An 85,336-nucleotide genomic window follows, 5' to 3' on the forward strand; every position below is an offset into this window, starting at 1 on the left:
GTCTTTAGGTTGAGTTGCCCCTCCTGGACGGGCCTGGTGATTTCGGCGGATGGCGCCGGGTCCGGGCCCGAACGCAAACCAGAACCCGCCGCCATCCGCCGAAATCACCAGGCCCGTCCAGGAGGGGCAACTCAACCTAAAGACGAACCGACCCGATAGCGGGCCGGTCGATGAGGCGGCGAACCCGCGCGGCTCCGACCCGGCGCAGCCGGCCCTCGGCCCCGGGGCGCTACGCCTCACAAACGCCGCGGCCGCCAACCCAGATCGGTTGCGGCCCAACATGGCTCACGATCCACCGACGCCCGTCGACGACGTCGGCCCCGCCGCGGGCCCCCACCCCCAAGGTGATGCCGAACCAGAGGGCCATCCCGAGGACCCCGACGCGGAGCGGGTTAACCGGTATGTGTTGGCGCTTGAACCCGACATCGTGGCGGCCGACAAACAGCGGTGGCTGGCCGATCACGACGAGGCGAATCGTCTGGTGTTGAAGAAGGCTCACGACAAAGCGGATGCGCTGCGAGCCAACCTCAGGGCCGGCCACCATCTGACCCCTGGAGAACGCCAGTTTGTGAAGCGGGTGGAGTTGATTGAGGCGGGGTGGCGTGAGCTGAACGCGGTCGCCAAGCAATCCGGCTTGCCCCCTGCGCGTTGGCTGGTGTTTGATCCCTTGGCGTATCGCGGTGACGGACGTGCCGTGATCGTTTTCGGCGACGACCCCTATCAGCCGGGAACTGCCGTGTCAGGCTATATCGTCAGGCAGCCGATCCGTCGGCTGGGCTACGCCCAGATAGACCGTGTGCTCGACCAATTGCGATTGGAGCGACAAGAAGGGCCGGCGGCTGCCATGGTCTGGATCGACAAAAATGCGCGCCTCCCGGAAGGCGCTTCTCGCGCCGCTTTCTACGACGCCCATGGAGCATTCCGCGTTATCCGTGAGGTCATCGAAGAAACCGGCAAGGCGCCACTCACCGTCAATCGACGGTGCCCGTTGCCCTCCCCGCCGGCCATCGAACGGCTGGCGCATACCACAGCCCTGTTGTTGCAATCAACTGCCATCCTCGGAAATCACAGGACATGGGAATACAATCTCGATCTGACCAGCGATATTCTGCTCCGAGTCGGTGATGGTCACGTAAGCGCGGGAAAGATTGTTACTGTTGCCGACGTCTGGCGCGAGCTAAAGCGTTGCTTCAACGACAATTTTCCAATACATGGTGCGCCTGCAACACTTCCCAATGTCGGCGATCAGCTTCCTCTCGAATTCAGATTTTTCGGCCAGCAGCTTATGAAATTCCCGGTTGAGGTGACGCAATCCGCGAAACTGGGAGAAGAAATCAACATCGCATTCGCCGCGTTACCGGGACATATAGACGGTCTAGACAGCGCCATTCACTTCAGATTTTACCGGAAAGACGGCGAGTTACACTTGGGCATTCGCGGATACATCACCGAAGGACCTGGAGCCCAACCGGCTCCTATTGGACCTCCATTGCGAGAGGGTTACAGGCTGGTCGCACGGTTTGTGTGGCAGCCTTACATCGACAGACTGGCGGTGAACATAGCGAAGGGCAAAGGGTTCGCCCCCCTTGGCTCGATCGACCAGGGAGCCCCTAGTTCTAGGCTCCCTTTTAGCCCTTATAGCCCGCACGACGGTCCCTCGACCGACTACCGCAAGGCGGTCCGGGCGAGGGCTGCGTCAATGCCACCCAACGAGCGTGAGAACACTCATTCTTGGACGGGTGGTGCCGCCGAACCAGGCCGTCTTGCGACACCGCCTGACGGTGCCCCACCACTAGGCTGCGGGCCCAGGCCGCAATACCAAGATCCCAATGAAACCGGGGCAGCCCCGGATGCCGACCGCGACCCCGCCACGCCGCCCCTGGGCGAAGACGCCCACACCGGTTCAAAGCCTGCCGAAGCCGCCCGCACGATCGTCCCGCGCCCAGCGACAAGACTCGAAGCGCCCAAGGCCCAGGCCGCACAGCCCACGAGCGTCAAAAATACACGCGTGCAGCAGCTTCGGGCTGCGCTCGGATCTGCGATGGCCGAGCACGAAGAGCCGGTACTGCAGGCGCACGAAAATCCTGCCGATGCCCGCGGTCCCCACGACGAGCGTGTGCCCGCCGGGCGTGGGCATGCCGTCGAGCCCTCACCGCCGGAGATCAATTGCGTTTTCGACGTCTGCGACCAGATGTCGGCGTTGCATGGGCGTGAATACATTATCGAGGGGGCCAAGGCCACTGACCGTGTTGTGGATCCGGTGCTGTTGTTCAAGGCGATGCGTTCGGATTCGGAGCCGGTGGAGGATCTCGCTGACGTGTTTTACCGGGTCAAAGAACGGGGAGACGGCGCATCGGCGATTGTGGGTTTTCGGTGGACCAAGGACAAGTCGCAGGAAGCCGAGTCCCACTTTATTGCCAGTAAGAACATGGGTGGGGTGGTCTGGGTCTACGACAGGCTCGCCGGTGGGTGGTACAAGTGGCCGGTCTTCGAGGAGACCGTGCAGCGGGTCGATGAGCGGACCGGGCAGCTGGTCGAGGAGACTAGGGAGCGGCCGGCGCCGGTGAGGTTTATGGACACCGACCCGCGGACCGGGGAGCCGTCCCTCAACCCGAACACCGGCACGCCGTACCGGCTGCCGGCGTGGGCCGAAGACCTCACCAAGGTCGACGAGGAGGATCTGGCCAAGGCGGCCGCTTACTTTGGCCCCGAGAAAGAACCCGAAAACCCACTGCTCGACACCGCCGGCACGCAAAACGCCGCCAAAAGCCTGGGCCTTGCTGCGGGACAGGGCGATGACGGAGGCAGCGGGCCCGCGGATCTCAGCGATGTAGAGTCCGCTCTCGCACAGACGGCACTAAACGCTCGCGACGAAGCTCCGTTCGAAGAAGCTGAGAGGCTAGTCGGCGAGGCGAAAAGCGAGCTTCACGAGGTGATCATGGGCATCGTTGCTCGCGGCGATGATGGGATTGCCGAAATTTATCGCGAGTGCTGGAGCCAACTAAACGAGGCCGAGACGTCTCTGCTCGACGGAAAGAACATGCTCAAACACGCAGCGGGGATAGTTGATGAAGCAACGGGTGATGTCAGTGCCCTTATTGGCCATGTTGGTCAGAAAGGCGAGAGTGGCGCGTCCGTAGAGGCTCTGCAATCGTCCGCCGGCGGCATCACTCAGGCGCTCGGCCACGCGCGAGACGCAACGCGCCAAGCAGAGCACGACCTCGGTCAATCCAACAATTACCTAAGCATTGCCAAAGATTCCTTGGACAGACTATCGAGCAATATTCAAACGCAATTGGCAACCGTTAGAGAGCACCTTGAACAGGCGCGGGACGGATTGGCGAACATGCGGGATGGCGTCATTGCCAAAGCGGTCGATTCGATCGAAATCGAGGCACGAATCCGCGATACCCGTGCATTGATATCTCAAAAAGAGGCCAAGTTGGAGCATGCGAGGAACGTATGGAATGAGAACGAAAAAGCGGAAGACGAAATTCACGACAAATTAGCGGCGAACGAAGAGGCGATCGAGGCTGCCGAACAGGGAATCCAATCCAGCGGGCGAGACAAGAACCTTCGGAACTATCATGAAAGACGTAAAGACCATTTTCTGGCAAAAGAGGAAACACTCCGGCAGGCGCTTGCCGAGCGCCAGGAGATTTTTTACAACACCGCCGCTGTGGTTCATAAGACGACAGAAGAACTGCACCGTTTGAAGCAATTACTGGAACGACTTGAAAACAGGATGGATCAAATTAGGAACGAACAACAACAGCTAGCAGAATGGGAGAGTAAATATGAGGAAAGGGTCAGACGGCACGAGACGAACATACCGAAAATAGAAGAGCTAGCTCGTCAAATTGATCAGATAAGGACAAAGGCTGAGCTAGCACGTGCCCCCGCAGGACGCACGTTAGAGAAAGCCACGGAGACATTGAAATCGATTTGCACGGCAATTGACGCTATCCCAAAGGTGGCCGCGAGGTGGTGATCCCGAGGCGGCCGCCGACCGCGCCGTCGGCGTGAACCAGTCACGCGGCTGCCATCCTGGGATGCACATACCTGGCGCCGGCAACCTACGCCGAACTGTCGGCGATACTGCGGCGCACAGTCAAAATGACTGCAGGTTTCAGTTCGGCGAGAGGTCAAAACTCGTTGCCGCCATGCAGACGTGAGGCCGGCGGGGGTGGAAACTTAGGAGGGGGCAAGCCAGGCGGCCCCTTGCTGCAGGACTGATACAGTGTGTATCGTCAGTGCGACTGTGATTGCACAGCTTGGACGATTTCCTGAATTTTCGGGAGCCATGGATACTGCCGCTGACCTAAGCCCGGCAAATGCGAGGCCGCGCGCCACGATGGATCACCCGGGCGCGGAAGACGGGCCAGCACGGCCATCCACGCGACGTGGGACGGCGGCGAAGCTCTTGGAGTTCAGCGAGCGGACGGCACAGTCAGAATCCCCCGGGACGTCGCATGCGATCGCTCGACAACGATCACGGGGCAAGCAGACGGCCAGGGAACGTCTCGCGTTGCTCCTCGATCCCGGCTCCTTCATCGAACTCGATGCGTTGGCGCGGAATACAACCGCCGAACTGGGCGCGGAGCCGCATCCGTATGGTGACGGCGTCGTGACCGGCCACGGAACGGTGGACGGCAGGCCGCTGGCGGTGTTCGCGCAGGACTTCACAGTCCGCGGCGGCACGCTCGGCAAGGTACACGGTGAGAAGATCTGCAAGGTTCTGGATCTGGCGGCCGAGGTGGGCTGTCCGGTGGTCGGCATCAACGATGGAGCCGGCGGACGTGTCCAGGAGGGCGTCGTTGCGCAGGCGCTCTACGGCGAGATCTTCTTCCGAAACGTGCGCATGTCCGGCGCGGTCCCGCAGATTTCGCTGATTATGGGCCCGTGCGCTGGCGGCGCAGCGTATTCCCCGGCTCTCACCGACTTCGTTGTGATGGTGGACAAGACATCACACATGTTCATCACAGGCCCGGACGTGCTCGCTGCTGCCATGGGCGAGCGAATGGGCATCGATGAACTGGGCAGCGCTCGGATGCACAACTCCCGCTCCGGCAACGCGCACTACCTCGCCAGCGACGAGGAAGACGCAATCGACTTCGCCCGACATCTGTTGTCCTACTTGCCAAGTAACTGCCTCGACCTGCCGCCCTCCTATGTCCCCGGAAAGTGTCCGCAGGGGACCTTGTTGGACTCGCTGGTTCCCGACTCGGTGAAGCAGCCATACGACATGTATGCCGTGGTGACGGCCATCGTCGACGACGGCGAGTTCCTAGAAGTGCAAGAACTTTTCGCCCCAAACGTGATCTGCGGTTTCGGCAGGATAAATGGAAAATCGGTCGGCATCGTGGCAAATCAGCCACTGCAGTCTGCTGGGTGTCTCGACATCGACGCGTCGGAGAAAGCCGCCAGATTTGTGCGCACCTGCGATGCATTCAATATTCCAATCGTGACATTAGTCGACGCCCCTGGATTTCTTCCCGGCTCCGAACAAGAATGGAACGGCATCATCAGGCGTGGCGCCAAACTGCTGTACGCCTACGCCGAAGCGACCGTACCTAAGATCACGACCGTAATTCGTAAGGCGTACGGCGGAGCATACGTCGTCATGGGTTCGAAGCACCTGCGAGCAGATTTCTGTTTCGCCTGGCCCACAGCGGAAATAGCGGTAATGGGCGCCGAGGCCGCCAGCGACATGCTGTACCGTGACAAACTTGCTTCCGCCCAAAATCCAACCGTTCTTCGCGATCAATTGATCGATGAATATGAGAAAATTCATTGCACGCCATATCGAGCGGTCGAACACGGATATATCGACGCGGTGATCACCCCTTCGGAAACGCGTCTACGTATTGCCGCTGCCCTACACCTAATGAAAAACAAGCAAATGACATCAATTAAGCGACACGGCAATATCCCACTGTAGGAACGCCAAAATTTTGTGACAATATCGACCCGACTGCGCGGAAGGGGGACCCGATGGTCATAGGAGACATTTCCGGCGTGCTTATGGACGCAGGATGTCCATCGGACGACTGGATCGCGGTCATTGGGATGGCCTGCCGGATGCCGGGGGAGGTCAACTCGGCGGATGACCTCTGGCAACTCCTTCTCGCGAAGACTGACCCCGTCCGCGAAGGTCCGTTCGACCGGTGGGATGTGGATGCCTTCTATGACCCGGATCGCGAGGCACCAGGTCGTTGCAATACCCGTTGGGCCGCCACGCTGGACGACATCACCGGCTTCGACGCCGCATTCTTTGGCATATCGCCCGCAGAGGCCGCGTCGATGGACCCACAACACCGGCTTCTCCTCGAGGTCTCGTGGGAGGCTTTAGAGCACGCCGGCGTCCCGCCACGGGACGTCATGGGAACACAGGGCGGCGTCTTCGTGGGAATCTGGAGCCAAGACAACTCCGTTCGCCTTGGCACCCGGTACCAGAACATCGACGCCTACGCGGCAACCATCGGGAACGTTCACAGCACAGCGGCGGGGCGCGTGTCCTACTTTCTCGGCTTGCACGGACCCTGTGTCGCGGTCGACACAGCGTGCTCGTCGTCACTCGTTGCCACCCACCTTGCCGTCCAGAGCCTGCGGACCGGGGAATCCCACTTCGCGCTGGCCGGCGGTGTCAACATCATGCTGAGCCCGGAGTTCATGCTCTCGGGAACCCGATGGGGGATGTTCTCGCCGACTGGACGGTGCCACGCCTTCGATGCCCGTGCCGACGGGCTGGTCCGAAGCGAAGGTGCTGGAATCGTTGTGCTCAAACGGTTTTCGGATGCGCAGCGCGATGGCGACCGGATTCTTGCGGTCATCCGGGGCTCCGCGATCAACCAGGACGGCCGGTCGCAGGGACTCGTTCACCCGTCGGAAGACGCCCAGCGCATGGTCTACTCCGCGGCGGTGACACAGGCGGGCATCAATCCCGGCCTGGTGGGATTGGTCGAAACCCACGGCCCAGGCACGGCGGTCGGCGATCCCATTGAGTTTCGCGCGCTATCCCCGGTCTACGGCAACGGCGCGGGACGATGCGCGCTCGGTTCAGTGAAGTCCAACATTGGCCACCTGGAATCCGCGTCAGGAATCGCGGGCTTCATCAAAGCCGTGCTCGCCGTCCGACACGGCGTCGTCCCGCCGAATCTGCACTTCCAGCAATGGAACCCGAACATCTCGCCGGACGGCACTCGCTTCTTCGTGCCCACAGAACCGACTGCGTGGCCGGTTCAATCGCCGACCCGGCTAGCCGCGGTGTCGTCATTCGGTTTCAGCGGCACCAACGCCCACGTGATCCTGGAGCAGTACACGGATCACCACACCGTCCCATGCTCACGGACCGACGCCCCCCCTCGCCCAGTCTTGGTACCGCTGTCGGCGACGGCGCCGGAAACGCTCGGTACAGTAGCCACTCGGCTGCGCGAGTGGCTGGCCGGCACCGACGGCCAGGTGGAGCTCGACGACATCGTGCACACCCTTGCGGTGCGGCGCTCGCACCATCGTGCGCGGATGGCCGTGGTCGCCCCGTCGCTGGAAGAGCTCGTCCACCGGTTGGATCTGTCAGCGGCGGGCGATGAGGCAGACGATTTACCCACTGGCATCGTGCGTGATGCCGCTGGAGCAGGTGTCGTCTGGGTGTTCTCTGGCCAAGGTTCGCAATGGGCCGGAATGGGGCGGTCGCTACTCGAAGAGGAGCCGGTGTTCGCCGCGGCGATCGCCGAGTTGGAGACGCTGATCGCCGCCGAGGCAGGATTTTCGGTAACGGACACGCTCCGCGCGCCCACAGTCGTGACAGACATTGCGCAAGTACAGGTCACGTTGTTTGCCACCCAGGTAGCGCTCGCGGCAGTCTGGCGGTCCCTCGGCCTTCGGCCTGCGGCGGTCCTAGGGCATTCGATGGGGGAGGTGTCCGCCGCAGTGGTTTGCGGTGGCTTGTCGCTGCACGACGGTGTCCGGGTGAGCTGTCGCCGTGCCGCTCAACTCATCCCGTTGGCCGGCACCGGAGCGATGGCCTCCGTGGACCTTCCCCACCGCGAGGTTGAAGAAGAAATACGTCAGATCGAGGACGTCACGGTGGCCGTGATCTCGTCGCCCCGGGCCACGGTGGTGTCGGGAGGTCCTGAACCGGTCCGAAACCTCGTCGAGCAATGGCAGGAACGGGGACTGATGGCCCGCTTCGTCGCCTCCGACGTCGCTGCGCACGGGCCGCATCTGGACCCGCACGCCCCACTGCTGATCGATGCGCTGTCCGGTATCCGGCCCAGACGGCCCACCGTGCCGTTTTACTCCACCGTCACTGACGACCCGCGGGACACCGTGGCCTTCGACGGCGCTTACTGGGCGGAGAACCTCCGCAAACCGGTCCGGTTCGCCGAGGCGGTAAAGGCCGCCGCAGAGGACGGCTATGCCGTCTTCCTCGAGGTCTCGGTCCATCCCATCGTCGGCCATGCGATGCGCGAAACCCTTCAGGAGATTGATCGGCACGCGGTCGTCACGCACACGATCCGGCGTGAGAACGACGATCTGCGCACGATCCTCGGACAGCTGGCGCACCTGTACTGCGCGGGTGTTCCCATCGATTTCGGCCGACGCCATCCGAGTGGCGCGCTCCTGGATGCCCCGGGCACCACCTGGAATCGGACCCGTCATTGGGTCGATCTACCCCTGCCGCACCCGGCACGACAGGTCATCGCCGAGATCCGGCCCGCACTGCTGGGCGCGCACACGGCCGTTCCCGAGCCCGGACGCAGACATATCTGGCAGGTCGAGGTGGGCACCGCGACGCATGCGTGGCTCGCCGATCATCAGGTGGAAGGCGTCACGGTGCTTCCGGGAGCGGCTTACTGCGAGACCGCGCTTGCCGCGGGGATCGAATTCTTCAACTGCGCTGCGGAACACATCCAGGTTTCCGGCATCCGTTTCGCCAAGGTGCTGCCGCTGGACGCGCACACAACGCTGCATACCTCGCTAAGCCCACGCGGCGATGATGCGGCCGTCGTCGAAATGCTTGTTCGAGGAGATGGCGACGACGAGTGGGTTACCCACGCGACCGCTGAATTGCGGTACCTACCCCGCAGCGCGCGTCCCGAGCGGGTCGACCTGACCACTGTTGACACAATCTATGACGAGCAGATCGATATCGAAGACCGCTATGTGAGCCTGCGCGCCGACGGATATCAGCACGGACCTGCCTTCGCTGGCATCGAGAGCCTCCGACAGGCGACCGACGGAGGGATGCTCGCGCGGGTCGCCGTGCCGCCGACGGCACGCGCGCTCGCTGGATCGGTGAGTTTGCATCCGGTCCTGCTCGACACGGGACTGCAGACGCTGCTCATCGCATCGGTCGCCGCGATCGGCGAGGCCGGGAAGAGGCTGCTTCTTCCCGTCGGAATCGGGTCGTTGCGGGTCTTTGCGGAAGGTTCGACGGTGGCGTATTGCCAGGCCGCACTGTCCTCGACGTCGGCGGCCGGAACCACCGGCACGCTGCGATTGCTGGCAGAGGACGGCTCGGTCGTTGCCGAAGCCGTTGACGTGCGGTTCACGCCGATGGAACGACAGAACCGGGAGTCCCGCCACGAGAGACTGTTCCATCGGGTTCGATGGACGCCTCAGCCGCTGGAACAGCCCGCCACGACTCGCGGAAAGTGGCTCGTACTCGGCGATAACCGCGATCCCTTGCCCGGCGCTTTGCACGCGGAATTGGTCTCGACGGGGGCGAGCGCCACATTGCTGAGTGCCGAAGGCACTCATGAGTTTTGGCCCCGGGCTGCCGTAACGGAGGTGTCGGCAACGGATGTCGTCTTCCTTCCGGCTCCATCGAATCAGGGCAAGCCGGATGTTGCCGACCACTGCCGCCACGAGGTGATGCGACTTGTCGATCTGGCCAGGCTGCTGTCGGAGTCCAAGACAAGCGAGCCTCGGCTGTGGATCGTTACCCAGCGAGCCCAGACCGTCCCGGGCGACGAAGTGCCCGCCCTTGCACAGGCTGGATTGCGTGGCATCGCTCGTGTGGCGATGTGCGAATTTCCCCGCCTGCGTACGACTCTCGTCGACGTGTCGCACGACACCGACGAGGTGCGCCATCTTGCGGCCGAGCTCTTCGTCGATAGTGCCGAGGATGAGATTGCCTGGCGAGGCGATCAACGCTGGGTGGCGCGACTGGTGAACGAACCCATCAATGACGGAACCTGGCAAACCCGGCCCCAGCGGACTCGACGGTACGGCCAAGACCGCATCTCCCTCGAAATCGCCCGTCCCGGCGACCTGGACACAATCGGCGCAATCGCCCGGCCGCGCCGCGAACCCGCGCACGGCGAGATCGAGATTAGGACAACGGCGATTGGGCTGAACTTCGCCGACGTCATGCACATGCTCGACATGTTCCCCGATCTGCACGGAACCTCCGGTCGCCTCGGTCTGGAATGCTCCGGCGTCATCACCAATGTTGGTCCCGGCGTTGACGATCTGCGCGTCGGCGATCGGGTGATGGCGTTTCACGACGGCACGGCCGACACCTTCATCACCCTGCCCGCCCACGGGGTAGCGCCGGTGCCCGGCGGGATGACTGAGGTCGAGGCCGCCGGCGTGCCCGCCGCGCACCTGACCGCCTGGTATGCGCTCACCAAGGTCGGCCGCCTCAGCGCCGGCGAGCGAATCCTGATCCATGCGGGCACCGGGGGCGTCGGCCTGGCCGCCATCGACATCGCCCGATCGCTGGGAGCAGAGGTTCTTGCCACGGCGGGCAGCGATCGCAAGCGCTCCTACCTCCGTCGGCTCGGTGTGCAGCACGTGATGGATTCCCGCTCAGCCGATTTCGTCACCGACACCCTCGCCGCGACCGATGGAGAGGGCGTGGACGTGGTATTGAATTGCCTATCGGGTCCGTTGCTCTTCGCCGGCCTGGACGTTCTGAACATCGGCGGGCGGTTCATCGAGATCGGCAAACGCGACATCTACGCCAACGCCAAACTGGGTCTATTGGCACTGCGCCGCAACATCACGGTGTCCGCCGTCGATCTGGCACTGCTCGGACGCGAACGTCGCGCTCTGATCCGTGAGTTGCTGAATGAACTCCGCGAGGAATTCGGCGCCGGAAGGCTCGCCCCCCCAATCTGCACCGCGTTCCCGTTCACCGAGGCAACCGCGGCGTTGCGGACCATGGCCGCCGCCAAACACATCGGCAAGCTGATCCTGAGCGTGCCGCAACAAGGCGAGATAGAGGCTGCGCTCCCGCGTGACGCTAGGCCGGTTGTTCGGCGTGGCGCTAGCTACATCATCACCGGCGGGCTCGGCGGGCTCGGCCTGGAAATGGCCCGCTGGCTAGCCGACCAGGGTGCCGAAAGGATCGTCCTCAACGGAAGGTCGGCACCCTCGGAAGCGGCCGCTGCCGCGCTGGCCGAAATGCGCGCGCACGGTGCGCAAATCGACGTGGTCCAAGGCGACGTTGCCGTGCCCGGCGTGGCCCAGCAGCTAGTGGTGGCCGCGACCACCGGTGGACAGACCCTCCGTGGCGTTTTGCACGCCGCGGCCGTCCTCGATGATTGCGCCCTCAACCATCTCAACGCTCAACGCCTGGAACATGTCTGGCGACCAAAGGTCAACGGCGCCTGGCGATTACACGAGGAGACGGCAGACCTCCCGCTCGACTGGTTCGTTCTATTCTCCTCTGTGGCGTCCTTGCTCGGCAGCCCAGGACAGGGTAATTACGCCGCAGCCAATGACTGGCTGGACTCCTTCGCCCGATGGCGACGCGCGCGCGGACTACCCACCCAGGCGATCAACTGGGGGGTCTGGGGCGAGGCCGGTAGGGCCGTCGAACTGGGGCACCGCGGATACGCTGCGTTCGCCACCGACGAGGGCCTGCGCTGCATGACAGAATTGATCGATCACGAGCAGGCCAACGCCGGCGTGTTTATCTACGACCCCGAACACTGGTTCCGCACCGCACCCGCCGCCGCCAAGTCGAAGTTCTTCGAGGACATGCCGATTCGATCAGAGGCCGAATTCGCTGTCATCGGCACCGACGACATGAACGTCCGACTGCGGGCCGCAGCACCCGACGAGCGCGGGAAGGTCGGCCTGACATATCTCGGTGGGTGCATGCAGGCGGTGCTCGGTCTAGGCAGCGCAACGATCGACTCAACGACTGAACTATCCGAGCTGGGGTTCGACTCGCTCACCGCTCTGCAGTTGCGTAATCGACTCGAAACAGACCTAAAGACAAAGATTCCCGCCACCATCGTGTGGACTCACCGGACAGCGGGCGAACTGGTTGACCATCTCCTGAAACGGCTCGATCTGGAAATCGGGACCACCAACAGCAAGCTAGCGCGAACCGTCCCCGTCGACGACGGTGCTCTGGTCGGGCGCTGGTTCAGGACGTTCGCGCCGCGGCCCAACGCATCGACACGGCTCTACTGCTTCGCGCACGCCGGCGGTTCGGCATCCACCTACCTGCCCTGGAGTGACCTGCTTCCAGGACACGTCGAGTTGCGCGCCCTGCAGCTACCCGGACGCGAAGACCGCGCCGAGGAGAAGCCACGGACCGATCTGTTGGCGCTAGCAGACGAGTTGTCTTCGATGATCGCGGCAGATCCAGACCCGCGTCCGTTCGTATTCTTCGGGCACAGCGGGGGCAGCCTACTGGCATTCGAGACCGCACGCGCTCTTTGGCGCGGCCACGGCATTGCCCCAGTGACGCTTGGGCTCTCGGCGGTGCCGGCACCCGAAGGCCCGGGAATGACAGAGCTAACGCAACGCGTCTTCGACAGCCCCAGCCCCGAGGCTCTGGAGGCTCTCGCCTTCCTCCCCCCGGAGATCCGGCGCGAACCCGCCCTCCTCGAACGCGCCCGAGATGCGCTCGCGTACGACTACGCCATGTACCACGGCTATCGCTACAAGCCGGCATCAAATCCGATCGACTGCGACATCGCCTTGTTCGCAGGAGACAATGACCCTCTGTGCCGGCCAGAACATTTGGAGGGATGGAGTCGGCAAGTCACCGGCTCTGCGACTACACGCGTCTTCCACGGGGACCACTTCTACCTCTGGAATCACCTGCCCGAATTGATCGACGGGCTCATGAAACCAGCCGATGCATTGCCCAAGATCCCCCGCATCGAGCAGACTCTGGCGGCGGCGCAACGAACCTAGGCCGTCAGCCTGCGTGATTCGTTGATGTACAGGATCGCTAGCCCGGCCGGGTGGCCGGCGCAGCAATACCGACCGGCTCACTGTCCTCAGCGAGGACGGTGAGCATTTGGGAAGCTCGCTTCGGGGTATCCCTGTCCAGCAAGGGAATTGCTCGTTAGACGCTCTCCGAGCAGCGATCTGTTGGACTCGGACGCTAATTCCGGTGGGTCTTTGGGGCGTGCGCTCGCCCTAAAGAGCCGAGCGGTGGTCCATGCGACGAGCGCGGCGACTCCGACGGCATAACAAAGGCCAGTGGTGCGCAGCCCAACATGTTCTGCGGCAACGCCCGCTATCAGTACGGGGACGCTGAATGCGAGGTAGGAGACGATGTAGATCATCGAGATAAAGCCCGCTCGGCTACCCGGTTTTCCCAGCGCGGTCAACGCGCCGAACACCCCCACGAACGCCGGTCCGAAGCCAAGACCCGCGAGGCCGGAGCCGATCAAAAACAGTGGGCCATTGGTTGTCGCGATGCCCCATGCGCTCAAGCCGACACCGATCAGGATCGCCGGACAGCCCAGCATTGTCTTGGCGGCCGGTCCAATTCGGCGCAGGGCGACCGAGGGACCCACGCCGATGCCGGTAATCAGGCAGATCACCAGCCCACCCCAGACGGGGTTGGGCGATCGCAACAGTTGTCCGATCAGCGAGGGCGCCAACGACAAATACAGCCCGCTTAACGCCCACAGCGCGATCAGGCAGGGGAGCATGGTTGCGGTCACCGCCCGCGCACCGGGTGGTACCGCGACGGCAGGACTCGACGATCCCGATGCCCCAGCGCGTCGCAAGCCCGGTTCGGGCATTAGCAAAACTCCGACCGCGGCGATGGCAGACGTTGCGATGATGACCCAGTACACCGTATACGTTGGCGCCGGACCGTATTGCGCCAGGGCGCCGACACCGAGCCCGCCGAGGGCGACCCCGCCGGATTGGGCGACGGTATTGACCAGAGCAGCCGACGTTGCATCGCGGAAACGCTGGGTCTCGATCAGCCCCGCTGACAGCGCGCCGCTGGCAAGGCCAATCGCCACACCCTGAAGAGCGCGAGCCGCGATCAGCGGCCAGACACCGTCGGCGGCCAAGAATAGCGCGGCGGCAACGGCATTCGCGGCGAGCGCGGCAACGACGACCGGTCGTCTGCCTAGACGATCAGACGACGAGCCCGCGAGGAACAACGTCGCCAACACCGTCGCCGCATACACCGCAAATATCATGGTCAGCATCGACGCCGAAAAATGCCAATTGCTTTGATACACGGCATACAACGACGACGGCGCCGTCGAACTAGACAGGAAAAATCCCACCAGCACTGCCTGAAACCAGAACGATCTCGCTCTCGACATAGGGTGCCTACCAACCGTATTCGCGACACGAGGCTTCCGAAGGCTCACGGGTTCGCCTTGGCGGAAACGACATGGATACGCGCCTTGTCGTCTAGTCCCTGTATGCGGTGCCCAGCCTCTCGTAGCTCCAGTACGGCTGAGATGGCGCGCGGCAGCACGGTTTCGCCAGGTGCAATGAGAAGCGTGCCCGGCGGGTAGCAGCACACGGTTGCGGCCGCAATCCGACCGGTGGCATCGGGCAGGTCGACGGTTTCGGTTGACGCCAGATAGGCGCAGCGCGGCGTTACTGCCACCCGACCAGGGACGGGCACCATGGGGTCTGCCGGGCGCACGCTCAACCGCCGTGGCAGGCCGGTCAAGCGTGTCGCGAGTTCTTCGCCGAGCCTGAGCAGGGGCTCCTCTGGCTCCTGTAACCCGAGAACCGCCACGAGGTGTCGCCGGGTGGCGAGCGCCACGTGCAGATCGCACTCATGGCGAAGTTGTGCGGCTAGCCGCAGTCCATGGCAGTCGATCCCGCCGAGATCGACAACGACTCGCAGCGGATCCCACGTCGTTGATCCGCCCGCGCCCAGCACCGTGCAGCCGGGCACCGCCCCAAGTTTCCGCCGGACCTGCTCGGCGAGATGCAGGGTGCGCTCGAGCAGCGTCGCCCCCTCGGTTGCGGCGCGGCGCCGTGCGATATCCAACGAGGCGCGCAGTAACGCACTCGGTGACGTGGAGCTGACCAGGGTCAGGGCGCGCTGGATCGCTTCAGCCGGCACCGGCGATTCATGGCCGAGGTGCAGCATGGCTGACTGAGTCAGCGAACCGAGACTTTTATGCGTCGAGGTCACCACGATGTCTGCGCCGAGTTGAAGCGCTGACGGCGGCAGCCGTTCATGGAATCCAAAATGGGCGCCCCAGGATTGGTCGACTATCACGACAACGCCGGCCATCCGAGCGACGTCAACGCATTCGGCGATTCGGCCGACGCCACCGAAATAGGATGGCGCAGTGAGGATCACAGCTGTCACGTTGGGGTTAGCGGCGAGTTGCGCGCGCAGACGCTCTGGCGACACACCGATTGCCAGCCCGGACCGGGGATCGAATTCGGGCTGCAGATATGACGGCCGGGCACCGCTGAGCACGAGCCCGCTGATCACCGACACGTGACTATCGCGCTGCACAAGCACGCTCTGCCCAGGGTGTGTCCCCGCGAGGCAGGCCGCGTGGATGCCCTGGCTGGCCCCGTTGGTCAGAAACCACGTTCGTTTGGCCGCGTAGGCTGCGGCGGCAAGTTCCTCGGCTTGATCGAGCGGAGTGTGGCCCGTCCCTCCGTCGATTCCTGCGACGCCGGCACGGACGTCGAGGGTGAGAGGCGCCTCGGGCAGCAGGGCGACCAGCGCCGGGTCGGCGCCGGCGCCGCCCTTATGTGCCGGCGCGTGGAAGCGCGCCGGCTGGCGTTGAGCGAAGCGACGTAACGCCGCCAGATACGGTGTGGCGTCTTGTGGCGTGCCTACGCTGTCCAGGTATCTCGCGGCAGAAGGTTCGGCGGCCCACCACGGTGAGGTTTCGACCTGCTCGGTCATGTCGGGCCCCCTTGATCGGCGAGAAACCGGCGTCGCGCGCCCACATACTCCAGCGGTACATAGCCTGTGATCAGGTGTCGTTCGCGTTGTCCGGTGAACGCGCGGCGGCCATGCAGAACACGCGAATTCGCCACGGCGACAGCGCAACCGGAGGGAATCCTCAGCGCCAACGCGTATTTCGGGCTCTGCACCATCTCGAGCAGACGGCAGTAGGCACGGTAATAGGCGCCGGTCACATCGAACGGAAGGTGCCAGTCGTAGGCATGGGAATGCCCGAAGTAAAACCCGAGGATCTCATCGCTTGGACCGCACTCGATAACGGTGCGGCGCCGAACGAATCGGTATTGCCAGTCGTTGTAACGTTGGCGGAACTCGACCGGGCATGTGGCCAGCAGCTCGAAGTCCTCGCGATGTTGCTCGCGCAGGTCCATGGCCACTCGGATTCCGTCGACCAGCAAGCTTTCACCGGCGTCGGTCTCGTTGCGGGCAAAATACATGACCTGCAACAGCGGCCACACCGGCATATAGGTCGAGTAGTCAGTATGGGGCGTCAGGCCGTAGCCGGTCTCGGCCAAGTCGTTGGCCCCGTCCACGTTGCGGATATGGGCCCATCGCCCGTACTCGGTGTAATGGAGCGGGCCGATTGTCTCCATGAAGCGGTCCAGACGGTGCAGCTCGACGTTCTTGAACAGCGCGAACCCCAGGCGGTCAAGATCATCGAGCCAGCCGTTCGCGTCGTCTTCGAGGCCGTGCCAGTGCAGAGCATCGGGATGCAGCTCGGCGACCGTCCAATACTGCGCGCGCCCGCTCGGTGGCAGATCTTCAATGTTCGGCCCGCCGATCGCATGGCGGGCGAGCCAGTCCCGCGGATAAAAGCTGCTGTGCCTTGGTGATTCGGCCCACTCGATCAGCAAGCCATTCTGTCGTCGTTCCACGTGTTCCGGTTTCCATGAGACACCGTCGCGGGTGAGATCGAGCAATTTCTGTCCAGAGCTCGGGTGGCGGCACAGTGGGCAGGTACAATGGTCGCGCAACCACACCGTGTGCAACTCACGTCCCGCAAAGTCGATCGTGGTGTCCCACTGGTTCATTCGCCAACACTCAGTTCCCGCGCCGTAGCGCGACCATTACGAGTCTTTCGGATCCGAAGATCGTCAGCTCCCGGCGCGCCACCTCCGACCACTCATGGTGCTCAAGCTCTCGGCGGAACACATCGTCTGCTTCGAGAAACTCCGGCCGATAGGAGATCACCGCCACACCTGCGTCGGCGAGCAGCGACCGCACCGCCGCGAGCCCGTTGCCGCCGACGTGACCGAATGTGAAGATGCCGACGGCGACAATCGCGGCGAAGCCGCCATCAAATGGCGGCGGGTCGGCTGCAACGTCCCAACGGTGCAGCCCGGTGTAGACGCCCCGCCGTGCGGCGATTTCCAGCATTCCGGACGATATGTCCGCACCCACCACATCACTGAACCCGCGAGAGCTCAGCGCCGCACCGCACAGCCCCGTGCCGCACCCGACGTCGAGCACCCGCTGCTGCGTGGTCCCGCGCGTGTCGCGCAACAGCGCGGCCACCTCGCCCGCTACGTGATCCCACCCGGCCCCAAGGTCCGATTCGTAGGTTTTCGCCCATGCGTCGTATCTCGCCGACAGCGGGCGGGGATGGTCGTCGCGGTAGATCCATTCGAGCCGGTCGACGACTCGCTCGCAGACATAGGATGTCCACTCGACATCGCCGGCGTCGATCGCTTCTACGACGTGTCCGTACGCTTTGGCCAGAGCGGGGTGCACACTGGCGGCTCGATCCCGCAACAGCAGATAACTGCGCCGCAAATGCGTAGTGAGATCACACATTTCGTGGACTACGAAGCCGGCCGAGGACAGCTCATCGAGGTACTGCGTGCGCGAGAATCCTCGCTCGAACATCAGGCGCTCATAGACGTACCGCTGCCCGATCGTCGACACTTCGCCCGGCGGGGTAGTCAGATCATCGAAGACGAATGTGGCGCCATTCGACAACACCCGGGCGATCTCCCGCAAAGCCGTCCTGCGATCGGCGACGTGGTACAGGCACGCCTGACTCCAGCCGACATCGAATTGTGCGTCGGCGAAAGGTAGATCGGTCGCTGACGCCTGCACGAATTCGACGCGCAGGCGTGGTGACGCAACCCCTGCGCGCCGCGCGGCCTCGATCCGGACACCGCTCACATCGATGCCGGTCACCGAGCACCCAGTCGACTCGGCCAGCCATAGTGCGGTGGTGCCGTTGCCACATCCGATGTCAAGGACTTTCGACGACGGTGACAGATCGGCCCTCGAACGCATGATGACGTTCCAGTCCTGGCACGCAGAAACGAAGTCCTTGTCGCGCGAGTCGTCGAATACGCCCCAGTGCAGACTGCCGTCGCTGTCCCAAAAAGAGCGGTATACCGCGTCGTGCTCGTCGTAGAAACGAGCGACCTCTGATTCGGGGGCCGTCGCCGTCACGGCTGGACTGGTTTCGTTGATCCGGCTCTCGTCCGCCACCGCGATCAGTTCCGGAGTTGTCACAACTATCTCCAATCTCAGGTTCGAGCAGTTCCTAATGTCACTGCGTGCCGCGAACGATGCGTACGTCTCTTCGATAGCTGCCTGCTCACCGCTCCATCGCTTCTCTGGCCCAGAGGGCGGCCGAGCGCATCAACACATCGCGTTCCATCGCCAGCTCGGCGAGCTGCTTGCGCAGGTCGTTGATCTCCTCGCGCAGGCCCTCCCTTGACGGCCCCGCGCCTTGTTGAGCGCTCTGGTCTGGACACGGCTCGCGGCTGTGTGTGCCGTCATTCCAGCTCGCCGCGCGGGCCACCGGTGATATCACCATGGGCGGCGGGCCATACGAGCTAGACGTCCGACCTCCGTGCTGGGCGGCCCCTCCGGCGCGCTGCGCGGCCGCGCCTGCTCGTTTAGCAGCCCACCCGCCCCCTGCTGCGCCGCCGCCGCCTGCCGCCGCGGCCATGAGACTGCCCGGCAGCATCCCGCCGTACCCGTAGCCCAATCCATCTACCCCGGCTTCCGATAATCCGGCGAGGGTAGGTGCCGGCAACCCGGTCGCCGCACGCGCGATCGCCGGCGCCGCCGCGGCCCACGTCGGCGGCACAGACAACCCGCTGATCGACGCCGCCTGGCCAAAGCTCGCCAACACGTCGGTACGGCCAAGACCCGCCGCCATTGCGGTACTACCCAGGCCGGGTGCGCCAAGCCCGGGGCCATAGCAACCCCCGGGCGAGGCCAGCGGCACCGTCGTCGCCCCAATCGTTGAACCCCCGAGCAGCGGGTCAAGGAGATACAAGATCCCGCTGGCCACAAACGCCCCGCCACTTCCGAGATTCAGCAGATCCGCGGTTGTCGCGATCGAATTGCCGGATCCAACGTTTTGCAGCACATTGGGCACCGCTGAGATGAGTTGCGGCAACAAAGAGGAGGAGCTCTGACCCGCCACGGCCGTGCCGCTTGCCTGAGAAACAGCGGCGAGCTGAGCGCCCGCCCCGGCAGGGTTGGTGTTCTGCGCCGGTGCGGTGAACGGCGTCAACTGCGACGCGACCGCTGACGCACTCGCGTAGGCATACATCGCCGTGGCGTCTTGTGCCCACATCTGGGCGTACTGGGCCTCGGTCTCCGCGATCGCGACGCTGTTCTGACCGAAGATGTCGGTCGCCACCAACAGCAGCAACAACGCTCGATTCTCGGCGATAACCGCGGGCGGCACGTGAGCGGCGAACGCCGCCTCGTAGGCCGCCGCCGCTGACCTGGCCTGGCTCGCGGTCTGCGCGGCGTGTTCGGCGGTGATGTTCATCCACGCCACGTAAGGGGCGGCAGCAGCGGACATCGACACTGATGCTGGTCCCAGCCACAATCCACCGGCCAAGCCGGACACCACCGCCTCGTAGGAGGTCGCTACGGAACTCAATTCCGCCGCCAACCCCTCCCAGGCCGCTGCGCTCGCCAGCATTGGCCCCGACCCCGCTCCGGCATGCATCCGGCCCGAGTTGATCTCCGGCGGTAGCGCTGCAAAATCCATATCCCCTCGCCCCCAATGGCTTAACTCACGAGGGCTGGTTGCCTCGTCTGGCCGCGCAGCAACCTGGGCGACGAGAAAAGCTGGCTCGTATGACTGTTGGAGGCGCTCGATGGTTTCGAGGGCGTGTCTCGCGGGTGGCCGGTGCGCCGTCGCGACGAAGCCGTGCAGGGGTCCGCAGCCGGCGGTTCGACGGTGTCCACCATCGTCGACCTCCCGGTGTCAGATCCCCGCCGTTTGGAGATCCCTCAGCACACGCGATACACTCTGTATCAAACAGAACGATACAGCTAGTATCATCGAAGCGCTAGGGGTCGATTTGGGCCGCGCCGGCCGTGTCGGTGCACTTCGGTGATACACCGAATATCTGTGGACGACAGGAGAACATAGTGCTGTCAATGATGTGCGAGTTGATCGCCGCACCGTTCCGTGGCCTGGCGGCGATACGGGCTGCGAGCGCGTTCGGTTGGGATGCTTGGGAACTGCCCGACGACGATGAGTTGCTCGATTAAGTGATCGACACCGTGCTAATAGTGGGCTGCACGGTTCTCCTTGGCCTGGCGGTAGTTCGCCGCGTTCTTACGGAGTTGCAGGAACGGCCCGAGGATGTGGAGCTGCTCGACGAATAAGTCCACGGCGCTGCCGCATGTGGCGCGCACGTCCAGGCAGCGGTGGTCGGTAGTCGCTCAAGCACCCGATCGCGGCAAGGCTCAGGGACAGGCCAGCGTCTTGGAGTCGTTTGTTAGATGCTTGACCGATGGAGCGCTGCTACCGCGATGACCTGATCTTCGATGTCCGCGATGCCGGCCCGCCAGACGGCCCCGTTGTGGTGTTGCTGCACGGTTTCCCGCAGCGCAACGACAGCTGGAACGCCGTCATCGACCGGCTCACCTCCGAGGGCTACCGCTGCCTAGCACCTAATCAGCGAGGCTACTCACCGTGCGCCCGCCCGTCGCGCCGCCGCGACTACCGCATGTCCGAACTCGTCGCCGATGTCGGCGCACTAATCGACGCCAGCGGTGCGCAGCGGGTACACCTCGTCGGACACGACTGGGGCGCCGTGGTCGCATGGGCTTTCGCGGCCGAGATGCCCGAACGCCTGGCAACCGTGTCGCCGATATCAGTGCCTCATCCCGCCGCGTTCTTCAAATCGATCGCCACGAGCCGTCAGTGCCTGGCGTCCTGGTACATGTACGTCTTTCAGCTACCACGGATACCCGAATGGCTGCTCTTGCGCCACAACGGCGAGGTGGCCGCCGAAATGCTGCGGCGGAGCGGGCAGACACCGGCCGCGGCCAAGCGTGATGCAGACGCTATGAGGCAACCTGGCGCGCTGACGGCAGCGATCCACTGGTACCGCGCACTACCACTGTCCAATCCGCGCGCCAGCACCCAAAAGATATCTGTGCCAACGATGTATGTATGGAGCGACCGTGACATCGCCCTGCTCCCCAAAGCAGCTTATGACACGGCTCGGTACGTTACCGGAGAATACCGATTCGAGATTTTGCCTGGTGTTTCGCACTGGATACCCGAGGAACAACCCGACAAGCTAGCCGAACTGCTAGTCGGCTGGTTCGTCGCTCATCAAGCCGGCTGACCAGCTGCCATCGGCCCGGATGGCCCAGCTCACGTCTGTGACGGTGAGTCTGCTGTGCGAATCGATCGCCGTGCCGTTCCGCGCTCCCTGGCGCCGATATGGGCTGCGAGTGTGTTCGGTTGGGGCGCTTGGGAACTGCCCGACAACTGCAGATTGATCGACTAGGTGAGCGACGCCGTGCTGATACTTGCCTAGGTGGCCCCAGCGGTGACGGGGACTGTCCAACCGCGGTGTCACAAAGCGGATTGACCGTAGGTTCCTACGGAAAGTTCTGCTGAAAGTCCTTGGGTCAGCGCGAACCCGTGCAGTGATCAACCGCTTCTCACGAACGCTCGGCTAGCTCGCTGGAGCGTTCCTAAGCGGCCTGGCAGCTGGCGCCGAGCATCGCTGCGCTGAGTCCGCGTGCGTCCGGGCCTCGGCCACGGCCTCGGCCAATTCCACCTGGCTCTGGGCAACAGCGCCTAGGGCATCGCCGATGCATCGCAACCGACTGGCATCGGCCTCCGGCGAAGCAAAATAGCCGCCGCGTCAACGAGTCGAGCCACCGCTTGGCGGCTTCGGCGGCGTTTTGGAGCTGTTCGCTGGGTTCGGGGCACGTCCATCACCGCTATAAGTACTCGTAGAACTTAGTGCGGAGCGCGCTGGCCGGGTCGGCCGGCACCAATGTCGAGATCGTCTCGGCCCATTGCGCCGATGACGTCGCGGACTGCGTGCTCGATGACCTGGTCGGCTGCACCGTGCTTATGGGGAATTTGTCGCTGAGCTGCTGTGTTGTGTTTTTTGTGTTTATAGGGAAGGATTAGTCCCCATGGAGACCATGCTGAAGACAGGTGAGGTTGCACAGCTGCTCGGCGTTTCGCGCCAGCATGTCGCCAACCTGTGCGACCGCGGCGAGATCGAGCACATCCGCGTAGGCACGCATCGACGTGTCCCTCGCCGCGAGGTTGACCGGCTTATGGGTGACGGGTTCACGCGCGAAGAAGAAAAGTCGTTGCGGTTGCACCAGGCGTTGCTGCAACCGATGCTCGCTGAACCAGATGTGGTCATATCGAGTGAAAGATCAGGTGGTGGGCATCGTCGGTTTTGCCGACGGCTGGATCCAGATTCGCTATGCGGGCTGGGCAGTTACGTCGTTAACATGTTCGCGATGATGACCGTTCGGGTTGGTCAACGTATACAAAGTGAGCCATCGACCACGGGTCTGACGGTGTGATGATACGCTGCGTATCGTCACCGGTTTGTGGAGGGTCGGCGGACGTACCCGTTTGTGGGGTTCTCTCGAGGCGGTCATATGGCGATGGGCTGGGTCCCGTTGGGCGACAACGTTCTTGACGGTCTGCATGAGATCGCGACCAGGGGGTGGGACGAGGCTGACCTAGGTCCTGAGAGTGTCGGATCGGCTTTTGGTACCGTCCTGTCCACGGGCGTCGGCGATCTGTTCATCGAAACATTCGACGACTACGGTGTGGATCCCTCGGAACGAATCGGCTATGCCCAGAGCGGCGTGTATGGGCATATGGCATTCTTCAGCGCGTCCGCTGAGGACCGCCCGGACGCGGCCTTCCGGGACGCACGGCAGGATTTCGCTGGTTTCCTCACACTTGACGACGCCTGGTCGCCACTCACCGATGTCCTTCCGGTGCTACCGGAATGGCATCCCTGCGGTGAGGGCGCGCGCTCGCGCGCAGACCTCGCGCGGGAACTGCGGTTGCGGTACGACCCGAGTCCCGGCCGTGATGAATTCCGCGCGATCTGGCGGTACGCCTGTACCGCGATGGTCGGTCGTTTGGGGCAGCCGGCCGATGCCGGTGCCCTGGACACCGCGGGGGATTTTCGGTGCGCGGTGTGGCGTTTCGGTCCACGTGTTGTGACCCTGGTCGAGGAAATCGACAGCTGCGACGAAAGCTACGACTGCGTCACCTTCTACCTGCACAACTGCCCGAACGACCGCCCGACCCCGACTGCAGCGGATCTCGGGCACTTGTATTTGCATTACCCCCGAGATGATGCAGACGAACGCGTCGTCGGTAGCCGGTCGGCAGTGGCTAACTATGTCGATTATGAGCCGAAGAGCGCCGATACAGATGTCAGACAATGGGCTCGACGTGATGGGCATCCGGTCCGCGTCAGTCCGCGGGTTTCCTCGGATATCTCTGACATGGTGAGGAAACAGTTCGGCACGACATACGGCCTGCAACCCTAAGGGGAAGCCACAGCCATACGAGCGTCGCGTCCCCGGTCCGCCGAGTCGCCGGATTAATGTCGCGATCCCACGGGAAACCGGGTATCAAAGCCGACGTACCAATCCTGGGCACGACCCCACAGCCATTCATCGATCGTTGAGTGCGTTCCGCGTTGAATCATCTGCTGTACCAGGAACATAGGAACATCATTCGGCTCAGTGGTTGACCCGTATCCGATCGGATGACGCCGCACTGTCCACGCGTTCGAGCCCGATCCTTGGGGCTGTCACCAGGCGCAGCCCGCTACCGCAGTCGTGAAGTCCTCGCAGGACGGGTCCAGCCGAATCAGGTTCAGCCACAGTGTTGTTGCGATTCAGGCCAGCCCAACCGGGGCTGTAACCGGCATCCTGCAGATCGCTAAGTCCGGAGATAATTCTGGAGAACGGCCCGATTGGTAATCGGTACCGCACTCCGTCACGCACCAGGCGTTGCGCCAGCCAGAAGTAAGTCTCCTTTCCCTGGTATTGCTGATACATCAGCGACACCAGTTTGAGGAGGCGCTGATAGGAACGGCGGTATTGGCGTTCGAAGAACTGTAGCGCCTCGGCCTCGCCGACCACCTCGTCGAGCGTGGCGGTGACGGCGGCCGCGCCGATCAGGGCGCTGAACATCGCCAGATGCGTGCCGGTCGATAACAGTGGATCCAGGAAGCAGGCCGCGTCTCCGATCATGATGTGGCCGGGGCCGGCGAAGCGCCCGGTCGTGTAGGACCAGTCTTGGTCACAGCGAACCGGAGGAAGCAGTCGGCCCTGTTCGACGAGTCCGCACACCGTGTCGGATTCCTGGACGAGGTCGACGAGCATGTGCTCCAGCGTCTTGTACCCTGGCCGGCGCGCACGGAAATTGTCTCGGTGCGTGACGTATCCAACGCTGAACCTGTTGTCGGCCAAGGGAATCACCCAGTACCAGCCGTCGGGGGCCGAGACTGCGTCGAGTCCGCCCTCAGGGGTGCCTGGCAGCGTCGTTGCGCCCTCCCAGTAACCCCAGAGCGCGACGTTGCGGAATACCTCGTGAGCCTGCCGGTCTCGGTAATGCCGGGTGGCCAGCAGAGCGGTGCGACCTGATGCGTCGACCACAAAATCCCCTGATGTCACGGTCGAGGTGGACGCGTCATGGTGTGTCCATTCGATGCCGGTGGCTCGATCACCGTCGAACCGCACACTTTTGACGGCGGCTCCCTCGATGACCTCCACGCCTTGGTCGCGGGCATGCTCCAGCAGCAGTTGATCGAACTGCGACCGTTCGACCTGCCAGGAGTAGACGTGCGGACCAAGGTTGGCTTCCCAATCGACAGCCCAGTCCTCGGCCCCCCACCGGAACAAGCCACCCCGTTTGAGCTGGAAGCCGTGGGCGGCGACCTTCGTTTCGGCGCCAGACAGTTCCAGTATCGCCCGACAAGACGGTGCCAGCGATTCCCCGATGTGGTATCGCGGGAATGTCGCACGCTCGAATAGACGCACTCTTAGGCCGGCGCGGGCCAGCAGAGCCGCCGTGGTGCTGCCCGCTGGTCCGCCCCCGACCACCAGGACCGTTTTGTCGTTACTCACCATGCGTGACCTCCCGTGAAATGTGTCGGACCGACTCCGAATGTGTCGGAGGGTGAGCCAGCAGGTCCTCGAGCAGCGCATGCCGGTCGACCTTCCCGGTAGGCGTCAACGGCAGCTCGTCGTAGAACACGAACCATTCGGGACGCATGTACCGGGGCAATCGGTCTGAGCAGACTCGGGCCAGCCGCCCCGGATCGAGTGGGCTGCAGGTGGCGACGCACGCGGCGAGCCGGTTGGTGATGTCGGGATCGGGGATGGCAACCGCGACTGCGGAAATCACCTCGGGATCGGCGTGCAACGCAGTCTCGATTTCACCGAGTTCAATCCGATAGCCTCGGGTCTTGATCTGGTGATCGCGCCGGGCCAGCAGGTGGTAGTGGCCGTCCGGGGAGCGTCGGACTAGGTCCCCGGTCCGGTAGGCGAGCATGCCCGGCGCGCCGAATGGGACCAGGACGGCCCGGGTCTGTTCTGGGTCATCCCAGTAGCCATGCATGACCGTCGGACCCTGCACGTAGAGCTCGCCGATCTCGCCAGCAGCGGCGAGTGTGCCGTTGTCGGTGACCGCGTACGTTTCCACGCCGGGGATTGGCCGTCCGATCGGGATCGGTTCGGTCTGATGATCGGGCAGCGGGGGAACGTCATACCAGGTGCACACGTTGGTCTCAGTGGGGCCGTATAGATTCGCGAACCGGGCATGCGGGATCAGGCTCATCAGCAGGCGCAGTCGTGGAGTCGGGAAGACCTCGCCGGCGAACAGCACCGTTCGCAGCGCGCGTATGTCCCGCTCGGCTAGGCCGCCGCGCAATGCCAGCGCATTGAGAGCCGAGGGCACCCAGTAGCACACGGTGATGCGTGAGGCCTCCAGGAATGTACCCAGCTGCCATGGGAATACGGTGGTCGATCGCGGCACCAGCACTGTGGTCGCTGTGGCATCCGCGGCGGCGAAAAGGTCGAAGGTCGACAAGTCGAAGTGCAATGGCGCGTGAGCGGCCACGCGATCACCTGGGTGAAGGTCGAATTCCCGTGCGGCCCAGTGAGTGAAAGCTACGGCGCTGCCGTGGGTGAGAGCGACTCCTTTGGGTTCGCCGGTGGATCCGGAGGTATAGAAGATGTAGGCCAGGTCGTCGCGATGCGGCCGGCAAGGTGGGCCAATTGGTTGTGTTTGCAGCGCCGCGCGACCGTAGATGCGCGATGACCGAGCATCGATTCCATCGATGTGATCGGCATCGGATACCACCACAGCCGGTATAGCGAGTTCTATGGATCGCGAACCGGCCCAACGCGATAGCGTGGACGTGACCGCCATCGCTGCGCTGGGCGCACAGTTGCGGACGATCTGCTCGATCCGTTGCCCGGGTGCGTGTGGGTCAAGCGGGACATAGCACGCGCCGGCAGCGAGGATGCCGTAGATGCCGACGACGGCATCGACGGACTTGGGAACGTCCAGGACAACACGGTCGCCCGGCCGGACGCCCACCGCGGTGAGCAAGTGGGCGAGCTGGAATGAGCGTGCCGCCAGCTCCGCGTAGCTCACCGAATCGGTCCCGTGGCAAAGCGCGATCTGGTTGGGGTTGCGCTCGGCGCTCCGTTGCAGCGCCTCAAGGAGTGTGCGGCACTGAATTCCCGTGGCGCTCACCGCGATCCGATATCCGCGCGGCTGGCGATCTTGCGTCGCACGTAGTCGGTGATCGCCGCGATGGTGTGAAAGTTGTCGTAGACGACGTCGATGTCATTGACCTCAAACTCGTACTCGGCCTGCAGGAAACCGGCGAGTTCGATCACCCGCAGCGAGTCCAGGAGCCCGCTGTCGATGAGCTCGGTGTCGTCGGCGAGCTCGTCCGGCCGCGTCGGGTCACCTTCCCAGGCCAATTGAGCGCCTATGAAATCGCGCACCCTGTCCTCGATTCGCATGTGCCGCAGTTCCTTTCGTGCCTACAGCCCTAGCAGGCGGGCCGCGAGGTTGTGTTGGATATCCGAGGTCCCCGAGTAGATCCGGCTACCGATGGCATCGCGCAGATCACGCTCGATCTCGGAGTCGGTGGTGTAGCCGTAGCCGCCGTGGACGGTGATCGCATCCAGACCCGACTGAACGAACGATTCGCTGATGTGCAGCTTCGCCAGGCACGATTGCAGGGGAGCCGGCGCCCCCCGCTCGATTGACCAGCCGAGTTGATAGAGCAGCAGCCGCGCGGTTTCCAGCCGCAACCGCATCTGAACCACGCGGTGCGCTACGGCCTGGAACTTACCGATCGGCTGTCCATACTGCCGTCGGCTGCGGGCATATGCAACGCAGCGTTCCAGATCGCGACGCATCGTGCCCACCGCCGCGGCCTGGATGAAGGCTCGTTCGGTGCGCATGATGGCGTCGAAGATGGCCATGCCGGCGCCTTCACGGCCCAGCAGGCCGTCGGCCGGCACGACGCAGTCCTCAAAGAACACCTCAGCAATCGGTACCGTTCGCAAGCCCATCGTGTTGATTGGCCGGCCCACTCGCAGGCCCGGGTTGTCGGCGTCGACGAGAAACGCGCACACGCCGGCGAAGCCGGTCGCGCGGTCGGTGGTCGCGAAGACCACGAATGCTCCGGCAACCGGGGCATTGGTGACAAACGTCTTGGTGCCGTTGAGAATCCACTGCTCGCCTGTGGGAGTGGCGGTGGTGGCCAGGGAGAAAACGTCCGACCCTGCTTCGGGTTCGGTGGCGGCATGGGCGAGGATCAACGACCCGTCACAGCACCGCGGCAGATACCGTCGTCTCTGCTCCAGGCTGCCGTAGCGGATGATCGGCGTCACGCCAGCCCACAGGTGTGCGTTGAGGGCGAAGATTAGTCCATTGTCTCGGCAGGCGTAGCCCAGGGCCTCCAGCGCCGCGATGGCGGTGATCGCGTCCGCGCCGCCGCCGCCGTAGGCCTCGGGCACGATCAGGCCGGTCAGGCCGAGCTGCGCGCAGATCCGCCAGGCATCGGCCGAGAAGACACCCGCGGCGTCTCGATCGGCGAGATCGTCGTTGAGCGCTTGGGCGGCGACAGTCTCCACCGTCTGGGCGAACAAGCGCTGCTCGTCGCTAAGCGCGAAATCCATTGCCGCCGCATGTGGCTGAGCCGACCGGCGCGCCGAGCAAGCGGCCGGGGCGGAACAGGTGATTGGGGGTGGCATGCACCCGATCGCGGGATGCGCGCAGCACGTCGATCAGGCTGCGTGCCCGATCAAGAGAGTCGGGGGCGTAGGGGTTGCCCTGCAGCACACCAACGACCCGCTTTCGAGTTGCCGGGTTGACCGCGTAGAAGGTGAACAAGTTCCGCAGCTCATAGAAAAGCGCAATCAGGTCGTACCACACGTCGATGCCGCCCGTCACCCGATGCTCGTATGCCGGCAGCAACGTGGCTTCGTCGCCACCACGAAGGCAGGCATCGACAGCCTCGAAGGCATACAGCGCGGAGAACACCGCGACATCGACGCCGGTGGAGAAGATGGGATCCACGAAACGCAGGGCATCGCCGAGCAGCAGCCAGCCAGGACCCGTCAGCTTGTTGATCTTATAGGAGTAGTCGGCCTGGATCCGGTAGGGGCGGATTGACTGGGCATCGCGCAGATTGTGCCGCAGGCTGTTGTTTCGGGCCATCATGCTGACGAAGAACTGTTGCCGATCCTGCCCGGCCCCGGCGAAGTCGACCTTGTCTGTCACCACACCCACCGAGGTGATGCCATTACGCAGCGGAATCTGCCATACCCACGACCGTTCCAGATCCAGGAAATGCAATAGGATCATGCCCTCGGTTCCCGGTGGGTGAGGCGCGACACCGGTGAACCATGAATAGACAGCGAACTGGTTGAACGCGGGATCCTTACGCTTGAGACCCAATTGACTTGCCAGCACACAGCGCCGGCCCGACGCGTCCACCACGAACCGGGCACGCAGATCCCGCTGCCAACCGTCGGCCACCGTCGCCCGGACGCCCACCGCCCGGCCGTTCTCGAAGTGCACGCGAGTTACTCGCACCCCCTGCAAGACGGTGGCACCCTGCTCGTGTGCGTGACGCAAAAGCAGTGCGTCGAAGGCGTCGCGTTCGACGTTGTAGGTGTAGTGCGGGGGCGGACAGTCCGGGCAGGGCGCCTCATTCAGGCGGATCGCGAGATGTCTGCCGATCGGGGCCCGGGGTGCGGTCCAGGCCGCGCCCGGCTTGTGGATGAAACCGGCCTCCTCGATCTTGTTCCGGAATCCGATCCGCTGCCACACGATATTGGCTGCCGGGGTCAGTGACTCACCGACGTGCTCTCGCGGATGAATATCGCGTTCGAAAACCATGACGCGCCAGCCCGACCCGGCCAGAAGGCAGGCCAGGACGGACCCGGCGGGTCCGCCACCGATAACAATGATGTCGTAGTCAAACGCCGGACTGTCCATGTGAGGCGCTCCTTCCGGATTGAGAAGCTCATTCAGTTCCCGGCGCCTCAGCAGCGAGCCGTCGACCCGCTTCGGGCATACCGGTGAACTCGAGTCGACGGCGGGTTCGGGTCAGAGCGTGTGGCTACACACATGGCGCGGCAGGATCACCTGGCGTTTTGCCACTTGCGCTGGCCGCAGCCAACGCTCGCGGCCTGTCGAACCCAGACCCCAATCGGTTCAAACCGTTTCGCATCCGTAGTGCCACCGCCAATACGCCTCACAGCCGATACGCGGTGTATCCTATACGGCTAGGGTTCGGCGCGGAAGGCCCAGTGATCCCGCGCCGTCGGCTTTTGCTCGACCCGCCCGGTGATCAGGTGCGGTGGCGATGCGGCTGGTGAGGAGGTCTCGTGTGGCGCATTGGGCCCAAGGCGTGTCGGATGGCGCCGCGTGCGGATGCGCGGGACGCCAAGATTGCACCGGGACGACTTCGGTCGCAAATGACCCGGGCGCGATGGTTCTCGATGCCGATCCGCACGAGGGTCCTAGCGATCAGACCTGTTGTTGCCATGACGATTTCGCGCCAGGCCGGTCTTGATGCGAGACTTCGCGCGGATCCGTTCACAGACAAGACCGGCCGGCGGCGTTTCATACCAACACAAGCTGGCCTTCTGGTTTGGGGTGACGATAACGACCATCGGTGTGTCGCTTCAGCTGCCCGACTTCTATGCGAGCCGCGATATGCACTATCGAATGGCAGGAATGCCAGTGAGCGTCAGTATGGGTGTTGGAATGGCGCTGCTGTTCATCGGCGTAGGTGTTACCGCCTATGGCCTTGTTCCGGGGGGTCGGTCGAAACGACCGCCATTGCCGGCTTTCAGCATTGGCTCGCTCGATAGCGCTCGCTTACGGCCAGCGCATGTCGCGCTGCTGCTAGCGCTTGGGGCCGCCGTCACGATCGACGTTATGAAGCCAGTTTCATTGGCATTTGTGGCGCCGGGCGCCGCCGCCGAGTACGGGCTTCGTGGGCCGCTGAATCCGACGTCTGATGCGTTGTCGATCGCGCTGTATCCGTTGTCAGGGATCACGGGCACGATGATCGGTTCTCTCATTTGGGGATGGATGGGTGACCGGATAGGCCGGCGCGCATCGATTTTGCTGGCCGCCATCATCTTCATCGCCACATCGACTTGCGCGACGATGCCGGAATATTGGATGAATCTCGTCACCTGCTTTGTCATGGGTCTCGGTGCGGGCGGCATGCTTCCGATCGCGTTCGCATTGTTGTGCGAGACCATGCCCAGAAAGCATCGGGGATGGATGCTGGTACTCGTCGGCAGCGACATAGCCGGTGCGTACATCATCGTGAGTTGGTTGGCATCCACTTGGGCGTCGCCGGACAAATTCGGTTGGCGGTTCCTTTGGCTGATAAGCCTGCCAACGGGCCTGCTCCTTTTGGTCCTCAACCGATGGATCCCGGAGTCGCCACGATTTCTGTTACATCAGGGCCGAGAGTCCGAGGCCCGTGGGGTCATGGCTCGATATGGTGCGGTTGTTGAATCCGGTCCCGTCGACCAGATGCGGGAAGTCGTTCCGGCTGGCGCGAGCGAGTTTCTCGCCGCACCTTTACTGGGTCTGTCTGCAGCGATAGTTCTGCTCGGCCTGAGTATCGGCATGACTCAATACGGGTTTCAGCAGTGGATGCCATCGAATCTGCAACGCCTCGGTTTATCTGCGGTAAATGCAAGTTCGACACTGAGGGATGCTGCGATCATCGGATTTCCGTTCAGCCTACCGGTCGGCCTGATGTATGGCCTGTGGAGCAGTAAGAAGACCGTGCTGTTGCTGGTTGCTCTGATGGGCGCGTCGTTGGCAGTCTTCGCGATGTTTGGTGATCAGGTTGCGAGCAACCGCGTGCTGTTGCATATCTTGCTCGTTGTACCCGTATGGGGCATCAATGTTTTCAACGCAGTCCTTGCCGCCTACACGGCCGAGGTGTATCCGACGGCAATACGCGCCCGCGGTAGCGGGATCTCTGCAGGTGCAACCAAAGCGGGCGGGGTAGTTGTTTTGGCGCTGGCCGCTGCGGCCGTTGCCGCACCATCGATCCGCGCGACCGCCGCCCTCAGTGTCGTGCCGATGATGCTTGCCGTTGTCGTGCTCATGAAGTTTGGGCCGGAGACCAAGAACACGCGTCTCGAATGGACCACCGAGAGCGCAATCGGCGTCCGAGGCCCGGTGCCGTCGAGCGCAGTATCACCGGCGAGCACCTGATCTCCGAGCTCGACCGTCTGGCCAGCCAACGCGGCACGTATCCAGCGGTGGCCGACGGACAGGTCGGCCTGCACTTCATCCCGCCCGGCGAAACGGCTACGTCGAATCGTTCAACTCACGCATCCGCGACCAATGCCTCAACATCAACAGCTTCTGCTCACTGGCCCAGGCCCGTGCGGTCACCAGCGACTGGAAACACGAATACAACCACCGCCGGCACTCGTCACTGGGCTACCAGCCCCCAGGCCCTACGCTGCCACCGGTACCCACCAATGAACGACTCTCGTTCGCCGTGGACCAGTTCACCGGGGCCGGTCACTCTGGTCTCATGACCGGCCCCTCCTATGGCAGGGCAGGACTGGATGGGTACCTGGGGGTATCGTCTGTAGCCGTGCCTAGGGCGGAACCCGCCGCCTTGTCGCCTATTCCGGAAGGGTTTGTCGGTCGTCGGCGGGAGTTGGATCGGGTTGGCGCGTTGCTGATGGGGCCGGCCCGGTTGGTGACGTTGATCGGGCCCGGGGGGATCGGAAAGACCCGACTAGCCGAGGAGGCCGCGCGTCGGTTGCATAGGGCGCGGCACACACCGGTGTTTGCGGTGCGGCTGGCGCAGCTGGCCAGGGGCTCGGATGCGGCGGCGGTGCGGGAGGCGGTCGCCGCCGATGTGCTCGTTGGGGGGTTTGTTGGTGCCTCGGCGTGGGATGGTGCGGTGCAGACGTTGTCCCAAGTGGATGGGGCTGGTCGTGCCGTGGACACGGTGCTGGTGGTGGATAACTGTGAGCACGTGCTGGCCGGCGCGGGGCAGGTGATCGCCGATCTGCTGGATGCGGTGGCGGGGTTGACGATTTTGGCGACCAGCCGCGAACCAGTGGGGTGGGTCGACGAGCAGTTGGTCACGGTGCCGCCGTTGTCTGGCGACCAGTCGGTGGAGTTGTTTCGGCAGCGCGCTGCGCTGGTGGGCCATGCGATTACCGAGCCCGATCAGGTCGGATTGGCCCAGCAGATCTGTCGACGCATGCATGGGCATCCGTTGTGTATCCGGCTGGCGGCAGCGCGGATGCTTTATGAGCCGTTGTCGACGATCCTCAAGCAGCTCAGTGGTGAATCCGACGATGCGCGGATGCGGTGGCGGCACGGGCCGCGGGCAGGGGCGGAGGGTCGTCATCGCAGCATCACCGATGTGATCGCGTGGTCGTATGAGTTGTGCAGCGACAAGCAGCGGTTGCTGTTTGACCGGTTGTCGGTATTCGCCCCGGGGCATGATACTAACCCCGAAGACCTCGACACGGTTGTAGCCGATGTGGGCGCCGAATTGGAAGCCATCGAGGCCGTGTGTGCCGATGACGTGTCGATCCCGGGTTGCGATGCTGCGGCGCGCGATGCGGAGGGAGATCAAGCCGCTTTTCGTCTGGCCCGCGCGGAAATTCGTGAGCTGCTGGAGCGACTGGTGGAACAGTCGTTGGTGTCGATCCATATCAGCGCCTACGCGGTGCGCTACTCGTTGTTGGAAAGTCTTCGCCTTTTCGCTTCCGAGCGGCTGGCCGAGCGCTCCACCGAGGCGGTCGACGAGCCGGCTCGGTTGGCGCGCCGGCATTACTACCACTACCGCGACAAGGCTCTGCATGCTCAAGCCGAATGGTTCGGTACGGCCGAACAGGAGCTGCTGACCTGGGCAATGGGGGCGTGGCCGAATATTCGGCGCGCCATCGACGCCAGCTTGGCGGCTAGGGAGCCGGTCGTGGCGCTGCAAATCTGTGTTGGCCTGCTATCGCTTCGCGCTCCGTTCTACATCGGTTCCCTAGCGGAGATCCGCGGCCGAATTGAGCAGGCCCTGGCAACCACGCAAGCTTCGCAAAAAGAGCCGGCTGAATTTCAGCTTGCTGCGCTGGCCCTGACGGCTTGGCTGGCCCTGGTTCAGGGGTGTCCTCAGGACGCCGAAGAGCTTTTGGACCGCTGTGTTGCGTCGTGCAATACCAAGTCCCCCCTCGGGGAGCGCTGGCGCGACGAGCCAGAAACCGATGTCGGGTTGCCCGCTGTGGTCGACTACGCCTGGGGTGCCGAGCTGTTGCTGGCGCGCCGGGATCCGCGTGCAATCGCTGTGTTTGCTCGTGCCCGCGAGAAGTTTCACGAGCAAGCAGACCGTGGCGGCGAGGCGATGAGTGAGATGTTCGAGGCGATGGCAGCCGGATTTTTCGGGCCAGCGAAGGAGGCGATGGCCATCAGTCAGCGTCATCTCGAGCGGACAACCGCGGCCGGCGCAAAGTGGGCTGCCACGTGGGCCCAGATGATGTTGGCGCTCGCGCTGATCAAAAGCGGCGATGCAGAAGCGGCGTTGGAGTTGGTTCGCGCCGCGCTGACCTATCAGGTGCCCATGGGAGATCAATGGGGCACGACTTGGTCGATTCACGTTCGCATATGGGCGTTAGCCCGATTGGTCGCCGACCAGATGGCGGCCGGAAACGCCGGTCGCAGCATGCTGGTCAAGTCGGCGATCGAGATTGCTTACGTCGCCGGAGGCCTGAAGAGTCAGCGGGCCCGGGTGGGCGTGCTCATTGAGAATATGGGTCCGTTCGCCGACGAAACGAGCGCTGCTGAGAAGGTCGCGCGTGAGGTACTCGGACGTGAAACCTACGCCGATCTCGAAAAGCGGGGATCGCGATTGTCTCCCGGCTGGGTGGAGTTACAGCGAGTTGCGCTGGGCGCGTTGGCGATAGACGTATCGTCTGGCAACCATCGCGCCGCCGAGGGCAGATCGAGTTGGGCAACCTTGTCGAAGGCCGAGCACGAAGTCGCCGTCCTCGCAGCGGCGGGCTGGCCCAACAGCGCCATCGGAGTGCGCCGAGGGACCTCGACCAAGACCGTCGATGCGCAAATGTCGTCAATATTTCAAAAACTGACGATCAACTCACGCGAGGATATCGTCCGTTTTGTTCCACGGGAGCTCCGCCGCCGCATTTCACAGGAACGCTCCCATCTTCCGCGCCACGGCCGGGACAAACCATGATCCGTTCCGACGTAGGCTCAGTATCCTTGCCTCTTAACGGGTTGGGTAGTCGGGCTGATGGTCTGCTCCTCAGTGTTGACATGCTCGTAGTTGATGGGCTCGAGCTCAATACGCGATGTTCGCGACAAACGCATCTGGGCCTGGCGACCAAATCAGCGCGTTTGCTTCTACAACATTTCTTGCTGGTGTCGGGTCGGGGGCGCCGTTGATCAGGATGTTTGGTCGTCCTTGACAACCACCGGGTATCGCCAGCACCGCCTGGGTCGGCGGTTAGCAAGACTACGAAAACTGTTGGTACTGGCGGGCCCTCGGTACCCCGGTGAGGACCGTCGATATCTGTGTCAGACGTGATGGCCTGACCCCGTAACGTCATCGTCGCAGCCGGGTACGACAAGTTTCGGCTGTCGATCCGCGCCGGGGATGGGTCGTCATCTGCTCACCGGCACAGCCTGATTGGCCGTCTTCGCGATGAGCACCTTGGCCACCCGAGCAGCCCGGGCACCCGGGTTTCTCTGGACGCAAGCTCAGGCGTGGCCAACACCCGCACAGGATCTGCTATCCGCTACGAAACTGGCGGAGGGCCTTGACATCTTCGGATATCAGCCGATCGATTCGTTCAGCCAAAGCCGATGGAGTCACCGGTCTCGCCACACTGAAATCAGGCGTGTAGAGGTATTCGCCATCATCCTTGATCCGTACCCAGACACCGTAGTTCTTAGCGCGATCGAGTCCCCACCGGCGGGTCGGACGCCAATGGGATTGCACCGTCGCGAAAGCCGTCACCTGCGCACGCGGCACGCTGGCGGCGCTCGGTTCACCCTCAAGCGTTTCCTGCAGGGTGACGTCTTCGGACGCGGCAGAATTGTCGCAGCTACCAGCGTACTCGGGGATGACGATTCCCGAGTGGCGCCCGGGTTTGTCCAACTCCGCCGCGCCGGCGACCGCCGGCCCCAGCAGGTAGGGGGAGAGCTCGTAGACGTCGATGACGTCGTCGTCGGGTTTTTGCTTAGCCAGGAATCCCGTCTGGTCGAGCCGGCAGGCAACGACGCGGACGTTGGGGGTGTCCGCGGGAATGTACTGGACCTGGCATTCGACGCGGATGTCGGCGTAGGCATAAGCTCCGGCGCACTGCTGAAACATCGCCAGGTCTCCGTGATTAAAGCGCTCCGGCACCGATTGTGCATACTCTACATATTCGTGCTCCCACGTGAACCTTGTCGGCTGCGTGAACATAAACGGATAAGGCAGGAAGTCGCGGCCGTAAGACTTGCTGATGATGTCGAGGTCGAGCAGGCTGATGCTGCCCACCATCTGAAGCTCTGCGGTGTTCACGCTGCGGTTCTGACAACGCCGTCGGCGGACACGACGGGTGGGCGGATGATGCGCAGCACCACCGCTGTGGCGCTGAGTTGATATTCGGCCGCAAGCAGTAAAACGATCGAATCCGCTTGCAATTCGCCGGATTCGGCAAGTTGGACCAGGCCGGCCACCTGGGTGCTCACGCCGAGGTAGCCATGGTCGAGGTTGCTCTGGTGCAGCGATTCTTCCCAAGGCAGGCCGACGGCCTTGGCAACGGATCGGTATGGTTCGCCGCTGGTCGAATCATGCGGTACGAAGTGGGTCACATATTGGGGGCTGAGGTTGGCCGCGGTGAGCGCGGTGATTACTGCGCGGGCCAGCATGTGGAACGAATCGCGGTTCGCATCCGGCGTCCGGGAACCGACGGCACGTGAATAGGCAGCCCGAAAGTCATCGCGACCGGCGTGCTCCCAGTAGGCTTCGCGGGTACGCCACAGACTCGACTGGTCGGGGCAGCTTGCGGTGGCCGTAGCCAGTATCTTTGCGAACCCGGCGCGCGGCGAGATGACCGTGGCATGAGCGACATCGGAAAATGGTTCGCCACCAACGGATCTGGAGGTGGCGAAGCGATCGTCCCAGGACCAGTTGTCGCCGCCGGTGCAGATCACCGTGCTGCCTGAGGCCGCCATCAGGTCCGCGATCGCCCATGAGGTGAGTCCGCCGGCGCAGTACTGCCGAAGCTCAAACGCGGTGCCGTGGCCTCCGACAATCCCGTCTTGGATGTGGTGATGCACCGGCCAGCCCGCGGTGCCCTGGTAGCCGGATCCGCAATGGATGACCCACCCGATGTCGGATGGTTCTGCGGTGCCGGCAGCTAGTGTTGCCCTGCCGACGTGTATCGCCATTTCTGCGGGGGAGTCGTTGGGGCGCTCGCAGACCGCGCGCCAGCCCGGTGCGGACGCTACCTCGTCCGGTCTGGTCGGCCGGGACGCGGGTAGTAACAGACCGACGGACTCGACGAAGGCCACTGGCTAGGTTGCCTCTTGCTTGGCAGGTTCTGTGCGGGCCGGCTCGCCGAGGACGGGTACCACTGCCTCGGCCTCACCGATGAGTAGCTCGCCATTCTTTTTGCGCCGCAAGGCTTTGCTGGGCTGGTGTGCGCCGCCGGGGCCGCCTTGGTGACCCGCCCCGGGCGCGCCGGCGCCGGGCGCACCCATGGCGCCGGCGCCCGCTGCCCCGCTGAGTCCCGCGCGCGAGCCGGCCGCCATGACAGGGGCGGACTTGTTGACCGCCGCGGTTGACGGTGCTCCCGCGGATTTGCTGGGTGGCACACCGCGCAGTCCAGCGCCGCCGCCCCCTGCGCCACCTCCAGGCTTGAGACCCTTGAGCGCGCCCTCTGCCGGCAATTTGGGCAAGGCGCCGAGTGCGCCGCCGGGGTTGCCCCGCTGTGCCATGTTCGCGAGCTGACCGAGTGACTGTAGCGGGGAGGCGAGGTTCTGCGCCGGGCCGGCAAGAGCATTGAGGCCATCCAGGCCCGACTGGGCCGAAGTCGGCGTAGCCGTTGCACCGGAAAGATCCGTCGGCAGCTGTGAAGAGGCCAGACTTTCTTGTGGGGTCGAAAAGTTGGCCAGGTCAGCAAGCTTGGATGTCCCAAACGACCCCGCCGCGCCACCTCCAGCGCCAAAGCCCGTCGGGGTGGCGCCAAAGTTCGTTGGGGTGCCGTCAAAGCCCGTCCGGTTGCCGCCGAAGTCCGTGGTGCTGTTAACCGTGGGTTGGGACCCGAAATTGAAGTCGGGATTGTTCTTGGCAATATCGCTGATCTTGGGTTGATAAACTGTCGTCATCACCTTTTGTGCAAAACTGTCATATTGGCGCTTATAGTCGCTCCATCGTTCGGAGTTTTTTGACGACTCATAGCCGGCCGCGTTTGAGACAATCTCATTTTTGGTGGTACCGATAATCCTGGAGAAACTGCCGGCCAGCGTGCCGAGATTGGCTGCGGTCGACGACATCTTGTCGAGTATGTCAAATGATGCGGAAATGTTTTTCCATACGGCGTCGTGGGTTTTGCCTATCCACGCATCTGCACCTGAATCCGCCGAGGCCCATTGCGTCTGGAAATCGTCTTTGGCCGAGGCGATCCCTTGTGCTACCTCATTCCAGCCCCCGGGTATATCGCCCGCCGGGTCGTCGGCTGCCCAGGCAAGGTTGTTATAGGCTACCGCAAACGTAACCTGACTCAAGGGCTCAAATGCTAGATCTTTGGGCTTTTTGCCATCGGTGGACTTTGTCAGAAGATCGAGTTCCGGTGTATTCGCCGGGGCAGGATCCGTAACGGTCATCGGGTCATCGGAGGGAAACCAGTCAGCGGAAGGATTCGGCTGGAAATTCGGAGAGACGTCGTTTCGCGGCGTCGGCGTGGGGTATTCGCTGATATTTGCATCACCGCACACAACTAATCCTCTTCTGGCTGGCTCAATGGCTCTGGTCTTGGGCGATCTGTCGCTTGCAGGCAGCATTGACCGCGTTCTCGGCCTCGTGCAGGTGGGAAATGCAGTCGTCCATGTGCGCGACCCAGGTCGCGGTGTTGTCTTTCTGGTGAGCCATCGTGTTCTGTGCCGAGACGAAGCCCCCAACGGCCTGGTAGTGGACGAGCCCGGCCGCTTTGTCGCGTAGGTCGCTTAGGTGTTGGCGGTACGTCCTTATTGCGTCGGTGTAGGTTTTGCGCGCGCCCTCCGATATCTGCAGGTCTTTGCCCGCGCCGAACTGGGTGAGCTGCTGCATTTGGGTAGTCAAATTTCCGGCCGACAGGTCGGTGTTCGACGGCGTAGTCATGGCATTTCCTTTCGATGTAGCCCGCTGATGCCGTGGGTCCGGGCTCGCCAAAACGGCGAGCCCGGACCCGGGCGATGCTCAGAAGCCGCCGGCCAGGCGGGCGTCGAGCGCTGCGGTGTCGATCTGCTGCTGGACGCCTTGGCCCTGGACGCTCACCATGTCCAGGATGAGCTGGTCCAGCTGCTGCGAGATCTGCTGGTGGGCAGCATGCAGCGCGGCCGCAGCGTCACCGGTGTAGACGTCGTCCAGGCTGGCGAACACCTTGGCGACGTCCCCGCGCAATTGCTCCGCATCGTTGAGGGCCCGCTTTATCTGATCGAGTCCGTCGTAGATTGCGCCGTACTGGTGGCGGATGGTGTCAGTCACTTTTGTTTTCCTTTCTACTAAGCGTCGTGGTTGACGAGGGTAAGCATGTTTTGCTTGCCGGTTTCGGCGACATGAGTCAGTCGATTGACGATGGCGTTGAATTCGTCGGTGTATTGCCCCATTTTCTGTCCGAACTGGGTGGCCTGGTTGCCCAGCCACGCGCCCGACGTCATTTGGGTAGTAATGTCCTGCATGTCCCTTGCAAGCGTGTGAGCGTTATTCATCGCGTCATCGACTTGCTGGATTTTCACCTGCGCTTGCGCGAAAGTCAGACTGGTAACACCACTCATTTTGGTCTGTTCTCCTTTGTTTTGGTTAACACCGGGAAATGGTCGAAACCTTGTCGGTCTCGTAGTCAGTTAGCCGTACTCGAGGGATCTATGCCTCCTCCCATCGTTCGGTCGATAGCTCGATGAGCTGGCCGATGGCCTGAGCAATCGTGTGGTCGGATCCCGCCTTGAGGGTGGTCCACAGCTCCCCGCTGGGAGAGGCGGTCGGGCCCGCGACGATGCGCCCCCGTTTGGTGTAGAACACCGCGACCGCAGCAGGACACCGCGAAATGCGGTCCTCGTCACGGGCCAGCGCGTTGTACACGACTTCGGCGAACGCCAGGCGCGACGATAACGCCGAGCCCAGCAGCATCGCCGCACGTCGCTCGGTGCCCAGGGCATGGATTCGGCCCGCCAGCTGCGGACCTTCGCCACCATCGTCGAGGCATTCGGTCATCGCGTCTAACGGGGCACCGACGGGTTCGATGGGCGCCGGCGGCATCGGGGGCAGCTCACCCAAAAGGGCTTGTATCGCGTCACTTAACTCGGCGCCATGCACACGCATCGAGAACTTGTTGCCGTCTCGGCGGGCGAGCAGCCCCTTGGAGTTTTGCCGCACCACCGAGACTCGTGTGAGGCCCACGGGTGCGACCACGCGCATCGCCAGTTCACGATCGGGGCGATGCAACGCGCGGACCTGGGAAGCCAAATCGGGGTCCACCACGCCATCGGTGATCAAACCACGCGCTGTTAGGGCCCGGGTGGCTTGATCGATCGCGACGCCCAGCGAATCGGTGCGGCTGTGGCGTGGCCGCACATCGAGCACGGTAGGGAATTCTCCGACACCGGTTCGCGACGCGACGACTTGCAACTCGTCGTCGGAGAGCACACGTTGCGAGGTCAATGCGGCGCTCATCGGCGGGCCTCTGCGTCGGCGCCAATCACCGGTGGCGACACCCAGCCATCGGAGACTTGCTCGAGCGTGCGCGCCGGTTCCTCGGCGAACGCGGCTGGCTCGGGTTCGGGGGGAGTGGCTAGCTCGTCAAAGATGGCTGAGTTTGGGCCCCAGCTGACGCTGGACACGCTGAACTGGGAATCGTGGTGGGTGGTGGGCAACCAGGACTGTGTCACGTCTGATAGCCCGGCGCCCTGTTCACCGCCACCTTCTAGGGTCCCGGCCGGCCGCGTCGACTCGTACTCGCGGCTGTCGTCGCCGCGGCCATATGCGCCCATCGGCGCGTAGCCCCCGGCGCCCATGCCGCCCACGCCGCCCACGCCGCCGCCCGCCTGGCCCCGGGCAAAAGCGATGCGTTGCACGGCTTTTGCGTCGGCGCCGGATTTGACGTCGGGAGCGGTCCAGGCCGAGAGCGGCATCGGGGGCGGGGTCGCGGGCAAAGATGCCGCGCCGGCTCCCCCCTGGCCGGCGTCGGCGGCCGCGTCTGTGCCCGCCGCTGATGCACCCTTGGTCGCGGCATCGGCCACGGGCTGATCCCATGGCTGGGCCAGTGCGCTCACCGCTTCTTCGTATTGGCGCATCACCGTTGCCGCGTTGGCGTGATGGGTTCGGGCTGCCTCATCGAATTCGGCGAAGTTGCCGTTGAGGATTGCGCCGTTGTAGGCGGCCAGGGAGGCCATCATGTCTTGGGCGTCCTTGGCGGCCACCGCCTCGGAGACGCTTGGCATGGCAAGTACCGCTTCGGTATTGGCCACCGCGGCTTCCTCGGCGCGCTGGCCGTTGGTCGCCGCGGCGAGGCTCATGTCTTGCAGCCACTTGCGGAATCCTTCGAGTTTGCGCATTGCCGCATCGGAAGTTGCGCTCTTCCAACCGGTTTGGAGCTTGTCGACCAACTTGTCGTAGTCGGCGGCCACGGCGGCGAACTCGTTGGCAACCCGCACCCAGGCGGCGCCTGCCCCGCCCACCGAAGCGGGACCAGGGCCCTCGGTGAGGTCGCGCGCCAGCTGGGCAGTGCTGCGTGACTCCCACACAACATTAGTGAAACCCATGCCCAGCCTTTCGTCCCATCGCCGCAGTCTGGCCCGATGGGGCTAGACCGCTTGCCCTTCGTCGGCGGCGACGAGCTTGCCGATGTTGGCCTGCAGGGTCGTGGAGAGCTCCCGGAGTTGCTGCTGTCCCTGATCCGATGACTTACCGAACGCCTCGTGCACCTGGTTCAATGTCGCGGCGACTCGCTGGGAGACCTCGTCGCGGCCGGGCGCGTCTACCGTGAGGTTGAGCGCCTCGGCGTCCATTACTTGTTTGACGCGGTCGGCAAGGACGGCCAGTTGGCCGTTCGCATCGCTGACCTCGCCGGGCCTGATTGACAGTTCGCCGTGGTCCATGTCTTGCTCCTTTTCTCAGATTCGCAATTCGATATCGGGTGTGTCGTTGGGATCGATCTCACCGATTACCGGCGGGGGTACGGTGCTACTGCCCCCGACGAGCTTTCCGCCTTGGTCACTTGTGTGCAGATACGACGCCGCCGTATGTGCGCCGCCGTTGTTGGCGCCCTGGCCGGCACCGGCGAAGGGTGCGCCCATCATCCCGCCCCCGCCGGCGGCCATGGCGCCCATTGGGGCGCGGGCCGAGCCGGCTGCCATCGCCGTGGTCGTCGCCTCTGGAGCCGTCGGCGCCGTGGGTGCTGTGAAGCGCGACACGAGTGTGCCGGAAGCAGCGGGCCCGCCGCCCCCGCCGGGGGAGACCGGGCCGGCACCCCCGCCGGCCTTGCCCGGCACCGCGGCGCCGCCGGCTGGCGACTTGTGGTCCTTCTCGGTGTCGTCGACAAGGGCCGCGGACTGGGCGCCTGCCGATGCGGAGTTTCCGGCCATGCTGGCAGCGCTCATGGCAGGCGAGATGCCTGCGCTGGCGAGACTCATCAGTGGGGAAAGCGCGCTCATCCCGCTCGTCGATCCGAGCATCGAGGACAATGGGCTCGCCGCCCCGGCCATCGATGAACCCAGCGTGGGGGCGGAAGTGAGCGCGACGGGAGCACCGATCGCCGTGACGGCGCCGGCATGGCCGGCCAGGGACGTTTGCAGCTCGGTCATGACCCGGCCCCCCTGCGTGACCGCCTGAGATGCGGCCGCGAAGAGCTTGGCCAATGCCCACGGCATAGTAAAAGGATTGATGAGGCTGGGCAGCAGCGCCATGAATGTCGCCCAGTACTCGTTAATGATCGCGATCAGTTGCGCTTGCCCCTGCGCGACGTCGGCCACCGCGGTCGACAAGGTACTACTGAGACCGCTCGCTTGTGTTGCCACGTCGGCGCCATTAGCCAGTGCAGCACCCGTTTTGGCGATCGCCGCCGCGCCGGATACACCCTGCCAGCCCGGTTGCACGGCACTCAAAGCTTGCTGCACCGGGCCGGCGATGCCGTTGAAGGCGTGGGAGATCCCATCGAGCGCGCTCGTGGGATTCATACCGGAAAATTGGCCGTTTCCGAGGGTGCCGAGAGCATTGACGACGGGGCTGATCAGTGCTGCGGGATCAAACGGGTGGCCGGCCCCGCCGGGGTTTGTCGCCGCGGCCGGGTTTGCCAGTGCTGCCGGGGACGACGATGCGTTCGTTGCCGCACTGGGCGGGTGGTGCAATCCCAATTTCTCGAGAATTTGCTGTGTGGGCATAGCCAGGTAGTCGCCCAGCCTGGTGTCGCCCGCGGTGATGGTTGCTGTCGCGTCAAACCCGGGACTCGATGCCGCCACGTGGGCTGCCGCGTCTGCCTGGATGGGCACCGGAGAAACTGTCATCTGCGGCGTCCGTTGTTTGCTGCGGCGGCCGGCAACGAGGTGAGCGTGCCCTTAAAACTCGCCGCACCGGGACCCGCAGCTGCGGCCGTGTTGCCGTCCGAAACTGCCTGCGTGGCTCTAAGAACCGCTAAGCAGACTGCGCTCAACTGTGGCACCTCCCCTGGACAAACTCTTCGTGGTTGCGACGATACGCACTGTATCACGATGATACGCAGTGTATCCGTGGATGCCTTCTCTCGCTAGTGCTACAGGCCGCAGAATTTAGCGCTTGTACAACAGGGCGTGGTTCGCATGCAAACTGACCGGGTCGTCACCGTGGATCCAGTCGACCAGTCCCTGGCGCATCTGACGACGATCGACCGCTCACCGAACATCGTGAGTGGCCAATGCCATCTCACGTTGACATCGCGATCTCGCTGTGACGAGCATGGATCTGTGGGTATCGAATCCCGGCGGCCGCAACTGCTGGAGGAGTAACGCAGGTGGCTCATCGAGCACAATGGTGAACCTCTGAATTCAGTCGTCAAGAGTCAGATAGTTGCCGTCAGTGGAAGGCAACCTGGACCCGTGGTGGGCTGGGGCGTCGAAGGACTGAACATCTGAGCTCACCGATGACGCTGTCGACTGGATCGAGACGACGGCATACGACCGAGTAGCCCGCGATCTGATCGAGCACATAAAAGCAGAACTCAGGCAGCCGATTCCACACCTCGAGGTCGAGATAATGGCGCCCAGCCTTGGGTCAGTGAACGTTTTCGTCCGGTCAAGTGGATTCGTTGGAATCGATTGCGACGCTTGCGTTTTCCTCCCCATTGGTCAATGCCTCGGAGATAGGCTTGACACCGCGCTTGGCCAGTTCCACCTCAAACTGGCCAAGCTCTTGTCGCAAGAGTCCGGTGCGGCGACGGTCGAAACCGCTTCGTGGTTGCTAGGCGTTACCGGCAGGCGAGGAACCCGTTTCTAGGAAGGATATCCAGATTGCCGAGGTTGGCTTCGAACTCTGGCTGCAGAAGTGAAGCTTCAGAATAGCCCGAACTTTCTCGCGAGGTTGGGGCGGTCCCTGGTGCCGGACATCCCCTACCGATTGTGCGAGCCGTTTCCTACTTCCGCTACTGGCGCCACCAAACCGCGCCCGAGGTAGCGGCGGCGCGAGCGCAAGGATTACTCCTGGACGCGCCAGGCTGAAACTCGCTCAACCCATGGCAGGTCCCCGCGAGCCCCTCTTCTCTAAGAGGTGATACTCCCTGTATCGTGAGACGCGAATGTATCCATGGGAGCGTCCTCTGGCAAGTTTCACTTGCTGGGCCAGGATGTCGCGCCGTACAACGTGTGGGGTGGTCCGGCTTGCGAGCAGAATTGCCGCTAACGACTTGTGGTTGTGGTGCCGTCCCCACCGGTCGACGGTTTCTCATCCAGCGCGCTCATTCGGCGGTTGAACTCCGCGACCAGGAAATTCTGGCGATCGGCGCATACGCGGGCCGCCGCCTCGGCGGTGTCGATGATCAACTTCGCAAGCACCTTCGGCCCCAGCTTGAGCGCTGTCGGGCGCAACCGCAGTCCCGTCATTGCGCCCAGACCGTCGGCTTCGACGCTGACCGACCCGTCGCGGCTCGTCACCACGGCGGAAATGGAATGGCAGTGCTCATCCAACGCCTGCAGCAGGTCGCGCTCCTTGAGCATGCGGGCGATTACCGAGTCGGCCAAACCGCTCATCGCGATGACATCCACGTGTCGGGTGGCCTCTCGTCGTCTCCTCGGGCTGCAGTCTCGGCCTCGGCCAGTTCTTCCTCGGTGGCCAAGTTCAGCCCACGAATCACCGCTGGGCTGAAACCGCGCTCCTTCAGGTCGCGCCGATGCGCGACCTGGAGGCGCAACGCGGACAACTGGCACAGGGACAGGATTTCGCGCGCGAGATCGTCGGGCGCGCGTGACATCTCCGTGGCGCCGATCTTCAGCTGCATCGGCAGGCCACGCTCGGTGGTTATCACCGAGATGTCAGCTCTGCGGGAGACAACCGGTTGCGGCGTGACCGGTTCTGTCGCAGGCGTGGGTCGTTGGCTCACGTGGTTCTCCTCAGCCGATGTCGGGTCCTACTTTACTTTCCACGGCCGCGCGCAGGGGTACGTCGATGGTCCTGTTGGCGGTCGGCGACTGCCGTTGTGTGCAGGTTATCCGTTGTACTCGGCTTCAGTCCGAGCTGCTAATCATAGATGGAGAACACGCCGATGACTGGCACTAGGGATGCACAGCGCTTCTTCGATGCGGGTGTGCTTTCGCTTGGGATACCGCTGGACGGGATAGAGACGAATCGCGACGTGCAGTATGCGGCGCAGGCGTTTCGGCATGCCACCGAGTGCGACCCAAACATGTGTGATGCCTGGCTGGGGCGCGCCGCTGCGGGGGAGACCACCAGCGAAGTGATTTACCATCTCTACCGGACGAGCGATTCGCTGTTCCGCGAGCAGCGCCGGCTGGGGTTGCCCGCGCGCGCTCTCGCTGGCCGGTTCCAGACGGGTCTCTACCTGGATTACGCCCTTGCCGACATGACCGAGATTTGGCTCGCGTACGCGGCGAGCATGATTGAGGGGCAAGATTACGACGAGGCCGAACGAGTTCTGGACGAACTGGGTAAGAGGCGTGCGGCCATGCCGGGTCGTGATGTGCACTCCTCGGAAATCTGCGCATATATCCGGGGCGTGTTGCACTTCACCACGCAGCGTTGGCCCGATGTGTTGACCGCACTGGCGAATTCGGCGTCGTTCGCCGACGAGTACATCACGGCGGGGGCGAATCTCATGGTGGGGTCGGCTTGCGCGCAGATGGGCTTGTTCACTGAAGGCCTGCGCCGGCTCGACCAGGCAATTGAGGGTCCGATCCCCGCCGCACGTCATGCTGCGGAGTTCTGCAAGGGGCTCACGTTGCGTGAGATGGGCAACGAAGCGGAGGCGCGGGCCATCTTCGAGCGGATCTACAGCGAGGAGCCGGCGTTCGAGGCCAACGCCGCTGCCCTGCATGACCCGAAGTACCGGTTGATTGTCACCACCAAAGAGATGATCGATTCGCGCACCGACAAGTGGGACCCGGCCACCGCGCACGGCGACGCGGAGACCGAAGACGAGGTCCTCACCGATCGCGGCAACGAGTACCTGCGTAAAGCGCAGCAGGAGTTGGATCGCCAAATTGGCCTGGCCGATGTCAAGTTGCAGGTGAGCAAGCTTCGGTCCACGGCAACGTTGGCCAAGGTGCGCAGCGGCAAGGGGCTTAGCACTGCGGCGCGCAGCCTGCATTTGGCATTCACCGGACCACCGGGGACGGGCAAGACCACCATCGCGCGGGTCGTGGCTCAGATCTATTGTGGGTTGGGGCTTTTGAAGACACCAGCGGTCGTTGAGGCCAAACGCCAGGACTTTGTCGGACAGCATCTGGGTAGTACAGCCATCAAAACCACAGCACTGATCGATCAGGCAATGGATGGGGTGCTGTTCATCGATGAGGCCTACACACTGATCCAGACCGGCCTGTCCGGTGGCGACGCGTTCGGCCGGGAAGCGGTAGACACACTGCTGGCCCGGATGGAAAGTGACCGCGATCGGCTGGTGGTGATCATTGCGGGATATGACGCGGAAATCGACCGGTTTCTGGCCTCCAACGAGGGCCTGGCCTCCCGGTTCACCAGGCGTATCCGGTTCGCTTCCTATACACCCGCCGAACTAGGTGACATTGGCCGACTCATTGCCAGAACACGGGATTCGGAGCTGACCCAGGCCGCCTACGACGAACTCGTTTCGACGTGCACCGCTCTGTACGAGGCCGAATCCATCGGGCCGGGCGGCAAGGCTCGCAGAAGTATCGATCTGGCTGGCAACGGCCGCTTTGTGCGTAACGTGATCGAGGCGGCCGAGGAGGAACGCGAATACCGATTAAGCCAAAGTTACGGCACTGACTTGGAAGGACTCGACGAGCAGCAACTAATGCAGATCGACCTGGCCGACATGAAAGCGGCCCTGGACGGTGTCGCGGGAGCGCTGAGTTTGAGCACATGACAACCATCCCAACTCCGCTATATCAATCCATCGCAACACTTTTGAGCCAGGGGGTGCCGTAGATGCCCGAACGGCAGACCGGTGGGCCGCTGCCCACCAACGATGAACTCGGCTTGATCCGTCACCGACCAGCACCGCAGCAGGGCTGGCGAAGGCTGATTTACCGCGCGAGTGGGGGAATGGTCAACCCGAGAGAATCGCAACGAGAAATCTTTGAGAAGGCCCTAATCGAGCGGATCAACCAGCCCGTTTATGGCGATTACAGTATCGCGGTGTTGTCGATGAAGGGCGGCGTCGGCAAGACCACTGTCACCGTGGGCCTGGGGGTTACGTTCGCTGCGCTGCGTGGAGATCGGGTGATCGCGTTCGATGCCAATCCCGATTTCGGTACCCTCTCGCAGCGGGGGCCCAACGAAACCCGCTCGACTGTCCGAGATCTGCTATCGGACAACAACATCTCACGCTACTCAGACATTCGTCGGCATACGTCCCAGGGTTCGAGCCGACTCGAGATTCTGGCTTCTGAACGCGATCCGGCTGTATCAGAAGGGTTTTCAGAAGCCGAGTACCGCACGGCGCTGTACATGCTGCAGCGCTTCTACAACATCATCTTGACCGATTGTGGTACCGGGCTGGTGCATTCGACGATGGAGGGCATCCTGGATGAGGCCGATGCGCTGGTCGTCGTGGCGGCGCCCGCGGCCGACGCGGCGCGCAGCGGTCTGGCGACCTTGGACTGGCTGAAACACCACGGCTACTCCCACCTGGTATCCGACGCGGTCATCGTGGTCAATTCCGCGCGGCCCGGGCCTATGCCCGTCGATATCGATAAGTTCGCGGGCATTTTTCTTTCCCATGTACGTGCGGTTCATTGCATCCCCTTCGACCGTCACCTGGCCGAAGGTGCCGAAGTCTCGCTGGACTTGATGAACCGCAAAACCCGCCACGCTTTTATGGGGTTAGCTTCGACGATCACGGACGGATTCGGACAGCGGGCGCCCCGCCCCATCGGACAGCCCGATCGTCGTCGCCTGCGATAGCCCACATCGTCGGGCGCCGCCGCTGCCAGCCTAAGCCGCCAACCGAAACGGGCTTACGCCCGACCCATCACAAAGGGGGCACATTGAAAACCGTCGAGTCATCTACTGTCATCTATGCAGACGATCTGCAGGTCGGACAGATTTTCTCGCTGGGATCATGGACGTTCTCCACCGAGGAGATCATGGCCTTTGGTCGACTGTGGGATCCGCTGCCTATCCACGTCGATACTCGAGCGGCGGCTGCGTCGCGATTCGGCGAGTTGGTTGCCAGCGGGATTCACGTGGTGGCGGTTATGCAGCGGTTGACGACCGATGCCGTGTACAGACGGTCATCGCTTGTGGCAGGGCGCGGCATTCAAAAGGCATGGCTTACAAGTCCGGTACGCGCTGGGGTGACGTTGCACGGCGAGGTCGGCGTGCAAGACGTGCGTCTGCGCGTTCATAAGAACGCGGTGGTGTCGCTGCTGGGCACGTTTCGGGACGCGGAGGGAAACAAGGTATTCGAAATGGTTGTGGAGTCGGTTTGGCGGACTCGACCAAGTTAGTTCCCTCGAAAGAGCAGTCCACGACGCTGCTATTCGGGAAACGCGTTGCTGGCTGCCCCGTCGCGGCTATCAAGCTACGCGCTGGCTTCGTCCTCCACGGATGTCGTCGCGTAGCGGATGAACGCGGTGATCTCATCGACTGCCCGCCGGGCGTCGGGGTTCACGTCGAAGGTGAGCTGGAAGGTATGCATCGCCTTGTGCCACACCTGCACCCACACTGGCACACCGTGTAGGCATAGGCGCTGCGCCAACGCAAAGGTGTCGTTGAGCAGCATCTCGTGGGTGCCCACTTGAAATAAGAACGGACCAAGACCGCGCAAATCGGCTTCGGGTGGCATGAGCGGGAGCGGGCGTGTCCCGTTCGCGGTGGCGAACACTTCGTAAATGAACTTTACTGTAATGAACGGAAATAACGCGTCACGGTGTGCTTTGAGCGCGCGGTACTTCAAGCTCATGTCTGATGACGTCAACGGGGACATCAGGACCTGTGCTGCCGGCACGGGCAGCCCAGCGTCGCGTGCAGCTAGCGCGGTCTGCGTGGCGATCAAACCGCCTGCCGAATCCCCAGCAAGCACAATGCGATCCGATGAGAACCCGAGCGAGAGGACGTGGCGGTAGGCGTCGATCCCGTCGGACACCGCTCCCTCGATAGGGACCTGCGGAGCAAGCCGGTAGGCCACGTTGAACACCTGTGCGCCGCTAAGTCGCGACAGTTTGCTGACGAATCGTCGATGCGAATTGAGGCCTAGGGTCACCAGCGCCGAGCCGTGGAAGTATATGACCACTCGATCAGAGTTACGAGCAAGCGGAGCAACCACCCACTCCGCGAGACAATGCGGCAGGGCGACGGAGGTCACCTCGGTTCCAGCCAGCGCGGGCACTACTGATAGCGGCTTGTCGATGACGTCGAGGCGGGCTCGTTGCAGGGCGTCAGGGCGCAAACGGTTGACGATCAGGCCCATGATCGTCAAGGCGAGCAGCACCGGGCGTACGAAAATGGCTGCCAACAACGCCAATAGGCGGGACTGCCAGGACGCAGGGCCGAAATGGGCAACGTGAGGTTTGTGACTGCAATCGGCCAGATTCACGCCACGATGATACATCGTGTATCGCTCGCTCGGAGTCTGAGCCCGCCGTGCTGCCACGTTGTGCCGCGGCTGGCAAATTCGAAGGGCAGGTCATCGAGGATGCTGTGCGCAAGGTCGCGCAGCGCCGAGAGATCCGCTGCCGGGAGTCCCAACAGATCGTAGTTGACCTCGAGATCGATAACGTTGAGGGTGCCCACAGGATAGGTCGGGTTGGGGTATCCGATCGTGCAGGGGACAACCAAGGCCAGCGCTACCTGCAGGGCGCCAGCGGGTCGGGGCGTTAATGAACGCCCGTTTTGGCCGGACGAACGGCTGCTGGATCGGTATGTCACCTACCGCCTACGGATGTGGCCGATATCGCAGCCGACTGAGAATGGCTGCTGTGTCACTGGGTAGGCGTTGTCGGGTTGGCCGTGCGCCGCGGAATGCGCGCCGCGCGGCCATTCCGCCTGGCCTTCACCGCTGGTGCACGGGGTGTCCCAGGAACTGGGGCGGGGGGCAAGGGCGGCGGCTTGCGCCGCAACCTTCCGATCATCGAATCCGGCGTCCAGCGGCAGTCTATCCATTGCCCGTGCGCCGATCGCAGCGTCGACCATGGCGACGACGTGTTGGCTCAGATCAGGGTGGCAACCCAATGAGTACTTCGTTTCATACTTTGGGCTTTGTTCGGCTTGACATCCAACTGGGCGAAATGACGAGCGTACATCGCGTCGGCGCCGACGTTCGGATCGACTGGGCGGCCGACGCAGGGCGTGGCGCGCATTCGCACCCCGACATCGGCGAGGCAGAGCCGCTCGCGCCACTGGAGATGCTGGGGAAGGCGTTGTGCGTCAACGCAACGGGGGCAGCGGCATGAGTGGAACGCCGACCTGCCGTCAGTTGCCAGACGAGACGGCCGATGCGCCATTTTGCACGATCTGTGACGCCGTTGGCCTGGACTGTCGCAACCGCGCTCGGCGTGGCCGCTCAATGGTTTGCCCCGATTGCGTTGTCGCGGGTCGCGATTGGCCCGAAGAACACGCCGACGGACGCTGTGCCGGCGGTGGCGAGCGCCATGCCGCATTCGATCGCTGGCACGTCGCTATCCCTAGCGGCCACACCGTCACGGTGGGGTTGCCGGGGCACTACGAAGGGAGTATCGGCGCATGAGATCACTGTTGTTCACCCTTGCAGCAGTCGCTGGCGGCTATGCAATCGTGGCGTGGATCGTCGGTTTCGTCGCCGACGCGGGGTTGGCCGGCGCCATCGCCACGACAGCCTGGCTGATCGCCTACATAATCGGTCAGTGGCAGCACGAACAGATGCGCCACGATTGCGAACAGACAACGGCCACACGGTCGCACGGGCCTGTCGGTGAAGCGTAGGCAGGTTCATTGTTTGCGACATATGCAGGACTTGTCCCACTGGAAAGCGCGTCAGCCGGCTGGATTTCGGGAGCGAAACGGCCGAATAGGGGCACAGCACTTCGAATTCCGCGTCGTGGAGGAGGCCGACGCACGCCGGTAGGTGCGCGGCGCCGACTCTTGCTCGGTGTCTGCAAGACGATGAGCAACCATGCTGCCTCGATGTCCAATGGGGCGGTGCCCCCAGATAAACCCACTCCCAACAACCGACGACATCGATCGGAGCACATGTTGCACTCAGAAAGTAGGAGGCGATGAGCAGTTCGGCACTGGTGGACGAAAACGGTCTTGACACAGTGCAAGTCGCACACCTTCGGCATTGGCGCAACCTTTCGCGCCAGCCGGTGAATGATTGGTCCCTGATGGGAGGTCGGGCCCCCGGTCAAGATGATTTTTCCAGCTACCGATATCAGCTGGCCTACATGATCTACGGTGCGGCACTTGTGCATCGCCACCGATTGCCTGCTGCCCCGGGGCTGTTCCAACCAATGATTCAGAGCTTGATGACCAAGTTACTCGCGCCTGAGACGTGGCTGTTTTGGAAGGACACTAGCCGTGGGGGGGCGATATTCAACGAACACCTCTCGGAGGGCTACGTCGAGCAATGGGATCCGGTCCTGCGTGACAACATCATGTTCAGCGCCTACGTCCAGTCGGGTGCCCTATTGCATGACTACCTGTTCGGTAGCGACATGTATTCGCAGGCCGGATCGCTCACCTTCAAATTCTGGACGCCATTGTGGGGCGGCAGCGAGAAGTCTTTCGAATACGACAGAAATTCGCTCAATGACCACATCTATTGGCAGATGGTGCGCAACGGCTACCTCGGCGTGGCGTGCGAGCCGAACTGCATCTTCCAGATCTGCAACCAGCCGGCCATCTTCGGGTTTCGGCTTCATGATCTCATCACGGGGGGTTCGCGCGCCGCGGAGGTGACGCAGAACTATGAGCGGGCTTGGGCGGAGTTTGGCCGCCTCGACGAGACCGGGCATTACAACATGATGATCTTCGAAGACTCCTATGAGATCGTTCCGAATACTGGCGCATGGGTTGATGCTTGGTGCGGAACCCTCATGAACATGTGGAATCGAGAGTTCGTGCATGCCAACTACACTCGGCAGATCACGGATCTGGTTCAGCCGCAAGATGACGGCACTCTGTTTGTGCGCCCGTCACCCAAGACAATGATGGGCAAGCCAGTTGACCTCGGTGTCGCCGACCATGGCTGGGTCGCAGCTTGGGCGTCCGAGATGGGTGATGCGAACACGCGCGACGGTGTATTGGCATACGCCGACGCGTATTTGAACCCGACATATCGCGACGGCGGCTTGTACTACCCCCGTAACGACACCCTCTACGACGACGTCGGCCGTTACATCGAAGTGGATCCGATGGCCGGCAACGTGCTATTCGCATACGCGAGACTCAATGTTGCCGACGGGCTTTGGAAATTGTATAACCAGCCGTGGAACCGCGAGCGCTTCAGCGAGCCAGCTATCACCGCGGTCGATGACGACATCGATATCAGCCGGGCCTACGTAAACGATGGCGTGCTCACCGCATCGCTGCGTTCGCATGCCAGCGGCGTGGGACAGCGCCGCATCACCGTGGGCCGCGTGCTGGGCCGTGGCAACTGGCGAGTGGCGATGGACGGCGTTGATGTCGCTCGAATTGTTGACTGGACAGTCACGCCGCTCGACAGGGCTGGCCCAGCCCTGGCCTGCGCACAGGACGGCGAGGTCGCGCTGAGCTGCCCGGGCTACGAGCCGCACACGTTTGTTCTCACACCGGAGGTCTAAATGTCGCCTATCGAAGGAACTTTCAACCTCGTCGACCACGATGGAAACCCGGTCACCGAGCAGACCTATCGCGGTAGCTGGATGATGGTGTTTTTCGGATTCACCCATTGCGAAGTGGTGTGCCCGCGTGCACTTTCGCGCCTAAGTAGCGTCTTGGCCGAGATCGGCCACGAGCGGGCACAGTGCATTCGGCCCCTATACATCACTGTCGACCCTGACCGTGACACCCCGCCGGTCATGAAACAGTTCGTCGAAAGCAGATACCCGCGGTTCACCGGGCTAACCGGCACGACCGAACAAATCGAGAACGCCAAGAACGCGTTTAACGTCTTCGCGCGGCCAAAAGCCGACGCGGCGGCACCGGATGGCTACGTCGTGCCACATACCGCGATCACTTATCTGCTCGACCCCACCGGGACATACCGGACACATTGGACCGATACACGCGATGTGGTTGAGATCGTGCCAATGCTCACGGCCGAGATCGACGGGCTCAACCGAGCGCGGGACGTGCTCGGGGGGCCGCGGCCACACTCGAGCGCACAGTATGAGGCCTGCGGTGATACGTGCGGAACGCCCTCGAGCCCGTGATGAGTTGGATTCGCTGTAGCCGGTTGGTCTTTCGGTCGACAGACATTCGAAGTCACACGCCCCGTGCCGGGGCCGAGGGCCCACGAATTGGCTGGCGAAATTTCGGCGACCGAATCCGTTGGCTGTCCCAGTGAATCACCGCCAGCTTACCAATTAGTCGACCACAACAGTCCGCCGCGGCGGAAGAAATGAGGGGAAGCGATGTTAGCAGCCGTGGGTCCAGTACTACTTGTGCTTCTGCTCGTGGTGTCTCCGGTGCTGGTTCCGACTGCGAGCACGGTCATTCATTTCATCGCTGAGCGCCGGCGCAGGCTCTGAGTTCGACGCGCCCACGCTCACGCATAGACGTGGGCGGGCGGTTCGAATCGTCTGCGCAGGCTGATTTGTCCACTGGTCGCCACTGGGCCGACCAGCCCGGCTCAGTGAGGTTATGATCCCGTCGCGGCGAGTGCGCAGACCGGTTGTGCTCAATTACAACGCTTTTGGTGGGGCATGCCTGTGACCGCCGTGGAGCTTCTCGATGGCATCGGGGGTGACGGCGTCGAGGTATTGGTGGCAGCGTTCGGTGTTCGACCAGAGCCGCCGCGCTAAGGTCAGTCTGCGTCTGAGCCATCGTGGGCTGAAGGCTCTACGGCGCGAACGACTCGGCCGGTTGGGGTAAAGAATGTCCATCAGCGGGCCTGTCATGGCTGTTGTCACGAGCGCCATGAGTACCATCATGGAGAACATCTCATCATCGAGAATGCCTAATTCTTTGCCCACCGTTAATATCACCAACTCGGTTAACCCGCGGGTATTGATCAACACTGCGATGATCAAGCTATGCCGTCGCGGTAGACGCGACAATCGTGCAGCGCCGTAGGCGCCGAGGAATTTGCCGCCGATAGCGACACCCACGATCGCCGATAATTGCACCCAGTCCGACGCCGACAACCCGCGAATATTTACGCTGAGTCCGGTCACAACGAAGAATAGGGGCAGTAGGAGTATGACGCTGACCTGTTGAAGCCGGCCGAGGATATCTCGCACAAACCTATCGCTGTGCGGCAAGATCCTGCCGAAGATGAATGCGCCAAAGATCGGATGGATGCCGATCTTGTCAGTAATCCACGCCGAAATCACGGCACCGACCAGGACCACTGCCAGCATGTCGGGGGTGAGCTTTCCCGCTCGGTGATACCAGTCGTCCAAGCGTAGTGCCTGGCGCCGCCCAACCGAGTACATGGTGACCGCGAAGACGGCGGTCAGTGCGACGATTCGCAGCACCCCCAGCAGACTGCTACCCCTGATTACAGCGACGACAAGCGCCAACAGCGTCCAGGCGATGACATCCCCAATCGCCGCTGAGGCAAGCGCGAACGCGCCAATTTGAGTCCCTTGGATTTGGCGATCGGACAATATGCGCGCCAGCACCGGAAACGCGGTGATCGACATGGCGATACCCAGGAATAGCACCATGTCCAGTTCCGACACCGCGTGTCCCGCCACGCTTTGATGGCGCGGATACAAGAGCAATGCGAGCAGAGCACCGAGGCCAAAGGGAACGATAGTTGAGGCAAACGAGATCGCTCCCACGACGGACTCGCGTCCGCGCACGACCGCCATATTCATCTCGAGCCCGACGATGAACATGAACAGGACCAGGCCAAGTTGAGCGAGAATGTTCAGCTGTAATAGCACATCGGCCGGGAATAAGACCTTATCTAAGTGGCCGGGCAGCAGTCCTAGCAGGCTCGGACCTAGCGCGACTCCGGCGACAATCTCACCCACCACGGGCGGCTGGCGCAGCTTCAGCGCTAGGTGTCCGAGAATTCGGGCGGATATAAGAACGATGCAAACATCGAGTAATACCCGCGAGAGGACTGCAGCGACATTGTGGTTCATGGGCCGATGTTCATGCTCTGCCGCGCCAGGGGCTGTGTCCTGTAGTCGATTGGGATGCAGCGGCGCGGGCATCAATGTGGCGTGGGCCCTGAGATGGGTTAGGCCTGTCGGGCGCGTGGGGCAGCGCGTGGCCAACCAAACGTTTCGGTGGGTCAGCGCGCGGGCTAGTCAGCGGAGACTCGGATTGATACACTGCGTATCACGTTACAGGATGTATCAGTTATGTACTATAGCTCATCCGGGGGCTTATCGATGGATGGCCACACAGAAGTCCTGGTTATCGGTGGGGGGCCGGCGGGGTCGACCGCAGCGGCATTGTTAGCTCGGGCCGGTTCACAGGTGAGGTTGTTGGAACGGGAGAAGTTCCCGCGCTACCACATCGGCGAGTCCCTACTTGCGTCGTGTCTGCCTGTGCTTCGGTTGTCGGGCGCTTATGAGAAGGTCCGCGACTACGGGTTCCAAGTCAAGCGGGGTGCCCACTTCCTGTGGCGGGACGATTCGTGGAATTTGGATTGGTCCAAATTGGTGGATGCCGAGGCTTGGTCGTGGGAGGTCGAGCGGGCGGCGTTCGACGACATCCTGTTGCGCAATGCCGAGGAGCAGGGTGCAAAGGTTGATGAAGAAGCCACGGTCACCCGCGTGGTCTTCGACGGGGACCGTCCAGCGGCGGTGGAATGGAAATCCCGCGATGGCCGCCAGCACACCTTGACCTTCGACTTTCTTGTGGACGCTTCCGGTCGGGCTGGTGTGTTGTCGCAGCAGCATTTCCACATCCGCCGTCGCCATGAGGTGTTCCGCAATACTGCGGTGTGGGCGTACTGGGAGGGTGCTCACTTGCACCCCGATAGCCCGGAGGGCGCCATCAATGTCGTTTCCACCCCGGAGGGGGGGTGGTTCTGGGACATTCCGTTGGGACACGAACGTTTCAGCGTCGGTTACGTTGTTCCTCAACGGCTTTTCACCGCTCATCGTCGCCAGCATGCCTCGCTCACCGACTGCTACATGGCCTTCATCGACGACAATGACGCGATGCGTGGCTTACTCGATGGGGCGCGCAGGGTCAGTGCGGTACGAGCCGAACAGGACTATTCGTATGTCTCGGAGCGATTTTGCGGTCCGGGTTATGTCATGGTGGGCGATGCTGCGTGTTTTCTGGATCCGTTGCTTTCGACTGGGGTGCATCTGGCCACATACGGCGCGTTGGCCGCATCGGCGGCAATCGCCACAATTCTGCGGGGACAGATGAGCGAGAACGAGGCGCTGGGCTTTTTCGACTACACCTACCGGCGGTCGTACGCCAGGTTCCTGTCGCTGGTTTCGCGGATGTACACCCAGTACGTCGGTGCTGACGAATACTTCTCTCATGCCCACGAACTGAGCCGCGCATCGGGTCGAGACAGTGACACTGCGGAGCAGTCGTTCACTCGAGTCATGACTGGGCTCACGGATGTGCGCGAGGGGCACGAAACCGAGGTCCGTACCAGTACCGACGTGTTGATTGCCGAAGCCAGCCAGCTCAAGGACCATCTGGCCGAATCGAATCTGAGGTACATGGGTGGTTTAGACATGTCGGTGGTGTGGAATTTGTGGCGCGATCCTTTGGGGCCGGACACGGCGATGGGTGACGTCCATATCGTCACCGAGCCCCTGCTTGGTTTGACCAAAGTGCATTGACCGATGTCCCGAGTTGAGGTTGTGCGGCCGCAGGCGCAGGTGAGCGAGTTCGCCAGCCCGCTGACGAGAATGTTGCTGGCCGGCAACGGACTGACCACTCCTGTCTTGGAAGCCGCGCTTGGTACTGCGCTGCGAGTGCGGGTGCTGCGTCAGGACGACGTCGCGGTCGAGCAGATTCCTGCTGGAATCGCTGGGCAGCTGCGGTTGGTTGGTCAGGAGCGGGTGGTGGTGCGTCGCTCCTGCCTGGTCGATCCGGTGTTGAATCTGGTGTCTGTCAATTTGGTTATCGCGGCCGCGGGGCCGGCCACTGCCTCGGGAATCGATCGGTTGGATAAGCCGATTGGGTACAGCCTGATCGCTCCGGGCATCTCCCAACAGCGCCATAACCTGCGCGTCGGGTTGGCCCGTTGGCCGGACGGTCGCGAGTGCGCGGTCAAGGCTTACCTTGTCCTTCTCGATGATCAGCCGTTGTGCTACATCCGCGAATGCTTTAACCCGTCGTTGATCTCTGCGGATCTTTTCGAGGGCAGCCATCGAGACAGTTTGGCCCGCGCCTGGGACGACGAACCGATGACGGTGCCGCCCGTCGAGTGTGGTGTGCATCCCGCGTCGGGCCTACCGGTGTGTCCGGCCCTGCATCAGCCGGTCTGGCCGGACGTGGACGCGGCGCATGAGTGTGGTGATCGACTGCGCGCACTTCCCCCATTGGTCAGCATGGCCGAGTGCGAGCGACTGACCTACGATCTGGCTGCCGCATGCGCGGGGCGATCGTTCGTTCTGCATTTGGGCGACTGCGCCGAAACGTTCGATTCGTGTACTACCCCCGCGCTGGTGGGCCGTCAGGCGCTGGCGGCCGCTGCGGCGAGCGTGTTGGCCTACGGCAGTGGTCTTAGGGTCGTAACGATCGGACGGATCGCCGGTCAGTACGCAAAACCACGCTCACAGCCGATCGAGGCGTCGACTGGCTTGCTCTCCTATTTCGGCGATATGGTCAACTCTGCCAAACCCGACCGGGCCGCACGAGTCCCCGATCCTCATCGCATGCTAGCGGCGTACTTTCACTCCGCAGTCACCCTCAATCACTTGCGCGCTCACCCTGTCCCGCCGAGCGCCGCGGTGGCAAGGCTCATTCGTCGCGCGGTAAGTATGTGTCCGACGCGCGCCATCGCGGACATGCTCGGTGATGTGGCAAATATGGTGGATTTGGCGTTCGTTGCCCCGCCCGGTTCGCATGTGTTGCACAGTCTCGTACCGGAATTGCGCATCTCACACGAAGCGCTGGTGCTCGGCTATGAGCATGCTCTGACCCGGTGCGGCGCTCACGATCGCCTGTGGGACTCCTCGGCGCACCTGTTATGGATCGGCGAGCGAACCCGTCAACTCGACCATGCTCATATCGAGTTGGCCCGGCGGATCGCTAATCCGGTCGCGGTGAAACTGGGGCCTACCACCAGCCCCGGCGATGTCATCGATCTTTGCCAGCGACTCAACCCCCGCAAACTTGCAGGTCGGCTCATGCTGATTCCCCGCCTCGGTGTCGGGCACACTGAGCGGCTGCTGCCGAAATTAATGGATGCGGCCGCAGCGAGCACAACGCCGGTCTGCTGGGTCTGCGACCCGATGCATGGCAATACCCGCTTGTCCGGCGACCGACGCAAGACTCGACACCTTGAGGACATCATTGCCGAAATCCGGGCGTTCTTCTGCGCTTGCCGGGACACCGGCACAGCGCCCGCGGGCCTTCACCTCGAGACTTCCCCCGACGAGGTGACCGAGTGCCTGGGCGGCTGGCAACAACTCGACGAAAGCCATCTGGCTAGCAACTATCGAACCCGCTGTGATCCGCGGCTCAACGACATTCAGACAATCAGCTGCGTCACGGTCGCCGTGCAAGAGCTCGCCGTAGGAAAAGGTTGGGCTGCGGCGAGCGCGAAACAGCTTGCGCCGCAGTGCTCGACGCAACCTCGCCATACCGGAGAAGACGAACTTGCCCACCTTGATTGCTAGATCGCGTGAGCGTTGTCTTGCGCTGTTGGCCGGCATTTCCACAAAACCAGTGCGCTGATGTGGATGTCGATGGTCAACGACTCTTACCTAGATCAGTTCCCCTCAAGTCTCGATGGCCTTGGGGGATTCCGAGGGTCGTGTGCGCGGGTGAGCGCAGATGTCGTGCCCTAGTTGATTTGAGGCCGAAAGGTGAAGCCGTGGAACTGATCGTTGCGATGACAGGCGCTACCGGCGCGCCGTTAGGCGTGCGCCTTCTCGAACACTTGCATGAGCTCGACGACGTGCGCACCCACCTCGTGATGAGTCGCTGGGCGCGCAGCACGGTCGAACTGGAAACCCCTTATAGTGTAAGGGAAGTCGCCAAGCTCGCCGACATTGCCTACAAACCCGGCGATCTGGGGGCCCCGATCTCCTCCGGCTCTTATCGTACCGATGGCATGGTCATCGTGCCGTGCAGCATGAAAACACTCGCCAGCATCCGACTCGGCTATGCCGATGGGCTGATTTCTCGAACGGCCGACGTCTGTCTCAAGGAGAGACGCCCTCTAGTGCTCGTCGCGCGAGAGACCCCCCTGAACGAGATTCATTTAGAAAACATGCTGGCTTTGCGCAAGATGGGTGCAGTGATTTTTCCGCCTGTGCTCGGGTTTTATCATCGTCCAGACTCGCTCACCGATGTCGTCGACCACCTCATCGTCCGTATCCTCGACCAGTTTGGGATCCCAACACCATCCAAGGCGCGATGGACCGGCGCGCCGCACCACGCTCCTGCCGGGCAAAAATGAAGACCCCGGCAAGCATCAGGCGCGTTCGTCGGCAGGGCCCGACAGGCATCAGTGTTGCGTGTCGGTGGGGCGGTGTGCGGTCTGCCGAATCGCCAGAGACCTAAGGGAGTTCACCATGGCCTATGACGATCTGCGCAGCTTCCTACGGGCACTCGACGAGGCGGGGCAGCTGCTGCACATCGCCGACGAGGTGATGCCGGAACCAGACATTGCTGCTGCCGCCAACGCTGTTTGCCGTTTGGGTGATGCCGCTCCTGGCTTGTATTTCGACAATGTTGCCGGGTTCGCCGATGCCCGCATCGCGATGAACGTGCACGGTTCCTGGGCCAACCACGCCCTCGCTCTGGGTATGGACAAGAGCAGTGCCATCAAGGATCAGGTTGGCGAGTTCATGCGTCGCTGGACCAAGTTTCCCGTCAAGCCCGAATGGCGCGCAGATCCGCTATGGGCGCAGAACCAACTCCAAGGCGCAGAAGCCAACGTTTTCGATGTCCTTCCTCTGTTCCGCCTCAACGACGGCGACGGTGGCTTCTACATCGATAAGGCGGCGGTTGTTTCAGAAGACCCCGACGACCCGGAGAACTCCGCCAAGCAAAACGTCGGTATCTACCGAATCCAGGTCAAGGGCCCCCGCACCCTGGCTTTGCAGGCGGCGCCGATGCACGACATCGCTCAGCACCTGCGTAAGGCCGAGGAGCGAGGTGAAGACCTGCCCGTCGCTATCGCCATCGGCAACGATCCAGTGATCTCTATTGTCGCCTCCACCCCAATGGCTTACGACGAAAACGAGTTTGAGTTGGCTGGGGCCCTGCGCGAGGCTCCCGCGCCGATCGCCAAGGCCCCAGTAACCGGCCTGCCCGCTCCGTGGGGTTCTGAGGTAGTCATCGACGGCGTTATTCAGTGCCGCAAACGCGAGATCGAAGGCCCGTTTGGGGAGTTCACTGGTCACTACACTGGTGGGCGCAAGACGCCCGTCATCCGCGTCGAGGCGATCTCGTATCGCACGAACCCGATCTTCGAACAGCTCTACCTGGGGATGCCCTGGACCGAACTTGACTACTTGCTGGCCGCCAATACCTGCGTGCCGCTCTATAAGCAGCTCAAGCGCGAGTTCCCTGAGGTGCAGGCGGTCAACGCCATGTATACACATGGCCTGGTCGCGATCGTCTCTACCCACAAGCGCTATGGAGGCTTCGCCAAAGCCGTCGGTGTTCGTGTCCTGACCACTGCGCATGGTCTGGGATACGCGGCTACTGTCATCGTCGTTGATGGAGACGTCGATCCGTTCAACCTGCCGCAGGTGATGTGGTCGCTGTCGACCAAGATGATTCCATCTCGCGACTTGATCGTGATCCCGAACCTCTCGGTGATGGGCCTTGCTCCTCAAGCTGATCCTGCCGGCATCGTCGACAAACTCATCATCGACGCCACCACCCCCACTGAACCCGAATGTCGCGGCAACTACAGCAATCAGGTCAACGACTTGCCCGAGGTTGACGCGTGGCTCACGACGCTTCAGGCCCTCGCCGGGCGTAACCCGCCGCCCACATCTGCACGCGAGATGACGGGGCGAGCACGACGCGAGTGCAATCCATCAACGGGGGTCGGCCAGGTGATCCGAGATTGGCCGGGTATCGCGAACGCTGGGCGCATGGGTGAGGGCGGGTTCGAATCGGTAGAGGCCATCATGTGCCCGCGCTGTGCGGACGAGGCTATCGAAAAGCTCTCGACGTCACCACTTCCCGGCCGCTGGGATGTCCTTCAGTGCGCGCGGTGCCTGTACAGCTGGCGCACCACCGAGCCCGCCCGCCGCAGCCGGCGCGAGGCCTATCCTGCCACCTTCAAGATGACGATCGAGGATATCCGCGACGCGCCCGAGGTCCCTAACATCCCCCCGTTGCGCGCGCAGTACTGAGCGAATCGGTGCGGACGAATCCCGGCAGTGGCGCGGCGGTGGGGAACTTCAGAAAGCGGCTTGTGTTGACGACCCAGTGGGGGAGTCGGTTTCTGGTCGAATGCTTTCGGCCGAGCGGCTTGTCGGAACGTTGGTGCCCGCTGCCGGTTGGGTGGTCTGCGCGCGTTGGCCCGACTGTGGAGAGGAGGCAGACGCATGCGGGCCGGATTGCTGCGCGTTTAAATATTCCGTGTAGAGCGCATAGCGTGCAGCGGCAGACTGTTGCGCTTGTGCGCTAGCCGCGGATTGGGCCTGCGCCGTGCCTTGCGCCTGAACCGGTCGCTGATCGTGTGCCGCGTAATACCGTTGGGCAGCCTGGGCATCGGAGGCGTAAACCTCGTCGTATGAAGGGGTTCCCTCGTCGACCGCGCCGAGTGTTCTGAGTTGGATCAGCAAGACTGCGATCGCCGTCAACGCTTGCAGCGCAGTGAGAACGACGATAACGATTGTGGCCCAGTTGGGGCTCTGGTCGCCGGTGACCAATTGTGCCAGCGCCTCAACGAAGCCCATTACCGCCAAGGCCGACATCGATTTGGTGTGAGCGCTCTGTCGTGGAAGCAGACCCAAAGCCGCAGCGAGCGCCGCCAACATGCTGAACCGTGTCGCCCATGAAATGCCGGCGAAGGGCGCGGCCGCACTGTAGCTGAGGACATAGGTTGCTAGGCCGAGCACGAAAATCAGCCAGATCGCTCGATTTGCCGCATTGGTGCGCTGGTTGGCGGCACGGGAGACTTGCGGCGGGTAAGCGCCGTAGGCAGCTGGAGATTGCGTCGAATACCAGCCCGGGCCCCCGTATTGGTATGTCATGATTTTCCCTTCTGTCTGCTGTGCTGGCGATGCGCGATCGCTTGACGCCGCGCCGCGAGCGGCGTCAGCGTTGGCCGCCTACGGAGGTTTTCACGAAGCGCAACTCTTCGTCTGTGGCCACAATGGTCACGACCGCCGATCCTGAGCTCGTACTGACCTTGACGGTGTCGGTGGTGCCGTCGAGCAGTTCCAGGACCACATCGCAATGCTCCGAGGGCTCGGTGTGCGGGGCCTGCAGCACCATCACGGTCACTCCGACGCGTACTGACTGAGCCGCGAGCCCGTCGAACATCTCCACTGAATAGTTGCGATCCGAGCCGGCCTGGATGGATCCGCGCCCGGAGTCGGCCACCCACAACAGCCCTCGATCGCCGACCTTTTCAACCATGTGCCACCAAGCGGCGGGCCGGCTGGTGTGGACTCGCACCCGTGCGCCCAGAGCCAGCGAGCGTAGCAGTACCTGTTGGGCCAAGTGCAGTTCGCCGCAAATCTCCACGCGGCGGATCTGTGGACCGAAGAGCGGCAGTGCCACCGCACGGCCTTGTGCGTCGGCTCCGATCACCTGCCCGCAACCCGAGGCCGGTAGAGCCAGGTTGTCGAAGGCCTTCTCGCCCCTGCCGAACGCCCACCGGCCGACCGACCGTTTGGGCTGCGACACCGGCAAAGTGGCAGCCAACGCCGAAAATTGTTGGCCTGGAAATTCTTCCAAGCCGTCTAGATAGACCTGGCTGCGCCCGTGAGTATCGAAGCGCGTCAGACCGCGGATCTTGACCAAGTCATGCTTCTTGTCCCGTCGAAGCGAGACGCACACCGTTGTGGAGTAGCTTGGAATGGTCCAGAGCAGACCGACTCCGGCGGTGGTCAGCATGGTGGACTTCACCGAAAAGCTTTGCAGCTGAAAGTTTCCCTGCTTACATCTGTGCCACGTCTCGTCGACGTTGCGTAAGTTCACGCCGTTCGACAACTGGTTGGTGGCGTAGGCGATTTCACTGGACGTCATCACCCGGGGGCGCAGTCCGGCTTCGATGAGTCGATTGGCAACGCGCCGCGTGGCTGTGGTGGCGGTTCTGAGGACTCCCTCACGTCCACCGCCGCGGCGCCGGACTGCTTCGGCGCACACCGAGGGATCAAAGCGCAACGCGACCCACACGGTGCGCTGAGCGATCGCGGGAAGCGGGCCAAGCACGGCGTCATAGATCGCGGCGATCGGGCTGTGACCGTGCGAGCGGGCTCCTTGGCTGATCACATCGATCGAGTCGAGCTCGATGTCGAACTGGCGCAGACAGCCGGCGACCAGCTGGATCGACAGCATTTCCCCGGAGACCGTCGTGCCTGGTTCCAGCACGGTCATGGCTTGGGGGTTTTCTTCGATCTTCAATAGCGAAAGAAGTGTCTTTCCGTCCCATCGAAAGCCGATCTGGGATCCGTCACCGATCTCGGTATCGAAAGGCTCAGCGAGAAGTGGCACTCTGCGCGATTTGTTTCGGCGTCCCGAAAGATAGCGCAGCCGCAGGGTTGCCCATTGCGGCAAGGTGAGCCTATGAAAGCGGACTAGAAATATCGATGCGACGGCCGCGCCGAATGCGGCCCCATGCCAGCCTGGGAACCTCAGCAGCCGGGCGGCGATGATCCCGATCACGATGGATACTTGCAAAAGTAGGAGATCGGCGCGCGGCAACAACCGCTCCGGGACGATGTCGACACTGTCGAGCAGCCGACCAGATGTGGACGATTTGTCGCCCGGGCGCGGCGTACGGCGGTCGGGCACGGTCTGCTTACCTCGATTCCGCCAGGCGTGATGTCGTTGGTTTTCCATGCGCACCGTCCGTGCGATACACTGTGTATCTAGTCTAGCAGCTGTTGGGAAAATGACGAGGCTTCCATGCCAGCGCAAGTGACGACGCGTGCACAGGTCAATGGGTACCGGTTCTTGATCCGGCGCCTCGAGCACGCGCTGATCCGGGCAGATTCTCGGATGATTCATGACCCAATGCGGGGCCAGATGCGGTCGTTGGTGGTCGGTTTGGTTGTCGGCGTGCTCATTGCCGGCGCCGCGGGCATACTGGCATTCTTCAAACCCACCCCGAATCTCGGCGACGCACAGATACTGCTCAGCAAGTCAAATGGTGCGCTGTTTGTCCGGATCGGGGACCGCGTCCATCCGATCTTGAACCTGGCCTCAGCCCGGTTAATCGTTGGGAAGAGCGACACGCCGAAAGAAGTCGACGATAAGTTTCTCAACCAGCTGGCCCGGGGCCCCATGGTCGGAATCGTCGGTGCACCAACGAGCATCCATGCCGGTGACGAGCCGGCTGCCTCATCGTGGACGGTATGCGACAGCACGCAAACACCGACAGCGGAGTCCTCGGGGACGTCGGGCGTCGAGACGACGGTGCTGGCCAATAATCCGGTGCTCGATGCCGGCATCCGGGCAGCAAGCCTCGCGGAGATGATCCTGACCCGATCAGGTCCCGCCGCTTTCTTGATCTACCAGGGCATGCGTGCTGCGGTCGATGCCACGGATGGGGTCTTAATGAGCGCGCTACACCTCGATGGCGGCAATGTGCGCGACATTTCGCCGGGACTGCTCAACTCGATCCCGCTGGTGAATCCGATAGTGCGGGTGAGTATTCCGGGCGCGGGGGAGGACGTCGGCTATCTCGGTTCGGGGTATCGCGTTGGTTCGATTCTGAAAACGTCCGACTCACGCGGGCAACAGTTATATGTGGTCTTGCGGGAAGGTATTCAGCCGATCTCGGAAGCTACCGCCGACATCATCCGTTATAGCGGCGGCGCGTCGGTCGCTGCCCAGGGTTGGCGGGATGTGTCGCCGGCGATGGTGAGCCAAGCACCGGTGGTGCACAGCTTGCCTGTCGACCATTACCCGGTCGTCTCGCCGCGGCTCGTTGGTGTGGAATCAGATCCGGTCGTGTGCATGGCATGGCAGCGCGCTAACAGCGCCGCCCAAGCCACCACCCGGTTGCTGGTCGGACACCGGCTGCCGCTGCCGCGTCAGGCGCAGCCGGTGCGGCTGGCTACCGCCGACGGCGGTGGGCCCGGGCTGGACAGCGCATATCTGACGCCGGGAACCGGCGAGTTCATCCAAGCCACCGGCGTGGAGCCGGATAGCAGGTCCTTGGGTCGCTTGTACTACGTTTCCGATGTCGGGGTCCGCTTTGAAATCAAGGATCCGCAGTCGGCCGCGGCGTTGGGGCTCACCGGTGTCAAGGCTGACAACGCCAAGGACGAGACTCCGCAACGCGGACCGTGGCCGGTCATTTCACTGTTACCGCCGGGACCGGAGTTGTCTGCACAGGCCGCGTTGATCGCCCACGACGGCATGCCGGCAGACCCGTACGGAACGACGGTCCAACAACCCAAAGGCTGAGCACTGCATCAGAAAGCTACGGCTCGCGGAAGACTGCATGGTGCCCACATTCGCGAGGGCGGCCGGCACGTCCGGCACGTCAAGTGGACGCGCATGTTTAGCTGCGGTTGAAATCTGCGCTGTGGTAACTGGTGCTGGTGAGTGGGTCCGACCGATTCGGGTTCAGCTTGGCGGCTGCGCTGGGGGTCTATAGACGCCGCGCAAAATCCGGGCCCACCAGCTGTTAGCGAATTCAACTCCATCGCTCGCGCCATCATCTGGGCTGGGCGCGAGCGGAACGTTGTTCGTGCGGAAGCCCAAAGGTTGTGGGTCCGTTCCACTTTGGAGCTGCACAGCTGGCGGTATCAACTGATCCGTTGTCGATGACATTGCGGTCGACACACCAACGATCGCGTGCTCAGCTTCGAGGCTCCGCTGACATTGCCGCGGCCGTCAGACGCCCTTTGAGATCTCAGACAAGGGCCTCAAACCCTCCGGGGTGGTGGTTCTTGCCGCCGGATGCTTTGGCAATGTGCTCAACGCAATACCAGGAACCACAACTACACTTTTGGCGCGGTATTCGTTCGTCGCCACGTACATCGTAGAGCACTGGCCCGGTGGGGCGATGTCTGGTCGTGGTTGTGCCGTTCATATCTTGATCCTCCAATTCGTGACCGGTACTGAGTAACTCGCTCAGCGCCCGGCTGCGGCGCCATCTCAGAACACGATCGTGCTGTTGCCGTGTCGTATCACGCGGTCTTCGCAGTGCCATTGCACGGCGCGCGACAACACGCTGCGCTCGACTTCCGCGCCAAGTCGCACGACATCATCCAGCGACGCGCGGTGGGTCACCCTGGCGACGTCTTGTTCGATGATGGGGCCTTCGTCTAGGTCTTTGGTGACGTAGTGTGCTGTTGCCCCAACTAGTTTGACGCCTCGATCTTTTGCCCGCCGATATGGGTCTGCACCGATGAACGCCGGCAAGAACGAGTGGTGGATGTTGATGATTGGGCATCCCACCGCATCGACGAACTCGGCCGACAGGATCTGCATGTACCTGGCGAGCACCACTAAGTCGAAATGTTCGCGGTGTAGCTGCTCGAGCTGCCGGGCTTCGGCCTCCGCCTTGCGATCTCGCGCCACCGGGATGTGCACGAACGGAAAGCCGAACGAACGTACCTGCTCTTCGAGGTCGGGGTGGTTGGAGATGACCATACCGACGCTAAACGGCGATTCCTTGCGTCGCGCGCGCCAGAGCAGATCGACCAGACAGTGGTCGCGTTTTGACGCCATGATGGCGATTCGCTTGGGGGTTGTGGCTGACGCCAGGCTCCACGTCATCTGCCACGTGGCCGCCACGTTGCGTTGAAAGTCTTCTTCGAACCGTTCCCGCCGAGCGCTGAACTCGGGCAAGTGAAACTCTGTGCGCTGGAAGAGTTCTCCGGTCCGGCAGTCGGTTGTATGCTGATCCAGCGAGATGGTTTCTGCTCCCCACTGCGACAAGAACGTGCCGATCGCTGCGACCGCGCCGCGCTGGTCAGGGCAGCGAACGAGAAGTCGAGCGACCTCGCCGCTGCGCGGTACCTGCAGCGGCGGGCGCTCCAGGGTTAGCGTTGGCGCTGAAGTTGTGATTGTCATAGTGGACTCCTTAAGCTTTCGTGGTTTTTAAGTTTCATGGTCTGTTGGTTTGTGGCCTTGTTTGCTGGCCGTCGCGCCCCGGTCGGTAGTCGTTGTTAGGCGCCAATCAGCTGTCATCCTTGTCGAAATTTTGGTGGTGCATTCGGCATCTGCTGCGCGCGCAACGGAATCGACGTGAGGGTTCTCGCGACGACATATTTTCCGTGGACCTCCTCCGCAACGCAGGCGGTGTGGCTATCCCCGCTCAGCCGCGTTGGGTGCGTCGCTCCGACTGGTTGAGACCGTGGGACACCGCGCATTTCGCCAGCGCCGTGCTCAGCGCGGTCGACGCATAACCCGACAGCTACCCTGCTAAGGGACATAGCAGGATTCTCCTTGCGGTGTGATGCTAGGCACATCGGGAGGTGATAGGTGACACACCTATCCACCCCCGCATTGCGGCGAGACTGTAGACACGAGCCGATCCCCGCGGATCAAAAACGCGCGGCGGATTTGGGCGATCCGGGCACATGCTCGTACGGTGTGGCAGGAGTTGGGCGCAGATCATGCGCTGTGATGTGATCGCGAGGCTCGTCGGCGCCATCCCCGGCTACCGCAGCGTGAAAATCGAATCCGGAGTGACAGGACCCCTTACCGCCGTCGACCCGCTACGCTGCACAAGTCGCGCTGATCGCCTACGACGTCATGTCGGCAGACCCGTAGCAAGCGATGGTCGAACCATGGTAGAGCTCAGAGCCGCAGTTCCCGGAAGACTGCATACACTCGGATGATCCAGAAGCACAACGGGAAGAGCATTGTGATCGCAAGGTATTCGAGGATCTCGACCTGACGTTTCATCACTGGCGAGAATTCCAGTCGCGGTGCGATCAGACCGCATGCAACGATCAGCGCCATCACGATGGCCAGAGCCAGGGCCGCGTTGATTTGCCAGCCGTCGAGGTGGGTCGCGGTCTTCACGATGAGCGCAAACGCGGTGAGCAGGCCGCCGCCGATCAGCGTGGCCGACTGGACGAGGTCGTAGTGGCTGCGGCCCCGCAAGCATAGGACGGTCGCGACCGTGATCGCGAAAGCCGTTCCCTGCCAGAAGAATCCGTTGCTCACGTCGACCGCCAGGTAGCTGCCGACGGCGGCGGCGATCGTGGCTGCTGCCACGATACCGGTCAGGTATTGGTTGGAAGGCCGGATCCGCTTAATCATGCCTTCCTCGCTGGGGACTACCTGTTTGCCGACGGCATTGACGCCTTCCACAGTGGTCCCGCCCTGTGTCTCGATGTCATCGAGCGGCTCCCCGGCGGTGGGCACCGGAGGTACCGGCAGTTGCGACAACAGGATTGTCACCCTGGGGGCGAGGTAGACGACGATGACCGACGCGGTGGCCAGAATGGCGCCCGTGGTGCGCAGCGGGGGGGACCACAGCAAGTTCGCGACGGTGGTGGCGGTGCCCAAAATCGAGAGCCCAACCAGCACGGTGTACAACGAGCGGCCGAGGTCGGAGGTCAGCAGTGCCACGAGCGCGACAAGTCCGGTGAGCCCGAAGGCGATTGGCAGCGAGCTCGCCTGCGAAGCGTCGGGAACGATGTGCAGCGAGCCGGTGAAGATCAGCGGGATCGCCACCGCGCTAAGCCACGGCGACGCCCGAGTGTTCGCAGCAAGGAGCCCCAAGATCCAGCCGGCGAGTGCCCCCGCCGAGCCTACGGCCAGCGCGGTTGCGATCACCGGCATTGCGGGGGGGTGACGAATCAGCAGCAGCCCGGTGGTAAGTGAGGCGATCATGCTAACGGCAAAACACCCGATCATCGGCGTGTCATGCGCTAACCCGCGTAGCCGTTGCTGGTCGGCTACCGCAGTGTCCACGTCGTCAACGTCGATATCGTCGAAGAGCAACGGGGCGCAAGGGGTTCCGATCTCACGGATCACCAACACGTCGCCGTCGTAGACGTTGACGTCCGCCAAGGAGCGGTGCGGGTCGAACGCTTCGGCGCCTGGGCGAGCCAGCGTCCATTTGCCTTCGGTGGTATCGAATTCGACGTCGGGTGGTTCGGGCTGAGTAGACAGATGAGAATTTGCAAGCTCGATGACGTCGTCGGCCAGGGCCCCGATACTCGCATCGGTCGGAAGCCCGACGTCCAGCGGTAGTTCGCCGACGATCACCGTGACGCGACTGAGTTCCGGCTCCGAGTCCGGCTCGGCATCCGGTTGTGGTAGCGACGACGGCAGCGGCAGCGAAATAGCGCAATCCCTTTGCTGTGCATTTTCCGGTGGCGGTTATGGCACCTCGGTGGGTTACGATGATACACCGAGTCTCAGATGGGGAGATACCGTGGCTACCGAAGGGTTCGTACGACGTCTGCGAGTGGCGCCGCCGCGCATGCCCGGCGGTGAGGTCAATCTGCAGCCGCCGCCGGATGTCCCGCGGGTCATTCCGGGCAAGCTACTGATGAAGCTGATGCCGTTCGTGATGATCGTTGCGGTGGTCGGGATGATCGCCCTGATGGTCACAGTCGGCGGACGTGATCTGACACGCAACCCAATGTTTCTGATGTATCCGATGATGATGGTTATGGCCATGGTCGGCATGTTTACCGGCGGCATGGGAGGGCGCTCAGGGAAGGCCGCGGCCGAACTTAACGAGGAACGCAAAGACTACTTCAGTTATCTCGCGGCGCTGCGCGATGAGGCGGACAAGACGGCCGACGAACAGCGCGCCGCGCTGGAGTGGAGCCACCCCGACCCACGCACGCTGGCCGACTTGGCGGGAACCCGACGGATGTGGGAGCGCCGTCCTTCCGATCAGGACTTCTGCCATGTTCGCGTGGGGATCGGGACCCATCGGTTGGCAACCCGATTCCTGGCGCCCGAGACCGGGCCACCAGAAGATCTCGAACCGGTTTCCACGGTTGCGTTGCGCCGGTTCGTCAAGACTCGTTCGGTGGTGCACGGGCTTCCGACTGCGGTTTCGTTGCGCGCCTTTCCCAGCGTCACCTTCGAGGGCGATGGCAAGCTGTGCAGGCAGCTCGTGCGGTCGATGTTGTTGGAACTTTGCACCTTCCACGGCCCCGATCACATTCAGGTTGCTGTAGTGACCGCAAACCCTGACGGTGAGAACTGGAGTTGGGTTAAGTGGCTGCCGCAGGCACAGCATCCGACGCTGCGCGACGGGATGGGGCCGATGAGGCTGCTGTTTCCGTCGCTCGAGCTGCTGGAGCAGGCGTTGTCGGCCGACCTAGAAGAGCGCGGCCGGTTCACCCGAAATGCCCCGCCCACCCAGGGGCTGCGGCAGCTGGTGGTGGTCATCGATGATGGCTATCTCACCGGTGACGAACGCCTGGTCACCGATTCCGGCCTGGACAGTGTGACGGTGCTCGACCTGACCGGCCCCCCCGACGGGCACAGCAATAGCCGGGCGCTACAACTGGTGCTCGAGCCCGACAACGTGGGCGCGCGTACCAGGGCAGGTGTGGAACGGTTCGCGACGCCGGACCGGTTGGGGTTTACCGAGGCTCAGGCCGCGGCTCGCCAGCTCGGCCGTTATCGCTTGGCCAATGCCGCGCATATTGTCAGTGTGGAGTTGGATTCCCGGGCCACCGACCCCGGCCTGATGACTTTGCTCAAGATTCCCGATGCCGCCGAAATCGTCGCGGAGGAAGTATGGCGGCAACGCTCACCACGCGAGCGGCTGCGGGTGCCCATCGGTTTCACCCCGAACGGACAGCCGCTCGAGCTGGATATCAAGGAGTCCGCCGAGGGGGGGATGGGCCCACACGGGTTGTGCATCGGCGCCACCGGCTCGGGTAAATCCGAATTTCTGCGCACCCTGGTGCTGGCAATGATCACCTCACATTCGCCGGAGGTCCTGAACTTGGTGCTGGTCGACTTTAAGGGCGGTGCGACGTTCTTGGGGTTGGATGACGTGCCGCACATTTCGGCGATCATCACCAACCTCGAAGACGAATTGATACTCGTCGACCGCATGCGCGACGCGCTTGCCGGGGAAATGAACCGGCGCCAGGAGATGCTGCGCGCGGCCGGATTTGCCAACGTTCTCGAGTACGAACGTGCGCGCGCCAACGGCGCCGAGCTGGACCCGTTGCCCGCGCTGTTCATCATCGTCGATGAATTCTCCGAATTGCTCGCTCAGAAACCGGATTTCGCGGAGCTGTTCGTTATGATCGGCCGGCTGGGCCGATCGCTGCACATTCACCTGCTGCTGGCTTCGCAGCGTCTAGAACAAGGCAAGCTGCGCGGGTTGGATTCGCATCTGTCCTATCGGATCGGACTCAAGACGTTCTCGGCCGGCGAGTCGCGCAGTGTGCTCGGCGTCCCCGATGCCTATCACCTGCCTAGCATCCCAGGTTCGGCGTTTCTCAAATGCGACGCCGATGAACCTGTCCGGTTCAACACCTGCTACGTGTCGGGTGAGTACGTCAAGCCGGGTGCGGTGCGGCGTCGCGGGCGCGTGCTTTCGCCTGGCTCCTTGGCTCCGAAGTTGTTCACCGCGACTCCGGTGAAAAAGGATTCGCCTCCACCCGGGCTAGAGGCGACGGCACTGCCGGCGGCCGAGCCTGCGCCCGACACGTCGGCACGCCCGGCCAAGACCATCTTGCTTGATGTCGTCGTGAGCCGCCTGCGTGGCCATGGGCGTCCGGCCCACGAGGTGTGGCTTCCGCCGCTGGATGAGAGCCCACCCATCAACGAATTGCTGCCCGACTCCGCATGGAGTGATCCCCGAAATATCAACGGGCGCTTGCGGATGCCGGTGGGCTTGGTGGACCGGCCATACGATCAGCGCCGGGACTTGCTCATGGTGGACCTCTCAGGTGCTTTGGGGAACGTCGCGGTAGTTGGGGGGCCACAGTCGGGCAAATCCACAGCGCTCCGCACCCTGATCATGTCGGCCGCAGCCACCCACACGCCCGAACAGATTCAGTTCTACTGTCTCGACTTCGGCGGTGGCACCCTGGGGAGCTTGGCCAACTTGCCACACGTCGGCGGGGTCGCGGGCCGCATGGATGCCGACCGCATACGGCGCACCATCGCCGAAGTGTCGGGGCTGTTACGCGAACGGGAACAGCGCTTCCGTGATCTAGGTATCGAATCGATGCACGATTTCCGCCAGCGCAAAGCCCAGCTTGCGACCCTAACGCCTGAGGTGGCTGCCCAAGATCCGCTGAGCCAAGATAGATTCGGCGATGTTGTCCTGGTGGTGGATGGCTGGGCGTCGATCAAGAGCGATTTCGACTACCTGGAACCGATTCTGCAGGCGCTGGCGATCCAGGGCTTGTCCTATGGAATCCACGTGGCGATTTCGGCGACTCGATGGATGGAGATCCGCCCCGCGGTCAAAGACATGCTCGGTTCCCGCATCGAGTTGCGGATGGGCGATCCGATCGACAGCGAGGTGGGCCGCAAGTTCGCCGAGCTCGTCCCGATCGGTCGACCTGGCCGCGGCATGACCGGCGAGCGGCTGCATATGCTGATCGCGCTGCCAAGGCTTGACTCCAGTTCTGCCATCGAGGATCTGCCGGCCGGCGTGGCGAAGTCAGTGGATGCGGTTGGCACCGTCTATGGTAGGCGCACCGCACCGGGCGTGCGGATGCTGCCACACAACGTCGACAGGAACGCGGTCGTGGAGGCCGCGCGCAAAGGCGGGTTGCTCGACAAGTCGCGCATCGCCATCGGAATCGACGAAGCCGAGCTGGCGCCTGTCGTACTGCGTTTCGACGCCCAGCCGCATCTGGTCGTGTTCGGCGACAGCGAATGCGGCAAAACCGAGCTGCTGCGCAACATCGCGCAAGGAATCATGGAAAACGCGACGCCCGAGGAGTGCAAGGTCATCCTGATCGACTTCCAGCGCTCCATGCTCGGGATGGTCGACGCCGATTACATCGGCGGGTACGCCACGGCGACCCAATCCTGTACGGAACTGATGACCGCGCTGGCCGAGTCGTTGAAGGAGCGATTACCACCCAGCGACATCACTCCGCAAGAGCTCAAGGACCGTTCGTGGTGGAACGGACCGGATGTGTATGTCCTGATTGATGATTACGACCTGATCGGGAGCGGTTCACTGAACCACCCGCTGGGCCCGTTGGTCGAATACTTTCCGCTAGCCCGTGATATCGGGCTGCGGACCGTGGTCACCCGGCGCATCGGCGGAGCCGCCAGGGCGATGATGGACCCGATCATCGGGCGGCTAAAAGACCTGTCGTGTAATGGCCTGGTGATGAGCGGCTCCAAGGACGAGGGCGGCCTCTTCGGCGGATACAAAGCGACCGAAATGCCGCCGGGAAGGGGAATGCTGGTGTCCCGCACCGTGAAAAGCGGCGTGATCCAGCTATCCCGGATGCCTGACCCGTGACCGGGATCCGCGAAGTTGGGCATGCGACGGGGATCTCCGCCGCCCCCCAGCATGTCCGAGTGTCGGTGGTGGGGGGCCGCACCCAATTGGATGTGGCACTGCCGCTTGATATTCCGGTGGCAACCCTGCTGCCGGGGTTGGTCAAGCTGGTGCGCTCCCGTGACGTCGAGGCCTCGACCGACGCGTCGTGGGCGGCGATGCGCGACGCCTTCTGGGTGCTCAGCCGGCTCGACCCGGTTGTTCCACTGGAGCCGAACGAGACCCTGCGCGCGGCCGGCGTGGTCGACGGTGAGCTGTTACGGCTGACGGACGAGAGCACCCGGTCCGCGCCGACGCTCTACGACGACGTGGTGGATGCCGCGGCGCGGCTGAACAAGGCGGCATATGCAGGTTGGGATGGCGGGGCCGCTCGCTGGATGTCGTTCGCGGCGCTCGCGGTGGTCTCGCTGGTCTGGGTGTACTTCCTGGCGGGTGTCAAAATGGGCGCGCAGCACGCGCTCGTTGTGGGATTGGCGGTGGTTGTTGCCGCGACAACGGTCGGCGCCGCGACGCTGGCCCACCGGTCGTACGGACGAGCCGATGTCGGGGCCGCGGCAGGCTGGTCCACCATCCCGATTGATGCCGCGATTGTGTGGACGCTGGTGCGGGGGTTCGGCGACTACGGCGTGGCCGCCGGTTGCGCGCTGATGGTGGTGCTGAATATCGCGTGTTATCGGGCGATTGGGACGGGGCGGTGGGGTTACCTGGCCAGCGGCATCCTCTTCGCTGGAGGCTGCTTGATGATGCTCGGCCACGCCCTCGGGGGGTCCGCGCAGGCGGTCGGTGCGGTGTTGGCGGTGGCTGCCGCGCTAGCCTGCCTGAGGGTCTCAAGGCTGACTGGGAGGCTGGCGCCGGTTGAGCCCTCCGCCGAAGGGCCCGACGCCGAGCCGGAGGCGGCAATGTTCGCTACCCCGTTCACGCCGCATGGGTCCTCGACCGACTCCCCCTCCAAGGCGCCCTCGACTCCTTCGCTCGGGGCAATGCCGACGGCAGAAGCGGTATGGGCGACCGTGCGGGCGGCCGCGGTTACCCGGTCCGCCCTCTATACGGGTCTGTCGGCCAGCGTGTTCTGCGGTGTCGCGGCGGTGCTCCGGTCCCAGGCGGAAGGAGACTGGGCCGCACTGGTTTTCGCCGGAGTCTGTGCCGGCGCACTCGGTTTGCATGCCCGGCTGCCGGACGGTGGGAGCGAGCGGGTGCCGCTTGCTGTTGCCGCCGCGGCCCTGGTCGTCGTGGGAGCACTCAGCGCTCAGGGCGGTACCACTGCGATGGCATGGACCGGTATCGGCGCGCTGATGGCCGCTGCGGTGATGGCCTCCGTGGTCGGTTTGAGGGTGGCCGGAGGATATCGGCCGCAGCGCTGGGCAACTGTGTGGGCATATCTGCAGTACGCGGCATACGCGGCGCTGATCCCGGCGGCGCTGTGGGCCGTCGACGCTTACGCATGGCTGGGGATCCGGTGAGGCGCAGCGTCCAGCGATGGGTCGCGTGTGGGGCGGCCGCGCTGTGGGCGGCGCCTGTCGTCGCTGCGCCGGCGTTGGCGGTGCCCCCGCCGATCGTGCCCCCCGGACCGCCACCCGGCGGACCGGTCGCTCCCCCCGATCCGACGGAACAGAAGTCCACCTGCGGGACGGGCGGGGTCTTACCAGGGACGGATTTCCGGCAGCGGCCGAGCGCTGAGACGCAGCTCGACTTGGCCAGCGCGTGGCGGTTCTCCCGCGGGGCCGGGCAGAAAGTGGCAGTCATCGATACCGGTGTCAACAGGCACCCGCGGCTACCGGCCCTTGAGGCCGGCGGTGACTACGTGTCAGCGACCGACGGTCTGCAGGATTGCGATGCGCACGGCACCCTGGTGGCCGGGATTATCGCGGCTACCCCGAGTCCCGACGATGCGTTTGCCGGGGTGGCGCCGGAAGCGACGATCCTGTCGATCCGGCAAAACAGCGGCGTGTACTCCGAAAAAGGCTCTGCCTCAACGAAGGACGACCCCAACACGGTGTCGCCTGGCTACGGCACCATCCATACGCTGGCCCTGGCCATTTCCCGGGCCGTCGATCTGGGTGCAACAGTGATTAACCTGTCGGAGGTGGCCTGCGCGCCGGTGGGCTCAGGTTTGAACGACGCGGAACTTGGCTCGGCGCTTCGTTACGCCTACGAGCGCAACGTTGTGGTGGTGGCTGCCGCCGGAAACATCCAAACGCAGGGACAGGGGATGTGTTCTGCCCAGAACGTAGTTCGTGATCCGAACTTGCCACTGTGGCGGCAATGGGACACGGTTCAAACGATCGCCAGCCCTGCGTGGTTTTCCGACTATGTGCTCACCGTCGCCGCGTTGGCTCCGACAGGGGGCCCGTCGGAATTCAGTCTTCAAGGCCCGTGGGTCGGTGTCGCCGCTCCGGGGGAGCGGATCGTTTCGCTGGATCCCAACGGTCCGGGGTTGATCAACGCCTGGCAAGACCAGCGCGGTTTGGTGCCGGTCAACGGCACCAGCTTCGCGGCGCCATTCGTAGCGGGCGTAGTGGCACTGGTGCGTTCACGTTTTCCAGCACTCAATGCCGGCCAGGTCATCGAACTCATTAAACGCACAGCGCACACCGGGGGAGCAGGCCCCAACACGGCGACTGGCTATGGCGTCGTCGATCCGGTTGCGGCGCTGACATATCAATTGCCGCCGTTGAAGAACATGCCCAATCCGGACATGGGCACATCGGTCGCACGGCCGCGGCACTCAGACCGCAACAACCGGGTACGCAACATCGTGTTGTCGGGTGTGTTCGCATGTGTGGCGCTGTCGATGATCGCGCTCGCAGTGCTGGCGCCCAAGCAGATTCGCAAGATGCGCCCCGGAGGTGCAGACCGCTATGGTGCCGAGTCGCTCACTGGCGCTGATGCCGGCGGTAGCGGTCAAGACCGCTGACAATATACCCGCGGTTGGGACGTCACGGGCGTGCGCGGTTTCTCTTTGCAGGAGAACGGCTTTCGATGTGGTAAACGCGGTGTCAACCGATAGTTATCGCAATATCACGACCGATCGACGCTTTGGCGAAGCGAATTGACTTCAATCTAGCGGGCAACCGAACTCTTTGCGAACAAGGATGTTTCGGGTGACCGAACCGCCGAGTCACGACATAGCATGAGCTGCCGGGCTTCATCGAGGGTCAGTACGGAAAGCCCCCGAGCGGTCAATCGTCAGATTCAACAAGGTGCAGGGAAAGTTTATTGACAAACGATGCGTTTCGTCACGAACTCGCTGAAATATTGGCACTCGTAGAGGAGCAGGCGGCTGATCTGGCCGAGCTGCAGAAGAAGCGGGCGACGCTTACGGCCAAAGCGGCGGTCGCCGATGGCACCGTGCGAGTGACGGTCAACGCTCAAGGCACCGTGATCGATACGGCGATCGACGAGTCGTACTTGGACGATTTCGATTTCGTTGACCTCGGTGTGCATATCACCGCGGCCGCCCAATCCGCTGTCGGGCAAGTCGCGCGGCGCTCGGCTGAGTTACTGGCACCGCTGAGCGAGCGACGCAGAGGCTTGCCGTCGCTGCCTGGCATCGTCGAGGACATCCCCGACCTCAGCGACTCGATACCGAACCTTGCTCGTTTCACCGACGCCGGCCCGACGTCTGATGATAGCCAAGGACATTGGGACGAGCCGGTTGCGTACTTCACGGTGGAGAGCAAATAACTAATGCGGCTCGCTGTCAGCTCTGCCCACTCGTGTGCCACCGCCCGACGAGGACTCGATCGGCCATCAGTTCGCGGGTGGCGAAAAGCTACCTCGTCCAAATGCACTGGCTCGACAACTCGATCAACGCCAAGCTCGCTGTGCTCGACGACTACTGGCCAGGGCTGCACACGGCTCCCGATACCCCCGAGCAGCAAATCCGAGTGGGGCGTCGCGCGAATTTTGTTGAGCGCGTTGCGAGTTTCATGTGAGTATTGAGATTCCCGGCTACCTGCAATGGGTTTCGTACCTGGCCGGATCGGAGTGGCCGGACGCCGACGAGGACGGCATGTGGCGCATCGCACAACACTGGAGTAACTGGTCGAGCGAATTGATGGCCCTGGCCGACGGCGTGAATAAGGTTCACGCCAAGACGATTTCGGTGCTCGTCGGAGAAACCGCGGCCGCCGCAGACGAGCAGTTCAAGATGGTGTTGCACGGCGAGTACTCTGTCGACAGGCTCGCCGAGGCGATGTCTGCTGTCGGGGAGCTTTGCGACAAAACCGGCACGTCCATCGAATACGCCAAGATTTCGATCCTTGCCAGCCTGGGGAAAGCCGCAGTGGAAATCCTGTATGCGTACGCGACGGCCTCCGAGACCTGGGGTGCGTCCTTGGAAATGATTCCGATCACCGAGGCGTTCACCAGGTACTCGATTCGTCAGGCCGTCATGAATCTGCTCAAGCAGATCTTCGGCCAGCTCGACCACGCACTCCAGAAAACGCTTGTCAAGGAGCTGCTGCGGGAGGGCATCGAGAAGCTCGAATGGGCCGTGGTAAAAGAGTCGGCCGCCCAGAGCATTCAGATGGCCAACGGCCACCGCGACGGCGTGGACTGGTCGAAACTGGCGAAGTCCGCGGGCGTCGGGTTCCTCGGCGGTGCGGTTAACCAGGGCACCAAAGATTTCCTCAAGGATGTCCTGAAGTGGACGACCCAGCGAGTCGTCACCGAGGAGGGCACGCTTGCGTTTCGTGAGGTGGACAACCCTGGCGAGGGAGTCATCAAGGGTGTCCTAACCGGTTATGTCGGCGGTACTGCGGCAAGCGCTGCGGGCACCCTTGTCAGCGGCGGGAATATTGATCCGGCGACAGTGTTCACCAGTGGCATCGCCAGCGCGGTTAAGGGTGGGGTTCAAGGTGGCGTTAAAGCGAATAATGTCGAGCGGTACGAGCGGGGCTGGTACCCGCTGGGTAAGCAAGGATCGAATCCCTTCACCAAATCCATAGGTTGGAATGACTCGTTAATGACTGGCGGTTTGGTGGCCAGCAGTTCGGCGGCAGGTCGGGCGGCGTGGGTTTCGGGACACGCATCGAGCGGTCACTCCGATACGAGTTCGCCCCCGCCGGCCATACCCCACCCCACGCCGGTGGCAATTCCGATACAGCGGGTACCGGGGGACGACAGCTTCGCCGAAGCTGACTCGACCACGCCTAGGACTTCCGCGGACGGCGGCGATGGTCCGTTGAGCGCGACTACCTCCCATGCGGCATCGGGTTCGCTGGGCACCAGTAGTTAGGCGAGAACGCTCGAATGAGTTCGCGAGCGTACGACAGCATGGGAGTTAGCACCGGTCGCCATCTGGTTGACCCCAGGTGCCCGGCCATCAAACACGTCCGCGCCGAGGCGCTCCGGACTTTAAGGGCGTTGGTGCCCGCACGGTGTACGACGTCCAACCGATAGCAAGTCACTGGCCTGACCCGATCGGTTGATCCATGGCTTATGAGAGTCTTGCGGCCCGCGACGTGGGCAGGAAGGCTCAACAAGGTAATTGCGACGAGGAAGCGGCATAGCCCCGAGCAGGTTGTGCGCAAGCTGATGGCGGCCGATCGGCTGCTGGCCGAGGGGAAAGACACCGCGGCGGTGTGCCGGGAGCTGGGTGTCTCCGAAGCGACCTATCGCCGGTGTTGCGCCCATCACGCGAGGCCGGCTATTCGCGCTCGATCTTTTGCAGCCCGCGCACCGGGGTCCACCACTCGACTACGAGCATCGTGGCCTCCTTGTTGAGGCGCGTATGCACAACCTCAGCGATGTCCGCGTGGAAGGAATCGCCGTCCGGTTCGTCACCGATCCGGCCGGAAACGATCGCCCGCCCGGAGATCTTCGCTTCGCCCGGCCATTCCGCCTCGGAGCCCTCGACCGGGTCGACCGTGGCACTGTGCAATGCGAACCGTGGATCCCGGCGCAGATCCGCACCTTTGCGCGCATTCGACATCGAACCGAACACCAGGACGCCGTCGTCGAACACCGTCTCGATTCCAGAGATCCGTGGCGCCCCATCGGCTCGCAGCGTGGCAATGGTCTTGTGCCTGTGCGCATCAAATAGTGCTTGCACCCGTTGGGCAAACTTCGGCGCTGCCTCTTGGACTTCCCGCCACATCACCATGCTGTCATGATCGCATCCGACCCCACTCCACCCCGGGCCACCATCCCTAATCGGATAGGCTGCCACCCGTAACCCTCAACGAACGACTCTCGTTCATCGTGGACCAATTAATGGGGTCCGGTCATCACCCTTCCGAAACGTGTTGCGCACCAAATGGATGACAAGTCGCGTCAATCGCGAGGTCCCACACCGCAGCCCGATCGGAAACGCAGCCGATGCCGGGATCAGATCCACCGGGAATCAGACAATCCCGTGGGACCGGCCGGGCCTCCTTTGCCCAGGTGAAGACGCTGATGTCTGACTCATTCTGGCGCGACAGGGAGTATCGTTTTGAGACGTGCGCAGGAAGGATCCAGGTGATCTGGCCGGTTTGCCGCCTGTTCGAGGCGGGTTAATCGGTCGTCAGCTGGAGCTGGATCGTGTTAGCGCGCTGTTGATGGGCCCGGCCCGGTTGGTGACCTTGATCGGGCCGGGAGGAATCGGTAAGACCCGGCTGGCCGAGGAGGCCGCGCGTCGGTTGCATAGGGCACGGCACACACCCGTGTGGAGTGTGCGCCTAGCGCAGTTGCCCAAGGGCGGCGATGCGGCGTCGGTCAAGGAGGCAGTCACGGCGGCTGTGTTGGTGGAAGGGTTCGTCGGTGCCTCGGCGTGGGATGGCGCGGTCCAGACGCTGTCGCCAGTTGATGTAGCCGGAAAGGTCGTGCACACGCTGCTGATCATGGATAACTGTGAGCATGTGCTGGCAGGGGTTGCAGCCGTGATCGCCGATTTGCTCGATACGGTCCCGGGACTGACGATTCTGGCGACGAGCCGAGAACCGGTGGGCTGGGTCGATGAGCAGTTGGTCACGGTGTCGCCGTTGTCGGGCGCCCAATCGTTGGAGTTGTTTCGGCAACGCGCCGAGCTGGCCGGCCATTCGATCACCGAGCCCAGCCAGATCGGATTGGCCGAACGGGTGTGTGGGCATATGCATGGCCATCCGCTGTGCATCCGGCTAGCGGCTGCGCGGATGTTTTATGAACCGTTGCCCATGATTCTTGAGCAGCTCAGTGGCGAATCCGACGATATGCGGATGCGGTGGCGCCATGGCCCACGGATCGGGTCGGAGCGCCGTCATCGCACCATCGGCGATGTGATCGCGTGGTCGTATGAGCTGTGTGGGGATAAGCAGCGATTGCTGTTTGATCGGTTGTCGGTGTTTGCGCCGGGCTATGACATCAATCCGGATGCCGGTGGCGGTGGGGTCGATGTGGGTGCGGAGTTGGAGGCCATCGAGGCTGTGTGTGCCGATGACGTGCCGATGGGCGGTTGCGACGCTGGGTTGGGTGCTCGGCGCGGGGATCAAGCCGGTGTTTGGTTGGCTCGCAGCGAGATTCGCGGGCTGTTGGAGCGGTTGGTGGAGCAATCGCTGGTATCGGTGCATATGACCGCTGATGCGGTGCGCTACTTTCTGCTGGAAAGCCTTCGGCTGTTTGCCGAGGATCGGTTGGCCGAGCGCTCTTCTGAGGAGGTTGACGAGCCGGCTCGGTTGGCGGCGCGCCATTACAACTACTACCGCGACAAGGTCCTCTATACGCAAGCTGAGTGGTTTGGTCCAGCCGAACAGGAGTTGCTGACGTGGGCGTCGGGGGCGTGGGGCAACATCCGGCGTGCTATCGACAACAGTTTGCAAGCGGGGCAAGCCGTTGTGGGGCTGCAGATCTGTGTTGGGCTGCTGTCGCTTCGCTCGGCACCCCTGATCGGTTCGGTGCCAGAGATCCGCAGTCGCATCGAGCAGACATTGGCGGCCAGCCTTTCATCGAATCGCGAGCTGACCGAGCTGCAGCTTGCCGCGTTGGCCCAGACCGCGCGGTTGGCGATTTACCAGCGGCGTCCTCAGGACGCCGCTGAGCTTCTGGACCGTTGTGTCGCTGCGTGCAATGCAGATGCGGCCCGCGGCGGGCACTGGCGTGATCAGCCAGAGACCGATATTGGGTTGCCTGCCGTGGTCGACTATGCCTGGGGTGTCGAGCTGTTGCTGGCCCGGCGCGATCCGCGGGCCATTGCGGTGTTCGCTCGTGCCCGCGAGAAGTTTCGCAGCCAAGCAGATCGTGGCGGTGAGGCGATGAGCGAGATGTTCGAGGCGATGGCTGCTGGTTTCTTCGGATCGGCTGAGCAGGCGCTAACAATCGCTAATCGCCACCTGGAGCGGACCACCGCGGCCGGTGCGGGATGGGCAAAGGCTTGGGCTCAGATGGCGTTGGCCATTGCGCTGACCAAACACGGTGACGCGCGAGAGGCGTTGCCGCTGGGCCGGTCCGCACTGGCCTACCACGTACCCCTCGGCGACCATTGGAGCACAACCTGGGCGGTTCACATTCGAATATGGTCGTTGGCGCGATTGATCACCGACTGCATGGCGGCCGGAGACGCCAGTCGCCGCGACCTGGTCGAGCTGGCGCGTGAGATCGCGTACCTGGCAGGCGGGGTCACGTCACAGCGAGCCCGGCTAGGCGCGATGGCCGAGAATCAGGGTCCGTTCAGCGATGAGACCGCCAAGGCCAAGAAGATCGCCAGCGATGTACTCGGGCCAGACGCCTATGCCGCCGCAGAGAAGCGTGGGTCCCAGCTGTCTCTCGAGCGCTTCGAACTGGAGCGAGTCGCGCTGGGCACATTGTCGATCGGCGCATCGTCTCGCGACGATCTCACTGCAAAGGTCCCCTCGAACTGGGAGAGCTTGTCGAAGGCCGAACAAGAAGTAGCGATCCTCGCCGCGGCGGGCTGGCCCAATAGCGGCATCGGAGTGCGCCGGGGAACTTCGACCAAGACCACCGATGCGCAAATGTCGTCGATATTTCAGAAGCTGGTGATCAAGTCACGCGAGGATATAGTTCGTTTCGTTCCACAAGATCTCCGCCACCGCATTTCGCAGGAACGCTCCCATCTTCTACGCAACAGCTCGGAGAAACCACGATCTTCCGTTCAGCGCCGGCCACCGGGCTGAGCGTGCCACAAACGGGCCGCCAGGGACTATCGCCGAGTGACGATTCCGGCTATGTGAATGTTCGTATCCGTACCGTCGCCGCAAGATGACCGCCTACCTGTGCCGCCTGGGCCAACGGTGGCGGCGTGCCTGGAGATCCGCTGATGCGCCACGAGCACCTGTCCGGGTTCGCCGGCTCCGCACCAGAATCCCGGCGAGGATGCACGACTAGCACTCGACCTGGCGGACTCGAGCTTCAACGCCGAGACGGCTGAATCGCAAATGGGTTACCGACTCGACGGGCCTGGCCGTGACAACGGTTACGCTATTCGAACCGAATCCGTCGGACCGGCGAGCCCGCTTGGACGGGTCATTCCAACGGTGTAAGTCCGGGGTGTGGGCTTTCTGCTGAAGTCGTGGAGGCGTCCTGGCTGCGGCCTCGGGTTGGATGGCTGCGATCTCTACGAGAACCATTTGTAGTGGCTGGGCAGCCGATGCCCTGGTGAGCCTGAGATGTCTGAGCCATTCTCGCGTGAGATCTTGGGAGTATCTTTTGAGACGTGCGCGCAGGGGACCCAGGTGACCTGGCTGGGTTGCCGCCTGTTCGGGGTCGGTTTGTCGGTCGTCAGCGGGAGTTAGGTCGGGTTGGCGCCTTGGTGATGGGTCCGGCTCGGTTGGTGACGTTGATCGGCCCGGGCGGTATCGGCAAGACTCGGTTGGCTGAAGAAGCCGCGCGCCGGTTGCACAAAGCGCGGCACACGCCGGTGTTCGCGGTCCGGCTGGCGCACTTGCCCAAGGGCGCCGATGCGACGGCGGTGCGGGAGGCGGTCACCGCGGCGGTGCTAGTGGACGGGTTCATGGGTGTCTCGGCGTGGGACGGTGCAGTGCAGAGGCTCTCGCCAGTGGATGCGGCCGGGCGGGTCATCGACACGCTGTTGCTTGTAGATAACTGTGAGCATGTGCTCGCCGGTGCCGGACAGGTAATCGCCGATTTGCTCGATGCGGTGCCGGGGTTGACGATCTTAGCGACCAGCCGCGAGCCGGTCGGCTGGGTCGATGAGCAGTTGGTCACGGTGCCGCCGTTGTCGGGCGCCCAGTCGCTGGAGTTGTTTCAACATCGCGCCGAACTGGCTGGTCATTCGATCACCGAGCCGGATCAGGTGAAGTTGGCTCAGCAAATCTGCCGGCACATGCATGGACATCCACTGTACGTGCGGCTGGCAGCCGCGCGGATGTTCTATGAACCGTTGTCGATGATCCTCAAGCAGCTCAGCGGTGAATCCGACGACATGCGGATGCGCTGGCGCCACGGGCCGCGCACCGGGTCGGAAAGCCGGCACCGCACCATCACCGATGTGATCGCGTGGTCCTATGAGCTGTGCACCGACAAACAACGGTTGCTATTCGACCGGTTGTCGGCGTTTGCCCCCGGCTATGACGTCAACCCCGAGGACCTCGGCACCACGACAGTCGATGTGGGCGCGGAGTTGGAGGCCATCAAGATGGTCTGCGCCGACGA

The 85,336-nt window shown here is 63.1% G+C and carries 58 protein-coding genes and 3 pseudogenes; 31 read left to right on the plus strand and 30 right to left on the minus strand.

The genetic code is table 11. The features are described 5' to 3' along the window. Positions 1-406: 406 nt before the first annotated feature. The 3 genes from ACQI5H_RS20040 (at position 407) to ACQI5H_RS20050 (ending at position 13,164) form a co-directional block, all read left to right on the plus strand. The gene (locus ACQI5H_RS20040) at positions 407-3,991 is read left to right on the plus strand and encodes a hypothetical protein (protein ID WP_427081062.1); all 3,585 of its coding nucleotides are present in this window, start codon (positions 407-409) and stop codon (positions 3,989-3,991) included. A gap of 363 nt (positions 3,992-4,354) precedes the next feature. After that, the gene (locus ACQI5H_RS20045) at positions 4,355-5,941 is read left to right on the plus strand and encodes an acyl-CoA carboxylase subunit beta (RefSeq protein WP_427081117.1); all 1,587 of its coding nucleotides are present in this window, start codon (positions 4,355-4,357) and stop codon (positions 5,939-5,941) included. Between the two features lie 53 nt (positions 5,942-5,994). Then, the gene (locus ACQI5H_RS20050) at positions 5,995-13,164 is read left to right on the plus strand and encodes an SDR family NAD(P)-dependent oxidoreductase (protein WP_427081063.1); all 7,170 of its coding nucleotides are present in this window, start codon (positions 5,995-5,997) and stop codon (positions 13,162-13,164) included. Between the two features lie 86 nt (positions 13,165-13,250). Here the strand turns inward: ACQI5H_RS20050 and ACQI5H_RS20055 are convergent, their stop codons facing one another. From ACQI5H_RS20055 to ACQI5H_RS20075, 5 genes are all read right to left on the minus strand, one after another. Then, the gene (locus tag ACQI5H_RS20055; RefSeq protein WP_427081064.1) at positions 13,251-14,546 is read right to left on the minus strand and encodes an MFS transporter; all 1,296 of its coding nucleotides are present in this window, start codon (positions 14,544-14,546) and stop codon (positions 13,251-13,253) included. 44 nt (positions 14,547-14,590) lie between these two features. Continuing rightward, entirely contained in the window at positions 14,591-16,114 is a 1,524-nt protein-coding gene (locus tag ACQI5H_RS20060; protein ID WP_427081065.1) for an aminotransferase class I/II-fold pyridoxal phosphate-dependent enzyme, read from the minus strand. Beyond that, entirely contained in the window at positions 16,111-17,205 is a 1,095-nt protein-coding gene (locus ACQI5H_RS20065; RefSeq protein ID WP_427081066.1) for a TauD/TfdA family dioxygenase, read from the minus strand. Before ACQI5H_RS20065 ends, ACQI5H_RS20060 begins: the two co-directional genes overlap by 4 nt. A gap of 10 nt (positions 17,206-17,215) precedes the next feature. Then, positions 17,216-18,664, minus strand: a complete 1,449-nt coding sequence (locus ACQI5H_RS20070; RefSeq protein WP_427081067.1) for a methyltransferase domain-containing protein — start codon at positions 18,662-18,664, stop codon at positions 17,216-17,218. 85 nt (positions 18,665-18,749) lie between these two features. Further along, positions 18,750-20,168, minus strand: a complete 1,419-nt coding sequence (locus ACQI5H_RS20075) for a PPE family protein (RefSeq protein WP_427081068.1) — start codon at positions 20,166-20,168, stop codon at positions 18,750-18,752. Positions 20,169-20,554: 386 nt separating this feature from the next. Between ACQI5H_RS20075 and ACQI5H_RS20080 the strand changes: the two genes are divergently transcribed. The 4 genes from ACQI5H_RS20080 (at position 20,555) to ACQI5H_RS20095 (ending at position 23,968) form a co-directional block, all read left to right on the plus strand. Further along, the gene (locus ACQI5H_RS20080; protein WP_427081069.1) at positions 20,555-20,677 is read left to right on the plus strand and encodes a hypothetical protein; all 123 of its coding nucleotides are present in this window, start codon (positions 20,555-20,557) and stop codon (positions 20,675-20,677) included. A 245-nt stretch (positions 20,678-20,922) separates the two neighbouring features. Next, complete coding sequence (locus tag ACQI5H_RS20085; protein WP_427081070.1) at positions 20,923-21,765, plus strand: alpha/beta fold hydrolase; 843 nt, start codon at positions 20,923-20,925, stop codon at positions 21,763-21,765. Between the two features lie 808 nt (positions 21,766-22,573). Further along, positions 22,574-22,978 (plus strand): helix-turn-helix domain-containing protein, encoded by a 405-nt coding sequence (locus ACQI5H_RS20090; RefSeq protein WP_427081071.1) that lies wholly within the window; start codon positions 22,574-22,576, stop codon positions 22,976-22,978. 78 nt (positions 22,979-23,056) lie between these two features. Further along, positions 23,057-23,968 (plus strand): hypothetical protein, encoded by a 912-nt coding sequence (locus ACQI5H_RS20095; protein WP_427081072.1) that lies wholly within the window; start codon positions 23,057-23,059, stop codon positions 23,966-23,968. A gap of 195 nt (positions 23,969-24,163) precedes the next feature. Here the strand turns inward: ACQI5H_RS20095 and ACQI5H_RS20100 are convergent, their stop codons facing one another. Genes ACQI5H_RS20100 through ACQI5H_RS20120 form a run of 5 tightly spaced genes read right to left on the minus strand, consistent with a single transcriptional unit; the run spans position 24,164 to position 29,957 of the window. Continuing rightward, positions 24,164-25,555, minus strand: coding sequence for an NAD(P)/FAD-dependent oxidoreductase (locus ACQI5H_RS20100; protein WP_427081073.1), 1,392 nt, complete (start codon positions 25,553-25,555; stop codon positions 24,164-24,166). Continuing rightward, the gene (locus ACQI5H_RS20105; RefSeq protein WP_427081074.1) at positions 25,548-27,191 is read right to left on the minus strand and encodes an amino acid adenylation domain-containing protein; all 1,644 of its coding nucleotides are present in this window, start codon (positions 27,189-27,191) and stop codon (positions 25,548-25,550) included. The genes ACQI5H_RS20100 and ACQI5H_RS20105 overlap by 8 nt, the downstream gene beginning before the upstream one ends. Then, positions 27,188-27,466: an acyl carrier protein gene (locus ACQI5H_RS20110; RefSeq protein ID WP_427081075.1), complete on the minus strand. Its 279-nt coding sequence runs from the start codon at positions 27,464-27,466 to the stop codon at positions 27,188-27,190. The genes ACQI5H_RS20105 and ACQI5H_RS20110 overlap by 4 nt, the downstream gene beginning before the upstream one ends. A gap of 21 nt (positions 27,467-27,487) precedes the next feature. Beyond that, positions 27,488-28,633, minus strand: a complete 1,146-nt coding sequence (locus ACQI5H_RS20115; RefSeq protein ID WP_427081076.1) for an acyl-CoA dehydrogenase family protein — start codon at positions 28,631-28,633, stop codon at positions 27,488-27,490. Further along, a complete protein-coding gene (locus tag ACQI5H_RS20120; protein WP_427081077.1) occupies positions 28,617-29,957 on the minus strand; it encodes an NAD(P)/FAD-dependent oxidoreductase in 1,341 nt (446 codons plus the stop codon). The genes ACQI5H_RS20115 and ACQI5H_RS20120 overlap by 17 nt, the downstream gene beginning before the upstream one ends. A 948-nt stretch (positions 29,958-30,905) precedes the next feature. On the opposite strand from ACQI5H_RS20120, the gene ACQI5H_RS20125 reads away from it, so the two are divergent. The 3 genes and pseudogenes from ACQI5H_RS20125 to ACQI5H_RS20135 all read left to right on the plus strand — a co-directional run bounded on the left by ACQI5H_RS20125 (position 30,906) and on the right by ACQI5H_RS20135 (position 35,214). Then, positions 30,906-32,213, plus strand: a complete 1,308-nt coding sequence (locus ACQI5H_RS20125) for an MFS transporter (RefSeq protein ID WP_427081118.1) — start codon at positions 30,906-30,908, stop codon at positions 32,211-32,213. Continuing rightward, positions 32,108-32,489: pseudogene (locus ACQI5H_RS20130) on the plus strand (integrase core domain-containing protein); the annotation flags it as partial. The gene ACQI5H_RS20125 and the pseudogene ACQI5H_RS20130, both read left to right, overlap by 106 nt. 52 nt (positions 32,490-32,541) lie before the next feature. Beyond that, positions 32,542-35,214 (plus strand): helix-turn-helix transcriptional regulator, encoded by a 2,673-nt coding sequence (locus ACQI5H_RS20135; protein WP_427081078.1) that lies wholly within the window; start codon positions 32,542-32,544, stop codon positions 35,212-35,214. Between the two features lie 555 nt (positions 35,215-35,769). Here ACQI5H_RS20135 and ACQI5H_RS20140 read toward each other — a convergent pair. The 12 genes from ACQI5H_RS20140 to ACQI5H_RS20195 all read right to left on the minus strand — a co-directional run bounded on the left by ACQI5H_RS20140 (position 35,770) and on the right by ACQI5H_RS20195 (position 45,790). Then, positions 35,770-36,546 (minus strand): ESX secretion-associated protein EspG, encoded by a 777-nt coding sequence (locus ACQI5H_RS20140; protein ID WP_427081079.1) that lies wholly within the window; start codon positions 36,544-36,546, stop codon positions 35,770-35,772. Then, positions 36,543-37,418: a 3-oxoacyl-[acyl-carrier-protein] synthase III C-terminal domain-containing protein gene (locus ACQI5H_RS20145; RefSeq protein ID WP_427081080.1), complete on the minus strand. Its 876-nt coding sequence runs from the start codon at positions 37,416-37,418 to the stop codon at positions 36,543-36,545. The genes ACQI5H_RS20140 and ACQI5H_RS20145 overlap by 4 nt, the downstream gene beginning before the upstream one ends. Positions 37,419-37,544: 126 nt before the next feature. Then, a complete protein-coding gene (locus tag ACQI5H_RS20150; RefSeq protein WP_427081081.1) occupies positions 37,545-38,966 on the minus strand; it encodes a hypothetical protein in 1,422 nt (473 codons plus the stop codon). A 22-nt stretch (positions 38,967-38,988) separates the two neighbouring features. Then, entirely contained in the window at positions 38,989-39,348 is a 360-nt protein-coding gene (locus ACQI5H_RS20155) for a hypothetical protein (RefSeq protein WP_427081082.1), read from the minus strand. 78 nt (positions 39,349-39,426) lie between these two features. Continuing rightward, on the minus strand, positions 39,427-39,714 hold the full coding sequence (locus tag ACQI5H_RS20160; protein WP_427081083.1) for a hypothetical protein: 288 nt from the start codon (positions 39,712-39,714) through the stop codon (positions 39,427-39,429). Between the two features lie 17 nt (positions 39,715-39,731). Continuing rightward, entirely contained in the window at positions 39,732-40,004 is a 273-nt protein-coding gene (locus tag ACQI5H_RS20165; RefSeq protein ID WP_427081084.1) for a hypothetical protein, read from the minus strand. An 88-nt stretch (positions 40,005-40,092) separates the two neighbouring features. Further along, positions 40,093-40,899, minus strand: a complete 807-nt coding sequence (locus ACQI5H_RS20170) for an ESX secretion-associated protein EspG (RefSeq protein ID WP_427081085.1) — start codon at positions 40,897-40,899, stop codon at positions 40,093-40,095. Next, on the minus strand, positions 40,896-41,987 hold the full coding sequence (locus ACQI5H_RS20175; protein ID WP_427081086.1) for a PPE domain-containing protein: 1,092 nt from the start codon (positions 41,985-41,987) through the stop codon (positions 40,896-40,898). Before ACQI5H_RS20175 ends, ACQI5H_RS20170 begins: the two co-directional genes overlap by 4 nt. Positions 41,988-42,029: 42 nt before the next feature. Continuing rightward, positions 42,030-42,323 carry a PE family protein gene (locus ACQI5H_RS20180; RefSeq protein WP_427081087.1) on the minus strand — a complete coding sequence of 98 codons (294 nt, stop codon included), beginning with the start codon at positions 42,321-42,323 and terminating at the stop codon, positions 42,030-42,032. A gap of 15 nt (positions 42,324-42,338) precedes the next feature. Beyond that, positions 42,339-43,727, minus strand: coding sequence for a hypothetical protein (locus tag ACQI5H_RS20185; protein WP_427081088.1), 1,389 nt, complete (start codon positions 43,725-43,727; stop codon positions 42,339-42,341). Positions 43,728-45,089: 1,362 nt separating this feature from the next. Further along, positions 45,090-45,440 carry a YbaB/EbfC family nucleoid-associated protein gene (locus ACQI5H_RS20190; protein WP_427081089.1) on the minus strand — a complete coding sequence of 117 codons (351 nt, stop codon included), beginning with the start codon at positions 45,438-45,440 and terminating at the stop codon, positions 45,090-45,092. Next, positions 45,437-45,790, minus strand: a complete 354-nt coding sequence (locus tag ACQI5H_RS20195; RefSeq protein ID WP_427081090.1) for a hypothetical protein — start codon at positions 45,788-45,790, stop codon at positions 45,437-45,439. The genes ACQI5H_RS20190 and ACQI5H_RS20195 overlap by 4 nt, the downstream gene beginning before the upstream one ends. Before the next feature lie 162 nt (positions 45,791-45,952). Here ACQI5H_RS20195 and eccA point away from each other — a divergent pair, with 162 nt between their 5' ends. From eccA to ACQI5H_RS20210, 3 genes and pseudogenes are all read left to right on the plus strand, one after another. Continuing rightward, positions 45,953-47,770 carry a type VII secretion AAA-ATPase EccA gene (gene eccA, locus ACQI5H_RS20200; RefSeq protein ID WP_427081119.1) on the plus strand — a complete coding sequence of 606 codons (1,818 nt, stop codon included), beginning with the start codon at positions 45,953-45,955 and terminating at the stop codon, positions 47,768-47,770. A 65-nt stretch (positions 47,771-47,835) separates the two neighbouring features. After that, positions 47,836-48,810 (plus strand): annotated as a pseudogene (locus ACQI5H_RS20205) (MinD/ParA family ATP-binding protein); the annotation flags it as partial. An 83-nt stretch (positions 48,811-48,893) separates the two neighbouring features. Beyond that, on the plus strand, positions 48,894-49,355 hold the full coding sequence (locus tag ACQI5H_RS20210; protein WP_427081091.1) for a MaoC/PaaZ C-terminal domain-containing protein: 462 nt from the start codon (positions 48,894-48,896) through the stop codon (positions 49,353-49,355). Between the two features lie 74 nt (positions 49,356-49,429). Here ACQI5H_RS20210 and ACQI5H_RS20215 read toward each other — a convergent pair whose 3' ends face one another. Further along, positions 49,430-50,443, minus strand: a complete 1,014-nt coding sequence (locus ACQI5H_RS20215; protein ID WP_427081092.1) for an alpha/beta hydrolase — start codon at positions 50,441-50,443, stop codon at positions 49,430-49,432. After that, positions 50,440-50,640 carry a hypothetical protein gene (locus tag ACQI5H_RS20220; protein ID WP_427081093.1) on the minus strand — a complete coding sequence of 67 codons (201 nt, stop codon included), beginning with the start codon at positions 50,638-50,640 and terminating at the stop codon, positions 50,440-50,442. The genes ACQI5H_RS20215 and ACQI5H_RS20220 overlap by 4 nt, the downstream gene beginning before the upstream one ends. Before the next feature lie 494 nt (positions 50,641-51,134). Between ACQI5H_RS20220 and ACQI5H_RS20225 the strand changes: the two genes are divergently transcribed. The 4 genes from ACQI5H_RS20225 to ACQI5H_RS20240 all read left to right on the plus strand — a co-directional run bounded on the left by ACQI5H_RS20225 (position 51,135) and on the right by ACQI5H_RS20240 (position 54,236). After that, positions 51,135-51,299 carry a hypothetical protein gene (locus ACQI5H_RS20225; protein ID WP_427081094.1) on the plus strand — a complete coding sequence of 55 codons (165 nt, stop codon included), beginning with the start codon at positions 51,135-51,137 and terminating at the stop codon, positions 51,297-51,299. Between the two features lie 289 nt (positions 51,300-51,588). Then, positions 51,589-51,807 carry a hypothetical protein gene (locus ACQI5H_RS20230; RefSeq protein WP_427081095.1) on the plus strand — a complete coding sequence of 73 codons (219 nt, stop codon included), beginning with the start codon at positions 51,589-51,591 and terminating at the stop codon, positions 51,805-51,807. Positions 51,808-52,100: 293 nt separating this feature from the next. Beyond that, positions 52,101-53,645: a hypothetical protein gene (locus tag ACQI5H_RS20235; RefSeq protein WP_427081096.1), complete on the plus strand. Its 1,545-nt coding sequence runs from the start codon at positions 52,101-52,103 to the stop codon at positions 53,643-53,645. Continuing rightward, entirely contained in the window at positions 53,646-54,236 is a 591-nt protein-coding gene (locus tag ACQI5H_RS20240) for an SCO family protein (RefSeq protein ID WP_427081097.1), read from the plus strand. Positions 54,237-54,707: 471 nt separating this feature from the next. Here ACQI5H_RS20240 and ACQI5H_RS20245 read toward each other — a convergent pair whose 3' ends face one another. Next, positions 54,708-56,120, minus strand: a complete 1,413-nt coding sequence (locus ACQI5H_RS20245; RefSeq protein WP_427081098.1) for a cation:proton antiporter — start codon at positions 56,118-56,120, stop codon at positions 54,708-54,710. Between the two features lie 252 nt (positions 56,121-56,372). On the opposite strand from ACQI5H_RS20245, the gene ACQI5H_RS20250 reads away from it, so the two are divergent. The 4 genes from ACQI5H_RS20250 to ACQI5H_RS20265 all read left to right on the plus strand — a co-directional run bounded on the left by ACQI5H_RS20250 (position 56,373) and on the right by ACQI5H_RS20265 (position 62,501). Beyond that, a complete protein-coding gene (locus ACQI5H_RS20250) occupies positions 56,373-57,794 on the plus strand; it encodes an NAD(P)/FAD-dependent oxidoreductase (RefSeq protein ID WP_427081099.1) in 1,422 nt (473 codons plus the stop codon). A gap of 69 nt (positions 57,795-57,863) precedes the next feature. Continuing rightward, the gene (locus tag ACQI5H_RS20255) at positions 57,864-59,801 is read left to right on the plus strand and encodes a 3-deoxy-7-phosphoheptulonate synthase (RefSeq protein ID WP_427081100.1); all 1,938 of its coding nucleotides are present in this window, start codon (positions 57,864-57,866) and stop codon (positions 59,799-59,801) included. Positions 59,802-59,998: 197 nt separating this feature from the next. Continuing rightward, positions 59,999-60,586 (plus strand): UbiX family flavin prenyltransferase, encoded by a 588-nt coding sequence (locus tag ACQI5H_RS20260; protein ID WP_427081101.1) that lies wholly within the window; start codon positions 59,999-60,001, stop codon positions 60,584-60,586. 115 nt (positions 60,587-60,701) lie between these two features. Continuing rightward, positions 60,702-62,501: a non-oxidative hydroxyarylic acid decarboxylases subunit C gene (locus tag ACQI5H_RS20265; protein ID WP_427081102.1), complete on the plus strand. Its 1,800-nt coding sequence runs from the start codon at positions 60,702-60,704 to the stop codon at positions 62,499-62,501. Between the two features lie 48 nt (positions 62,502-62,549). Here the strand turns inward: ACQI5H_RS20265 and ACQI5H_RS20270 are convergent, their stop codons facing one another. Both ACQI5H_RS20270 and eccE read right to left on the minus strand, forming a co-directional pair. Beyond that, positions 62,550-63,347 (minus strand): DUF5336 domain-containing protein, encoded by a 798-nt coding sequence (locus ACQI5H_RS20270; RefSeq protein WP_427081103.1) that lies wholly within the window; start codon positions 63,345-63,347, stop codon positions 62,550-62,552. Between the two features lie 64 nt (positions 63,348-63,411). Continuing rightward, on the minus strand, positions 63,412-65,331 hold the full coding sequence (gene eccE, locus ACQI5H_RS20275) for a type VII secretion protein EccE (protein WP_427081104.1): 1,920 nt from the start codon (positions 65,329-65,331) through the stop codon (positions 63,412-63,414). On the opposite strand from eccE, the gene eccB reads away from it, so the two are divergent. Next, a complete protein-coding gene (gene eccB / locus ACQI5H_RS20280; protein ID WP_427081105.1) occupies positions 65,230-66,735 on the plus strand; it encodes a type VII secretion protein EccB in 1,506 nt (501 codons plus the stop codon). The genes eccE and eccB overlap by 102 nt on opposite strands. A gap of 696 nt (positions 66,736-67,431) precedes the next feature. On the opposite strand, the gene purU is transcribed toward eccB, so the two are convergent. Further along, entirely contained in the window at positions 67,432-68,352 is a 921-nt protein-coding gene (gene purU / locus ACQI5H_RS20285) for a formyltetrahydrofolate deformylase (RefSeq protein ID WP_427081106.1), read from the minus strand. A 729-nt stretch (positions 68,353-69,081) separates the two neighbouring features. After that, positions 69,082-70,503 (minus strand): type VII secretion integral membrane protein EccD, encoded by a 1,422-nt coding sequence (eccD, locus tag ACQI5H_RS20290; RefSeq protein WP_427081107.1) that lies wholly within the window; start codon positions 70,501-70,503, stop codon positions 69,082-69,084. Positions 70,504-70,672: 169 nt separating this feature from the next. Between eccD (ACQI5H_RS20290) and eccCa the strand changes: the two genes are divergently transcribed. From eccCa to ACQI5H_RS20325, 7 genes and pseudogenes are all read left to right on the plus strand, one after another. Continuing rightward, positions 70,673-74,710, plus strand: a complete 4,038-nt coding sequence (gene eccCa, locus ACQI5H_RS20295; protein WP_427081108.1) for a type VII secretion protein EccCa — start codon at positions 70,673-70,675, stop codon at positions 74,708-74,710. A 59-nt stretch (positions 74,711-74,769) separates the two neighbouring features. Continuing rightward, positions 74,770-76,209: a type VII secretion integral membrane protein EccD gene (gene eccD / locus ACQI5H_RS20300; RefSeq protein ID WP_427081109.1), complete on the plus strand. Its 1,440-nt coding sequence runs from the start codon at positions 74,770-74,772 to the stop codon at positions 76,207-76,209. Further along, positions 76,191-77,663: a type VII secretion-associated serine protease mycosin gene (gene mycP, locus ACQI5H_RS20305; protein WP_427081110.1), complete on the plus strand. Its 1,473-nt coding sequence runs from the start codon at positions 76,191-76,193 to the stop codon at positions 77,661-77,663. The genes eccD (ACQI5H_RS20300) and mycP overlap by 19 nt, the downstream gene beginning before the upstream one ends. 302 nt (positions 77,664-77,965) lie before the next feature. Beyond that, entirely contained in the window at positions 77,966-78,433 is a 468-nt protein-coding gene (locus ACQI5H_RS20310) for a YbaB/EbfC family nucleoid-associated protein (RefSeq protein WP_427081111.1), read from the plus strand. A gap of 101 nt (positions 78,434-78,534) precedes the next feature. Then, complete coding sequence (locus ACQI5H_RS20315; protein ID WP_427081112.1) at positions 78,535-78,684, plus strand: hypothetical protein; 150 nt, start codon at positions 78,535-78,537, stop codon at positions 78,682-78,684. Then, a complete protein-coding gene (locus ACQI5H_RS20320; protein ID WP_427081113.1) occupies positions 78,681-79,988 on the plus strand; it encodes a hypothetical protein in 1,308 nt (435 codons plus the stop codon). Before ACQI5H_RS20315 ends, ACQI5H_RS20320 begins: the two co-directional genes overlap by 4 nt. A 251-nt stretch (positions 79,989-80,239) precedes the next feature. Further along, positions 80,240-80,374 (plus strand): annotated as a pseudogene (locus tag ACQI5H_RS20325) (transposase); the annotation flags it as partial. A 25-nt stretch (positions 80,375-80,399) separates the two neighbouring features. Here the strand turns inward: ACQI5H_RS20325 and ACQI5H_RS20330 are convergent. Continuing rightward, the gene (locus ACQI5H_RS20330; protein WP_427081114.1) at positions 80,400-80,855 is read right to left on the minus strand and encodes a pyridoxamine 5'-phosphate oxidase family protein; all 456 of its coding nucleotides are present in this window, start codon (positions 80,853-80,855) and stop codon (positions 80,400-80,402) included. Between the two features lie 337 nt (positions 80,856-81,192). Here ACQI5H_RS20330 and ACQI5H_RS20335 point away from each other — a divergent pair, with 337 nt between their 5' ends. Both ACQI5H_RS20335 and ACQI5H_RS20340 read left to right on the plus strand, forming a co-directional pair. Beyond that, entirely contained in the window at positions 81,193-83,838 is a 2,646-nt protein-coding gene (locus ACQI5H_RS20335) for a helix-turn-helix transcriptional regulator (protein WP_427081115.1), read from the plus strand. Positions 83,839-84,494: 656 nt separating this feature from the next. Continuing rightward, on the plus strand, positions 84,495-85,336 hold an 842-nt coding region (locus ACQI5H_RS20340; RefSeq protein ID WP_427081116.1), incomplete at its 3' end, for an ATP-binding protein.

This window comes from Mycobacterium heidelbergense, from assembly GCF_050205645.1.
Lineage (GTDB): Bacteria > Actinomycetota > Actinomycetes > Mycobacteriales > Mycobacteriaceae > Mycobacterium > Mycobacterium heidelbergense_A.

Excerpts from the sequence above, each read along its gene's own strand:
- ACQI5H_RS20045 (WP_427081117.1), top strand. The coding sequence starts at position 4,355 with ATGGATCACCCGGGCGCGGAAGACGGGCCAGCACGGCCATCCACGCGA.
- ACQI5H_RS20050 (WP_427081063.1), top strand. The coding sequence starts at position 5,995 with ATGGTCATAGGAGACATTTCCGGCGTGCTTATGGACGCAGGATGTCCA.
- ACQI5H_RS20055 (WP_427081064.1), bottom strand. The coding sequence starts at position 14,546 with ATGTCGAGAGCGAGATCGTTCTGGTTTCAGGCAGTGCTGGTGGGATTT.
- ACQI5H_RS20060 (WP_427081065.1), bottom strand. The coding sequence starts at position 16,114 with ATGACCGAGCAGGTCGAAACCTCACCGTGGTGGGCCGCCGAACCTTCT.
- ACQI5H_RS20065 (WP_427081066.1), bottom strand. The coding sequence starts at position 17,205 with ATGAACCAGTGGGACACCACGATCGACTTTGCGGGACGTGAGTTGCAC.
- ACQI5H_RS20075 (WP_427081068.1), bottom strand. The coding sequence starts at position 20,168 with ATGGATTTTGCAGCGCTACCGCCGGAGATCAACTCGGGCCGGATGCAT.
- ACQI5H_RS20085 (WP_427081070.1), top strand. The coding sequence starts at position 20,923 with ATGGAGCGCTGCTACCGCGATGACCTGATCTTCGATGTCCGCGATGCC.
- ACQI5H_RS20090 (WP_427081071.1), top strand. The coding sequence starts at position 22,574 with ATGGAGACCATGCTGAAGACAGGTGAGGTTGCACAGCTGCTCGGCGTT.
- ACQI5H_RS20095 (WP_427081072.1), top strand. The coding sequence starts at position 23,057 with ATGGCGATGGGCTGGGTCCCGTTGGGCGACAACGTTCTTGACGGTCTG.
- ACQI5H_RS20110 (WP_427081075.1), bottom strand. The coding sequence starts at position 27,466 with ATGCGAATCGAGGACAGGGTGCGCGATTTCATAGGCGCTCAATTGGCC.
- ACQI5H_RS20115 (WP_427081076.1), bottom strand. The coding sequence starts at position 28,633 with ATGGATTTCGCGCTTAGCGACGAGCAGCGCTTGTTCGCCCAGACGGTG.
- ACQI5H_RS20120 (WP_427081077.1), bottom strand. The coding sequence starts at position 29,957 with ATGGACAGTCCGGCGTTTGACTACGACATCATTGTTATCGGTGGCGGA.
- ACQI5H_RS20125 (WP_427081118.1), top strand. The coding sequence starts at position 30,906 with ATGAAGCCAGTTTCATTGGCATTTGTGGCGCCGGGCGCCGCCGCCGAG.
- ACQI5H_RS20135 (WP_427081078.1), top strand. The coding sequence starts at position 32,542 with ATGACCGGCCCCTCCTATGGCAGGGCAGGACTGGATGGGTACCTGGGG.
- ACQI5H_RS20145 (WP_427081080.1), bottom strand. The coding sequence starts at position 37,418 with ATGGCGATACACGTCGGCAGGGCAACACTAGCTGCCGGCACCGCAGAA.
- ACQI5H_RS20155 (WP_427081082.1), bottom strand. The coding sequence starts at position 39,348 with ATGACTACGCCGTCGAACACCGACCTGTCGGCCGGAAATTTGACTACC.
- ACQI5H_RS20165 (WP_427081084.1), bottom strand. The coding sequence starts at position 40,004 with ATGAGTGGTGTTACCAGTCTGACTTTCGCGCAAGCGCAGGTGAAAATC.
- ACQI5H_RS20170 (WP_427081085.1), bottom strand. The coding sequence starts at position 40,899 with ATGAGCGCCGCATTGACCTCGCAACGTGTGCTCTCCGACGACGAGTTG.
- ACQI5H_RS20175 (WP_427081086.1), bottom strand. The coding sequence starts at position 41,987 with ATGGGTTTCACTAATGTTGTGTGGGAGTCACGCAGCACTGCCCAGCTG.
- ACQI5H_RS20180 (WP_427081087.1), bottom strand. The coding sequence starts at position 42,323 with ATGGACCACGGCGAACTGTCAATCAGGCCCGGCGAGGTCAGCGATGCG.
- ACQI5H_RS20185 (WP_427081088.1), bottom strand. The coding sequence starts at position 43,727 with ATGACAGTTTCTCCGGTGCCCATCCAGGCAGACGCGGCAGCCCACGTG.
- ACQI5H_RS20190 (WP_427081089.1), bottom strand. The coding sequence starts at position 45,440 with ATGAGCGGTTTGGCCGACTCGGTAATCGCCCGCATGCTCAAGGAGCGC.
- eccA (WP_427081119.1), top strand. The coding sequence starts at position 45,953 with ATGACTGGCACTAGGGATGCACAGCGCTTCTTCGATGCGGGTGTGCTT.
- ACQI5H_RS20225 (WP_427081094.1), top strand. The coding sequence starts at position 51,135 with ATGACGAGCGTACATCGCGTCGGCGCCGACGTTCGGATCGACTGGGCG.
- ACQI5H_RS20230 (WP_427081095.1), top strand. The coding sequence starts at position 51,589 with ATGAGATCACTGTTGTTCACCCTTGCAGCAGTCGCTGGCGGCTATGCA.
- ACQI5H_RS20235 (WP_427081096.1), top strand. The coding sequence starts at position 52,101 with ATGAGCAGTTCGGCACTGGTGGACGAAAACGGTCTTGACACAGTGCAA.
- ACQI5H_RS20240 (WP_427081097.1), top strand. The coding sequence starts at position 53,646 with ATGTCGCCTATCGAAGGAACTTTCAACCTCGTCGACCACGATGGAAAC.
- ACQI5H_RS20245 (WP_427081098.1), bottom strand. The coding sequence starts at position 56,120 with ATGAACCACAATGTCGCTGCAGTCCTCTCGCGGGTATTACTCGATGTT.
- ACQI5H_RS20250 (WP_427081099.1), top strand. The coding sequence starts at position 56,373 with ATGGATGGCCACACAGAAGTCCTGGTTATCGGTGGGGGGCCGGCGGGG.
- ACQI5H_RS20255 (WP_427081100.1), top strand. The coding sequence starts at position 57,864 with ATGTTGCTGGCCGGCAACGGACTGACCACTCCTGTCTTGGAAGCCGCG.
- ACQI5H_RS20265 (WP_427081102.1), top strand. The coding sequence starts at position 60,702 with ATGGCCTATGACGATCTGCGCAGCTTCCTACGGGCACTCGACGAGGCG.
- ACQI5H_RS20270 (WP_427081103.1), bottom strand. The coding sequence starts at position 63,347 with ATGACATACCAATACGGGGGCCCGGGCTGGTATTCGACGCAATCTCCA.
- eccB (WP_427081105.1), top strand. The coding sequence starts at position 65,230 with ATGCCAGCGCAAGTGACGACGCGTGCACAGGTCAATGGGTACCGGTTC.
- eccE (WP_427081104.1), bottom strand. The coding sequence starts at position 65,331 with ATGAATCATCCGAGAATCTGCCCGGATCAGCGCGTGCTCGAGGCGCCG.
- purU (WP_427081106.1), bottom strand. The coding sequence starts at position 68,352 with ATGACAATCACAACTTCAGCGCCAACGCTAACCCTGGAGCGCCCGCCG.
- mycP (WP_427081110.1), top strand. The coding sequence starts at position 76,191 with ATGGCTGGGGATCCGGTGAGGCGCAGCGTCCAGCGATGGGTCGCGTGT.
- ACQI5H_RS20315 (WP_427081112.1), top strand. The coding sequence starts at position 78,535 with ATGCACTGGCTCGACAACTCGATCAACGCCAAGCTCGCTGTGCTCGAC.
- ACQI5H_RS20330 (WP_427081114.1), bottom strand. The coding sequence starts at position 80,855 with ATGGTGATGTGGCGGGAAGTCCAAGAGGCAGCGCCGAAGTTTGCCCAA.